Consider the following 115343-nt stretch of genomic DNA (forward strand, 5'->3'; position numbering starts at 1 on the left):
TGGTTTCAAACGGCAACCTACTTCACTTTTTCAATCCACAATATCCCAATATTACTTCATAAAAAAGTGCGCACCTTCTTTTCGTAGTTCTCACCATTTAAAACCGTTCCTGCCTGCCGGCAGGCAGGTTGACAAAGTGAGAATAGTCGAACTCAGGTTACTACCTTTCCCAAAAAGAAGGCGGCTCGATCCCCAAGGATCTCAAATACGCATAAGCTTGTCCCCGGTGGTGGATTTCATTGTCTATGAAGTACAAAAGAGTACAATAGCCCCTATTTTTGTAGAGTCCAAATGCAACAAGATCTTCCTGAAATCTCTCCATAGGTATCTGAGACCACCAGTAGTTTATATCTTCAGTAGCCTGATCCCAATGATACAATATTTCAGCTTTGCTGTTGCCCAAATCTACATTCTCGTCAAATTCTTCCCAAATGTCAGTCGCCAAGCCTTTGGCTCCGGGGACTGCAATAGCAATCAGTTCTTTAACCATTACTGCAAAAGGTCTCATCCCACCTATGCTATATGAAAACAACTTATCCTCCGGAAATGCCTCAATCACTCTCCTGGTAAGTGCGCGGTGTCCCTGCCAATGAGCCAAAAACTGTTCGGGGCTGACTGTCATGATTGAATTCTGTGTCATTGTTGATGAATTTTTACTTTCCATAATTTGATTGATTTTGAAGGTTTAAAACTTTATTAATATTAATTTGGCATTCATTTCAAAGCATCCTTGGACCTGAATCATTGAATCTTTTCTTAAATCCATCCTGCCGCTAAGCCTGTGAAGTAAGATTGATTGTTACAAATTAAAACCAGCCAAGTGACAGCCTTATGTCAGTAGGGTTTCAAAAAAAATATTTTGGTACATCTTTATTCATTGTTTTTTTTGACCCCATATAGCCAATGACCAAAACATGAACAGATTAGAAAGACTTACAGCTATTTTGACCCAATTACAGTCAAAGCGAACCATCAAAGCCCAGGAAATTGCAGATAGGTTTGAGATAAGCCTCAGGACTGTATACAGGGATATCAGGTCACTGGAAGAATCTGGTGTCCCTATTTCCTCGGAGGCGGGCGTAGGATACCAATTGGTAGAAGGCTATAGACTTCCTCCCTTGATGTTCTCCAAGGAAGAAGCATTTTCCTTTTTGGTAGCTGAAAAGATTTATAAGAAAATCACAGGCAAGGAGATGAACAAAGATTTCCAATCTGCCATGATCAAAATCAAAGCTGTCTTAAGGCATACTGACAAATCTACCTTGGAAGACCTCTCCGAACATATAGAGGTATTGGATGGACTGCATCCCAATCAAATTGCGTACAAAGACCAAGAGCTCCAGGTTATACTGAATAGCCTCTCCACCAAAAGCACCCTAATTATAACGTACATTTCATTCGAAAAGGAAGAAAAAAGCACAAGGGAAATCGAGCCAATCGGAATCTATTATGCTTTCGACAAATGGTACCTGATAGCCTGGTGCAGATTGAGAAAAGCATACAGGACATTTCGGGTTGACAGAATCCAAAACATCCAATCGAAAAACGAGACCTTTCCAGATAGACACCCCAGCTTACGGACCTATTTGGACAAACTCCAAAAACAAGAGTCCCTTAACAAAGTCGTCATCCTTGTCTCCAAGGATATCATAAAATACATCAATGGACAAAAGTACAACCATGGCTTCGTCATGCAAAAGGAAGTCGGTAAGCATACAGAAATGACCTTTATGATAAGTTCACTGGAAGGCATGCTCAGATGGATAATCATATTTGCCGACCACCTCACGGTAGTTGAACCAAAAGAACTCAAGTCCATGCTGCATGATCTTTTGAACCGAATGTTGGAAAGACACAATTGATATGAAAATGATATTTTGAAATGGCAATTGGAATTAAATTGGTAACTTGAAAAATGTTAACGAAGAGTTCTTATTTATCTCACTGGTTAACATCAAGGAGTTCCCCAATCCCTGTTTTAAGCCTCTTGCTTAAACCAATGGAAGAACTAACCTACTATCGGCTAAAGACCGATAGTCCTGGTTTTGTCTTAAGGAGACTAAAGTGCATCCGAGATTTAGTGTTCTTTGTGAAAAACTTGGTGATCTTTGTGGTTATAATTTTTACCACAAAGATCACCAAGTGAAAACACCAAAGTCTCCGCCTAAATGCGAGGGATTATCTCCAGAGTGAGACATTAAGACGTTGGCAAAGCAATACTGAATATTAAAAAAAAATAAGTAATATTACTTAAAAAATTTAAGTAATTACAGTATATTAGCAATTGGGATTTTGAGAATATATCCATAAGAATAGCTTCTTGCAAAACCAATAGCTTCAAAGTCGATTAAGGGCAAATATCACAATAGCACTACGATTCAAAACCAACACCATGCTGATAGACCAACACCAAAGGGTTCATACATATCTCAGGATATCACTTACAGACAGCTGCAATTTCCGTTGCAGTTATTGTATGCCTGATGAGGACACCCAATCGATGCCATCAGCGCATTTGATGCGTGTGGATGAAATAGAATCTATCGCCAAGAAATTCGTACAGTTGGGAGTAAATAAAATAAGGCTTACAGGAGGGGAACCTCTTGTAAGAAAAGACATTGGGATGATCATCGATCGCCTTTCCAAACTTCCTGTAGAATTAACCCTGACTACCAATGGTGTTTTGGTAGACAAATACATAGAATTGTTTAAAAAATGTGGAATCAAATCCCTGAATGTAAGCTTGGACACACTCCGGGAAGATGTGTTTTATAAATTGACCAAAAGGGATCAGTTTCTCAAAGTCCAGCAAAACATCATGTTGCTATTGAAAGAAGGCTTTAGGGTAAAAATAAATGTAGTCGCACTCAACGGCATCATTGAGAAGGAGTTGTTGGATTTCGTTCGCTTGACGAAAGATCTCCCCCTCCATGTCCGTTTTATCGAATTTATGCCATTTTCCGGAAACAACTGGAACAGCGACAAGGTGATGACTGCAAAAAAAATGGTACGCATGGTAGAAGAAGAGTTCGACATCGTCAAGCTTAAAGATCTTCCCCACGATACTGCCAAAAAATATAAAGCGATAGGCCATCAAGGCACATTTGCCTTTATCACTACCATGTCAGAGCATTTTTGCGGAGACTGTAACAGGATGCGTATCACTGCTGATGGTAAAATGAAAAACTGCCTCTTTGAAAAAGGAGAACTTGACTTACTCGGACAACTCCGACAAGGAAAAGACATTGAACCTCTGATCAAACTTTCCCTTTACAAAAAGAAAGCTTCATTGGGTGGGCAATTCAGTAAAAACTATGAGAAAGCAGATGCAAGTAAAATAGAAAATAGAAGTATGATCAAAATTGGAGGATAATCCAGAAAATGATTTCAGTAGGAGAAGCAAAAGCAATATTATCCAAAAGTTGCCCAATAGGACCGTCTACCTCGGTCTACTTATCGGATTCTGTAGATCTAATAACGGCATCTGACATCACAGCACCGATTCACGTACCTTCATTTGACAATTCTGCCATGGATGGCTATGCGGTGTCATGGCAAAAAGAGCCAATTCCATATAAAGTGGTTTTCACCATTGCCGCTGGTGACGTAGACAATGTCCGAATCAAATCAGGAACAGCTTGCAGAATCTTTACAGGGGCACCAATCCCAAAAGGAACAGACACAGTCATCCCCCAAGAGTTTGTGATAAAAAACGGCGACACGATAAGTTTTGATGCGGGGAAATTTGCCAAAGGGGCAAATGTCCGTACCAAAGGATCCCAATCAATTCCCGGAGACAAAGTCTTGGAAAAGGGTTCACGCATCACTCCAGGAACAGTGGGATTGTTGGCATCATTGGGAATAGCAAAGGTCGATGCCTTCTCCCCACCATCAGTGGGAGTCATCATAACAGGAAATGAAATCAAAGAAGTAGGTACTGCGCTCGAATCCGGGCAGATTTATAATACAAATGGTCCAATCATCTCCAGCTACCTAAAAAAAATGGGAATGCGGTCATTTGAAGTTTTTCATATTTCCGATGACCCGATCACCTTGCTCAAGTCCATCGAAAATATCACAAACAGGTATGACTTCACAATTATCTCAGGAGGTATCTCCGTTGGGGATTATGATTATGTAAAAAAGAGTCTGGCTGAAGTTGGTGTAGAAGAACTGTTCTACAAAGTCAAACACAAACCTGGAAAACCTTTGTTTGCAGGCATCAAGTCAGGTCATATGATATTTTCACTGCCGGGAAACCCCGCATCTGTGATCACCTGCTTCATCCAATATGTAAAACCTGCCATCTTACAATGGATGGGGTTCAAAGACGTCTGGCAACCCGCATCCTATCTCCAACTGGAAACACCTTTCTCCGGAAAAAGCCAACTTACCCATTTTCTGAAATCGAAACGAAATAAAGGAAAAGTAGCCATACTCCCAGGACAAGAATCCTTTAATTTGAATGCATTTGGACAGGCAGATTGCCTGGTGGAAATCCCTGAAGAAAGCCCACCCCTCAAAGAAGGGGATATAGTGGCAACCTACGAATGGTAGAACACCAAAGTCAAACTAAACCATTATCGGCTAAAGATCGATAGATTTGGTTCCACCTAAAGGCGACTAAAGTGCATCCGAGACCTAGTGATCTTTGTGGTAAAAATTATAACCACAAAGACCACAAAGTAAAAACACCAAGTTCACAAAGAAAAAACACACAATAAAGTATTCACCTAAAGACGAGGGACTTACCACCAGAGTGAGGCATGCAATTGGGATCCAAATGAACAACAACGAGGTAGAAGTTTTTATACTTGCTGGTGGGAAAAGCAGCAGGATGGGGCAAGACAAAGGACTGATCCCAATTCTGGGTAAACCTATGGTTCAGCACCTCATAGAAAAGGCTGATCAGCTTGGTCTCCACACAAGTATCATCAGCCCCAGCACCGAATACATGGTTTTCGGCAAACCACTTTATCAAGATATCATACCGGATCAAGGACCTATGGGCGGGCTTTATACTGCCCTGACCAAAGCCAAAACGAATAAAACCCTTCTTCTAAGTTGCGATATTCCTTTGATTCCGATTGAAGCTTTAAGAAAAATCACCGAATGTCACCAGATCCATGAAATCTGTGTTGCCACTATTGAAGGGCAAACCAACCCCTTGCTTGCACTATACGATATAGCCTTGCTGCCACAGGTCAAAGAGTCTATACTGGAAGGTAAGTTGAAGATGAGGCGTTTTATTGAATCAAACCTACATACCCCCGTTGATTTGGATCATTTAGCATTAAACAACCCTTTGGTTTTCACTAACTTCAACACCATGCAAGACATTGAAAACTTACAGAAAAGCTATGGAAATAAATAAAAAAACCAAACCAAAAGAGTTTGATTATCACACCCCAATACATTGCAACTGAAGATATGAAAAGGTGTTATATCATAGACAATTCGCATAGAATATGTCTTAATCATATACTGGTATCCATCTACGATAATCAACGAATTAGTGGCAAGATTTTGTAAATCCAAAATTGAAAATTAGAAGTCTAGACCTGTCATCTAAATAAAAATACCCCTATATTTCCGGTAATTCCAAAATTATTGAACCTCAAATCCCATTACAAATACATGGTCAATATCACAGCCAAATCATCAAGCCTCAGAATAGCTATAGCGCAAGCCATAGTAGAAGTCAGTACACAGGACACCATAAATGCAGTCTTGGAAAAAAAAGTCCCAAAGGGAGATGTTTTTGAAATGGCAAAAGTAGCTGGTCTTTTTGCTGCCAAAAGAACCGCTGACATGATTCCAGACTGCCACCCACTCCCAATTGAATACACCGGAATAACTTACAAAATAGTGGGGTTGGAAATCCATATCCGTGTGGAAATCCACACAATCTACAAAACAGGAGTAGAAGTGGAGGCAATGCATGCAGCATCAGTTGTGGCACTCACCATGTATGACATGCTCAAACCAATTGACAAGAACATATCCATCCTACAGATCAAACTGCTGGAAAAAAGTGGAGGCAAATCAAGCTTCAACAAAGTGGCCAACAATTCGCTCCAAGCAGCGGTGATCGTATGTTCGGACTCAATCGCTGCTGGAAAAAAAGAAGACCGGGCAGGCAAGGCCATCATCAATAAACTTGAACCACATCAAGTCAATGTGGTAGATTATGTGATTATCCCGGATGAAATCGAAGATATCCAACAAAAATTAACTGCCTATTCGGATCAAAAGCTGGATCTCATCATTTTCACTGGAGGCACTGGACTGTCACCTAGAGATGTGACTCCGGAAGCTATCAAACCACTTTTGGATAGGGAAATTCCAGGAATCGAAGAAGCCATACGAAGCTACGGACAGCAACGTACCCCTTTCTCAATGCTGTCCAGAAGTGTAGCCGGACTGATAGGTGAAAGCCTGATATTGGCATTGCCAGGGTCTACCAAAGGGGCCGAAGAATCGATGGATGCACTATTTCCCGCAATCCTCCACATCTTTCGTGTCATGGAAGGAGCCAAGCATGATTGAAGGCAAGTCTAATTAGGTTCTGTTGAAAAACTAAAATCATTGGTAATAATAACTAACGTATTTTGAAATCGTCAATAGTCAATGGTCAACAGAATGGATAGATGATCCTTTGTAGAGGATGGACTATAGGGCTACTGGCAAAGAAGCGTATATCCAAATTGAAATATTATAAAAGCTGTAAGCAAGGAAATTTTATGTATAACCTCAAAAACCTTGTATCTATTTTATACATTGATTTTATGAATCTATTTTCAGCTTTGAATTTATCGAAAAAACAGATCGCTCCTAAAGAGCTTCATTGATCCTTGAATTTTATTTTGCTACAAACATTGAGCTCCTACGGAGCTGTAGTTCCATCGGAACTAACTGTATCTGTAGGCATTGAATAGAATAACCTCTAATAACAGTAAGCTTCTACGGAGCTGTAGCCCAACCAGAACTAACTGTATATGTAGACATTAAATAGAACAGTCTCTAATAAACATTAAGCTCTTACAGAGCTATAGTCCCATCGGGACTACCTGTTTGTAGAAATTAAATAGAATAGTGTATAAAAGCTCCATAGGAGCAACCTGTAAAATTATCATTAGTCGATCTCTAAATTTTTAAGCACATGGAGAGCGAGGCAAAGCAAAAAGTGTATGTAACGAAAAACATTCTAGAAAGAAACCCTTCAAGGGTTTAGACCTCTTGAAGGGCTGGTATTTTGGTCAGTAAAAATTTAATGAAGATTATGATAAAGCCCCTATCTCATTTTTGAGTTCTGGTTCTTCATCTACTTTTCGGATCAATTCCACCACATTGTTGACCTTGATTTTTTTCATGATATTGAATCTATGGGATTCTATCGTACGGACACTTTTACCAAAGCTGGCAGCGATTTCTTTATTGCCAATCCCCTGATAAATAAGTTTTAATATTTCCTTTTCCCTTTGCGTAAGCTCATAATTGCTTTTCTTGCCTTTATCCAAAGAAGCTGTTTTGTCGTTTACCCTGTTCAAATATGAGTTTACCAAAACATTGCTGATATCTCCACTGAAATATTTCCCCCCATTGAATACAGTTCTTATTGCTTTTAGAAATTCATCCTTTGAAGTATCTTTCAAAAGGTAACCCGAAGCCCCCGATTCAACCGACTTGATGATATAATCCTCATCATTGTGCATGGACAGTACAAGCGCTTTGGTATGGGTAGAATAATTTTTAAGTTTTCCTGTTGCTTCCAGGCCATTCATATTGGGCATTCTGATGTCTATGATCAGGATATCTGGATTCAACTGCTGCACAACCTGCAACGCTTCCTCCCCGTCAGAGGCTTCTCCAACTACCTTGATCTCCGCTTCACTTTCGAGCAACATTTTGATGCCGTTCCTTACCACTACGTGATCATCTGCCAATACAACTCTTATATTTTCCATGTGGCTATATGTTAAATTTGGGCTACTAGTTTATTTTCCAATTCTATTTCTATCCTGATTACAGTCCCATTTCCCTTTGAAGTTTGCAACTCAAAATTACCATTGATCAGGTTTACCCTTTCTTTGATATTGAAAATCCCATGTCCTGAGGACTTGAAATGGCCTTCGTCTTTCAGCTTGGTATAGTCAAAACCAACACCATCATCCGAAATCTCCAGATGCAAATACCTGGAATTGTGCGATAGTTGGATCTTGATCTCAGAGGCTTCGGAATACTTGATGGAGTTGTTTACCGCTTCCTGAACCACCCTGTAGATGTTGTTCTCCACTTTGGACTCCAACCTTGAGATAAACCCAGTTTGGTTTTCGAAAGTAACGGGAATTCTCGAAATCTTACTCATTTCCTGGCTGAATTTATGCAAAACTGAAGCGATTCCATAATCAGACAAAGCTACGGGAGTAAGATGGAATGACACCCTTCTCACCTCTTTGATCACTTTCCCTATCAAGTCTTTGGACACATCCAAGCGAATCAATTCCTGCTTGCTCTTCACGTCATTGATTCCATCAAGGCTATACTTCAAAGCCGTGAGGTATTGCCCGATACCATCATGCAAATCCCTGGAAATCCTTCTTCTCTCCTCTTCCTGTCCCTCCAAGATCAATGAAGATCTGTATTGCTGTTCTTTCAATTTCTTCTCCAATTTCTCTCGGTGAATCTCTTGTGATTTCACCCTCGCCTCCTTCACATCTGTCATATCTGCCGCCACCAACAATATCTCCGAGACAGAACCATCCAAAGCCAACACCGGCGTCAGATGCATGTCCAACCACACAAAGTCCCCTTCACTATTGAAAAGTCGCAACTCGCCATCCCAGGACCTCCCTTCGAGTAGCAATTCCCTTATTTTACTTACGTACAACTCCTCAACACCCTGATCTTGTAGCCAAACGAAGAAATTCTCCGGCGGATTGATAAATTGCATGATTTCCGAAAACTGTTCGGAAACCATTGTAAAATCACCATCTGAACGGCACTTTCCAAACAGAACCAAATCTTCAATGGCAACATCCGTATCCACAATTTCCAAATAGGAATTCTCCAAAGTGTCATACAGGGACGCAAGCTCCAAAGCCATCGCTTTGGCATTGGTCTCACTTTCGGAAAGTTGGGCAAAATTACTCCTGATCAGCAGTGCTGATGGCCAAAAGATAAACCTCACTTCTATAAAAATCAACACCAAAGTTATCACCAACAGGATGATTTCTATTTTTCTGAGCTTGACCACCTTCTGATATGCCAACTGGTCGAATGTGTAAACAATCTCATCCATCCCAGCCAAAAAAACCGACTCATGCTCCAATATGTCACTTACCCATACCGAATCCAATTCAGCCTGTGCTGGCCTTTGGGAGACTACATCCAATATTTTCTGGGATCTATCCACCATAAGATCAAAACTTGGCTGGATTTCAGCAAACATCGATTTGATGACTTCATCCCCTACACCTTTGACTCCCAAAGAACTATTTCCATATTGAAGTGCCTGATGTGCATTTGTCCACTCTTGGAGGCTCTTGTTTAGCTCATTTGCATATTGCTTTGATCCCAAACTATCATTGGAAATTGACAACATCAATACTGCCTTGCTGATTCTTTGACTCAGCATTCTTTGCCTACCGGAAAGATTGATCTCGGCAGAATCTGTAATCTGTCGGGATATATGATGCTGGAGAAGCGTCTGGCTGATGATGATCGTCAAGGCTATCGCAGACAAGGCCATGAGATACCTCCAGCGCAGATTTTCAAATTTTAGTTTCCCTGAAGTTTCACTTTTCATGAACAAGTCGGTCAATTTAAGAATAAAGTTAAGTATTTTTACCTATAAAACCTTACAACCACTGTTATTACCAAGCTTATCGCTTTCATCAATCCCAAAAGGATAGACCTTCTTCGGGGCTGTACAATTTAGCTGGATTGATCTCTGGTGATTCAGGCCAAGGTATTAAGTCCAAACCCTCGAAAGAGCCTAAGCCTAAAAGTAATTATGTTATCAATAAGCTTCATCAAAGCCGATGAATACATAACCGTCCTCTACTTTGACTGGATAGGTAGTGATCTGATAATCTTCGTTGTTTAGGTTTTTCCCTGTCTTCAAGGAAAAATTTTTCTTGTGGAATGGACAGGCAACCTTGGGTTCTCCCTCACAAGAACCAGTTATACCCCTAGATATAGCCATCTCCATTTTATGGGGACAGAGATTCTGGCAGGCATACCACTCCCCCCTACTACTGAAATTGAACACCGCTACCTGTAGGTCTTTATACTTAACACAGGCTCCCCCATCTTCGGGAAAAGAATCAACTGAAGCTGCCTTGAACCAATACAGTGAGCCTTTCTGCTCAGCCTTCAAATACTTTTCGATTATTGCTGTCATGATTTTGAATGGTTTTGATTTGGTTTAAACCAGAAAGGACAAGCAATAGATTTAAATTGCCTCACTGCCCTTTCTGGTTTTGGATCAATGGTTATGGGTATTTATTGGTATTGACCAAAGCATATTTGTATTTAATTTCTTGATTGTGGCTATTTGACTCCCCATGCCTCCGGAACCTTCTGCCCCCTTGTCTCTTGAAATGAAATCGAAGGATCTGGCTCTTCTGCATTTACAAAATGCTTGAATTTAGCTCTCAATTCAGGATTTCTTACTACTTCTGCCCATTCGCAAGCATAAGTGTCAATGATAAACTGCATCTCTTTCTCCAAATCTTCACCGATCCCCAAAGAGTCATTGACAACCACTTCTTTGAGGTATTCTATCCCCCCATCCAACTTGTTGAGCCAAGTAGCAGTCCTGTTCAGTGGCTCTGCAGTTTTGATATAAAACATCAAGAATCTGTCGATATATTTGACACAGGTTTCTTTGTCAATGTCATTGGCAAGAAGAATGGCATGCTGAGGTTTGGTCCCTCCATTGCCACAGACATATAAGTTCCAGCCTTTTTCAGTTGCGATGATGCCAAAGTCCTTGCTCTGTGCCTCTGCACATTCCCGAGTACAACCAGAGACCGCACCTTTCAACTTATGTGGAGACCGCAACCCCCTGTACCTTTCCTCTACCTCTATCGCAAATGTAACCGAGTCTTGGACACCATATCTACACCAGGTCGATCCCACGCAACTTTTGACCGTCCTTAGGGATTTGCCATAGGCATGACCACTTTCAAAACCGGCATCAATCAATTTTTCCCAAATATCAGGCAATTGGTCTATCCTTGCCCCAAACATATCTATCCGTTGCCCTCCGGTGATCTTGGTATACAAGCCATATTCCTTGGCTATTTCTCCAATTACAATCAGTTTTTCGGGAGTAATCTCCCCTGCAGGAATCCTAGGAACTACGGAATACGAACCTCCTTTTTGAATATTGGCCAAATACCTGTCATTGGTATCCTGAATCGTATCTTGTTTTGTGACCAGCTCATTCCAAGTACTGGCAAGCAGTGATGCCACCAAGGGCTTACACACCTCACAGCCATCACCTTCACCTACTTCAGCAAGCAAAGCTTTGTAAGTCTTGATTTCCTTTACTTTGATAATATCCAAAAGCTCCTGTCTGGAATAATCAAAATGCTCACACACAACATTTTTTACGGTCTTACCCATCGCTTTGAGTTGGTGCTTCAGCAGGTCATTCATCAAAGGCACACAACCTCCACAGCCAGTACCAGCTTTTGATTGGGTCTTAAGCTCCCCAATATCCTCTATTCCAGAATTGATATAGTCACACAAGGAAGACTTGCAAATATTTTCGCAAGAACATATCTGCGCAGTATCCGGTAGGGAATCGATGCCTAAGCCTCCACCAGAACTTTCACCACGGGTACCCAAAATCAAGTCTTCGGGATTTGGGGGAAGTACCATTTGGTTTTGTACCATCTGTAGCAACATACCGTATGCAGAAGTATCCCCAACCAAAACCCCTCCTACCAATTTTTTTGTTTTACGGGAAATATTGATCCGTTTATATATGCCTTTCAGCTTGTCCTCAAAAACAATCGTCTCAACAGGCTCGGAATCTCCCATCGGATCCCCAAAACTTCCAACTTCCACACCGATCAACTTCAGCTTTGTTGACATATCATAGCCTTTAAATGGTGTCACTTCTTTACCCAAAAGCTGATTGACTACCTGTCTGGCCATTTCCACACCTGGTGCTATCAGACCATACACCAATCCATTACAGGAAGCAGCTTCCCCTATGGCAAAAATAGATTCATCACATGTCTGCAGTCTTTCATTGACTACAAAACCTCCCCGTGGATGGGCTTCCAAACCACAACCCTCCGCCAATTCATCCCGAGGCTTGATTCCAGCTGAGATGATCAACATATCAGTACGGAGCTCTGTGCCATCAGAAAACGACAAACCATCCATCGCCAACTCACCGGTGATCTCGGATGTACTTTTCCCCAAATGGATTCCGATCCCCAGATCCTCCAACTTTGATTTCAAAAGAGAAGCTCCACAGTCATCCAATTGCCTCGGCATCAATCTTGGGGCAAACTCTACAACATGGGCTTCCAGCCCCATATCCAACACCGCCTTGGCCGCCTCCAAACCCAACAATCCCCCACCGATCACAGCTGCAGAACCAACCTTACTTCCATAGGCCATGATTCTTTCCAAATCCTCCAATGTTCGGTAGACAAATACGCCTTTTTTCTCTACCCCATTGATCCGGGGTATAAAAGCCGATGAACCTGTTGCCAATATCAAATAATCGTAGCTAAACTCCAGCCCTTGATGCGTACGCACCAGTTTGGCCTCTCTATCTATTGAAGTGACCAACTCCTTTGTCCTGAGTTCAATTTCATTTTCCACATACCAGCTCCGTGGAGCCATATACAATTCCTCTGCACTAGTCCCTGAAAAATAAGAACTCAAATGAACACGATCATAAGCAGGCCAAGGCTCTTCACCAAACACAGTGACAGAAAAGTCTCCTCCTCTATCAGACTCTTTCAGTTTTTCACAAAATTTGAACCCGACCATTCCGTTTCCGACTACAATGACTTTTTTCATACGATTATGATTTTCTTAAAACAAATCCAGATAAGCCAAAAACCAACTCACCAACCATACACCCGTAGTGTTTAGCATGTTGTTTCAGTATTTATCCTTAAACTCTCCGCTAATTTAAAACAAATTTTCTAAAAAATTAAGTATTATTACGTAAATTTACTTAAATTTATTTTCTGAATTACTTAGACAAGAAATATATGAAACCAAATGCAAGACTTACATTGGTTGGAGCAGGGCCGGGAGACCCTGAATTGATCACTTTAAAAGGACTGAAAGCTTTACAGACTGCAGATGTAATATTATATGATGCACTTGCCAATGAAGAACTCCTAGCCTATGCACCAGAAGATTGCCTAAAAATATACGTAGGCAAGAGATCTGGCCTGCACCAAAAACAACAAATCGAAATCAATAAAATGATAGTCGGCTATGCAAACTCCATGGGACATGTAGTCAGGTTGAAGGGAGGAGATCCTTTTATCTTTGGTCGGGGACATGAAGAGATGGAGTATGCTTCAGCCTTTGGGATTCAATCCACTTACATCCCAGGGATTAGCAGCGCCTACTCGGTTCCCGGTTTGGCTGGCATCCCAATTACAAAAAGACTGGTCAACGAAAGCTTCATGGTAGTCACTGGCACGCTAAGGGACGGTACGGTATCGGAAGATATCTCGACTTCGGCGAAAAGCAAAGCAACGGTAGTCATCTTGATGGGTGTGGGCAAACTCAAGCATATTGTAGAGATCTTCAAGAAAGAAAGAGGTGAAGAAGAACCAATCGGTTTGATCCAAAACGGCTCATTGCCCAACCAAAGAACCCTGTACGGGAACTTGAAAAACATAGAAGAGCTGCAAGAAAAAGAACAAATTCAAACTCCTGCAATCATCATCATTGGCAAAGTGATCAATGAAAAACTGGAGACCAATGTAATATCCCACAGAGAACATGCTCTCATATAACCAATTGACCAAAATAGAAACGTTATACCAAAGCAAAGAATTTGGTATAACCAAAACCCCTCCCCATATCTAAGTGCAACAAAGAATGAATTGCACTTAGATTTGGCGAAATGCTGACTTGGGATTGTCACATACTGAGCATGTATAATCTTGTGGAAGCTTCAAAAAAGATGTCCCTTTGGCAATCCCGGAGGAAGGGTCACCCACCTCCTCGTCATAGACAGTCAGGCAGGATGAACATTGGTATTTTTTCATTTTGTTTTCCTTTGGCACTCCAAGCTCCTGCTTTTTCTCTGGAGCTGGTTTGGCTGCATCAAGCTGTTCATAGTACTTTTGGCTCAATTCAATCAATATAGCCGGAACAGCTGATAGCGGTACATTTTTCACAAAATAAAAATACTCGGACAAATTAGGGTTAAAATCTTTTGAGTACAGAATATTGAATGAATCTGGTTCTTTTTCTTTGATGGGTTTACATTTCTCTACAACGATGGATGTAAATAGCACCATGTGGTTGATTTTCACAGAAAAAGACAAACCGTAGGTACTGATATCCTGCTTGTCCAATGCCCTCACAAGAAAATTTTTGATCTCCAAGGCTTCTTGGTCCAACACTGGCAGATGCCAATTCAGCTCCAAGGCAGAGTGTCTGATATTGATACCGTATTTCCCCAAGAGCTTCTCCCAACTCAACCTATCCTTTTCCGCTATCCCCCTCACAATAAGAGATTTCCAAGGAGTCAAGCTTAATTTTCCGATATTCGTCTCCAAGCAAAGTTTGCACAAAGCCTTGAGGAAACTGATGCTGAATCGGTTGTTTCTCCAATATAGCCCAAGCCAATATTTCCCTCCTGCTATCCTGTTCATCCCTTCGTAATACGGTGTAGTTGTTTCTGTATATTGCAACTCCTGCTCCAAAGTATGGCAGTTGAGATTCAGCCCTTCCATGGCTTTATTGAAAATCTCCGAATACCCAAGCTTGGATTCCAATGGGTCTAGGCTTTCGATTTTTTTTGCAAGCAATGCCAGGTCATAACCGAAAAACAACATGGGGGCACACCAGGGCTTATGGTCTATTTCGGAAAACCTCAAAAACAGGTACCAGTAATTTTCCTGGTTGGAAGCGACAAAATTAATGTTTCCCGTAAACAAAGGGACAAGATTCTGAACAGGATCCGTGATATTGATTTTCAGCTTCGGCTGATAATCAAATGTATCCAGAATATAGTGGTAAATATGGGAAGCCAACCAATGGGTCGTCGGCATGACATCCAAGGAAGTATATGATGAAACAATGTTTTGGAATGCTTCACCATCTGTGTCATATACGGTATTGATAGACTGAAAAGTCATGTCCAAAGCCTCCACGTTCTTCTTGCTTACAGGAAAAAGTATATCCTGCCTTGACCCAAGATGGATATAGGAACTGCCTTGTTCATATGCTATTTGGACGATTTTATTAAAATCCCCAGGAGAAACAATCCCTCCTTTTACAAAAACACGAACCAAGTCAGATTTCTTTATTGGACTTTGTAAAACTAAATTTTCCGCCATTATATCTTTTTGAATGGTTAATTGGTTATTAGTAGATTAGGTTATTGGTTGATTAGTTATTGGGTTAATGGTTTTTCTCGTCATGATTTAACTTGACGCTTTTTCTTATTGTTTTTCTTTTGTTTTCAATCCTCTAAAATGCCTCATAGTCGAAGAAAAGAGACCTCAATCCCGAATGCTTTCTGGATCGAGGTGACTTGGTGGTCATTTCGAATTTAGAGAGAAATCTCGAACTGAAATTTATACTTACTTTTTATTTTTCACTTACTTGTCCATAGACGGGACGAGACCTCTCCTACCTCGAGGTGACCTAGTTGTTGAAAGCATACTTTTGTCTTGAATCTCACGTCTTGCATCTTGTGTCTTGACTCTAGTTTCTCGTTTCTTGTCTTCCCGATAGTCACCGGGACAAGCTTTGCTTCTTGACTCTTGTGCCGTCTCACATCTAAATATACAGAACCATCTTACCAAAGGCTATAAAACCAGTGCCTCCAAATCATTTATTTGTGAAAGTATGTTTTTGATCTCAGGTTTACAACTGCCACATCCCAGTCCAGCACCTGTTTTCTGACAGATACTCTGAAGACTTGAAGCTCCATTTTCAATTGCCTCTTCGATATTGCCCTGTCCCACATTACCACAGGTACATACTAATTTCCCAATAGGAGGAGTTTGGGAAGATTTTCCCCTCAGCAATTCCTTACGTTTATCCGACAGTTCTATCTGATCCTCAATCAAAGCCTTGAACTCCGCAAACTCGGATTTATCTCCCAGAAGTATTGCGCCAACCAGCTTATCTTGATATACGATACATTTTTTGTAATATCCCTGGGAAGTATCCATCAGCAAGACTTCTTCATACCCGTCCTTGTTGGCAGGAATCTCCGGAATCCCAATTGAACACAAATCCAAATCAGAAAACTTCAGAATATTCATCGGAACCGTTCCTTGATAGCTACTCAACTCATCTCCATTGATAAATCTCGCAGCGACATCAGCTTGCTGCTCTGCGGCAGCTGTGATGCCATTGAGTCGCTGATTGTATTCCGCTATCTCACCCATTGCGAATATTTCGGGATCAGATGTCTGCATGTACTGATTGACTTTCACACCCATCCCACAAGACAGCCCACCTTCTTTGGCCAATTCTATATTTGGACGGGTACCTATCGCATACACCACCGCCGAGCAGTCAATGATCGCCCCACTTTTGAGATATACCTTCATCTCATTTTTGCCTTCCATCTGCTCCAATTTATAGACTTGGTTGTTGAGATACAAACCTACGCCCATTTCTTCTATCTTCTCCCTCAGCAAAGAACTAGCCACCGGATCCAGTTGCCTTTCCATCAACCTCGAAGCAAGCTGGATCACGGTAACCTTAATATCAATTTCACGAAGCGAAGCAGCAAGTTCCAAGCCGAGCAAACCTCCACCCACTATGACCACATGTCCATCACCTCCCAGGTATTCTACCAGGTCATCGGCGTGATTTCTGTTTCTCATAGTAAATACTCCTGGGAAATGCACTGGAACATCAGCAGGAACAAATGCCCTACTACCTGTCGCCACCACCAAAATATCATAACAATGTTGCTCTCCCTTCTGGTCGATAACCATTTTTGCTGTTTTGTCAATGGAAACAATCCCATTTTTCACATAAAGCTCCACGCCCATCTTATCCAGCTCTCCTGATTTGAGCTTCTGGAGATCTGCCCAAGTTTTATGTTGCGCCACATAATCAGGAAGTAGCACCCTGTTGTAAAACGGGTATTCTTCTTGCGAAAACACATGGATTTCATCAAGCGAATTCATCTCCCTGTATGTCTGAATGAACCTATAAGCGGCTGCACCAGCACCTACGACGATGACTTTTTGCCTGACCTTCTTGAACTTATCAACCTGGACAGCTGAATACTTGAAATCCGGCTGTTTTGATATGGGATCAATGGTATTTCCGGTCAAATTATTCGTTCTGGAAAAATCACTCCCAAATGTCTTTCCCCAATGCATTGGCAAAAACACCACACCTTGACGAATATCGGTTGTGATTTTTGCAGGTACTTTTACTTTGCCCCTATGCCCCTGTACGATAACAGTGTCATTTTCCTTTACTCCTCTGGCCTCTGCGTCTATAGGGTGGATCTCTAGATAAGGCTTGGGTATATGTTGGTTGAGCTTGTTGACTTTTCCGGTCCTTGTCATGGTATGCCACTGATCCCTAATCCTACCTGTGGTAAGGATCAATGGAAAATCTGGACTGACAGGCTCATTTGAAGCCTTTGAAGCACAAACTTTTATTTGGGCTTTTTGATTTGGGGTATAAAATTTACCATCCTCAAAAAGCCTCTTGACAGGACTTTGCCCTTCCGATACATAAGGCCATTGTACAGTCCCTTTTGTTTTGAGAATATCATAGTCCAATCCTGATATATCTATATTGGTCCCTTTGGTCAATTGGCAATGTTCACGGAAAACATCGCCCATAGAATCATATTCGAACCCATTGTAGCCCATTTTCTTTGCAAACCGCAGAATAATCTCTGCGTCAGGCAAAGCCATTCCGGGAGCATCTGCTATTTTGTTGAGGTAAGAGATCCTCCTTTCAGAGTTGGTCATCGTCCCTTCTTTCTCAGACCAACCAGCAGCTGGCAGAACCAAATCTGCATAGGGGATCACGGATGCTTTGGAAGAAATATCCTGAACAATGACAAATTTTGCGTTTTTCAATGCATTTTCGACCCTATTCGAGTCTGGAAGACTTACCAACGGATTTGTGCAGATCACCCATACCGCTTTCATTTTGCCAGACTCCAAAGCTTCTATCATTTGAGTAGCTGTAAGCCCCGGCTCAGATGGAACATGATCTACCCCCCAATATGCAGCAACTTCCTGTCTATGTTTGGGGTCTGCAAGCTTTCGATGCGAAGACAGCATGGTAGCCATCCCACCTACTTCCCTACCCCCCATGGCATTAGGCTGGCCAGTAAGGGAAAATGGACCCGAACCCGGTTTGCCAATGTGCCCTGTGATCAGGTTAAGATCAATCAAAGCTAGGTTTTTGTCAACCCCATCCGCACTTTGGTTGAGCCCCATCGCCCACATGGTCAAAAACCCTTTGGCGTCTTCAATATAAGTAGCGGCAAGTTGTATATCTGTAATTTTCACCCCACACAATTCCGAAGCATCCTCAAGCGAAGTTTTCATCACTTCTTGCTTATAGGCTTCAAAACCATCTGTATGGCCATTTATAAAACCAATATCCACAGCGCCTCTCTCAATAAGGCAGCGGCCAATTGCGTGATACAAGATCACATCCGTACCGGGTATGATCTGCAAATGCAGGTCGGCAAGCTGGCAGGTCTGGGTCTTTCTTGGATCTACTACAATCACTTTTATGTCCGGATTGAGTTCCTTGTGTTTCTCTACCCTCCTCCAAATGATCGGATGACACCAAGCTGGATTTGCTCCAGTTACCAAAAAACAGTCCGCCAACTCAATATCTTCATAGCTGACTGGGACTACATCTTCACCCAAGGTCAGCTGATAGCCCATGACAGCAGAACTCATGCACAACCTTGAATTCGTGTCGATATTATTCGTCTTGATAAAACCTTTGGCAAGTTTGTTTATCAAATAATACTCTTCGGTGAGACATTGTCCTGAGACATAAAACCCAACGGAATTAGGCCCGTATTTTTCTATAAGTGACTTGAATACAGCAGCAGCCCTATCCAAAGCAGTATCCCAATCGGTATCTACCAGGTCATGACCCTTTCCCCATCTCATTTGCGGAGAGGTCAGACGGTCGGATTTATCCTCCACCACGTAGTGTAAGTTCATGCCTTTCGAACACAACATACCCTGGTTTACAGGATGTGTCGCATCCCCTTCGACCTTAATCTTTCCTTTGGAATCACGACTGACTACTACTCCACAGCCCACTCCACAATAGGAACAGGTACTCTTGAATCGATCTGGTTTCATGGTGTTTTTAGTAATTTCTTATTTCTCCATTTCAAAAGATGGCTCCAGCACAGCCTTGGACTCAGTGATAAAATCCAACTCAGTAGCTGCACTTTCTTCTTCTTTGACAGTAAATTTGATTGCAAGTGCGGTGAAAGAAATCACCGTAACGGCAATACCAAGAATCCAAAGAATATCAGGGTAGGACAAATTTTCGGATCGGAACAAGAAACCAGCCATGACCGCCCCTACATTGCCTCCTGCCCCTACTATTCCAGAAACTGTCCCAATGGCTTTTTTATTGATAAAAGGAACTACCGAATAGGTCGCGCCCTCTGCCATTTGTACCAACAAACTGAATACAATCATGGAGCCTATTGCCAAAGACAACACCGTCATCTGTGAAAAAACAAGCAAAGAAATCCCTTCGAGGAACAAAACTGCCCCCAATAGCCAAACCCTTCCTTTTAACCCCCACTTGATACCGGCCTTGTCACCAAAGTAACCACCGGTAGATCTGGCAAACAAATTCATAATCCCAAACAACCCAGCAATCAACCCAGCAGTTTTCAAATTTAGGCTGAAGTAATCATGGTAATAGATGGCCGCAATATTATTGATTGTCAACTCTATGCCAAAGCACGCTCCATAAATCAGAAACAATGCCCATACTCTTACATCTTTTAGGGCTTTTTTGAATGAACCTTTACTCCCTTCCTTTTCCTTTCTGAAAGCCGCATCGGACTTATACAGATCCTTCATGTTTCCGTCTGGGAAATCAGTGGTATGCTTGTAATACAAAATACCACATATTACCATCAAAACCCCTGGAATAACCATTGCAAACCTCCAAGCTTGAAAATCAAGAAATCCCAATGAAACGAACATTGCAAAAAACAGAGGCATTACAATCTGCGTAACTCCCCCACCTAAGTTTCCCCATCCCGCAGAAGTGGCATTGGCAGTCCCTACGATATTTGATGCAAACATGACCGAAGTATGATACTGGGTAACTACAAATGCCGCTCCGATCGCTCCAATAGCCAACCTAAACAACAGAAAACTTTCATAACTACTACTCAAACCAATCAGCATCACAGGAATGGCGCCCAAAATCAAGAGATAAGTATAGGTAATCCTTGGCCCAATCTTATCCAGCAACCAGCCAATAAACAGCCTAGCTACGATGGTTACTGCTACTGAGGATATTATGATATTACCAATCTGTGTTTTGGTCAAATCCAACTCCTCCCGCACTACAGCCATCAAGGGTGCGATGCCAAACCAGCCAAAAAAACAAAGAAAGAATGCAATCCATGATAGATGGAATGCCTTCATTTGAGGAGTCTTAAAACTCAACAAATCGATGCTAGTAGCCTTTTTTGAAAGATTTTTCATGTCTAATAGGTTTTGGTTGTAGGTCTTATTTTTATACAGTTTGAAATCCTGGGCTTGTCAACTGATTGGCAAGATAATAAAGTAAATCCAAAAATAAGTATTATTACTTATTTTATTTAAATTATTTACGTAGTATTTTAAGTAGTGATAAGTATTTAAACTTACAAAAATGAAAATGGAAGCCATGTTGACCCCAAGCGTTTATGTTCAGAGTTCAAAAATCAATTTGGAAAAGTTGGACACTTTAATTCTTCTGCCGCAAAGGGCGCTAGGTTACGCAAAGATTTTCTGTTGCGGTAGTGTTGCTTTATCCTTCAATAAAATGAAGATAAAAGGGATTCTAACCCACACAAATCCGGGAAAACAGGACATCCCAAAAACTCCTTTGCGAACCTTTGCGCCCTTTGCTGCCAATTTTTACCTACCGCAATGGACACGAGGGTACGAAAAGATTTTCTGTTGCGGTAGTGTTGCTTTATTCATCAATAGAATGAAGATAAAAGGTATTCTAACCAACTTCAATCCGGGAAAACAGGACCTCCCAAAAACTCCTTTGCGAACCTTTGCGCCCTTTGCTGCCAATTTTTACCTGCCGCAATGGACACGAGGGTACGCAAAGATTTTCTGTTCCGGTAGTGTTGCTTTATTCTTCAATAGAATGAAGATAAAAGGGATTCTAACCAACTTCAATCCGGGAAAACAGGATCTCCCAAAACCTCCTTTGCGAACCTCTGCGCCCTTTGCTGCTAATTTTTACCTGCTGCAATGGACACGAGGGTACGCAAAAGTTTTTTATTGTGGTAGAGACTCCCTATTTGTTATTAAAAAAATAGTACAATTACTTATTTGCAACCATCTCCCCAACTCTTCTACCAAGACCTTCTGCCTTTTTCAAAAAAATATCCTGCACTTCTTTTTCTTCATATTCTCCTTCACCAGTAATCGCCGAAGCCCCAAAAGCCGACTCTATCGAATCCCCTCCTACTATCACCATCCCATGGATCATCATGGAGCGGATCATACTAAACATGACTGCCTCTTCACCTATTGAGAAACCTCCTCCTGTGACAAATACAGCTCCGATTTTATCCTTCAAAGGTCTTCCTTCAAATGGCCATGAATTGATAAATCCCTGAACTTGAGGTGTCATATTGGCATTGTAAACGGGAGAACCCAGTATGATTGCGGAAGCATTTAAGATTTCTTCAGTCTTTACTTCTGAAATTGGTTTTAGAATGAAATCCACATTTCCAATTTCCTGAACTCCTTTAGCCACAGCTTCGGCCATGGTTTGGGTTTTGCCTGATTCTGTATGGTAAGTAATGAGGATAGAGGGCGAAGATTGTGCAAATGACAATTCTATAGAACTCAATAGAACTATAAAAAAAACATATACTTGGTTACTATATTTCATCATTACTTAAATTTTCTAAATCACCAGTTGTACAATGATAGCCATAAAGTATTACTGCCCCCCTATAAATCCTTTGAAGTCTTCATTGAATCCATTAATTTTTATTTTTGATAAGCGATCTCTCTTCAAAATGAGTTTTGCCCATTTTCATGGTTCGCCATTTCAATTCAAAGCAAGATAGCTATTATAAATATGTTAAACATATAAGTTCATATGCCTATTTGGAGAATATTGATTCAATGGTAAATATTCTAAAATGGGTTGAGTTGATCAAGTAAATACTTAATCAACTCAACCCAAGCAATCAGTGGCAATAGAACTTAGACTTTCTGATGCTTCTATATTCGCAGAGTAGATTACTATCTAATCTTTATTGTCCTTTTCTCAAAATCAATCCTTCTAACTCTATGCAAACATACTTTTCGAGCATAGCCAATTATCAGCAGATTTGGATCGAAAGGAGATATCACACAAGTGATTTTGTATATAGATCATACATTGTATTCATCAGCCCAGGGTTTGGTAGTGGCCCATTTACAAAGATCACCAATTCATAATCTTCTGGTAAAAAAGCTGCAACGCATTGTTCTGTACCTACAGTTGTATTTGTCCAGCGTCCATTTTTGGAGTACCATTTTCCAGCCGGGGTTTCAACATTCCAATCAAGTCCCAATTTTTGCTCCAGCAAATAATTCGCTCTTATTTTTGATAAAATAGTACCTTTTCTTCTCAAATGATTCATGACATCCAATACTTCATTGACAGAGAGCCTCCATGAAGCCCCTCCACTCATTGATTTCAAATTACCTGAATCCCAACCCTTTTTGTTGATCGGAGCCAAATTATAGGCTAAAGCACCAATAAATGGCATTGGTACAAATCCTGCTGGTTTCACTCCTGCTGGATTGAGAACTTTTGATTGCACATATTTTTGATAGGCAGAAATGGTGATGGAATCCCAAATGGAATCCTCCATGGCTGCCCCAAGAGGTGGGAGATTGAATCGTGTATTCTTGTTGATATCTGAATTGATAATGGGAATTAGGATTCTGCATAATCCAAAATTCATGTTTGCGTATTTCCCTTTGCCCAAAGCAACAGTTCCGGTAAGTGATACCCCCGCACTGACCCTTGATTTCATTGTGCTGAAATCCGATTTGGAATCACCTGTATCAAATCCTGAGGTATGATTAAGTAGATTTCTGAATGTGATTTTGCTCACATTATTCCCTTTTTTCCAATAAGTGGGTAGGTAATTGACAATGGTTGCATCAAGAGAGATTTTCTTTTCAGACAGCAACTTATACATAGCGATAGCTGTGATCATTTTACTCACACTTGCTATATGCATTCTAGTATCCAATGACCATCCTGTTCCCGCATCGACAGGTCTCCTAGCCCAATCCCAGATTAGCGTTTGATGAGGTACCCCTCCTTTTCTCAACTGAAAAGCATATCCTGGCACTTTTCCTTTGAAATAATTGTGAATACTATTTACAAACTTATTTGAATCCAGTTTTGGTTTACTTCTCACCCGAGCTAAAGTTATCTTTCGAGGGACTTTTGCTTCTTCATATCCAGTATCTGCTAGAATATTTCTAACATTCTCTGGATTGATTTGGTGGTTTTTGATCTCACTATCCGAAACCTTAAGGCTCGTCATGATGTCTGTCAGATTTGTTAATTTCCTTGCCATGATTTTTTGTGGTTAGATTTTTTATCCCGATAATTAAAAGATTCGGTTTAATGACATTACAATTTTTCCCAACACTAAAAACCGTGTCAGCCCTAAAACTTTCTAAAGATCAAAACTTGATAAAAATGTATTTTTTGATCTCACCAAAGATACAACACATTGAAATACAGAAAAATACCACAATCATGTGATACAAAAAACGGGTTTAAAAAATTGACAAAAAGAAGAGCATCATACATTCCATTACTATAGATGGTGGTTGAAAGTTAAAAGTGGAAGGATATCTTATTTGGAAGATTCCATCTAGAAGCTGTAACTGACAAAGCACCTATATTTAAATTTTAATGCATTTTTAACTTTGGGTTTAATCTAATCATGGGAGATTTCTGGGTATATTTCACGTAAACCTACTACCCTACCTCCTTAATTTTTTTCTGTTGCAATCAAGACCCAAGCCCTGTTGCATTTGACCTCGTGGCATCGACAGGTTTGAAAATCCTAACTGTCCCTACAGGCGCCGACAATCCATCACTTGGAGCGTCATTCCTTGTCACAATCAATGACATTTGACAACCCTTGATATTATTGTCAGAGAAAGTCCCAGAAATCATGAATTTGACCTCAGCCACATTGCCACTTAAATTGGCGACCCTTCTCAATGTAGTAAAGACCGTAAACTGGTTCCCCATACCCCTGATAAAACTGTTTTCACCTTGGATTACAGTATTATTTCCCCAGACATTTCTTGAGGATACTTTGATGGATGTACCATCTATTTCAGAGAAATGCCAGAATGTTGCTGACAGGACTGTCCCTTCCTCATGCCCTCCCTGACTATCAAAGTGAACGATGGGCTGGATTCTGAAAACCCCTGAAATATCCGGCGGGGAACCATCCAAATAAAGAGCTGAGGCATTTTGTTTTATGATTTCATTTTCATCAGGTGTCAGAAAATCCAGGATATCATACAAATCAACATTTGGTTGAGGTTCTTCGTCATTCCCTTTATCGCAGGAAGTAAACAAATACAATAGCAAAACAAGACTCAAGATTCTTTTTAGGGTATGCTTCATGATTTCCAAAAATTGATTTGGATCAAATTTACCTTTAAATCGAACGCTTGTCCATACCCTAATCATGTGATGGAAAAATGGGAATTGTTAAATTCCCAACCTTAAATTGATTCCTTAAAATGCTGAAGAAATCAACCTGGAAAAAACTTGGGAATTTAAACCAGCCCTTCATTGATCGCCTTCGAAACGGCTTCTGTCTGACAATGAACTTGAAGTTTTTCGTAGATTTTTTTGATATGGGTTCTGACAGTATCAATGCTGATTTTGCAGTCCGCTGCTATCAGCTTGAAGCTGTTCCCCCTACTGAGTGAAAGCAATACATCTTTTTCCCTATCTGTCAATCCATAACTATGGGAACTGGTAGCTTTTTGCATGGACTGGACCACAAGTTTCGCTACTGCAGGTGACATGGGGGCACCTCCCTCTAGGATTTCCTCCACAGCAAAAAACAATCTGGATGCTATATGTTTTTTTAACAAATAACCGGAAGCGCCTGCCTTGATGGCATTCAGTACATTTTCAGAATCATCAAAAACTGTCAGAATCAGAATCAAAGTGGCCGGAAAAAGTTGCTTGACAATCTTGGTCGCTTCAATCCCTGTCTTACCTGGCATCTCAATATCCATCAAGATCAAATCTGGTCTCAGCGTTTTTACTTCCTGTTCCACTTCATTCGCATGCCCAAAAGCCCCAAGCAATACCATACTTCCATTGAGCTTCACCATACTGCTGATACTTTCCCTTAGGAGGTCATTGTCTTCGTATATTAAAGTCTTGATGGTCATCATTGCCAATTTTGATCCGAAATGCTATAGAAATATACCCATGGTAAAACTATTATTGAAATATATCCAGTAAGACAACCCTTTGGTCTTTCTGTTTCAATTTCATTTCAACTACATTTCTACTTTATATCGAAAAGCATATTTCATTACATGGTTATACGCTTCTTTGCCAGTAGTCTTATTAAATCTTTCCTGCAAAGGATTTATTCAGCCTTTTGACTGTCGTCTGTTGACGATTATCCGCAACAGTATGCCCTGTTTATTCCCTTACTCGCAAAGTAGCGGATAATCACATTTCATTATATAAATCTCCCAAATACCAGTCAATTTAAAAATCCCCCAATCATGTGATAGGCATCCTCAACTGAATTAATGTTCCTGATTGGGGAAAGCTTTGAATCACCATGTTTCCACCTATCATCTCTGCTCTTTGGTACATATTGAATAGACCGTTACCTTTCTTGATAGTATCCATATCAAACCCTTTCCCATCATCCCTGATCAACAATGACAATGCACCGTTTTCCACTTCAAGCCTGATTTGAAGATGCTTGCTTTCTGCATATTTGGCGGCATTGTTGACTGCTTCTTTAAAAATCAAAAAGACGTTTCTCTTCTTTTCCAAATCCAACTTGATATCTGAGGCGCCTTCAGCTACTTCAAATGAATAAGTAATATCTTTAGACTCCAAAATCTCCCCTGCAAACTCCTGCATTTTGCTCAACAATTGCTCGAAACTGTCGTTGTTTGGATGGATGGACCACACGATATCGCTGAGTTTGTCCATCATAGATGCTGTTTGGATATTGATTTTGGAGTATAATTTACCACTTGCTGAATCTTCTTTTTTCAGAGCCATTTGAGAAAGGATATGAATACTGGATAAGGTGCTACCCAGGTCATCATGTAAATCTCTGGCCAAGGAGTTTCGGAGTTTTTCTACTTCCAAAAGTCTCTTGGTTCGCCCTACAATTCTGTATTTATTAACCAAAACCACTGCCAGCAAAATCAGAAATATAAAAATCGCAAGGATCAGCTGCTGATTGATTTTTCTCCTTTCCAAGTCTACTCTACTCAGTTCTTTTTCTGCTTTGAGCAATGTGATTTCGTTTTCTTTGATATCCAAGGAATACCTGGCTTCCAACTCTTTTAGCTGAGCCTGCAAACCTTGAATCCCAACTGAATCCCTGTGGGCATACTCTTTTGACTGAGCCTCTAATGCCTCTTGGAATTTGCCCTGATCCTGATAGTACTCCTTGAGGTTTTTGTAGGCTGCTATCGAACTGCTATGATTTTTTTGATCTGTAGCGGATTGGGCTGCAGCCATAAGGCTTTGGTAAGCTTCTTTTTCCTGAGCCAAAAGCAGCTGAACCTTTCCCATATCTGCCAATATAATGGCATCATGGTTTTTGATTCCTGCTTCGCCCAATATCTTTTGGGCTTTTTGAAAGTGTTGCAAAGCTGAGGTGTATTCTCCCATTTTCTCATAATTCTTACCCAAATTGATCAGCTGAATCCCTACCATTTCTTTTAGGCCAAGACTTTCTTGGATTTCCATAGCAAGGGTAAAGTATTCCTTTGCCAATTGATGCTTTCCTCTATCCATGTAAATATTGGCGAGATTGCCCATGACTAAAGACTCTCCCCTTTTATCACCTAAAGACTTTCTGTACCCCATGGATTTTATTAGATTAATCTCCGATTCATCATATTGTTTCAAGTCATAATATACAGTACCCAAAGCATTGTACACAAAAGCCAAACCCGTCTTATTCTGGGTCTTTTCAAAGATTTCCAAGGCTTTATAAATGGCGTCAACTTTAGATTTCCGATCATCCAATTGCCCATAAACTTTAGCCAGATTCAAAAAAAGCCCTGCGACATTATCCTGCCCAATAACTTGATGATCAAGATCTACAGCCTTTTTATAGTTGTCCAATGCTTCTGGATATTCACCTATTCTCCCATAATGAATCCCCAAACCATTAAAATAGCTATAAGCTGTATTTTGATCATCAGGATGTGTATCTAGAAAATTTTTTGCCAATCCAAAATAAAAATCAACGCTATCCAATTCTCCTGTAGCTGAATAATTCCCTCCCAATCTTACTGCTGCCAAAGCTTTATATTTTTCTATCGTGGGATTATTTCCCAGTTCAAAAACTGCCTGATAGGTAGCTATGGAACGCTTGATATCAGATCTCTCTAGAGTCACCCCCATATTGAATAGGGCTTTTGCATGAAGTGTGTCTCTTTTGTTTTGGGAAATGACATGCTGCAAACTGTCTATTAGAGGGCTTTGGGCAATAGCAATAGCAGAGGTAGAAACCAGCGTAAGTATCAAAATAGAAATTTCAACCAATAGCTTTACAAAGCACCTCATAATAAACGTCTTAACAACGATTTAAATTAATAGTATTTTTGCTATTCAGAAAATATTACTTTAATTATTTATAATGACAACTGGCAATTGTCAACAGATAGGATAAATCCATTACTGGAAATTTTTAATACGGCTTGTGGCAAGAAAGCGGATACTCACATATTATTTTTATTATCTTCTTACTGTCAATCCATTTTATAAACCTTCCCCTCTTTCATCACAAAAACCACATCCTTCATGGCATTGATATCCTTCTCCGGATCACCATCCACAGCTACAATATCAGCGAATTTGCCCTTTTCAATCGTACCGATCTTATCTTCCATACCAAGCAGCTCAGCCGCTCTCAATGTTGCTGTCTGGATTGCTTCCAAGTTGGACATACCCATCTCTGTCATGTAGATAAATTCCCTGTAATTTTCCCCGTGGGGGAATACCCCTGCATCTGTCCCAAAGGCTATTTTAACTCCCTTTTTATACGCCCTGCCAAATGTCTCCTGAATCAGTGGCCCAATTGTTTCCGCTTTTGCTTTGACGGGTGCGGGGTAGTAGCCCGGGATTTTGGCATATTCTGCCACAGACAATCCTGCTGTGATCGTTGGCACATACCATGTCCCGGATCGGATCATCATTTCCATTGTCTCCTCGGACATATAGGTACCATGTTCTATAGAATGAATCCCTCCGGTGATGGCTCTTTTCATTCCCTCATCACCGTGCGCATGAGCTGCAACATGAATCCCAAAATCAGTCGCAGTCTCAATCACTGCATTGATCTCATCCTGCTGGAATTGAGGTGCATTCCCATCCCTTGCTACACTCAGAACCCCACCTGTTGCGGTGATTTTGATGACGTCTGAACCATTTTTGACCTGCTGACGAACAGCCTTCCTCGCATCTGCTACCCCATTGATCACACCCACTTCTGGTCCCGGATCTCCCATCAAGTCGCGCTTCATTCCATTGGTAGGATCTGCATGGCCACCAGTAGGGGCTATTGATTTTCCCGATGTGATGACTCTAGGTCCATCCACCTTTCCGGCATTGATCGCATTTCTCAATGATATATTTACCCCCGAGCCACCCAAATCCCTGACTGTGGTAAATCCAGCCATCAAGGTAGTTTTGGCAAAAATGCTTGAATTGAAAGCAATATCAGCTTCATTTTCCACGAACCTATCCAAATATCTACGGGGACCTGTTTCATTTTCGAGATGAACGTGCATGTCCATCAACCCTGGCATGACTGTTCTACCCCGGAGATCTATCAAAACATCTTCAGCACCCCCAGTAACAAAACCATCTTTTATATCCACTATCAAATTGTCCTCCACAATAATAGTTTTCTCCAATAGCATCTTATTAGTATTGACATCCACCAAGCGACCTGCCTGTATGTACGACTTCTGAGCAAAAGCACCTTGTGTAACAAAGGCTAACACCATTGTAAAATATAAGTATCTCTTCATATTGAATTGGTATAATTTGGTTGCAACTGGAATCTAACAAAAAAATATCAACATTATCGTGTATAAACGTTTAGGATCAAAAATAAAATCAATAACCAAGTATATTGGACTGGAAATACCATGAATTAATCAAATGGGCAATTTTCATTTTTATTTTCTAACCAAATTTTAAAAGATATGAGTGGAATCAAAAATCGGGTCCAACTGATCGGGAGATTGGGGGCCAAAGCAGAGATCAATCAATTTGACAGCGGGAAGGTAAAAGCCAATATCAGACTGGCAACCAACGAAAAATACCGCAATGCCAAAGGGGAAAAAGTGGAAGAAACTATCTGGCACAACGTCGTTGCATGGGATAAAGTAGCCTCAACCCTGGAAAAATACACTGACAAGGGCTCAGAAATTGGAATTGTAGGCAAGCTCAGTAGCAGAAGCTATGAAGACAAAGAAGGAAATAAAAAGTACATCACTGAAGTAATCGCAGATGAAGTCCTGCTACTTGGAGATAAGCCAAATTCATGAAACAGATTTTATATAGGGACTGCTCTCATCAAATATAAGGCAGTCCCTATTTTTTTTATTATGACAAAACTTTTGCGCCAATCATAACAAAGACATGCAATAATGAGTATTTTTGGAACTCGAAAAACCTATTAACAGATATGAAAAAAATTGCGGTTTTTACTTCGGGGGGTGATGCACCCGGAATGAACGCGTGTATAAGAGCTGTAGTCCGTACGGCTATTTTTCGCGGAATCGAAGTATATGGAATCACCTATGGATATGATGGCATGATCAATGGCAACATCAAGCGCATGCAGTCCCATTCGGTGAGCAACATCATCCAAAGAGGTGGGACTATTCTGAAATCAGCCAGAAGCGAGAGCTTCAGAACGAAAGAAGGCCGACAAAAAGCATATGACCAATTGAAATCCTTTGGGATAGAAGGGATTGTAGCTATCGGTGGAGATGGTACTTTCACTGGAGCAAAGATCTTCTTCGAAGAATTTGGCATCCCTACGATTGGATGTCCCGGAACAATCGACAATGACATCTATGGGACAGACTATACGATTGGGTTTGACACGGCGGTGAATACTGCCTTGGAGGCCATAGACAAGATCAGAGACACGGCGGCAGCCCATGACAGGATCTTTTTTGTAGAAGTGATGGGAAGAGATAGTGGGTACATTGCAGTGGAGTGCGGCATTGGTGGAGGGGCAGAATTCGTCATGGTACCAGAGACCGAAACCGACCTCAAAAAAGTAGTCAAGTCCCTAAAAAACCTCAGAAAATCAAAATCCTCCAGCATCATCGTAGTCGCCGAAGGTGATGAAGAAGGGAATGCCGAGTTGATTATGGACAAAGTAAAGGACAAGGTCAATGACGAAGATAAGGAATTCAAAGTCACCACACTGGGACATATCCAAAGGGGTGGAAACCCAACTGCCCGTGATCGCGTATTGGCTTCCAGATGCGGCATGGCTGCGGTCGAGGGATTGATCAATGGGGAATCCAATTGCATGGCAGGTGTGGTCAATGGGGATGTTACCTACACTTCATTTGAAGATTGTATCGGAAAAACCAAGCCACTCAAAGGTGACCACCTGAAATTAATCGAAATACTAAGTATCTAACCAACATGGGGTTTATTCCAATCATCCTTACACTCAGTGGAGCCATTATGCTATTCTTAATGGTTGTCTATCAATCTCTACAATCAAAAAAGAAGCAGTTTGAAATTCGCTGCAAGGAGACTTGGAGTGGTATGGCAAAAATAAATCCTGAGATACTGGAAGCAACCCCAAATTTCGAAAAGATCCAATCTACTTACAAAACAATAAAGTCCGAGCTAAGAGATGACCAGCTCGGACTTTATAACACAGAGATCAAAAGACCTCTTCAGGAGGCTAAGCTGATCCGAATACATTTCAACAACCTTATCAGCAAAAAACCTTACAGCTTCGTGGTAAGAATCTTCAACATTCAACCTATTTGATTTTTTATAAATTGGTAAATATCCTCTTGCTGTTTGGGATCAAACCATTCGATTTCCGTATCCCTCCTAAACCATGTCAATTGTCTTTTTGCATACCTTCTTGAATTTCTTTTCAGAAGCCTGACAGCTTCATCTCTATCATAGTCTCCATCCAAATACCCAAATATCTCTGTATACCCTACCGTCTGTAGCGCGTTCAATTTTCTATACGGATACAGTGTCTCGGCTTCCTCAAAAAGCCCTGCATCTATCATCATATCCATTCTTAAGTCGATCCTCCCATACAGTTCCTCCCGATCCAATTCCAATCCTATCTTGATGATTTCGAAAGGTCTTTTTGTTTTTTTCTTATTCCTAAAGCTACTATAAGCCCTTCCGGTTCCACGGATCACTTCCAAGGCACGCATCAACCGCTGTGGGTTTTGACGATCCACCACTCCATAATAAACCGGATCATGTTCTTCTACTTCCGTTTGCAAAAAAACAATTCCTTCTTTTTCATACTGCTCAATGATCAGCTTCCTTACAGATGGGTCTATCTCTGGTATATCATCGAAGCCATTGCAAATGGCATCCACATACAAGCCCGAACCTCCCGTCATGATGATTTTGTCATGGTTTTTGAACAACTGTGCCAATAGAACCATCGCATCTCTCTCAAAAGCTTTGACATCATATCCATCATGGATAGACAAATTATTGATAAAGTGATGCTTTACTTGTGCTAGCTCTGAGGGGCTTGGTTTTGCTGTCCCAAGATTTGTTTCCCTAAAAAATTGGCGACTATCACATGAAATTATTTCCGTATCAAATATTTTGGCTAAATTGAGGCATAATTCTGTCTTTCCTACTCCCGTTGGCCCAACTACAAGTATTAAATATTTCTTTAATTCCACAAAACCTAGCGTTTATTTATTCCAATTTGAGATCAAAATTACCAATATTTGAAGATGAAAAGCAAAAAGGTTCTAATAGTTGACGATAATGCTCTCAACAGAAGGGTCTTTGAGAATATCATCGGCCAATTGTACGAGTATGATACTGCGGAAAACGGAAAAATCGCAATTGACAAATTAGCAAAAGAACATTTTGACTTGATCCTTATGGATATACAAATGCATGTGATGGATGGTATCTCTGCTTTGAAAAAAATAAAGAACGAACAGCTCACAGACTCACCCATCATTGCGATTTCTGCCTATGCAGACCAAAGCGACCGGGATTTTTTCCTTTCCACAGGTTTTATTGACTTTATTTCCAAACCCATCAAGCCAAAATTGTTTTTGGAAACAATATCCTATCATATAGGAAAGCAATCCAATGATTATCCCAAAGAGAAAAACCGGGATTTTGAAAACCTCGACCTGGATCTAAAATCATTGAACCAGCTCCTAAAATACAATTCCATAGAAAACATCAGGATTGTTTATGATGAATTTATTGAAGAGTCGGAAGTTTTGATTTCGGAAATAAAAGAGCTCATTGAACGTGATGAATTACATAAAATAGGAGACAAATTACATATTATAAAGGGTAATTCTGGAACTTTAGGCGCATTAAAAATTTTTAATTCGTCAAAAGAGTTTGAAAAAGACATAAAAAATGAGATTTTTGAGAATACTTTAAAAGATTATCTAATTTTAAAAGAAAATTTAGTCTCATTTAAAAGACATATACAAACCATTCAAACTTTGAATCCATGATGGAAAATAAAAAAGTACTGGTAGCGGAAGATAGTTCCGTAATCATCAATCTAACCAAAAACGTATTGATGTTTGAGAATTACCATATTACAGCAGTGAAGAATGGCAAACAACTATTGGACAAATTGGCCAGTGAAGATTTCGATCTGATCTTGATGGATATCAACATGCCGATTATGGATGGCATAGAATGTACCAAAGCTGTCAGGGCCTTGGCAGACCCGAAGAAAGCAAACATCCCCATCATTGCCATTACGGGAAATTACAAAAACTACACCCTCGATGATTTCAAAAAAGCAGGAATGAACGATTATATCCTAAAACCATTGGATTATGACCATCTTCTTGCCACAGTCAAAAAGCATTTGGCATAGTCAGATAGAAGATGATCAAGTACACCAAAAATTTCCTTGACAAGCTCGAAAACCTTTTCGCTTCTTCCGAATTCATATTAAGGTATGAAAAAGGGAGCTTCAAGTCGGGTTATTGTATCCTCAAGGAAAACAAAGTCGTTATCATCAATAAATACTATACCATCGAAGGCAAAATCAATACTTTGATAGATATCATTAAAGAACTTAATTTTAATCCCAAAGACTTCGCAGATAAGAAAAACCAAGAATTCTTGGGTGAATTACAACAAACCCAACTAAAACTTTGATAGTTACATTTTTAGGAACAGGAACATCACAGGGAGTACCGGTAATTGGTTGTAATTGTACAGTATGTACTTCATTGGATTTCCGTGACAAAAGGCTTCGAAGTGCGATCCATCTCGAAGTACAGGGCAAAAGCATAGTAATCGATACTGGTCCGGATTTTAGGGCACAAATGCTCAGGGAAAAAATCAGTTCCCTTGATGCAGTGGTCTATACCCATGAGCACAAGGACCATACTGCCGGACTGGATGATATCCGCCCGTTCAATTTCATGCACCAAAAGGACATGCCTATCTTCGGGACGGAAAAAGTATTGAACCAAATAAAAAGGGAGTTTTCCTACATTTTTGAAAAAGTGAAGTACCCTGGAGTGCCTCAGGTGGTCATGCACAAGATCAGCAAAGAACATGATTTCGAAGTCGAAGGAGTACTGTTTTCCCCAATCGAAGTGATGCACTATCGCCTTCCTGTATTGGGATTTAGGATCGGAGACTTTACTTATATTACAGATGCCAAGACCATTTCGGATGAAGAATTGGAAAAAATCAAAGGCACAAAGATACTCGTGCTGAACGCCCTTCAACTCAACCACCACATCTCCCACTTCACCCTGGATGAAGCAATACAAATGGTCGAAAAGATCCAACCAGAAAAGGCGTATTTCACACACATCAGCCACAAACTTGGCACACATGCAGAAGTAGAGGCAAAATTACCTGAACACATCAAATTAGCTTTTGATGGATTGAAAATAGATATTGCATCATGCACCTCAATTACCACTTCCTAAAATACCTTTGTCCAGCACTTGAAAACAACTTTTCCGGAGCAGAGATAGTCGAGATTTTTTCCCAAAACAAAGATGAACTGATCATCGGCTGTACAAAAAACTCCAAAGACCTCTATATCAGGGCTAATTTATTGCCTACGGTTTCATGCCTCGCATTTCCCGAAGATTTCAAAAGGGGTAAAAAAAATACCGTCAGTCTTTTCCCTGAATTGATTGGCCTGCAAATCACAAAAATTGAGGTTGTCCAATTCGAAAGGGCTTTTGTCCTAACGCTCAATAACGGGGACAAAATACTCTTCAAACTTCACGGTACAAGGAGCAATTTGTTGTTTTACAAGGCTGATGGGGTTTTGCCATACAAACTTTTCAGAAATGAACTGAAGGATGATTGGCAAATACAGATTGGGGATCTTGCAAAAGAACTGGATTTGGACAAAGAACATTTCCTAAGCTTGGAAGGAAACGCCTCTAAGTTCTTGCCTACCCTGGGGAAGATCCCAAGGGAATGGCTGAAGAAAAACGGTTATATCGAAACCAATCTGGAGGAAAAATGGCAGTTGATGACGACCCTTTTGGATATGCTGGACACACCATTGTTTTCGATCATCCAACATGGGAAAGAACACTTTCTGAGCCTTCTCCCAGAAGAAAATGCAAAGTATGTATCCAGTGAGCCCATTGAGGCTACCAATGAGCTTTTTAGGTACTTGGTAGTAGTCCAAGCTTTTGAAAAAGAAAAACAGCATTGGATAAAGATATTCGAAGACCAGAAGAAAAAATCAAATTCCTATATTCTAAAGTCGAAAGAAAAGTTAAGCCTACTGGAGGATGAGGTCTCTCCCGCCCAGCTTGCCGATATCATTATGGCCAATCTCCACCAGATTGACAAAAATGCCGAGGAAGTCAATCTTTTCAACTTCTACACCCAACAAGACCAAACAATCAAGCTTAAAAGAGGCCTAAGCCCACAGATGGTTGCCGAAAACCTCTATAGAAAATCCAAAAACAGGAAGATTGAAATCGACCAGATCTACCAAAACATCGCAGACAAGGAAGAATTGTTGGAGAAGGCAGAAAATCTACTGGTTGAAATCAGGGAAATCACGCATTTTCGGAATTTGAAAACATTCGTAAAAACCAACAACCTGATATCCAAGGAAAAAGAAAAGCAGGATCAAGTTCCTTATAAAAGATTTGAAGTGGGTGGATTCGAAGTATTGGTTGGGAAATCAGCCAAATCAAATGATGAAATGTTGCGTCATTTTGCATGGAAAGAAGACCTTTGGCTCCATGCCAAGGATGTATCGGGATCCCACGTGATCATCAAATTCAAATCCGGAATGAAGTTTCCAAAAACCGTGGTCGAAAGGGCGGCCGAGCTGGCGGCATATTATTCCAAAAACAAAAACGAAACATTGGCTCCAGTCATCTACACTCCGGTGAAATATGTGAGAAAGGTTAAAGGAGCAGCAGCTGGTGCTGTGATGGTGGACAAAGAGAGTGTTCTGATGGTTTCCCCAATTGGTCCCCAAGAAAACTGACAACAAAAAAGCTACCCGAAAATTCAGGTAGCTTTCTTTATTTTCTACTGCTCGGTGCATTATCTACTTGAAGTAAAGAAAGAGGCAATCCGAACAATTATACATCTATAGACTAACAGGGGGATTGATTTTGATATTTCATCAATCATCCCCTACCAGCAACATTATTCAACAACATGGATTTTCAACATGTTTGTTTTTCCTTTTGCCTTTAGAGGCATGCTGGCAGTATTGATGATCACATCCCCCTCTTTCACATGTCCATCAGATTTTAGCTGATTTTCTATATCTGTAAAAGTCGCATCCGTAGATACATTGCTTTCATAGTGGTAAGCCCTCACTCCCCAGACCAAGCTTAGCTGTGTCAGCAAAGGGATATTCCTGGTAAAGACAAAGATGTTGGCAGAAGGCCTGTGGGAAGCGATCCTGAATCCTGTGAAACCCGAGGATGTAATCCCAACGATGGCTTTGGCACTGACATTTCTGGACAGTCTTGCTGCCATCAGAATGAGGTTGTTGGAATAGAAGGTCTTGTCATCTTCCGGGATTTTGTAAAGGTTATGGTAGACGTCTGCATTTTCCTCAATGTAGGTAATAATGGATGTCATGGCTTTCACTGCAAACACAGGGAAATTACCAGAAGCCGTCTCAGCAGAAAGCATCACTGCATCAGCACCATCCAATACGGCTGTAGCCACATCATTGGTCTCTGCCCTGGTAGGGCGTGGATTGACGATCATGCTCTCCAGCATTTGTGTGGCAATGATGACAGGCTTACAAGCCAACTTACATTTTTCCACCATTCTTTTTTGCCAAAGAGGTACCATTTGCATAGGGACTTCTACACCGAGATCCCCTCTAGCTACCATAATAGCATCTGTCGCTTCGATGATTTCATCAATATTGTCAAGCGCTTCCGGCTTTTCTATTTTGGCTACTATTTTACAAACCTTACCGGCTTTTTCGATTCTTCTTCTAAGATCATAGATATCTTCGGCAGATCTCACAAAAGACAAGGCTATCCAATCCACTTCATTGGCAAGGCCAAACTCCAGATCTTCCAGATCTTTTTCGGTAAGGGAAGGTGCCGACACTTTTGTATTGGGAAGGTTGATTCCTTTTCTTGACTTGAGGATACCACCATGTATGACGGTACAGTTCACGTTTTTCCCATCTGAACTATTGACCACCAACTCCAAGTTGCCATCATCAATCAATATCCTGTCACCAGGTACCACATCATTGGGAAGGTTTTGGTACACGGTACTAACCAAAGCAGCAGTCCCTATTACCGGGTCATTTGTAATTGTAATCGGATTTCCGGGGATGATCTCTACCCCATTGTTTTCCACTTCACCAACCCTGATTTTGGGACCTTGCAGATCTTGCAGTATCCCGATAGAAAGGTTGTTGTCCTTGTTGATTTTACGGATCATACCAACGACTTTGGCATGCCCTTCATGGTTTCCGTGTGAAAAATTCAAACGAAAGACATTCGCTCCAGCTTTTGATAGGTTAAGCAAAGTCTCTTCGTTGTTAGAGGCAGGACCTACTGTAGCCAATATCTTTGTTTTATTAAAGAAAGGTACACTCATGGGTAATTTTTGTTTTAATAGGTTAACAGGTTTTCTTTTGATTTAATTTTAGACACGTCCAATTTCACTACGTTTTGGATGAAACTACTCTTGGAAAGTCGCTCAATATAAGCATTAATATTCAAATCGAAGGTAAGGTCTTGCACGAGCATAAAGTAATCCATGATTTTCAGTTCAGGGATTAGATGAAGTGCATTGCCATTGGCGCTAAACGATCGGTTTTTCAAAAGCTGAATATATCCATGATCTTTTTCAAGAATATATTGAGAAATTTTCAACTCGGAATCATCGAGGAATTGGAGCTCAAAATCCTTCGTCTTGACCAAATTAATATTCAGACAATTGTTTACCACCCAAGCCATTTTATAGTCTTTAATTGGGGCAACAAAGCCTAAAAGTTCGAATTCATACTGGTGCTCTACGAGTAATTTTGTTTTCTTCATTGAGGAAGAATTTTGAAGAACAAAGTTAAAAATAATCCTTCAACTTCAATGTAGTTAGAGAATATCTTGAATTTAGTTGCCCGTTTTTTTTGGCATTAAGGTTTTAAATATATTTCTTTGCGAAGTGTTTTAATATAAACTGATCACAAAATGTCTGAAATTGCACAAAAAGTAAAAGCCATTATCGTTGATAAGTTAGGCGTGGAAGAATCTGAAGTTACTCCTGAGGCTAGCTTCACCAATGATCTAGGTGCTGACTCTCTGGATACAGTAGAGCTCATCATGGAATTCGAAAAGGAATTCAATATTTCTATTCCAGATGACCAAGCCGAACAAATCGGTACAGTAGGTCAAGCTATCAGCTATCTGGAAGCAAACGTTAAATAAGATAATCACTTAAAATTCATTTATGAATTTAAGAAGAGTTGTAGTAACAGGTCTAGGTGCCCTTACACCAATAGGTAATACCGTCCCAGAATTTTGGGAGGGTCTTGGTAATGGTGTGAGCGGTGCTGCGCCTATTACTAGGTTCGATGCTTCCCTTTTCAAGACACAGTTCGCCTGTGAGGTCAAAAACCTCAACGTGGAGGATTTTATCGACAGAAAAGAAGCTAGAAAAATGGATCCATTTACACAGTATGCAATGATTGCTGTGGATGAGGCCATGAAAGATTCCGGATTAGATCTTGAAAAAATCAATTTACTCAGGGCTGGTGTTATTTGGGGTTCAGGTATTGGTGGTCTCAAAACATTTCAAGATGAAGTAGTTGATTTCGCCAATGGTGATGGCACACCGAGATTCAACCCCTTTTTCATTCCTAAAATGATCGCCGACATCAGTGCGGGATTCCTTTCCATCAAGTATGGTTTCAAGGGACCCAACTTTGTCACGGTCTCAGCTTGCGCTTCAGGCACCAATGCCTTGATCGATGCATTCAATTACATCAGATTGGGCAAAGCGGATATATTCATATCCGGTGGTTCGGAAGCGGCAGTAACGGAAGCTGGAATAGGTGGTTTTAATGCCATGAAGGCACTTTCCCAAAGAAACGATGATCCTAAAACAGCATCCAGGCCATTTGACAAAGACAGAGATGGTTTTGTCTTGGGCGAAGGAGCAGGAGCAATCATCCTTGAGGAATACGAACACGCCAAAGCGCGTGGTGCCAAAATTTATGCTGAATTGGTAGGTGGCGGAATGACTGCAGACGCCCATCACATAACAGCACCACATCCTGATGGAGAAGGTGCCGCAAATGTTATGCGATTTGCGCTGGAAGATGCCGGGCTATCCCCTGAAGATATCGACTATGTCAATGTACATGGTACTTCTACTCCTCTTGGAGACGTGAGCGAAGTGAAAGCCATCCAAAAAGTTTTTGGTGAGCATGCATACAAACTCAACATTAGCAGTACAAAGTCTATGACCGGTCACCTTCTAGGTGCAGCAGGAGCAATTGAGGCAATTGCATCCATCCTATCTGTCAAAAATGGTCTTGTACCTCCAACAATCAATCACTTCACTGATGATGAAAACTTGGACAGCAAGCTTAACCTGACATTCAATAAGGCTCAAAAAAGAGAAGTTCGAGCTGCTTTAAGTAATACTTTTGGATTTGGTGGACACAACTGTTCTATCATTTTCAAAAAAATCGATGAGTAACCTTGAGACTATCACGCTTACTCAGATTACAAGCACTTCTTTATAACAAAAATGAAAAAAGGCTTGCTGCTGCCATAAAACACATGGTGGGCAGCAAGCCTTTTAATTTATCCCTATACAAGCTTGCCATCAAGCATGCTTCGACTGCCGAAGAAAGCATCAACGGGCTGAAAATCTCAAACGAAAGATTGGAATTCCTTGGTGATGCGGTCTTGGGGACAATCGTGGCCGAATTTTTATTCATCAAATTCCCCTACAGGGATGAAGGATTCCTTACCGAAACAAGATCCCGGATTGTCAACAGGGAGGCTTTGAACCAAATAGCGATCAAAATAGGCCTTTCCAAATTGATCAATGAGGAAATGAAAGGCAAGAATGTCAATGCCCATAAATCCATATATGGAGACACATTGGAAGCATTGGTCGGAGCTATATATCTGGATCGGGGATATGCTTTTACCAAAAAATTCATTCTCAAGAGGATCATCATCCATTTTGATGTAGATGACATCATCAATACGACTACCAATTTCAAAAGCAAACTGATTGAATGGTCCCAAAAAGAAGCCAGAGATATTGACTTCAGATTGGTTTCTGTATCAGGAAACCAAAGATTCAAGGAATTTTTGGTGGAAATCCTGATCTGCAACGAAAGCATTGCCGAAGGAAAAGGACCAACGAAGAAAAAAGCCGAACAAGAAGCATCAAAAAATGCTTGCGAAAAACTTAACATCCCAATTTAGAACACTATCTTTTGATTTGGTGTTCTAAAAACTGATCCACGCTTATGTCACTATTAAAAATCGCCTGCGCATCTGTCAACCAAACACCACTGGATTGGGAAGGAAACTTCAAAAATATCAGCGATGCCATCCAAGTGGCCCAACAAGGAAAAGTAGATTTACTTTGTTTTCCTGAATTGGCCATCACCGGGTATGGAAGCGAGGATCTTTTTTTGAGCTATTGGTATCCACAAAAAGCCCTCTCCCAATTGGGAAAGCTAATCCCCCTATGTAAAGATATCACCGTAGCCGTAGGGCTACCGATAAGGATTCAGGAAAAAGTCTATAATTGCGTAGCCATCATTGAAAATGAGCATCTTAAAGGTTTTGTCGCGAAACAATATATGGCTATCGACGGAGTTCATTACGAATTTCGATGGTTTACACCTTGGGAAGCTGGAGAAGTAATATCTTTTGATTTTTCCGGTCAAGAAATCCCCCTTGGAGATCTTGTTTTTGGGAAAAATGGGGTGTGTTATGGATTTGAAATCTGTGAAGATGCGTGGCGGGGTGATTTGCGCCCAGGATACAGACTTAAGGACAGGGAAGTTGACATTATCTTCAACCCAAGTGCAAGCCACTTTGCCATGGGAAAAAGTTTCCTCCGAGAAGAATTGGTCAAAGAATCTTCTACCCTATTGGGGGTGACATATTTCTATGTCAATCTTTTGGGAAATGAAGCTGGCAGAATGATATTTGACGGAGAGACACTTGTGGCCAAGGATGGGAATCTGTTATTCAAGAACAAATTACTTTCCTTTTCCGACTTTCAGGTTTCCACTTTTGAATACGACAAAAACAATGGAGATTACCCTGAAGTATCAAGTATACACGATAAAAACGAGGAGTTTACACAGGCAGCGGCACTGGGCCTGTTTGACTACATGCGAAAGAGCCGCAGCAAAGGTTTTGTGCTTTCGCTAAGTGGGGGTGCTGATTCTTCAAGTATTGCCGTGTTGGTCGCCGAGATGGTCAAAAGAGGCGTATCTGAATTGGGACTTCCTGCTTTTATGAAGAAGTTGGGGATCATGCTGATACCCCAAACAGACAATCCTGTCAAAGAAATTGTCCATGAGATTTTCACTACTGCCTACCAAGCTTCCGACAATTCCTCCTATGCCACTTTCAATAGTGCAAAAGCATTGGCAGAAAGTATTGGTGCGAAGTTTTACAATTGGGAAATCTCAGAAGAAGTAAAATCCTACACCCAGAAAATCGAAAAAGCAATCGGCAGGAAGCTGACTTGGGAAAAAGACGACATAGCACTCCAAAACATCCAAGCTAGGACACGATCTCCAATCATCTGGATGCTTGCCAACATTGAGAATGCATTGCTCCTAACCACCTCCAATCGAAGCGAGGGGGATGTTGGGTACACCACAATGGATGGAGATACCAGCGGGAGTATTTCTCCAATAGCCTCTGTCGATAAATTTTTCATACTCGAATGGCTCAAATGGGCTGAAGTGGAATTGAAATATGCAAGCCTCCACAAAGTCAATGCATTGCAGCCTACTGCAGAGCTTAGGCCAAACGAAAACCACCAGACTGATGAGCAGGATTTGATGCCATACCCGGTGATTGTAGAAATAGAAAGGTTGGCTATTCGGGACAAAAGGTCACCACTGGACGTCTTTTATATATTGAATGAAGAACTGGAATTGGATGTTGATCTGTTGAAATCATATATCAAAAAGTTTTTCAGACTGTGGTCTAGAAACCAGTGGAAAAGAGAGCGGTTGGCTCCTGCATTCCATTTGGATGAGTTCAGTGTGGATCCTAAGTCCTGGTATAGGTTTCCGATTTTATCAGGAGGATACGAGGAGGAACTCAAATCACTTGACAATGCTGAAATTTAAGATGTTTCTTCAACTCTCTAGCAAGAATCAATTTAGACCGACATTGTAAAACAGAAAATAAATTTTGGGAATTTTTGTCGTGAAATCACTGATAATCGACATATTTGACAAAAAATTAAAATGATAGAAAGTATTTTAAATTACGTTGTTTGGAGTCCAGACCCGGCTGTTTTTTCAGGTTTTGAAAGGTTAAGGTGGTACAGCTTGCTGTTTGCCCTAGGCTTTATCATTTCCCAACAAGTAATGGTTTATATATTCAGGAAAGAAGGTCAAAACGAACAGTTGGTGGACAAGCTGACCATCTACATGGTATTGTCCACTATCATCGGAGCGAGACTGGGGCATGTACTTTTCTACGAGCCGGAGAAATATCTCAGCAATCCCATTGACATCCTCAAAGTTTGGGAAGGTGGACTTGCAAGCCATGGGGCTGCTATAGCTATACTGATTGCATTGTACATGTATTCCAAAAAGACACCCGGTCAATCATATCTTTGGGTTGTGGATAGAATTGTTATCGTAGTGGCAATGACTGGGGCTTTGATCAGGATGGGAAATTTGATGAATTCGGAAATTGGTGGGAAAGATACGGGCACAGACAGTGGATTTGTGTTTGCCAGGGATACTGAAGAAGCGCTCGAAACCCTGAGGATTCCGATCATGGAAGTGAAGGCCTACAAACCTGATGATAGAGATGGTGAGCTGGTAGGAAATGGGATTGTACCCGTCAACTTTGACATAACAATAGAAAAAGGGGGATATGAGGAAACCCAATTAAGGAATACTTTGGAAACTGATGTAAAATACATATTCAACAATTTCAGAAGCTCCCAAAAGTATTTGGCAGAAGATCCGAATACTGACTTGAACTTCGAATTGGTGGATCAAGGCAGTTATTATTTGGCTACGATCAAAACATTTGGAAAATCAAAGCATCCTACACAAATCTATGAATCTTTGAGCTACCTCCTTATCTTCATCATTTTATTCGTATTGTGGAACAAATACAAGTCCAGGTTACCAGATGGCTTACTTCTTGGATTATTTCTGATTTCAGTATTTGGAGCTAGGTTTATATGGGAATATTTCAAAGAAAACCAAGTGGAGTTTGAAGAGGGATTAGCCTTGAATATGGGGCAAACCTTGAGTATACCCTTAGTGATAGGGGGAATCGTCCTGATTTATTTGGCGGCAAAAAGGGGATTGAAACCTACAGATGAGTAATCTTAAGGAACAGGGTCATGTCCGTGTCCGCCCCAAGGATGGCAGCTGGCAATCCGCTTGATCCCAAGCCATCCCCCTCTGAAAACCCCATGTTTGAGAATGGCTTCTTTCGTGTAGGTACTGCAAGTAGGGGTATACCTACAGGTGGCTGGGAAAAGCGGTGAGATCAGGTATTGGTAGATCAATACGGGAAAAATAGCGATTTTTCTTATGAAAGTTTTCAAGTCTCTTATAATCATATTTAATACTAAACAATAGACGTGCTTCAAATAATTCCTTCATCCAAAAATTAGAACAGAGAAATTGAGACAGCAATATCAAACCTTCAGCATCTTTGTATTGATAATGATGATTTTGGTACTGCCAAAAATCAGCTTGTCCCAGACTACCGACTCTCTGGGGGTACAGCATTTGGGCTTGGACATCCCAGATAAAGCAGTAATCAACAATATTTTTATAGTCGGAAATCAAAAAACAAGAAAAAACATCATCCTTCGGGAATTGAATTTCAGTACAGGAGTCACTTATGACTGGGATGAGCTGATTTCCATCATATCTGCCGATCAAAAAAAGATTTTCAACCTGCAGCTTTTCAACAGCGTGGAGATCACCCCGCTGATCACAGGCGAAGACCAAATCGAGATATTGATCAGCGTAGATGAAAGGAGGTATTTTATACCTTCTGTGATTTTTGAATTGGCTGACAGGAATTTCTCCGAATGGTGGACTAATCAAAACCGTAGTTTCAAAAGGGTGAATTACGGTGCCAGATTCTACCATAACAATGTGGGTGGGAGAAATGAAAAAATGAGGGTCAGTGCACAATTTGGATTTACACAGGCATTTGATCTGTTGTATAGTTTTCCATACATTGATAAAAACCAAAAGCATGGATTGACTACACAGTTTTCATACGTGACGAATAAAACCATTGCAGTCAGGTCTGCAGAAAACAGACAGGTCTTCTATACCAACGAAGAGGAAGACGTCATGAGAAGACTCTTCAACTCAAGCCTAAGATATAGTTATAGAGGGAGTTTCTATAATTTCCATTATGTCACTTTAGGCTATACAAATGTTCGGATCCATGAAGATGTGCTGATCGAAAACCCCAATTACTTCCTGCACGACGACACCCATCTGAGCTATTTTTCAGCTGGATATATCTACAGGCATGATAGAAGAAACTACAACTCCTACCCTACCAATGGGGCTTTGTTGAATTTCGGGATTACAAAATACGGTCTTTTCAATTCCGACGACTTCAAAGATTGGGAGTTCACAGCCACTGCAAACAGGTATATCAAGTTCAATGACAATTTACACTTTGCAACCGGACTTACCTTAAATGCATTTATGGGTAAAAGACAGCCTTTCACCTCGGTTCGGGGGGTTGGATATTCGCCCAACTTTATCAGAGGATACGAACTCAACGTCATTGATGGCCAGCATCTGGCCGTCCATAAAAACAGTTTCAGGTTCAAATTCCTGGACCTGGAATATGACATCTCAAACCTTAGTCCTTTGGAAGGTTTCTCGACTTTCCCCATCAAACTTTATCTGGGTGCCAACTTTGACCATGGCTTTGTCAATGACAGAAATCAAATCCCCGAAAACAAACGGTTGACAAACACGCATCTTTTTGGCTACGGCCCCGGGCTTGATTTGGTGATTTTTTATGACATAGTATTTAGGTTTGAATATTCCATGAACAACCACAATGAAGGTAACTTTTTCTTCAACTTCAAAGCACCTTTTTAATCCAGATCATGTGTATTGGAATGAACTTGGAGTCTCTCTTCTTCACTTCATCATTCGATGTTCGACATTTAGAACTCGACATTTTTTTCAATCTAGAATTTCGAACTCCGAATCAAGAAAAAAGCATCAAGCCAAAAGATGGGACATCCTCCAAGTTTGATATATTAAACGTTTAAGTTCGGTTAGGCTCTTTACTTTTTACTTGATAAAAATTAAATTGTAAAAACTGTTTTCAGCTTTAATTTTTTGTCACATGGTTAGAATCTGGTTTTTGATATTCTTAATCAGTTTGCCAAGCCTGAGCCTGAAGGCCCAAAATGGCATCGAAACACTTCCTCGTGGAGCCAGAAGCATGGGTATGGGAAATGTCAACCTCACCATTTCAGATTCTTGGGCAATATTCAATAATATCGGAGCATTGGGAAGACTTACAGAATCCGGTGTTATGGTTGGTTACGACCATAGGTTCAACCTCAACGAACTGACTACCCTTGCTGCCGGAGTAGCTATCAACACCGAAAAGCTCCGATATGGGATCTGTGCTTCCAGTTATGGTGGAGAGCATTTCAACCAACAAAATCTTGGGATAGGCATATCAAACCAACTTGGGATAGCCAGCCTTGGCGTCAAGGTCAATTATTTCCAAACCAACATCGAGGGATTTGGCAGATCAGGAAGGCCTGTTGTGGAATTTGGTGGAATGGCAGAATTAGGACCAAACCTATTTTTTGGAGCACACATCTTCAACCTGACCAATTCCAAACTGGGTGGACAAGCCATTGATCGGCTGCCCACAGTAGTCCGATCAGGGATTTCCTATAGGCCTTCGGAAAAATTGATGGTAAACATTGAAGCAGAAAAAGATATCCTATTGGACCCCTTGATCAAACTAGGGATTGAATACAGTTTGTTGGATAAACTGTGGATGAGGAGTGGCTTCAATACCAATCCCAGCAATCTGTTCTTTGGAATAGGATTCCGTCCAAGAAATTTCACCATCGATTATGCAATGACCCAAAATCAATATTTGGGAAATACACACCACTTTTCATTTGGATATTTATTTCTCAAAAAGTGAAAAAATGGTGGTTTACATATCTAATCCTTTTTCATTTTACATTGGTAAATGCCCAAACATACAGGAAAAATGAAATCAATATAGAGAAGTTGATCGAAGAGCTTTTTGCAATGCAACAAGATGAGGACGACTACGAAAACATGTACGAAGGTTTGCTACAGCTCTTTCTCAACCCCATCCACCTCAACAAAACCAATCCCGAAGAATTAAAGTCTATCTACATCCTGAACCCCTACCAAATCAATTCTTTCTTTGAATACAAAAAAGCTTTCGGTGACTTGATATCAATCTATGAACTGCAAGCTATTCCGGGATTTGACTTGGAGACTATCTACAAGATCATTCCTTTTGTCACATTGGATGATAGATCGGAATCAAGCAATCGCCCACTTTGGGAGAGAATCACGAAGGAAAGGGATGCCTATTTTATATTTCGACAAAACAGGGTTTTGGAAACACGTAGGGGATTTACCCCTCCAGACACATTAAGCAATGGGCGGTTGACAAGCCGCTATATGGGAGATCCGAACAACCTGTATGCCCGATTCAGGATTCAGCACAGCAAGGATTTCAGCTTGGGTTTTACCATAGACAAAGACCCTGGAGAACAATTCATCTGGGATCCAAATACCAAAAGGTATGGCTTCAACTTTTTGTCCTATCATTTTACCCTGTATAACCAAAACAGATGGAAAACAATCACGGTAGGTGATTTTCAAGCTCAATTTGGGCAAGGTTTGGTATATGGAGCGGGCTTTTCGGTTGGCAAAGGAGCAGAAACCATCACAACAGTACGGAGAAGCAGCATTGGACTGAGACCATATACTGGAGCTATGGAATTTGGATTCTTCCGAGGAGTAGGTGCAACGTACAAGCATGGGGGGTTGGAGGCAAGCTTACTACTTTCCCATGCCCCAAGGGATGGGAACGTCCAAGCCATCCTTGACACTTTAGACCAAGAAGAATTGATCATATCATCCCTTCAACTTTCAGGCTTACACAGGACACCCACCGAAATTGCCTACAAAGACCAGGTAAGAGAGCGCAACTTGGGAGGGAATATACAATACACACACCGAAACAAACAGCTACAACTTGGAACCAATACATTGTTTACATCCTACAGCCAAACTTTCCAAAGAAATCCCCAGGTCTACAATCAATTTGAATTTTCTGGTCAGCAGAATTATATCCAAAGTCTATATTTTTCCTACAACTTGCAAAACTACTATCTGTTTGGGGAAACTGCCCGTTCCAAAAGTGGCGGATATGGATCGGTTTTGGGTATGATGAGTAGTCTGGGAAGATATATTGATTTCTCTTTGCTTTGGAGGAAATTCGACAGGAACTTCCACACATTCTACGGCAATGCATTTTCTGAAAATACCCGACCAATCAATGAAAGAGGGATCTATATGGGCTTAAATTTCCGTCCTAACACCCGGTACAATTGGTCCATCTACTACGATCAATTCAAGTTCCCTTGGATAAAATTCAGAACATACGCTCCTTCCCAAGGTCATGAATGGCTAACAAGATTCTCCTACAGACCATCAAAAACGACCTTGCTCTTTATCCAATTCAGGGAAGAATCCAAAGCAAGAAATGTCAGTGAAACCCGACCTTTCCAGTCAACTTATCAACTAAGCCAAGGAAAAAAATGGAACTATGTGATCAATTTGGATTATAAAATCAATGAAAACTGGAGTCTCAAATCAAGGGTGATGGGAAGCAGGTTTGATTTTGACAGTCAAATCACAAAAGGTTTTGCCATCAGTCAAGACTTGAATGCAGACTACCAAAAATGGAGAATCTCGACCCGATTCGTACTCTTTGAAACCGACGATTACGACAACCGTCAATACATCTATGAAAGGAATGTCTTGTGGGCATTCTCCATCCCTGCACTTCAAGGCCAGGGAATGCGCTACTACACACTTGCCCAATACAGACTGAACCCAAAATTAACCATTTGGGCAAGATTTTCCAGAACAATCTATACAGATAGGGAAAGCATAGGCTCTGGACTTCAGACAATCGAAGGAAATCGGCAAACAGAGGCTATTTTTCAACTCAGGTATCAATTTAACAGATAATTTCCATAATCGGTAAATGAAGCACTTCTTCATTTTGTATCTTAATGGTTGAAAAATTGAAGTTTATGAAAAAAATCTATTTACTGATTCCCGCATTGTTTTTCCTCCTGATCAGCAGTTATGCACAGCAACTGGACCTTTCGAAATTGAACAAAAAAGAAGGTTTCTTTAATTTCTATTTGGATGATGACAAAGGGAAAATCTACTTGGAAATAGAAAAACTGAACCAAGAGTTTCTTTATGTCAATTCCCTTCCTGCCGGAGTTGGCTCCAATGACATAGGGCTAGACCGGGGACAATTGGGTCGGACGAGAGTTGTAGAATTTAGAAAAGCTGGCAACAAGCTTCTACTAGTACATGTAAATTATGACTTCAGGGCATTCAGTGACAATCCAGATGAAGTAAAATCTGTCATAGATGCTTTTGCAGAGTCTGTACTTTGGGGTTTTGAAATCAACAAAAAAGATGGTGATAAATACATTGTAGATGCTACTAATTTCTATTTGCAGGATGCACATCAAGTTGCGGAAAAACTTGGCTCTGCTAGGCAAGGAAGCTATAAATTAGACAATTCCCGAAGTGCCATTCATGAACCTATGATTAAGAATTTCCCGCAAAATACAGAAGTGGAAGCCATCATTACAGTCACCGGAACGCCCGCTGGAGGATATATTAGATCGGTAACACCGTCTCCAGAAGCAGTCACCGTGAGACAAAGACATTCATTTATCGAGCTTCCCGACGACCAATACAAGCCAAGGGAATTTGATACCAGAGCGGGATATTTCCATATCAACTATTTGGATTTCACATCAGCCATCGGAGAGCCGATGGAGAAGAAGTTTATTTCCCGTCACAGATTGGAGAAGAAAGATCCTACTGCAACACTTTCTGAGGCTGTGGAACCGATAGTCTATTATTTGGATAGGGGTACACCAGAACCTGTGAGAAGTGCTTTGATAGAAGGCGGGAATTGGTGGAATGAAGCCTTTGAGGCTGCTGGCTTCAAAGATGCCTTCAGGGTGGAATTGATGCCGGAAGGTGCCGACCCAATGGATATCCGCTACAATGTCATCCAGTGGGTTCATCGATCTACGAGAGGCTGGTCTTATGGCGCATCCGTAAGAGATCCTCGAACAGGGGAAATCCTCAAAGGACATGTGAGTTTGGGATCTTTGAGGGTTAGACAGGATTATTTGATTGCCCAAGGGCTTTTGCAGCCATTTGAAGATGGAAAACCAAAAGATCCAAAAATGCTGGAAATGGCCTTGGCTAGATTGAGGCAGCTCTCTGCCCATGAGATCGGCCACACCATCGGACTGGCGCACAGCTATGCATCCTCTCCTACCGAAAGGGCTTCTGTGATGGATTACCCATACCCATACATCACCATGGACGATGATGGAAATCTGGACTTTTCCAAAGCTTATGATGACAAGATCGGGGATTGGGACAAATGGGCAATCAGATACGGATATGATGTAATTCCATCAGGTCAAGATGAAAAAGCCTATTTGAACAAATTGCTGGAAGATACTTATGCCGCAGGACATACTTTTATTTCCGATTCAGATTCGAGAAATTCAAGTGGTAGCCATCCACAAGCACATCTTTGGGACAATGGCACTTCTGCCACCAAAGAGCTTGAAAGAATGATGAAGATCAGGAAAGCAAAGCTCAGCACATTTGGGCTGAATACCATCGAAGAAAATACACCTGAAGCATTGGCGGAGGAAGTCTTGGCACCATTGTACTTGATGCACCGCTACCAAGTAGAAGCAACTTCAAAGCTCATAGGAGGAGTTGATTACACCTATAAAGTCAAAGGAGATAATCAGAGAAAACAAAGCAGGCTAGATGCCAAATCCCAAACAGAGGCTCTTGAGGCACTTATCCATGTAATCAGTCCAGAAAATCTGGCATTACCAGATCACGTTATCGATTTGATCCCGCCAAGACCAATGGGATATGGAAGAAATCGGGAAACTTTCCCATCCAGAACAGGCCCCAACTTTGACCCTATAGCTCCTGCGGAAAATATGGTTGACATGACATTTGGTTTTCTTTTTGATGCAGCTCGGGCAAATAGAATCATACAACAAAGTGCCTTTGATAGTACATTGCCATCACTTGGAAGGATATTTGAAAAAATCAGATCTGCTGCCTTCCATATTGTTTCAAACAATGAATATGAAAACCAGATCAGTTTGATGATTCAAAACAAATTGATAGATCAATTGATCAATTTGGCAAAAGATTCAAGAGCTAGTTCTTTGGTCAAATCAGAAGCTAGAGCTTTGTTAAGTGACATTAGAATCAACGAATTGAATCCAAATAAATATAACCACAAAGAAAGAAACATAGGAAACAATCACAAAAATTTCTTGCAATTAAAAATAACCGCATACTTTAATTTAACAGAGGAAATAAGTGCTCCACAGACTATCAGCGTCCCAGATGGAGCTCCGATTGGATCTGATGATATGAGTTGCGATTTTGATTATTGATCGGCAGTTTCTTGTGATTTCACTAAGATGTTTTGGCTAAATACCGATAGGTTTGGCTTCGCCGAAAAGTGACTAAAGTGCATCCGAGACTTAGTGTTCTTTGTGAAAAACTTTGTGGTCTTAGTGGTTTTAATTTTTACCACAATGATCACAAAGTAAAAACACTAAGTTCACAAAGAAAAAAAACACTAAAGTCTTAGCCTAAAAGCGAGGGATTCCCCCCCCGGAGTGAGGCATTAAAGATTTAAACCTGCCAGGTCTCGTTTCTTATTTAACGGTATTAAGTTCACATTCTATATTTCTTCAAAATCATAACTTAATTTTACATAAATTAAGTACGGGATTTACCGAGTAGGTTGCCTTTTACTTTTTTTGAAGAAATAAATATGACCTGTAAATAAGAATTGAATGATATCAAATTACTGGAAATTCCTAACCGTTTTTACTGTTATTTTTGCCCTTACGATCACGCAAAACTTTGCACAAAACGTCATAGTCTCTGGAATGATAAAGGATGAAAAGGACAAATCACCTTTGGCTTATGTCAATATCTTTGTGTTATCTTCTTCCGATAGCAGCTTTGTGTCGGGAACTGTTTCCAATGATGAGGGTAGATTTACGCTTCCCGCAATCAAATCCGGTAAGTACATCATCAATTATTCTTATGTTGGTTACAACTTAAAATCCAACAGCCTTGAAGTAGGTCGCCTTAGTGATTACCTTGATTTGGGAACTATACTGCTTTCAGAAAACTCGGAGGAATTGCAAGAAGTAATCGTATCTGGTCAGAGGGAGGAAGTAGCTTCAGCTTTAGACAAAAAAACCTTTACACTGGAAGATAACATCAGTCAATTGGGCGGATCTGTATTGCAATCGCTTCAAAACCTTCCCGGAATCACGATAGATCAGAATGGGACGGTTTTTCTCCGTGGCAGTGATAAAGTCGCCATACTTTTGGATGGAAAACAAACGGCAATCACAGGTATTGGTGCACAATCAGGTTTGGAAAATTTCCCTGCTTCATCTATTGAAAAAATAGAAATCATCAACAATCCATCATCCAAATTCGATGCTACAGGAAATGCAGGTGTGATCAATATTATTTTCAAAAAAGAAAAAGAAGAAGGTTGGAATGGTAAAGTAGGAATGATCGGTGGACTTGGAAATTTGATAGAGAAAAGGGAAAGCTTAGCTGGCCTAAGAGACCAGTATCGATTTACGCCGAAACTCAATCCATCCGCATCTCTCAATTATAGAAAAGGAAGCATCAATGTGTTTTTTCAAGGGGATGTACTTTGGCACAAACAAATGATGAAAAGCGAATTTACAGACCGAGTGTTTGATGATGGCACACAAATCCGCCAACAGTATATCGAGAACAGAACCCAACCGATCTATAATCTAAAAACCGGTTTTGACTGGAATCCAAACGAAAGGCATTCGATCACATTTTCCGGATTATTCAACTACAGGGAATATACCGACCTGGGTGATATTCTCTATGAAAATGCCGTGACAGATCAAAGACAACGCTTGTGGGAATATTTTGAAAATGAAGTCAATCAAACTTTATTTGCTTCAATTACCCACCGGTATAATTTCAAGCAGCCAGGTCATCACCTTACTTCCGCTTTCAATTACTCTTTCCGAAGAAAAGATGAGGTATTTTTCTTCACCAATGAAGAATTGGACTTTGTAGGAACTGACACAACTGCCCTGATTGCAGATGAGAATATCTACGACCTTACTTTAGATTACCAAAAACCACTTCGTGCTGGTAGAATGGAATTAGGCACAAAGCAAAGGGCGAGAGTTTTCCCAAACCTAATCACCTTCAGTCCAGGGAACAACTCAATATTAGACCCGGGACTTGCTGGGAGTGCTGAGTATCAAGAATGGCTTTCGGCTGTCTATGGAAATTACATCTACGAAAAAAACAATTGGGAATTGGAAGCTGGACTAAGGGTGGAATATGTGAAAGTTGACTATTTGGTAGATCCAAACCATGCTGTATTTGAAAGTTCAGGTTTTGATTATTTTGAACCTTTCCCTAGCTTGAGAGCTACTTACAATATCAATCCACAAAGCAATTTTAGCGTTTTCTACAACCGAAGAGTGGATAGACCCGAAGAAAAAAACCTGAGGGCTTTCCCAACTTACGCAGATCCAGAAATCCTCAGCATTGGTAACCCTACACTGGTACCTCAATTTACCCAATCTGTAGAAGTAGGCTACAAGCAATCTTATGACCTTGGATATTTCTATGGTGCTATTTACCACAGGGCATCCACCAATATCCTGACGAGGATCACAACTGAAATTCCCGGATCAAATAGATTGGTTACGATAGATCAAAATGCTGACCGAGGCTGGAACTCGGGTGTGGAGCTGGTACTTTCCCAAAAAATCGGAGAAAAACTCACCTTGAATGCAAATACAAATGTGTATCAAAATAGAATCGGTGCATTTTCGCTTGAGAATGCCTACCCTACCGATATCACATTCAGCAGAAATGAAGAAAGTGCAATTACAGGAAATGTAAAAATCAATGGCCTTTTCAAGCTTGCAAATAGCCTAAACATCCAATTGAGTGCGATCTATCTCGCTCCCGATATCGTACCCCAAGGCAAAATCCTTGCACGCTATCATATCGATGGTGGCATCAACAAGAAAATCCAAGATGGAAATGGAGAACTATTCTTCAATGCAAGCGACATTTTCAACACCCTGATCATCAGGTACCGATTAGAGGGAAATAATTTCACCCTAAGGTCAAATGATTATTTTGAAACGCAGGTTTTTAGATTGGGGTATAGTTATAGGTTTTAGATGGGAGGATATTTATTCCCTTTAATCGATATCACCAAGTCTTTACAGGACAAATCTGCCTTACTGGAGAAAGGAGAGTGATTATCATAATTTCTCTTTTTGAAAAACAAATAGTAATATTTACCCTATATCCATTTTAATTTCAAAATTGTTTTCTGTAAAAAACAATTTTAATTTTTGTTTTATCTATAAAACATTTTGTATTTTTGTTTTATTGAGAAAACAAAATGGAAAGGTTAATTGAAATGTCTAGGAGGAAGCTGATAGCCACGCCTCCAAAATTCAAAAGATATTTAAGTGGCAAAATTGATTGGACACAAAGACTCATTGTGATATTAGGTCATAGAGGGACTGGGAAAACTACGCTTATGCTCCAGCATATGCATGAAAGCAATGTCAAATCAATTTACCTAAGTTTGGATGATTACTGGTTTGAAGAAAATAGATTAGTAGAACTTATAGAGCAATTATATCTGGATGGCTATCGTAATTTCTACTTGGACGAAGTTCATAGATATGCACATTGGTCGTCTGATCTGAAGACTATCTATGACAATTATCCCGATTCCAAGTTTATCGTTTCTGGTTCTTCCATTTTGGAATTGAGCAAAGGAAAAGCCGATCTATCCAGAAGATCTGCTGTCTATCACCTTGCAGGACTTTCCTTTAGGGAATTTATTAATTTAGAAAAAGACTTCAATTTTCCCGAATTGGGTTTGAAAGACCTACTTGATGATCATCAGAAAATCGCTGAAAAGCTTTCTGATCAGGTGGACATCCTGTCACTTTTCCAAGAGTATCTAGAGTTTGGCTATTATCCATTTTATCAAGAAGGAAAAGACTTGTACAAGGCAAGACTTTTGGAGATTACAAATTTGGTCTTGGAGATGGATATAGCGCCTTTTGAGGAACTAACACACAAGACGATCAAAAATATGAAGAAACTGATTTTCATCATCAGTGAATCGGTTCCATTTATACCAAACATCAGCAAAATAGCAGAAAAACTGGAGGTCTCTAGAAATACGATTTTGAAAACATTAGACTTACTGGAACAAGCTCAAATCCTAAACCTGCTACGATCATCTACTCAGGGTGTTTCTTATTTACAAAAACCTGAAAAAATTTACCTTCAAAACACGAACCTCGCCTACGCAATTTCCTCCAACCATACCAATTCGGGAAATATAAGGGAGACATTTTTTTTGAATCAAGTTCAGGTGAATCATCATATCACTTCACCAAAATTTGGAGATTTTATGGTAGATAGCAAGTACGTTTTCGAAGTAGGTGGTCCTACAAAAACCAAACACCAAATCGAAGGAGTTCCAAACGCTTTTATTGCTGCAGATGGCATTAAAAGTGGCGCAGGAAGTAAAATTCCATTATGGCTGTTTGGCATGTTGTATTAGATATTGGCTGTTTGATTTTCAATTAACCTAATCAACCAATAACCAATCACTGATACCCACAACCTATTTCTTCTGGTGCCTATCAATCAACACATCCATGACTTCATCCAGCTCGTACCCTTTTGCTTCCAATAGCACTAAGTAGTGATAGAGTAAATCTGCTGCTTCACCCATGAAAAGCTCTTTGTTGTCATCTTTGGCTTCGATCACGATCTCCACGGCTTCCTCCCCTACTTTTTGGGCTACTTTATTGATGCCCTTGGCAAAAAGGGAAGTGGTGTAGGATTTATCGGTAGGATTGTTTTTGCGGTCTTTGATGATGGCCCTAAGTTCATCGATGAAGAAGGTCTTGCTTCTATTTTCTTCGGAAAAACAGGTATCGTCACCTGTATGGCAAACAGGGCCAACTGGTCTGGCTTTGACCAAGACGGTATCATTGTCACAATCCACAGTCAAGGAAACGACATTGAGGAAATTACCAGAAGTTTCCCCCTTCGTCCAAAGCCTGTTTTTGGTCCTAGAGAAAAATGTTACTTTTTTGGTATCCAATGTGATGTCCAGAGCTTCTTGATTCATGTAGCCTAACATCAAAACTACGTTAGAGTCTGCATCTTGAATTACCGCAGGCACAAGGCCATCTACTTTTTCGAAATCTATTTTCAGTTTGTTCATTTTTATCTAGAATTCGACCCCTTTAGGGTCGTGGGTTTAATGGGATTTGAATTTATTTACCACCGTGTTTCACACGGGGCTACTCATGGTTAAACCCCATTCGGGGTTGACTGCATCTTCGTTATCTCATTTCTAGCTTCTCGCCTCTCTCTGCCTCTGTCTTGCATCTTGATTCTTGTCTCTTGATTCTTCTTTGACCTTGCCCTTTGACTCGTTTTCTCGCTTCTCGTCTCTAGTTTCTAGTTTCTCATGTCTCAAATCTCAAATCTCATTTTCTAACCGCAATATCTTCCCCGCTAAGATAGGTCTTCAATTCTGGAATTGGAATTTCTTTGAAATGGAAAATGCTTGCAGCCAAAGCGGCATCTGCTTTTCCAAAGGTAAACACATCTTTGAAATGTTCCATATTTCCGGCTCCTCCTGATGCGATTACCGGGATGGAAAGCATGCTGGATATTTCAGCGGTGATTTCGTTGGCAAAACCTGCTTTTGTACCATCGTGATCCATGGAGGTCAGGAGGATCTCCCCAGCGCCTCGTTCGCAGACTTCCTGTGCCCAGGCTTGGGTTTTTAGGATCGTTGGTTTTCTGCCACCATGGGTATGTACAAAATCAATTCCATCAACACTTCTTGTATCAATGGCTACCACAATGCATTGGCTCCCAAACTCAAGTGCCATTTCATTGATAATATTCGGATTTTTTACTGCGGCGGAGTTGATAGAGATTTTATCTGCCCCTGCATTCAGCAAAATTTTCACATCCTCCACAGTAGAGATTCCTCCTCCCACTGTGAATGGGATATTGATGGCTTTTGCTACTTTGGTCACGAGTTCTGCCAATGTCTTTCGCTTGTCCACAGTCGCTGTGATATCCAAAAACACCAATTCGTCTGCCCCTTCATCGGAGTATATTTTAGCAAGTTCCACAGGGTCTCCTGCATCTCTTAATTCCACAAAATTGACTCCTTTGACCGTGCGGCCATCTTTGATATCTAAGCAGGGGATGATTCTTTTTGTTAGCATTTTGGATTGGGGAATTGAAAGATTAGAAGATTGTTGGAAAGTTTGAAAGTTGTAAGGTTGTAAAGTTGTAAAGTTAGCTTACGCGAGATTAGGAGATTGGAAGATTGTTGGAAAGTTGACATTCTTTTTTAAAATCTTACATGTCATATCTAACGTCTCATGTCTCTTCTCTCAAAAAGCCGCTAGCTCTTCAAGACTGATTCTTCCTTCGTAGTAGGCTTTTCCTACTATGGCTCCGTAAACACCTGTCTTCTGGAGTTCTTCGAGGTCTTTGACATTGGAGACACCACCGCTGGCGATCAGTTTGATGTTTGGGATTTCTTGGAGGATCTCTTTGTACAAGTCCACTGATGGTCCCTGAAGCAAACCGTCTTTGGCTACATCTGTACAGATCACATAGCTGATCCCTTTGGCATGGTAGTTTTTGATAAAATCAATCAAATCCATGGACGTAGTTTCCTCCCAACCTGAAATTGCAATTTTCCTATCCTTTGCATCTGCTCCCAAAATAATCTTCTCACCTCCATATTTTGCTATCCATGATTCAAACATCTCTGGGTTTTTCACAGCTATACTTCCACCTGTCAACTGATGCGCTCCCAACTCGAATGCCAAGGCTATATCTTCATCAGACTGTACTCCTCCTCCAAAATCCACTTGAAGTGAAGTCCCAGAAGTGACAGATTTTAAAACTTCCCTATTGACAATTTTCTTGGCTTTGGCACCATCCAAATCCACCAAGTGCAATCTCTTGATTCCTGCATCCTCGAACCTTTTGGCCATTTCCAATGGGCTGTCGTGGTATTCTTTCTTCTGATTATAATCGCCTTGGGTAAGTCTGACACACTTGCCTCCTATGATGTCTATTGCGGGTATGATGTACATTTTGAGGGTAGATTTATGATTTTAGATTGGTGGATTTGAAAATTGGAAGAACTTGTCCGCCGTGGCGGATTTTAAAATTACAAGATTGTTGGAAGGTTAGAAAGTTTTAAGATTGGGAGACCTCTCTCCCGATGCTTTCGGGATCGAGGTGACTTGGTGGTCATTTCGTCATTTCGAATTTACCTCACATTTGGGAGGCAGTAGAGAGAAATCTCGAACTGAAATTTATACATATACTTCATTTTTCCACTTCATTGACCATAATCGGGACGAGACCTCTCCTATCGTCGAGGTGACGTAGTCGTAGACACACTTATGTCTCTTGCCTACCTGTCTTGAATCTCAAGTCTTGTATTCTTATATCTTGTCACATCCTGATTTTACTTGACACTTTTTCTTATTGTTTTACTTTTGTTTCAATCCTCTTAAATGCTTCTTAGTCCAAGTAAAGAGACCTCTCCTGCCGTCGAGGTGACGTAGTCGTAGACACACTTATGTCTCTTGCCTACCTGTCTTGTTTCTCGCTTCTCGTTTCTTGACATTTCGTCTCGCATCTCGTTTCTAGTCTCTCGTTTCTTTGTACATCGTACTTTGTACTGCTACAAACTCAGGAAATTCTTCAAAATCCTCTCTCCTACCAACCCACTCTTTTCTGGATGGGCTTGCATGGCGTAGAAGTTGTCTTTGTGCATCAATCCTGCGAAGTCATGCACATAGTTGGTTGTGGCGATGGTAAATTCGCTGAGTTCACAATAATAGCTGTGAACATAATATACGAATGACTCATCGTTGAGCCCTTTCAGAAGTGGGGTTTTGAGTTCGGTCAGATTGTTCCAACCAACATGGGGGACTTTGAAATCTGCTATATTTTCAGGGATGAACTTTTTTACTTTGACAGGAAACACTCCCAAACAAGGAGTATCATTCTCTTCGGAATGGTCGCAGAGCAATTGCTGTCCAAGACAAACCCCAAAGAAAGGTTGCTTGAGGTTGGGGATCAATTGGTCTAGTTGCTTTTCTTTCAGGTATCTCATCGCAGTACTTGCCTCTCCCTGTCCTGGGAATATCACCTTATCGGCTTTTGAGATTTGCGCTAGGTCATCTGTCAAGATAGCCTCCGCTCCCAGTCTCTCTAGTGCATAGAGAACCGACTGAACATTCCCCGCATTGTATTTAATGACTGCTACTTGCATTTTGGATTTTAGATTGAAGATTGCAGAATTCAGATTGAAATATAGATATCGGTCGTACCGAACGAAAAACCTGAATTTTAAATCTTAAATTATAAGATTGCAAATTTAAAAATTATTCTTCCTGATCTACGATTATTTTGAAGTTCTTGATGGTTTGTCTTGATTATTAATCCAATTGGCTTAACCTTTCTACCGCTAATTTGCGGATCTCCGGATCTTTATCGCTTTTTGCTATCTCTGCCAAAGTTGGTTCAAATGTTATTTTACTTACTGCAAGTTTTCTAACCTCAGGATCTTTTTCAGTCTTGGCTACTTCTGCCAAACTTGGTTCAAACGTCATCTTCCCTACTGCCAATTTCCGGATCTCCGGATCTTTATCACTTTTTGCTATCTCCGCTAAAATTGGTTCAAATGTTATTTTACTTATTGCAAGTTTTCTAACCTCAGGATCCTTTTCAATCTTGACTACTTCTGCCAAACTTGGTTCAAACGTCATTTTTCCCACTGCCAATTTACGGATCTCAGGATCTTTATCGGTTTTTGCTATCTCTGCCAAAGTTGGTTCAAATGTTATTTTACTTACTGCAAGTTTTCTAACCTCAGGGTCTTTTTCAGTCTTGGCTATTTCGGCCAGATTTGGATCAAATCCCATTTTCTTTACAGTTTCTTTCTTTAACTTCGGATCATCAACTACAGTTTTATTTACATATAGCACTGTATCCACACCGTCCCAAGTAATCACAACTTCCTCTGATGTTCTACTTGATTTATGGGAATAATTGCAACTAACTAATACAAAAAGTAAAACTTGGATAGTCAAGAATCTTAAAACATTCATATTTTGCTGTTTAACGCTGGTTTCGTGTAGCATAATCTGGGCAGAGTGGAAATATCAGGTTCTTTTCGATAACAATCCCACAATATTGTGGAAAAACAGTGCGAAAAAGTCACTTTAACAGACACAACCCTACTGACTAAGAAGGCTTTTCAAGCAGTCCGGTCATAATATACCAAAGGTTAAAACATTTTGCAATCTTTGGTTAAAGATAGTTTTTAAAAATAGAAGCCACACAATCCATTGCTGGAAAAACAGCAACATCCACCAAATAATATTCTTCGAAATCATTTACAAAATCGGAAATGCAGGATTATTTAGCCCTTCCAACCCCACTTTGGCAGAAAGGATTTCCACTCCTACCACAAAATCCATCCGTCTTATTAATTGACAAACTTCCCATCATGTTAACCCAAGGTAGACTCAGTTCCATGGTCAACTTTAAATCATTCAATACCAACTCTATAAACTCCTATGTATGGTTTAAAACAATTTGGTTCAGCATTGCTTTTATCATTCCTCATATCCACTTTTGATGACCGTAGTGATCATCTTGAATTGTACATTGGCAGTAAAGCTATGTTTGGCATGTGCCGGGATGACGATTCCCTCTCCCAGGTTCAGATAGATTGTTTTTCCTTCTATATCCACTTCGGCTGCTCCATCGATGATCTGAACATAGGTATCAAAGGGAGTGGTTTTCTCACCCAACTCTTCCCCCAATGCCATTGAAGTTGCTGTAATGTTCCCCGTGGTTTTTTTTATAATTGTCTTACTAACCACTGCATTTGGGATATATTCAATGATTTCGATGATGATGTGTACTTTGCCTTTTTCCAGCACTTCATTGTTTTTCATGTCTATGTTTTTAGAAGTTGATATAGGTATTTTTAGAATGACCAAACTTGCATAAATCCTCCTTACCTATGTTTTCAAAAGATCCAGAATCAAAGGAAGCATTCTTTAGCGGGAATTTTTCGGCGGTTAAAATCCCTATTGAACACAGCAACCTTTATTTCTTGATATATATGCTTCAGGAAAATAACCTTTGATATAAAATAAAGGTGGGATTAAATGCGCTCAAAAGCATTATATAATTAAAAATGATTCTTGTATAATTTGTTGGAAAAATTGCATTGAACACTAAAGATCTTCCAAATTGAAGCGCTGTCTTTTGGTAAGGGACTTAAAAAAAGTTGGAGTCAAACCCGTCACTTGTTTGAATTGCTTTGACAAATGTGATATACTGTTGTAATGCATCAAGTAAGAAATCTCGGTTAGATTCAGCTCATCATAGATTATCAGTTCCTTGATCCGCTCTACTTTGTGTATAATTATAAAATGCTCTATTGTAATGCCTTTTGTTTTGGAAAAAGTCTCGGCAAGCTTATGGTACTCAATCCCCAATTTCTCACTTAAAAAAACGGAAAAATTCACTTTGGGCAATTCATCAGAATAATGCACCATCTCAACAATTACATTGGTGATCTTTTCGATCAGCATAGCCTTTTTGTCATCCATCAACTCCAAGCCAGATTTATGCAATTCCTTTTTCAGTTTTTCCCTTTTGGCAACTGTAATGTTTTTGTAAAGGAGCACTTCCCCAAGTTCAACAGATTTATATTTTATTTTTAATTTCTCCAGCTCTGATTTTACCAGCAACTTGCATCGAAGACTTACCATATATTGAATGAATATTTTCATGTTTCATTATTTTGATTCGGAATGTTTTCATCAATATCCAAGGTAAAATTCAAGCTTGATTGAACTTAAGGCAAAACATCTTTCAATTTAGATAAATTTAAGCGATACGTTTATTGAAAAGCTTATTTTTCTTGGGGTTATATGTGTTTTGTCCCAAATTTTACTTCCCATTTCAATTTGCCTGCTCTTTCCCAGCATAACCCTATGATCCACTAATCGTCCCAGTCACTCATCATTCGATGTTTGACATTCGGAGTTCGACATTTTTTAATTTCGATCTCTGAACGATGAAACAAGAATTTGTCATGTCATGAAAACAGTTGACACTTTTCTAATAAATTGAAAGATTCAACCCTGTCTGATGCCAAGCAGGCACATCGGGGTTGAATCTTGCTTCTCGTTTCTTACCTTTTGATTCTCTGTTTTTGTCTCTCGCTTCCCTCCCGCTCACTTCACTTCGCTTCTTCTGCCACCATTTCTTCCAATACAGCTTCAATCTCCGGTAAGGATTGGTAAAGCTGTTCGTAGCTTTCGATGATGAAGTATTTGTCCTGGAATTTATCTTTCCAATATGGGGTGTTCATGATCTTCCTAACATCATATTCCAGATGTGCCGGTTCATCGGAAAGGCTGTATTTGGTCTCACCTGCCGAACTTAAGATTCCTGCTCCATAAATCTTAACTTCCCCATTTTCACGAATCAAACCAAATTCTATCGTAAACCAATAGATCCTGGACAAGATTTCAATGGCCCATTTGTTTTCAATATGCTTCAATGCCAAACCACTTAAATTTTCCAAGAAATCCACATAAGGTTGGTTGGTCAACATAGGCATATGGGCAAAGGCGTCATGGAACATATCCGGCTCTTCGAGGTAATCCAGCTGCTCCATCTTGCGGAGCCAGGTGGATGAACAGAATCTCTTGTTGTTCATCAAGCCAAAGAAGAGATCATCATCGATCAATCCCGGGACTACCTGAATCGCCCAACCTGTACTATCCGCCAATCTTCTGTTTACATCTTCGAAATCAGCAATTCGATCTGCTGTAAAGTTCACCTCTTTGATACCTTCGAGGTAGGCAATAGAAGCGGCTTTTGGAAGGTTGACAATCTGTCTTTCAAACAAGATTTTCCAGACTTTGAAGTCTTCGGCAGTGTATGCTGCATAATCTTGCTTCATCTGTTTGAGTCTAGGGTCGGTAAAGACCCAATCTTTTGGTTTGCTATTCATTATATTTGGGTTATATTTTTCTGTTCTTATAAGCTCACTGCAAGTTGCTTTCATTCCTCCTACCAATATCCAAATTTAAGCATTTCATGAATTCCTTCAATCTGATTTAATTGAATGTGAAGAATAATCAACTTCCTATCATTATAACTTTTTCTACAAAAAGCCATGCAATTTCAATCAATTGAGCTATACTGATAACTGATAACCTAATAACTATTATCAAAATAGTACTTTATCCAATCTTTAAATCAGATAGATAAAGCATTCAATTCATTCTTCTAAAGAAGTGCAAACGTCTTTCTTAAGGCGAAGGTCTTTCTGATCTGTTCAGCCAAAAGGGAGCTTTGGGCAAAATCCAGGGTTTGCTGCCCATCAGAGTATGCTTTCTCCGGGATCTCATGTGTTTCGTAGATGATCCCATCTGCTCCTGACATCACACCGGAAAGCGCCATCTGTGGCACATAAGCCCTGATCCCAATCCCATGTGATGGATCTACTATCACAGGCAAATGGGATTTTGCTTTCAAAATAGGAACGGCATTCAAGTCCAAAGTGTTTCTGCTAGCCCTTTCATAGGTTCTGATTCCCCTCTCACAAAGGATCAATTTTTCATTCCCCCCCGAAAAAACATACTCAGCAGATTGCAGCAACTCTTCAATGGTTCCGGATATCCCCCTTTTGATCATCACTGCTTTATCAACTTTTCCAAGTTCATCAAGCAAGTTGAAGTTTTGGGTATTTCTCGCCCCTACCTGATAAATGTCCACATAAGGATACATTTCTTCTATCTGGGAAACCTGCATCACTTCAGTCACGATTTTGATCCCGGCTTCCTGGGCAAGATCATACCATAACTTCAATCCATCGATCCCCAAACCTCTAAATGCATAGGGGCTAGAACGTGGCTTAAATACCCCTCCACGCATCATTTTGATGTTATTCTCTTTCAAATGGGCAATCACTTTTCTGATCTGCTCCTCTGATTCAATGGAACAAGGTCCCGCAATGACAGCCATATCACCATCTTTGATATAAATGCCATCTCCCAAATCAATGGATGTAGGTTTGACCTTCCATTTTTTGGAAACCAATTTATACTCGTCAGATACGATATGGATATCTTCAATCCCCTCTTTTTTCCCAATTCTTCTGATATCAAAATCCTTCTTGCCTATCCCTACCAAGTAATCTCCCAATTGGGTTTTCACCTCAGTGATTTTGTATCCTATCTGGTTTACTTCCGCTATAAGGGAATCCTTTTGCGCATCGCTAATGTCTTGTTTTAATTGTATGATCATGATTTTTGGGTTACAGACTGAATGTATGATTTGATATCAGCAGAAAGATTTTTGCTGTCTTTGACTACTTTGATAAAAGCACTGCCAATAATGGCTCCGTTGCCATATTGAGAAGCTTTGGAAAATGTCTCCGCATCAGAAATCCCGAAACCAATCAATCGAGGGTTCTTGAGCCCCATATCTTGGACACGTTTGAAATAAGCAACCTGCTCTTCGGAAATCCCGGTTTTGGCACCAGTAATGCTATGTGAAGAAACCATATAGATAAACCCATTTGAATTTTCATCTATTTCACGGATTCTTGCCTCGCTGGTTTGTGGGGAAATCAGGAAGGTATTGCTCAAGCCATATTGATCAAACAAACCCTTGAATTCATCCAAATATTGCTGCATCGGAAGATCCGGTAAGATCAATCCATCGACACCAACTTCCTTACATTTCTGCAGGAAACTTTCCATTCCATATTGAATAATGGGATTCAAATACCCCATCAATACAACAGGAATACTTACGGATTGCCGCATGTCTTTGATTTGTTCGAACAGCTTTTTCAAGCTCATCCCGTTCTCCAAAGCAATCATATTGCTATCCTGGATAGTAGGGCCATCCGCAATCGGATCTGAATAGGGAACACCAATCTCGATGATATCAGCCCCTGCTTCCTCGATGGCTTGCATAGTCGGCAAAGTATCCTCCAAAGCCGGGAATCCAGCCGTGAAATAGATAGACAATACCCGCTCTTTTTTATTTTGAAATAATGTATGTATTCGGTTCATTGGAATTCTAAGATTTTAAAATTAGAAAATTGTAAGATTAGTTCTAAAGTTGGAAGGTTTTAAGGTTGGTTTGATAGTTATAAAGATTAGAAGATTAGCTTACGTGTGAAGATATCCCAATAGTAGACATTAATTAACTTGGGTTAAATCCAAGCTACTTCTACAATAGAGAAAATATTGAGAGTATCTTATATCGACCGTGAGGAGTCTGTCCCACAGAATTGCGGGAAGATATTTCACTTCGTTCGATATGACATGTGACTTACGACAGCATCTCGAATAATCTCGCTTCTCGCCTCTTGGTTCTCGTGTCTCAAATCTCCTGTCTTGTATCTTGTGTCTTATTTCTCAATACCCTCCCCACTTAATATAAGTATCCAAATCCTTGTCTCCTCTTCCGGAAAGGTTGATGACGATGACGTCGTCTTTTTTGTACTCGATCATGTTAAGGGCATGGATGGCATGGGCGGTTTCGATTGCTGGAATGATCCCTTCCATTCTACTCAACTCAATTCCTGCTTTCATGGCATCTTCGTCTTCTACTGCTACAAACTCCCCCCTTCCAATGTCAAACAAATGCGCATGCACAGGTCCGATTCCCGGATAATCCAATCCTGCCGAAATGGAATGTGGTTCGATAACCTGCCCATCTTCTGTCTGCATCAACAATGTTTTGCTTCCATGCAAAATACCAGATGATCCCAAGACTGTGGTTGCGGCTGATTTACCGGAGTTTATACCCAAACCTGCTGCTTCCGCTGCTACCAACCTTACTTCAGGTACATTGTAGTAGTGATAAAACGCCCCGGCGGCATTGCTTCCTCCACCAACACAAGCGATGACAATATCGGGATTTTCTGTCCCTTCTTTTTCCAACAATTGCTTTTTGATCTCTTCTGATATCACAGATTGAAACCTCGCCACCATCTCCGGATAAGGGTGTGGACCAACCACAGAACCAATGATATAATGTGTATCAACGGGATTGTTGATCCATTGACGCATGGCTTCGTTGGTAGCATCTTTGAGTGTTTGGCTACCGGAAGTTGCAGGAACTACTTCTGCGCCAAGGATCTTCATCCGCTCTACATTTGGGCGCTGTCTCTGGATATCCAAAGCCCCCATGTAGATTGTACATTCCATTCCCATCAAGGCACAAACTGTGGCTGTCGCTACTCCATGCTGCCCTGCCCCAGTTTCAGCAATGATCCTTTTTTTGCCGAGTTTCTTTGCCAAGATAATTTGACCTACAGTATTATTGACTTTGTGGGCTCCAGTGTGGCATAGGTCTTCTCTTTTGAAGTAGATTTTTGCTCCGTACTTTTCGGACATCCGCTTCGCAAAATACAATGGTGTAGGACGCCCAACATAATCTCTCAGCAGGGATTGAAACTCCTCCTGAAACTCCTCCGAAGCTACTATTTGCTCATAGTTGTTTTTCAACTCCTCAATATTTGGATGCAACATCTCAGGGATGTATGCCCCTCCAAACTTTCCGTAAAATCCTTTTTCGTCAACTTTAATCATTTTTTTATAATTTATGATCGGTGTTATATTTTTCTACGATTAAATCTACTTGGCTAATCTTTTATCCCTGCAATGAATTACCGGAATAATATACCTGTCATGCCTACGGCATTTTACTCTTTATCTATTTTATTCAAAGTACTTAACGGTTCAGGTTTTTCAAGATACTTGTGTCTCATATCTTTGTCACATTCTGAAATCACTTGACACTTTTTTCATTATTTTTACATCCTTCATAACCATTCAATTGCCCCTTCAGGGCAAAATTGATCTCCTTTTCATCTTAACATAGGGTTAAAAACCCTATGTTTATATCAGATGCCCTTTCAGGGCATGTGTCTTATGTAGTGTCTTTGCTTCTTGAAGAGTCACCCTGTCACGTCCTGATTTTACTTGACACTTTTTATTTATAAATTGAAGAAGCTCAACCTCCCGATTCTCGGGACAAGCACTTCGGGGTTGTCTATATTGAACCTCTTGACACTTGCGTCCCCGATATTCACCGGGGCAGGCTTTACGTCTTGTGTCTCACGTCTTGTGTCTTGCATCTTGTTTCTTGCTTCTCGCCTCTAGTCTCTCGCTTCTTATATCACACTTGAAACTCTTTCCTTAAACTCCCTGATCTTCCCAATATCTTTCAAGGCTGGTTCGATTTCGAATTTTGAATTGATATCCAATCCTGCAAGTTGGGGAATTTCAGCTTTAAGCAATTGTATATCCCCGATGTTTTCGATACTCAGTCCCCCGCTCAACAGAAATGGTTTATCAAATGGGTAATTCCTAAGAATTTTCCAGTCAAATGTTTTTCCACTTCCTCCATACCCCTTTGTAAATGTATCAAACAGGAAGTAATCAACATAAGGAACAAAATCTTCCAAAGTCTTCCAATCAATATCTTCCTTGATGGAAAACACCTTGAAAACTTCCAATCCTGTTTTCTCTTTCACAAGCTTGGTGAATTCACTTGTCTCCTCGCCATGCAGTTGGATAGTTTGAAGACCAAACCTATTGCTGGTATTTTTGATTTCCTGCAAACTCGCATTCACAAAAACACCAACTTTTCGGATTGGAAAATTGACGATAGACTCGGCGAAATCTTCAGGAACAAATCTTGGGGATTTGCCATAAAAGATCAAACCCATCCAATCAGGATTGACTTGGGCAATCAAGCTATCGATATTCTCCCCAGACCGCATTCCACAAACTTTCAATTTCATTTTTCTACTGTTAATCCATTTGCTGCCGCCAACAAATCCCTGTATTCGTTCATAAAGTTGTACGCAGCTTGATAAGGTCGGCTAGATTTCATAAAATTTTCCCCGATCAAGAACCCTTCGAAACCAGCTTGTTTCAAACTCACCAATGTGTCTGGTCTGGAGATCCCACTCTCGGAAATTTTCACAAACTGATTGGGGATTTTGTCCACCAAATCATAGGAAGTCTGCAATGACACATCAAAGGTCTTGAGACTGCGGTTGTTCACACCTACCAAATCGAGGTATTCGTTGACCGAAGATTCCAACTCTTCTCCATCATGTACTTCCATCAAGACTTCCATCCCCAAGGATTTGGCGAATTTTGCCAAATCTTTCAACCTAGCCGGTTCCAAAGCTGCAGCGATCAACAAGATACAATCTGCCCCAATCGATTTTGCCTCAAGGATTTGGTATTCATCGACAATAAAGTCTTTTCTAAGAATTGGGCAGAAATTGAATTTTCTTGCTATAGCCAAGTCTTCATTATTACCTCCAAAAAACTCCTGATCTGTCAAAACCGACAAGGCTGAAGCTCCTGCCTGCATGTAGCCAATACTGGTGGCTTCTACCGATGCACTGGGATTGATTTCCCCTTTGGAAGGCGATTTTCTTTTGAACTCTGCAATAATTCCCGTTTTCTCTGGATCAGAAATATAGTCCTTCATCGACACTATTTCAGAATCAAAGTAGATGCTTTTCTCCAGCAGCTTTACCGGGACCAGGCTGCTTTTTTCGGCTACTTCTGTCTTTTTGAACGCTATAATTTTATCTAGAATATTCATATTTATCTGTTTACGCAAGTGAAATGGATTTTTTGGGATTGACTAAGGCATTGAACCTTTCCAGTGCTTTTCCTGACAACAAGGATTCTTTTGCTTTTTCTACTGCCTCGGTAAAATCCAAAGATGTATCAGCCGTATGGAGCGCAGCCGCTGCATTGGCAATGACAACAGAATTTTGGGAGCTAGTTCCCTTCCCCTTGAGGATATTGTCAAATATTTCCGCTGACTCTATGATACTCTCCCCTCCTTTGATGCTAGCTGCTTGGAGGGTAGGTAAATTGATATCTGAGGGGCCATATAGTTTCTCTCCATCTTGGGAAATTATCTTAAAATCACCTGTGAGGGAAATCTCATCATAGCCATCCAAAGCATGAAGAATACTAAATCTGCCCTCTTGATTTTGAAAAAGATAAGCATAAAGTCTGGCCAATTCTAAGCTAAAAACCCCCACCAATTGCTTTTTCGGGAAACTTGGATTTACCATTGGTCCGAGCATATTGAAGAATGTTTTGACACCTAGTTCTTTTCTGATGGGACCAACATGTTTCATCGCCGGGTGAAAAAGAGGTGCATGGAGAAAGCAGATACCTGCCTCGTCCAAGCTTTTCTTGATCTTATCAATGTCATTGGTGAATTCATAGCCAAAACTCTGGAGCAAATTGGAAGAACCACATATGGATGACACACCGGTATTCCCATGCTTTGCAACATTTTGTCCAGCTCCAGCCACAATGAAGGAGGCTAAAGTAGAGATGTTGAAAGTGTCCTTGCCATCTCCACCAGTCCCACACAAATCCATCGCATCATACTCGGAAATATCTACAGGTACACATTGGTCCAGCATTGCTTCCCTAAAACCTCCAAGTTCATCCACGGTAACAGACCGCATCATATAAACAGTCAAAAATGCAGCAATCTGGCTCTGATTGTATTCACCGGAAGTGATTTTCAACAGCACCTCTTTTGCCTGCTCTTTACTCAATGTCCGATGTTCTATAAGGTGGTTTAGTATTTCTTTCATTTTTTTAGTGTTGGAAGGTTTTAAAGTTGTAAGGTTTAAAGGTTATTTGGAATTGGAAGAACTTGTCTCTATTTATCAGGATTGTAAAATTCGAAGATTTAAAGATTGGTGGTGATTATTTGTAATTACTTGAATGATATTTTAGTGGTTAGAGATTGAGAATTACGAGTTATGATGCTTTTCAATCCTCTTAAATACTTCTTAGTCAAAGTAAAGAGACCTCTCCTGCCTTCGAGGTGACTTAGCGGTCATTTCGATTTTACCTCACATTTGGGAGGCAGTAGAGAGAAATCTCGAACTGAAATTTATACTTACTTTTTATTTACAAATTAAGGAAGTTCAACCCTGTCTGACGCCAGGCAGGCACTTCGTTTTTATCTTCTCGCTTCTAGTCTCTCGCCTCTATCTCTCTTCTCCTTTTTACCCCAGCCAATTCTTCATCATCGCCACGCCATGTTCTGTCAAGACTGATTCTGGATGAAACTGGAGCCCTCTCACGTTGTATTTTTTATGCCTTACACCCATGATTTGGTTGTCAGGAGTTCTGGCGATTACTTCAAGTTCTGGGCTGAGGGTCTGTTCGTTGATTACCCATGAATGGTATCTGCCAATATTAAACCGCTTTGGAAGACCATTGAACAAGCTATCTTCTTCTACGGAAACTTCTGATGCCAAGCCATGGACCACTTCAGACAGATTGATCAGTCCGCCACCAAAAGCCTCGCCGATTGCCTGATGTCCCAAGCATACCCCAAGGATATCTTTATAACTCCCATATCGCTTAATTAATTCAGGCATGATCCCAGCTTCAGATGGAATACCAGGGCCAGGGGAAAGGAGGATTTTGTCATATTGTTCAATTTCCTCCAAAGTGATTTTATCATTTCGGAATATATCGAGTTGATCTCCATAACCCAGTTCACGGATGATATACACCAAATTGTAGGTAAATGAATCGTAATTATCTAGGACGAGTATTTTCATTTTTCGAATTGAAAGATTGTAAAATTAGAAGATTAAGGTTGGAAAGTTGGAAGGTTGGAAGGTTGGAAGGTTAGGCTCTAAGGTTGATTATTTGGATTACAAATCTTTATGATATTAACTCCAATTAATTAAGGTGTTTTTCTGTTATTTGTTATTCTTTTGATTGTATGCTTTGAGGTATTTTTTGAAGATTGGAAGGTTAGGGTTGGAAGGTTTTAAGGTTAGGCTCTATGGTTGATTATTTGGATTACAAGTCTTTATGATATTAACTCCAATTAATTAAGGTGTTTTTCTGTTATTTGTTATTCTTTTGATTGTATGCTTTGAGGTAATTGATGAATGCTTTTATTTTACTAGAAAGGGTAAATAGATCCATTTTAAGTTTTTCATAATCTTCATTGTTCACTCTACCTGCTGCTACCAGTATTGCAAGTTGGCTTCTAACTTCACCAGCTGAACCTTTGGCGTAGTGTAGGTATTTGACAAACACTTTATTGTTGTTGTATTCAAATCCTTCAGCAATATTGTTTGAAATCGAAATCGCTGCTCCTATAATTTGATCTCTTGACTTATAATCATTTTTCAAAGGACTTAAATCAGCCAATCTATAAATCTCAACAGCGATCCTTACAGCTTCCTTCCAAATTTCTAAATCTTCAAATGCCGAAATCTTTGCCATATCAATTCATTTTTAATTCTTATAAACAACTAATTATTAAATTATTAAGCAATATTTTCAATTTTATAACTTTTCTTTTTTTTACAAAATCAACATCATTAGATCTCTATTACTCAAAATTCAATGATTCCCAACAACCTTACAACTTTCAAACATTTCAACCTTTCAACCACCTTCAATCTTTAATCCCTAGATCGCCTCTGCGGCTTTGAGGGCTACTCTTAGGGCTTCTAGTTTGTTGGTGACTTCTTGGAGTTCGGATGCGATGGATGACTTGGCGACTACGCCTGCACCTGCCTGGAAGCGGAGCTGGTTGTTTTCCGACACGAATGACCTGATCAATATCGCATGGTTGAAATCTCCATTGAATCCCAAGAATCCAATAGCTCCTCCGTAGAATTTCCTGGATGTATTTTCCAGTTCATCGATCAATTCCATGGCTCTGTATTTCGGGGCACCAGACAGCGTTCCTGCCGGGAAGGTGTCGGCTACTAGCTGAAGTGGGTTAGCTTCTTTGGGTAATTGACCTGTCACTTTGGAAACTAAGTGAATCACATGTGAGTAATATTGAATTTCTTTGAACACTTCAACTTTTACTTTTACCGAAGATCTGCTCAAATCATTTCTTGCCAAATCGACCAGCATCACATGCTCTGAATTTTCTTTTGGATCATCATATAGTTTGAGTGCCAGTTCTGCATCTGCCTGGTCATTTCCCGTTCTTTTGAAGGTACCAGCAATGGGGAAGATTGTCGCCACATTGTTTTTGACAACTATCTGGGCTTCCGGCGATGAACCGAAAACTTTGTAGGATCCATAATCAAAATAGAACAAATATGGAGAAGGATTGACTGAACGCAATGCACGATACACATTGAATTCGTCACCTTTGAACTTCGTGGTATAGTTTCTGGAAATTACAATCTGGAAGACATCTCCCCTGAAACAGTGTTCTTGACCTTTTTTCAAAATATCCAAAAATTCTGCATCTGAGTAATTGGACACCTCTTCTCCTTCCAATTTGAAAGAGTATGAAGGAATGTTTTTATTGTTCAAGATCGTCTCCAATTGGGAGATATTTTCAGGTTTCTCTGCCCCTTCTATCTGATGTTCCAAAATGTGCATTTCATTTTTGAAATGATCCACAACAATGACATTTTGATAAACAGCATAATGCATCATTGGGATACTCGATTTCTGAGTGTTTTTCAGATTGATATCTTCAAACCTGGAAACCGTATCATATTGCATATAGCCAAACAGACCATTGGTGATAAATTTCAGGTTGAGGGATTTCCCATCAAAACGGGAAGAAAATGACCTCAATGCATCAATCAATTTATCCCCTTCCTCCAAAGGATAGTTTTTCCCATTGCCCAAAGGGAGATCTTCCTTGACCATCTCTCCATCAAAGGAAAAAGAAGCTAAGGGATTGAAACAGATGTATGAATAGCTATTTTCCTGCCCATGGTAATCCGAACTTTCCAACAAAATGGGATTGGCAAACCTGTCCCTGATTTGCAAGTAGATACTCACAGGGGTAATGGTATCAGCCAAAAGCTTTTTGTATTGGGTATTCAGTTTGATTTTAGTCATTAGCTGTAATGTTTTCGGTGATTTTTTTGCATAAAAAAAGGCTTACTGGGGAAACCCAGCAAGCCTAAATATCTTTTAACAAGCATTACATTTTAGACAATAGCGTTAGGTTCTTCCCCTTGAAAAGAAGTCATTTGCCACCACCAATATTTTGCTTGTATTGCTTTCATGTTTTTAACTTGCGACAAATATAGAAATGCATTTTATTTAACAAAAGTTAAATCGAAAAAAATAAAGTGAATTTTACGATATTCATTAATTTCGACAACATACTTGGCAAAACCACAGAATAAATCTCTGGAAACTAGGCTAAGGGATATCTCCCCGTAATTCTACGGGGCAGGCTCCTTTGGTCTTTTTTATTTTATAATCCAGTAAAACCAACCAATTTCCACACATCTACAATTGACTTTTCATTACGTGTAGCTTTGCCTGATAGTCATATTAGTAACCAGGGTTTTGGTCAGTGGTTGGATCAAGCGCTTTATTTAGGTTTAGTTCTTCAAAGGGAATTGGGAATAAATAATGCTTCTCGGCAATTGTTTTCCCTTTGCCTTGTTGGATCACTTCAGCTGCTTTACCTGTCCTTTTTAGATCCAACCATCTTTTTCCTTCAAACTGAAATTCATAAGCCCTTTCCTGCAAAACCAAATCCACGAAGGTGTCTTCATCATAATCTTGAATCTGATAATCTTCATCAGAAGGCAAATCTGGATCAAGCCCAAAAGCCCTTCTATGTACTTGGTTCAAGGCTTCAAGCCCCTCTTCAGTTGGTTCATTGGTAGCCCGTGCGGATGCCTCTGCAAACATCAACAACACATCAGCATACCGGTAAATCGGGAGGTCATTTCCTGCCCCTCTGTTGGAAATTGCCTGCCGGTCAATATATTTCCCTGAAACCAGTGTATTGGATCCCATTCCAAAATCTATGGGAATCCATAATGACTTTCTCAGATCGGCATCATCCCAATTGGTATAAAACGGATCTGTCGAGACGGCATAATGTGCATAAGCTCCCCCAAGGTTGTACAAGCCCGTATTCGGATGGTTGATTATCCACAAAAGCCAATTGCCTTGCGCCACTTCTCTGGCATATTTTAAATGAAAAACCTCTTCTGAAGTAGTCGTCAAATCAGGACCAAAAAGATTGACCTGAAAATCTTCAACAGAATTGACTCTCACAAGAGCATATCTACCACTATTGATGACTTCTTCTGTTTTGGACAGGGATTCATCATATCTTCCCAATGTAAGATACACATGTGCCAAAAGTGTTTTTGCTGCATACCGAGTAGGTCTTCCTATCTGTTCCTGAACTTCGGGAAGTGTCTCTTCTGCTTCAGCCAAATCACTTAAAATCAAACTATAGATATCTTCCACAGAACTTTTGGCTAAATCAAGCTGCTCAAGATTGGTATCCAACCTCAAGGGTACAGACCCCCAATTCCTCACCAAGTCAAAATATGCAAAAGCCCTAAGAAATTTTGCCTCCCCAAGATTTCTCGCCAGTGCTTCTTCTGAAATAGAGGTCCCTTCCGGAGCATTTTTGATGACAAGATTTGAATTTCTGATACTCAGGTAATACGCATTCCACCTGACTGATGTAGCATTGATGTTTGCTGTGTTGAAGCCTTCAAAATCGTTGTATTGGGCTCTGCTACCACGTCCATAACCCCAATCTGTATGGGTATCAAGTATGGCAATCTGCTCAGCCATTTCCATTCTTAAAGGTGAGTAGATGGCATTTACTGCACTTCGGACTTCCTCTTCTGTATTGTAAAAGTTTTCGGCAGCTATGGTTTGGGGATTTTCTTCCAGCAAATCACCACAAGACCAAGTAAGCATTAACAATGGGAAGACACACAACCAAAATCTGTTATGCAAATTCCCGGCAGTTGATTTTTGGTAAAGTATAGATAGAGTTTTCATGTTTTCGGATTTAAAGAGGATGATTGGTTGACATTAGTTTCAGAAGCCAAGCTTGACACCTACAGTCAATACTTTTGGGATTGGATAGCTATAATGATCAATCCCTGCCTGTGTATCGGCACCTCTGGAATTGACTTCCGGATCCCACCATGAATACTTTGTGAAAGTCAGCAGGTTTTGTCCACTTACATAGAGCTGGGCCTGACGGATAAATTCCCAACCCCAGTTTTGGACTGGAAAATTGTAACCAAGCTGAATATTTCTCAATCTTAAGTAGGAACCATCTTCCACAAAACGATCTGAAATCCTTACCGTATTACTTCTACTGATCACAGGATATTTTGCATTTGGATTTTGTGGTGTCCAATTATCATATAAAACTTCCCTCGGCATGTTGAGTCCCTGACCATAATCCATGGTACTTGGGATGGCACTAATGTTGAAAATGTCATTCCCATATGCACCTTGGAAAAAGATATTCAAGTCAAAATTCCTGAAAGACATATTCGAATTCAAACCATAAAAGAAATCTGGGTTTGGGTCACCGATAAAGGTTTTGTCATTTTCGGTGATCTCTCCATCCCCATCCAAATCCATGAACCGAATCTGTCCCTGCTCATTGTATCCATCTTCTACAAAACCCCAAAATTGCCCTATCGGTCTTCCTTCCTGAAGGATGTTGACATTGTCTGACACTATCAAGACATTGATATTGGAGCCCAAGATCGATTCCCCATTATTCAGGGCAATCACTTCATTTCGGTTGAAAGTAATGTTTCCATTCACGTTCCACTTGAAGGCGCCATTCAATACTGCAGCGTCAACCCCCAATTCCAAACCTTTATTCTGAACCTCTCCTACATTCTGGATTGTAGTGGTGAAACCTGATGAACTAGGCAATGTGACGGTATTCAATAAATCTGTCGTATTTTTGATATAATAATCAGCCGTCAAAAACAACCTGTTATTGAAAAGTCCCAAATCGACACCAAAGTTGATTTGCTCTGTGGTTTCCCATTTTAGATTCCCAGGAAAAACAGTGCTCGGAGAAAGCGTGGTATATAGCTCATTCCCGAAAATTGTATTCCCCGGAAAAAGTCGGTTGAGTGTGGCATAAGGAGAGATGGCTTGATTACCCGTCTTCCCCCAACTAGCCCTAAGTTTCAGATCCGAAAGATTTTCATTGTCCTGAAGAAAACCTTCTTCAGAAACCCTCCATGCAATCGCGCCGGATGGGAAGAAGCCCCATTTATCCCCCTCGCTATATCTGGATGAACCATCAGCACGAAAACTTGCTGTGAGCAATAGCTTATTGTCAAAACTATAATTCAAACGCCCCAAATAAGAGAGCAATACAGATTTGGCATATCCCGAAGAAGGGATCCCCGGAGTCTCTGCTGCCCCCAAATTACCAGTTCCGAAACTATCACTCAGGAATCCGACTCCATTTGCGGCAAGAAAAGTAGTAGTAAAATCCTGGTAGGTAAACCCAATCAAGGCATCTAGTTGATGCCGTTCTGCAAAAGTCTTATTGTAGTTGATTGTATTTTCACTTAATAAACTGGTGAATTGGCTAGTACTAACAGAGGCTATTCCAGGAGAGTTAAAAAAGTTTCTGGTCTGATAATTATCTGTCCGATCATCCCTATTCTCTATTCCTCCTGAAATTCTGATTGTCAATTCAGGTATTGGATTATAAACAAATGCGGCATTTGAAAGGATCACATTTGCTTTGATTGTATTTGTCTGCTCATTGATGAAATTCAGTGGATTGATGATATCAGGAGCTATGAAGGGATATTCATTCGGCAATACCGTGTAAGAGCCATCTTCATTGTATGGTCTGGAAATAGGGGCAGCAGAAATGGCAGCTCCAATCATAGAACTCCCACGTGTCCCTCCACCACTATCCCTCCTATCGGTTTTGAGTCGGGTCAAAATATTTGACATTTCAAGCCTCATCTTGCTGTTCACAGTATGGTTGAGATTGAACTTGAGCGAATACCTATTGTAATCACTCCCTTGGACAATCCCTTCTTGCCCAAGATGACTCCCACCGATAGCATAAGTAGTTTTGTCATTTCCTCCGGTGAAATTAAGTGAGGTCGTCCTGATCGGTGCGCTTTGGAATATCAAGTCTTGCCAATCAAAGCCTGTCCCAAAACCCTGAACTTGACCAGGTGTAAAATAAGGATTTTGTCCATCGTTTTCGGCTTGTAGATTTTGTAGCTGGGCATATTCAGAACCATTCATCAAGTCAAGCTTTTTCCTCAATGACTGCACCCCATAATTCGATTCGAATTCCACTCTTGATTGTCCTGGACTTCCCCTTTTGGTTGTGATCAGCACAACTCCATTGGCACCCCTCGAACCATAGATTGCAGTGGCGGAGGCATCTTTTAGGACTTCAATACTGGCTATATCTGCGTTATTGAGATTGGAGGGATTTCCCGAAAATGGAAAACCATCTATCACATACAAGGGATTGTTTCCTCCTTGGATTGAGTTCGTACCTCTAACCCGTACATTGATGGTGCCTCCAGGAGCTCCGTTGTTTTGGATGATCTGTACACCTGCAGATCTTCCAGATAAGGCTTGCAAAACATTTGAAGTTGGGAAGGCGTTGACTTCTTCCTGGTTAACCCGTGAAACGGAACCGGTCAAATCGCTCCTTTTGGTCGTCCCATACCCTGTTACAAGCACTTCTTCCAAACCAATCAAATCTTCCTCCATTATCACATTGATGATAGTTTGGCTGCCTACCACAATTTCCTTCGTTTTATAACCAACAGAAGAGAATCTCAATACGCTGTTTTCCCCGGGAACATCAATGGTATATTCCCCATCAATATCTGTTACCGTTCCTATATTCGTATTCTTTACGACTACAGTGATACCTGGGGCGCTTTGCTCATTTGCTGTTGTTACTTTTCCAGTTATTTCTGTCTGAAAAGCAGAAACCCCGCTGGAGAACAAAGGATTGAGCATTAGTAGCAAAAACCACATTGACACTAGTAAATTAATCCTCATATTTTTACTTTATTTTATTAAACATATTTGTAACATTAAGGACATTAATCCCAATTCTGGCAATTCCCAAAGTGGGGTTGTTACGCTACAATGTGGGGGATTTTTCTACATTGTGCACCTCAAACCTTTATTCACCAAAAGACAAATAGGGAAATACGTACCCAAAAGACCTTTTTTTTCCCAGACTAAATTTATGGTCAATTATCATGCACCAATTAAATACATTTATATGACCCTGAAATTGTAAAGATTACTGTACTTCGGACTGAACTCATGAAAAATAAGAAAGCGATTGTCGACCAAACTTGAAAATATAGTGCAATCTAATGCTTCTGATACCGTATATGGTTTGGAAGGCTTTGAGTGATAGCGTATATTTGCAGCTCGAATTCCAGAATATGCCCATAAAAACAAAAATTTCTTTGGAAAACTTAGAAGTTGCTTTTGCTTCTAAATCCGATACTGAATTGCGGAAAATGTATCTCATTTTCGCAACTATGAACAACAATACCGCCGTGAAGTTAGGCATAAAGATGGCTAACTTGGCTTTTGCCATTAATTTCCCAATCAAAGGTTTGATGAAAAAAACCATGTTTGGGCATTTTTGCGGAGGTGAAAGTATAGAAGATTCGCAAAAAACCGTAGATGAATTGGCTGCATTTCATATCCGGACCATCTTGGATTACTCTGTGGAAGGAAAGGGAAGTGAGGAGAGCTACGAAGCTACAAAAAATGAAATCTTGAGAACGATAGAACGTTCGGCTGGTGATGAAAACATCCCGTTTGCAGTTTTCAAGGTAACAGGGCTTGGAAGCTATGAAATCATGACAAAAGTCCAGGAGGGTAAAAAACTGGACAGCAAAGAGCAAGCAGCGTTTGAAAAACTCAAGTCAAGAGTTGATGAACTTTGCAATGCAGCTTATGAAGCCAAGACAAAGATCCTTATTGACGCTGAGGAATCCTGGTTTCAGGATGTCATTGACCAGTTGGCCTACGAGGCAATGGAGAAATACAACTTGGAAGACTGTATCGTGTACAACACCTATCAGATGTACCGTCATGACATGCTCTCTAGGTTGAAAGAAGCACATCATACGGCAGTGCAGAAAGGATATAAACTTGGCGCCAAACTGGTACGCGGAGCTTACATGGAAAAAGAAAGGGATAGGGCAAAAGAAAAGGGTTACAAAAGCCCAATCCAACCGGATAAGGCTTCTTCCGACAGGGATTTTGATGCTGCGTTGAGGTTTTGTATTGAAAATCTAGGACAAATAAACCTGGTAGCAGGATCACATAATGAAAGAAGCAATATTTTGCTCACAAGTCTGATAGAAGAGTTCAATATCAATCCAAGTGATGAAAATGTATATTTTTCCCAACTATATGGAATGAGTGACAATATCTCTTTCAACTTGGCAAATGCTGGATTCAACGTAGTCAAATATGTACCTTACGGTCCCGTAGAAAAAGTCATGCCCTACTTAGGGAGAAGAGCAGAAGAAAACACATCCGTGTCTGGACAAAGTTCCAGGGAGTTTGATCTGATCAAAAAAGAAATCGCAAGAAGAAGAAGTCTCAAAAATTAAAAATATAACGGAGTCAACATCGATAAACCACTCCAAATCCCAAATCAATACAAAATGCAATTGTTAAGCGAACAGGAAATAGAAAGAAGAAAAGACCGTGAAGAATTGATGAAATTGGGTATAAATCCATATCCGGCAGAATCATACCAAATCAATGTAACGGCAGCAGATATCCATAAAAATTACGAAAACAACAAAACCGACTACAAAGACATCAGCATAGCTGGTCGTCTGATGAGCCGTAGAATCATGGGTTCTGCTTCTTTTGCAGAAATCCAAGATGCTACGGGGAGGCTTCAGGTTTACGTAAGAAGAGATGACATCTGCCCTGATGAAGACAAAACTTTCTACAATACCGTTTTCAAGAAGCTTTTGGGAATTGGTGATTTCATTGGAGTCAAAGGTTACATTTTCACAACACAGACAGGAGAAATCTCCCTTCATGTGACCGAACTTAAAGTACTTTCAAAGGCAGTGAAACCATTGCCTGTGGTAAAGAGGGATGAAGATGGGAATGTGTTTGATGGATTTACTGATCCAGAATTGAGATATAGACAGCGATACGTTGACTTGACTGTCAACCCGGATGTCAAAGAGGTATTTGTCACCAGAACAAAAATCATCTCAAATATGAGAAGGTATTTTGATGACCACGGATGGCTTGAGGTGGAAACACCTATTCTGCAAGCTGTACACGGTGGTGCTGCCGCCAGACCTTTCAATACCCACCACAACACCTTGGACATGCCTCTTTATCTGAGGATAGCCAACGAACTTTATCTAAAAAGATTGATTGTCGGCGGATTTGATGGTGTGTATGAATTCGGAAAAATGTTCAGAAATGAAGGCATGGACCGTACCCACAATCCAGAATTCACTTCCATGGAAATCTATGTAGCCTATAAGGACTATATCTGGATGATGGAAATGGTTGAAGAGCTTTTGGAAAAAATCACCCAATCAATCCACGGAACTACTATAGTAACAGTCGGAGATAAGGAAATCAACTTTGCAGGACCATATAGAAGAATCAGCATGTATGATTCCATATTGGAATACACAGGTATTGATGTCAGTGCTATGGATGAGAATGGTCTGCGTGAAGTCTGCAAAAACTTGGGTATCGACACTGACCCAAGCATGGGCAAAGGAAAGCTGGTTGATGAAATCTTCGGTGCAAAAGTTGAGGACAACCTGATCCAGCCAACCTACATCACGGACTACCCGATAGAAATGACACCTTTGGCGAAAAAACATAGGTCCAAAGAAGGTTTGGTAGAGCGTTTTGAGCTGTTTGTCAATGGAAAAGAAATCGCAAATGCCTATTCTGAATTGAATGATCCTATTGATCAAAGAGAGCGATTTGAGGAGCAGTTAAAACTGGCAGCTAGAGGTGATGACGAAGCCATGGCAATGGATGACGACTTCTTGAGGGCCTTGGAATACGGCATGCCTCCTACTTCGGGACTTGGTATTGGCATCGACAGATTGACCATGATGCTGACCAACAAGACGACGATCCAAGAGGTCCTATTCTTCCCTCAAATGCGTCCAGAGAAAAAAGTCAAGATCGCTACAGATGAGGACTTTATGGCATTGGGCATTGCCCCGGGATTGATTCCTGCATTGAGAGATCTAAATATCCATACCATAGAGCAACTGAAAGAGCAAGATGCCAACAAGCTATTCAATGATGTCTGTGGCAGAAGAAAAAAACTAAAACTTGATGCTTCCAATCCTACCAAGGAGGAAGTAGAAGGCTGGTTGGAGTAGGTTAATTTTAGATTGTAGATTGTAGAATTAAGATTGTAGAGTGATGTGAGATGAAAAGCCTGCCCCGGTGAATATAGGGGAGATAATGAGGCTAGAAGCGAGAGACTAGAAGTGAGATTTGAGAAGAACATGAATATGCCCTGAAATGCCTGTCCCGTACCGAAAGATTTCGGTACGGGAGGCAATTGAATTTTTTCGGTGATACAGAAAAGAAATTAAAAAGTGTCATGGAATTTCATGACGTAACTGGGAATTTGTGGAGAGAATGCGTTTTACTTTTTGCTTCCGATTGGGTCGGAACAGGCTTTGTTCCAAAAAGTAACAAAAAAAAGAAACCCCGAATTACCGAAGTAAAACGGGGTTGTTATATTTCATACTTTTTTGAAGGCTTCAGGCAGAGAAGTTAAGGGAGACAATCTTTGCGCCTTTTGCTCCTGTGCGAACTATTTGAGAGTTCCAACCGCTAGGCTCCACTTCTTACTACCTCATCTACAATCTTGCATCCACTTTTTCTTTGGGCAGGAAACTTTTCACATCAAAAACAACCCTTTCATCTGACTTTGTTATTTCAAGGTTTTTGAATTGATCATGGGACACAGCCAAGACAATGGCTGCATACTTATCTATCTCCAAAGTTGTTCCTTTACCAAGCAATTCTACTTTGTATTCCTTCCTTACTTCAACAATGTCCACCCAAGGATCATAAATATCAACGTCCATGTCAAAAGATTTCAGTTCTGTATAAATATCAATAACCCTGGTATTTCTAAAATCTGGACAGTTCTCCTTGAATGTAAAACCTAAAATCAACACCTTGGCATCAAGGACTTTAAGGTCTTTCCGCATCATCATCTTGATCAGTTCGGTGGCCACATGCTTTCCCATGCTGTCATTCACTCTCCTACCTGCCAATATGATCTCGGGATGGTATCCCACTTCCTGCGCTTTTTGGGCTAGGTAATACGGATCCACCCCTATGCAGTGTCCTCCAACCAAACCCGGGCTAAATTTTAAAAAGTTCCACTTTGTACCTGCCGCCTCCAACACTTCCTGGGTATCAATATCCAGTAAGTTGAAGATTTTCGAAAGTTCATTCACAAAGGCAATATTGATATCCCGCTGGGAGTTTTCAATGACTTTGGCAGCCTCCGCCACTTTTATGGAGGATGCTTGAAAAGTCCCTGCACTGATGATGCTCCTGTAGAGCTGATTCACAAATCCAGCCGCCATGGGATTGCTTCCTGAAGTCACTTTCAAAATCTGAGTAACAGTGTGCAACTTGTCACCCGGATTGATCCTCTCAGGCGAATAGCCCACAGAAAAATCCCTATTATACTTTAGTCCTGATTTGGACTCCAATACGGGTACGCACTCTTCCTCTGTACATCCTGGATAAACTGTGGATTCGTAGATCACCAAATCACCTTTTTTAAGGACAACGCCAACAGTCTCAGATGCGGAAAGCAATGCCCCAAGATCCGGCTTGTTGTATTTGTCTATGGGGGTAGGGACAGTTATGATGTAAATATTACAGTCAGACAATGCTTTAGTATCAGCCACAAATTGGATGTTGCCCTTTCTGATAACGGCATTTAAGGTCTCCTTTTGTATTTCCAAGGTATCATCTATTCCAGCATTGAGTTTGCCGATTCTTTCTTCACTGATGTCAAACCCAAGAACTTCATATTTTTTTGCAAATTCCACTGCCAATGGGAGACCTACATAGCCAAGCCCAATGATTGCAATTTTTGATTCTGACAATGGTTTCAACATTGTTATTTCCATACTAATGATAATTGAGTGCTAAAGATAAATAAAAGTATATGAGTATCCGCAATGTTGCACGTTGAGTAAGAAGTAACCTTATAAGTTGCGGATACTCGTCAACAGACAACAGTTCACAGTCAACAGAACAACAAATCGTTCATCCAACAATCTATTGGCTACAAGCAAGAAAGCGGATAGTCATAAAAGTTACAAAGTATCCTTCCAGAGGGTTAAAAAGAAACCCCGAATTACCGAAGTAAAACGGGGTGTGTGGAAAAAATTATCTTTGAATTCTTACTTGGGATATTTGCCATTTTTTTTTGCCAAAGGATTCTCGCAGAGACGCAAAGAAATATCTCTTCGTTTCCTTTTTTTAATCTTTGACCTCTAGATAAGGCTTTCTCAAGCCACAAAAGTCAAATGCAACAATGATTCAAAAAAAAAAACCTGCTTTGCTATCTTTGCGCCTCTGCAGTCTTTGCGAGATCCCAAAAGATTACTTCCTCGCATAATCATCCTGCAACCTGACGATATCGTCTTCATCGGAAGGATTGCCGGCATCCGTATGTACCCATATCTCAGCTACCACCCCCCATCCATCAGAACCTATCAAGCGGTGTCTCTCTCCTTGTGCAAGTTTGACTACCTGGTCTTTGATCATGGCAGTTGCCGGGGTCTCTTCATCCGTCTCCGATCTGGCAATGGCTGCTTCACCGGCTACAAGTTTCCACAATTCCGACCTCCTGAAGTGATACTGCCAAGAGAGTTTTTGGTTTGGGGCTACCAACAAGATTTTGGGGCTATAGGAAAGGTTGTTTTCCAGATCAATATCCACTTCCTTGAAAAACATTTCCTTGAAGGTCTTGATTTGCTTTGGTTCGATGACAAAGAACCCTCCCCATGGCCGCTCCTGATCCTGAGCGACAATGTCAAACTGAAAGTTCTTTAACTGTGCTTCGATCTGTGCGAAGACTTCAGCTTTTTCGAGGTTTTGAGTAAGGGGTTTGAGCATGGTTTTATTCTATTAAAGGGTTGGGGATTATAAATGAAACGTTAATTGTTTAACGATACCCCAAGTTGCCTTATGGCATACGCATCAGAATAGTGTCTAAATGAAGGGGCAAAAGAGCTGTTTTATACGGTAAAGACCTGCTTAGTTAGAAATTTGTTGATCTACATTTTAAATAACATCCATTTTACAAAATAATTTCATTATTATTTGAAATACGTTTTAACTAACCCTTTAATTGTGTAATATGTGAAATAATAGATTGAAGATATTATGTTTAAATTTTCTATATCTCTATAAACTTTCCATTGGTATCTAGAAGCCTTAAACTTATTACTAGATACAGAATTGGACATTAAGCGATACTTTGCAAGAGGCTTATTTAAACCATAAGCTTTGGGAATGATTTTTAAAATTTTCAACCATAAGGCAAAATCTTGTCTTCTCTTTATAATTGGCATATATACCTTACCAAGTTTTTCAGTATCATATACGACAGTAAGACATCCAATTGAGCAGGTTTTTAATAAATCATTATAGGTTACTTCATGGGGAGCATCTATATGTCCAGCAATTTCACCATTCTCATTTATTTTATCATAAGCAGTAAAGGTAAAAGCATAGTCGTTTTGACGCATAAAGTCTAATTGCTCTTCAAGTTTAGTAGAACACCACATATCATCACTATCTAAAAAGGCTATATACTTTCCGTTCGCTGCTTCTATTGCTTTATTTCTAGAGACTGCTGGTCCACTATTTGTCTCATTTATTAATAACTTAATCCTTGAATCCCTTTCCTGATACTTTTTAACAATTTCAATACCTCCATCAGTAGAACAATCATCAACTATAATCATTTCCCAATGAGGATAAGTTTGCGAAATAACAGATTCTATACAGTTAGAAATGAACCCTTCTGCATTATGTAAAGGAGTTATGATAGTTACTATTTTTGTCATTTAAATTAAAATAAATCAGAGTTTAAATTAGTTCAATAAAGAATTCCATCTTTGCTTATATTTTAAGACATTTTTCTTAACATCAAACTCCGAAACTATTTTATTTATAGCCAACTTTGACATTTCCTCATAAATTTCAGGTGAATTCATCAACTTTACAATCAACTCAACAACTTCCTCAGCACTATTGACGATCCAACCATTCGCTTTATCATTGACCAATTCATCAATCCCTTGTGTTGGAGTCGTAAAAGGAATTACTCCCTTTAGCATAGCTTCCTTAACAACATTAGGGAGACGTTCTCCTTTATGACTTGACATTAATATAAAAAAATTACAAGTATCAAGATATTTAAAAAGTTCATCTTGTGAAACATGACCAATAAAATTAACGCAATCTTTTACTTTTAACTTTTCAGATTGTTGGATTAAAAAATTTCTTTCAATACCATCACCTGCAACTATCAAATTTACATTAAACCCTTTATTTTTTAATAATTTCAGTATAGTTATAACTTTATCAACACCTTTCTCAGGTATGAGTCTGGATGCTGTCACTAAATTTATTTCATTTAAGTTTATGAGCTTCTTTGGATAAAGTTTCGAATCGTCAACAATTGTACCATGATAAATCACATTAATTTTATTTTGCTCACCTCCTAATTCAAGTATTTGATTAATATTTGTTTTCGAAATAGTAAAGATATATTTACTAATCTTAAGGGAGTAATTTGAAAATGCATATTTCATTTCTAAATCATTTGCACCAAGAAATGTTGTTATCGCAATATCCTTTCTATACTTATAAAGTAAAACAGAACAGAGTGACGGATAATGCCCCCAGTATAAATGAACCACTTTAACATTTGAATCCTTGATTCTTTGAAAAACATAAAAAGTAGAGGGTAGAAGAATAACACTTTTAACTAGATGTACTGGATTTCTCCATAAACATTTAAGTATTTTGCTAAAAATCAAAATAAAACCGAGAGGATGCAAAATCATTGATTTGATTCCTAAAAAAATATTTTTTAGAGATAAGTGCTGAATTTTATTTTCTTTATGACGTCTTTCTTTTATCAAACTTGTAAAATCTCTATGTTTAAACCTCATTGCATAAACATCCGTTTCTACACCTAATTCATTTAATGCATTGATTTCCAATGAAGCAAAAGTCTCGCTAGGCACAGGAAATTGCATAGTTATAACTGCAATCCTCATATTAAATTTATTATTTTTCTTTTACGCAAAACAACTGATCCTTTTATCAAAATAGCTAAAATACTATAGTACAAAAAAGAAACACGAACTTGCTCAGTAATATTATTACCAATTGAACATAGTGGTAAACAAATTAACCAAACTAAGATAGCAGCAAAAAAAGGAAATAATGCATCTTTCGTTGTTAACAACTTTAGGCAAATTATAGTATACTTAATTCCTAATAGAAGAGGGATTAAAAAATAAACTACCAAACCTATTAAGCCATATCTAAAAAGAAAGTATGTGTACATACTTTCAACAAATTCCATCTTTTCTTTAGCAGCACCATTACCAAATAAAAGTATAAATGGATTACTAACCGCTAAATCCAATGTGAACATTAATTGATCTTTCCTTATTGAAGTTGCGTTATCCATAGATTCCAAACTGCCACTTTCAATTATTCTGACAAATGATTTTGTTAAATAACTGAAATTTGTCAAAATGTAACTTAACAATATGGAAAATCCAATAATTCCGGCTATGCTTAAAATACCATATTTCATCATCCCAAAACTCAATCTCCCTTTAAACAGGGGCATCCTTTGATTATAAATCATAAAAATTGGTACAACAATAATAAGCCCGAAAAGTAATCCAACTGCCATAGATCTGGATTGTGTAAGCATAAAAAGTACTAACGCTATAATGAAAAAAAACAAGTATGCCCAATGGTTATAAACAAATCTAAATAAATAATAAAATATGAATAATATCATAACAAAAGCATAATCATATGGATTTACGAATGGAATGGAAAGTCTCCGGGTCCTAGCATTATGAAATTTCGTATACAAAACAGTTAAATCATCAGAAAATCGAATATTCTGATTTATTCCAAAAATAATAAAGCAAACAAATATAAAAATCATTATTTTATTCAGCTTTTCTAAATCTTCATAAGAAGTGATCGAAAAATAAGCTAAACAAAAAATCAATAAATATAAGATAGGCCTATGTAATTCATAAAAGTCTCTTGTTACTATAGTAAAATCACTAAACAATGAACCTAACGACATTGAAATAGGAATATGAATTAGTAAAACAATAAAAATACCAGATATTAACTTAAAAGATTTTGTTTCTAATACTTTTAATTGATTTTTTACGTTTTTTCGATAATTTAAAGCAATTGCTATAAAGCTAAATACAATAACCAAACCATTTATCAAAATAGCTCCAGCAGATTCAAGATATACATGAAAACTAGGAAAAAACATTGCAAAACACCCTATAATTATGAAAAAATCATAAAGTCTAAAATACCTCTTAAATCCAAATCCCATTTCTAAAAAGTATAATTAATCTTTTTTAATGAACTTAACTATACCAGAGTACGTCGCAGGTATTTTTAATTTTACTATATCTCCATCTTGCTTCATTCGTATCTCACCTTGAATAAAATCATCAACCATATATTGACTTGGAACTTCTATAGTTATATTTCTCTCATCATAAAATGGATTTGATATGACCAAATAAATATTTTCATTATAAAATATTGTTAAATCCTTGACATCTTGACTTTCTCTAATTTTTATGAAATCCTTTCTAATCTCGCCCACTAATACTAAATCAACTAAACTTTTTATATCACTAACAGCCAGTTTAATGTCATCCAACCTCTTATTAAAATGTTCCTGATCATTGATTTTCCCTTTTTTGTTCTTCTCCCTAAATAAATCATGATAAGAATAGAAAATTATCCCCCTTGCTCCTTCAATAATTGCCTGATAAGTTTGAGTCTTTATCTCGTCTCTGGTTGGTATTCTTGATTCCCTATCAGCATGATAAACCGATTTGTCATAAATTTGTGGAACTTGCCAAACTCCTTTTTTTATGTTTTCATTGTTCTCTCCTCTCATGGCATCCATAGATAGTCTAGCTCTCCTAGAAGATTGTGTTAAATCCTCAGCACCAATATTATATGAATCCATGGCTAAAATATCAGTTATATCTCTATATTGAGCCAATATATCTTCTTGGTATAACACCTGAAGAGTGGGATGGTTTTGATCATGCTCTTTTACTTTGTTATAAAGTTGTGAAATCAATGGAATCCAAGATGTTCCCATTTCATCATTTATATACCAAGCTAACAATGCATCATGATTTCTTAATCTTTTTACTTGTGTTTCAGTAGCTCTGAGGAAGTAATCCATGTTTCCATTCCGATTTTTAGGATATTTATCTTTTAAAGAATATACAACGTGAAGACCATTATCAGCTGCTCTATTTAAAAACCTTTCTTGATGTGGTCCAGTGCCATAGCCATAACACAAAATAGTGTTAAAACCTGCTTCAGAAATCCTAGAAAGATTTTCATTATCAGTAGAACCACTTGAGCCCATAAAAACGCCTAAAGGAAATATTCTATCTCCGTTTTTAACAGTAAATCCTTCACTATCTATATAAACAGTTCTTTTATTTTCCTTAACTACTAGAGTATCCGTCTCAACATTAGGGGAATTCAAACTATCGTTTATCTTTTCTTGATCTCGAAAATTGATTTGAATTGAATTATCTTCTATACTCAAATCAGAATTAGGTATTCTTTCGAGTATTTGTAAACTAAAAAAGTCTATTTCTGAGGAATAGTAAATAAAACTTGAATTACTAACTAATGTAAGTAGAGCAAATTTAAATACAGTAAATAAGATTTTAGAATTGATCAAAGGCATAACAAATTAATTTAATTTCTTTTCATTACTCAAAAGTTTCAAATATTTATTTGAAATATTTATTGGGTCAAATTTTTCAATTGCAATCTTTCTGTTCTCACCCCCAATACTCTTCAATTCTTGCTTACCCATATTGACAATTCGACTTAAGACATTTGCGATGGATTGATGATCTGTAGGATCAAATAACAAATAAGGGTTCTCAATGATCAAAGGAATATCTGAAACAGTTGATGCAATAATTGGCTTACCACAAGCCATACCTTCACAAACTATATTTGGAAATCCTTCATGAATACTAAATAATCCAACTACATCTGAATTTTGGATTTTTTCCTTAATTTTTAAAGTAGCTGGATAAAATTTAATAATATTATTTAAATCATATTTGTTTATCAAATCAAGGGATTCTACATATGTTGAATCATAATATGGTGGAGTTATTTTATCTCCATACCACTTAATTCTGATTTTATCTCTTTCTTTTCTTGGTAAAAGATTCAGTGCTTCAATTAGTCCTAACAAATTTTTTTGAGGGACATGACGTCCTGCAACTAATATTTCCAAAAATAAACTATCAACATTACGAGTGGGCTCTTTGATTGGTTTCCATTCATTGGAATCAATCATATTATATATCACATGAAATTTATTTTTCGGTAAAATAGGCATTACTTTTTTTACCATTTCAATATTTACTAATGAATTGGCCACTACTTCATCAGCAAAAAAGTGAAAAAATCTAAATATTTTCATTTTTTTTGCTTTTAACATTTTAGGGTTTGCATTCCTTTCCCCAACTATTAACTTCCACTTCCTAAATGGTAATCCAGCAATCTCACAAATAAAGCTTGGTGTCTCTAAAAAAGCTAATACAGAATCATAACCTCCTTTTCTAATAAAGCTTCTGATTTTCACAACTCTTCCAAGGTATGTTCTTGATTCAATTAAATTAACTTCAATCCCTTGACTTTCAAGAATGCTAGTATAAAATGGGTTGTCATAATATGTCAAAAAATTCACTTCATGACCAAGTGATTTAAATTGAGATGCCAATCCTACCAATTGCCTCTGTGCTCCACCAGCTTCAAGACTTTCTATCACGCACAAAATTTTCATTCTATCTTAATTAGTTGTTGTAAAGATAAGAAAGCTCCTCAAAATAAACATTTTCTGAGTAATCACTATGGAATTTATTATATGAATTTACACAAAAATTATAAATTTTATCCGGAGAACTTAATAAATTTTCCATATCCGATCTAAAATCATCACTTAAAATACCATTTTGCTTATCAACTAATCTATAGGAGTTCCCAGAATTTGAAACTACTATACAGTTCCCTGTAGCCATTGCTTCAAACAAAGATTGAGATGGATAATTATCTGGCTTGATCAACGATACTACAATCTTACTTTTGGAAAATTCCTCTATAATACTATTTGTGTAACCAACATAAGCTCTAGAGTTTTCAATATATTCATGAAGAATCTTCTTCAATTCAATCTCTAATGGACCTTTACCTAGTATCTTAATTTTCCAGTCAGTGTAATTCGATAAAATATCCTTCATTACAGAGGCAAATTTCAGAACATTTTTTCGTTCAATAAATCTACACGCACATATAATAACATTCTCTTTATTTTTAAACCTCGTTTTATCATCTAAAGAATTTATTTCTAAAGCTCGAACAGAAACAAAAGGATAATTCATGTATATCAATGCCTTGCTTAATACACTAAAAATATATTGGGTTTTAGTAAACCTATTATAAACCGAATCAGATACGCAGTTTATTTTAAATAATCTCGTCTGTAAATAACTTTCTATCCTGGTATTCTTGTGAGCACTGATAAAAGTATCTGCAACATCTGGACTTGTTACTTCAAATACAACTTTTGAACCTAATCCAGCTAAAATCAATGAATAATGATATGCCGCTAAGTACGAATGTAAAATATTGATTTTATAAACTATCTTAAAATATGTCAAAAAAAACATATTCCAAAAATGAATAAATACCCTTTGATTGATTATAGGTTTCGGTATTATCTTAATGATTGAACTGTTATTTTTTAAAAGTATAGAAAGCTCTGTATTCATTTGTGCCAAGTTAAAAAGTTCGAGATTCACAAATAAAAATGGGGAAAGTTCTTTTTGGCTTGAAAACCACGAGGATAATGCTAGCTTAAATACACGTTTCTCAGCACCATGGAGCTTATTACTTAACAAGCAATAAGCAATTCGCTTAGTCTTATTCATTTCAAATTATTCTTTGTTCAACCTCTAAATCAACACCGAATCGATCATAAACAAGCTTTTTTACTTCATTTATTATTTCAATAATATCTTGTCCTGTTGCATTATCATAATTAACAATGAAACCACCATGCTTTTCAGAAATCTTTGCTCCACCTATGGTAAACCCTTTAAGATTTAATTCATCAATCATTGCACCAACAAAAAAACCTTTTGGTCGTTTAAACACACTACCTGCATTTGGAAACTCTTTAGGCTGTTTTGCCCAACGCTGATTTCTAATTAGTTCCATTTTATTTTTTATTGCTTCTTTCTCTTTAGGTACTAATTTTATCCAAGCTTTTAAAACCACTTTATCTGTATTGCGTTGAAAAAAACTATTTCGATATTCAAACTCCATATCTTCTTTAAAAATCTCTTTTACTTGCATATCAGCTAAGTCCAAGTACCTTACTTTAAATAAAACATCTTTTATTTCTTCTCCACTAGCTCCTGCATTCATTACAACTGCTCCACCAAGAGAACTTGGAATATCATAGAAAATTTCCAGACCACTTAATCCATGACTCAAAGCCAATTCACTTAACTGAAGCATCGAACAGCCTGCTTGTGCAATAATTAAATTATTCTCACACTTAGCCTCATTGAAATTCCCGTTAAAAATTAGAAATCGCTTATCATAAAAATTTTTAGATAATATCACATTATGACCACTACCTAACATAATAAAATCGTCAAATTTTGAATAAAATTCGACTACATCGTCTTCAGATTCAGGGAAATAAGCTACACTACAATACACGTCTAACCTATACGAATTATAAAGTTTCAAATTAAATTTATCGATAGCTTTCATATTACTTTTTAACTTTACTTATCAGGTTCTCCACAAATTGATAATCTTGCTTTTTAAAATTAAATATTTCCTTAACTGTTATACTTGTCTCCTTACTATAAAAATGCAAAAACAGTATAGCTGCTAAACTATAACTAATTGTGGATCCAATCGCTGCTCCATCAGCTCCAAATTCTGGAATCAAGAATAAATTAAGAGCTATATTTACTATGAGTGCTGGTACCATTGCTTTCATTGAAATCCATGGCTTACCTTTTCCAGCCAAATCGACATTCATTACTTTAAAAATTGTAAGTAAGAGAACACCAGGTAACAACCATTGTAAAACAGATATACTGCCAACAAAATCATCGCCATACATAGTAATTATAATCCAACGCGAAAAAGTAACTAAAATAACTGACCCAAGACCAATAAAAAAGATCGATATCCTTAACAATTGTGCGACTTTATATGAGTATGCTTTATCATCTTTAGAAGTTGCACTTCTCGCAAAAACTATAGTACTTAATAACATAGGAATTTGCCATAAATATTGTATAATTCCAGAACCTTTTGAGTAAATCCCTATTTCATAGTCCACACTCAAATTATCAAGTAAGATAACATCTATGCGATAATTCAAATTTATCACTAGTAAAGCAGTCGCATATACCATCCCTAACCCCAGCATTTTTTTTATAACTTCAAAGTCAAACTGAATTGAAAATGCCTGGATGAAATTATTCTTAAACAACAATATTAGAAAAATAAAAATTGGCCCAGCAACCATAGCTATCAAATAGCCAGCGACTCCCATTGCTAATAAATAAACTAAAACTACTGTAAGTACAAAGATAATCAATGTAGGTATCCAATTAATTTTATTAAATACTCCAATTTGATTTTTACCTAAAAAAATTCCGGAATTATAAGTATTAAACAAACTAAAAGGTATTGGGATCAATGCCAAAATTACCCAGAGTATATTTCCTCCTGATTTACTAAAATAGGTCATCAAGTAGTAACTTACTACAATACTTAAGATTGAACTAATTGCCCAGATTTGAGTTATGGCTGTTTTAATCCTATCTTCTGAAAAAATCCCCTTTCCCAAAAAATACGTAGTGGATTGCCTGACCCCTAATGAACCAATTGACATAAAGAGGGAAGGGTAAACTAATAAAGCAGCAATAACTCCATTCTTTTCTGGTCCAAGTGTCCTAGCAACTACAATAGAAGTTCCTAGACCAAAAATAATCATAAGGATTTTAGAAACCCCTACACTAGATAAATCTCTTAAAAAATTAGCCATGCCTTATTTTAAAAACTCTATTCTAACTCCCAGTTTTGATAACTTTTGCTCTAGCTTATTATATCCTCGCAATGCCATCTCAACATTTGATATTTCTGTTTCTCCTGGAGAAAGTAATGCACCAATGACTAATGCCATACTTCCTCTTAAATCTGTAGATTCAACCTTACTTGCATTTGGAGATATATTATGTTTACCAAAAGTTGTTATTGCACCCTTTTCCCACTTAAGCATGTTAGGGTATAATTTTGCCAATTCTTCACAATATTTAATTCTCTCTGGATATCTATAATCGAAAATTCTACTAATACCATCAGCATGTAAGCCTAGAAGTACATAAAATGGTTGCATATCTGAAATAATCCCAGGATGCGTTCCCGTAGCTAACTCAAATGGTTGAATTACACCATTAATTAAGCAATCCGGATTTATATGTACATTTTTTTTGTTCCTATAAAAATCAATCCCAGCTTCTTCAAGATGTTTTAAAGGTATTTCCATTGTCTCAAACGGAACATCCTCAATTATTAAATTCCCACCTGATAAAATCCCGTAAACAATCCACGTAAGTGCCTCAATTCTATCTGATATTACCTCATAAATAGTACCTTTCAAGTTCTTTTTTCCGAAAATTTCAATGAAACTATTTCCAACTACATTTATTTTCACTCCCATTGTTCTCAAGAACATAATAAGATCTTGTACCTCAGGTGAAATGTATGCATTCTTAACAGTTGTCCTCCCTTCAATTGTTGAAGCACATATTAATGCATTTTCTGTTCCACCTATTGTTGAAATTGGAAAATCTATATGACCTTCTTTAAATCCATCAGTAGCTTTAACTTCAATATAATCAGGTTTCTCCTCAACAGTTGCTCCTAAATTTTCCCACACCATTATATGAAGGTCATACCCTCTTGTCCCAATTTTACAACCACCAGGATATGGGATTCTAGCAATACCATTACGTTTTATGAGACCCGCAACTAATAAATATGTAGTACGAATAGGATAATCATAACTTGAAAGAGTAAGATCTTTTAAGTTCTCAGGTTTTATTTCTACGGTTTCGGAATCTGAATCAACGGTTACTTCTCCACCACATGCCCTTATGAACTCCATTTTATAATTAGCATCAACTAACTCTGTTGGGAAATTCTCAAGTAAAACAGTTCCATCTGAAATTAATGATGCAGCAAGTAATCGAGTAGCAGAGTTTTTGGCTCCACTAACTTTAACTTTCCCTTGCGGAATTTGTCCACCTTGTATTTTCGCTGTAATATTTTTCATATTGTTTATATAAATATTCAAATTAGATACCTTCAATAATAACCTGTAACCAACTAGACTTAAAGTACTCTTGGTTACATAAATTAATTTCTTATTTCCTGGACTAGAGCATTTTTAACTTTTTTAAAATCAATATTGAACTAAGGTCATTGTTTATAAACATCTTTTAAACTAGATCAAGTTTTTATAATATAAACTTTAATTAAAATTTATTGAAGCTGAATTTAAATTAGGATACTTAATTGGTTATTTGATTTATTTAAATCTTCTGAAACTCCAAATTTGTAAAACAAGTTCTATTAGGCTTGAAAACTATTAAATATAACCATAGTATTGTTTTTAACTGATTGACTCTCAAAATTTTTAACAATTAAATACTTATAGAAAACTAATTATAATTTAATTCAAGTTCTTAACCCAATACCCATATTATCACACCCCTATCCCATAATGCACAAAGCCTAGTTCTGCAAGGTATTTTTTATCATAAATATTTCTACCATCAAAGACCACTTTACCATTCAACAGCTTGCCTAAGGCATCCCATGAAGGTATTCTAAATTCTGACCACTCAGTCACCAATAACAATGCATCTGCATCCACACAGGCATCATAGGCATCTTTGGAATAGGTGATTTTACCACCAACATAAATATGTTGAGCTTCTTCCATTGCAATAGGGTCATAACCTTTTACTTTAGCTCCAGCTTCTATCAGTTCATCGATAATTACGATCGCAGGTGATTCACGCATATCATCTGTATTTGGCTTAAAGCTCAATCCCCACATCGCAAAAGTCAAGCCTGACAGGTCCTCCCCGAAGTGTTTTTTGATTTTCTTGACCAATACATGTTTTTGGGCGTCATTGACATCTTCTACAGCTTGCAGCACTTTTAGGTCATAGCCATATTGCTTACCCGTCTTGATGATCGCTTTGACATCCTTCGGGAAACAAGATCCTCCATAACCAACCCCTGGGTAGATAAACTTGGTCCCAATCCTAGGATCTGAACCAATTCCCTTTCTTACCATATTCGCATTGGCACCTACCAATTCACAAAGATTGGCAATGTCGTTCATAAAGGAAATTTTAGTGGCCAACATGGCATTGGCAGTGTATTTGGTCATCTCAGCAGATGGAATATCCATAAAAATGATCCTGTCTCCATTTAATTGAAAAGGCTTGTAAAGTCGCTTCATGATTTCTTCTGCCCTCTCATCATCCACACCTATGACAATCCTATCCGGCTTCATAAAATCTTCCACTGCTGCCCCTTCTTTCAAAAACTCAGGGTTGGAAGCCACTGCGAAAGTCAAATCCGAATTCCTTTTCTCCAAGGCTGCTTTGATAGCAGCCCTTACTTTTTCGCCTGTAGTCACAGGAACAGTACTTTTGGTAGCTACAACGATATAGTCAGACATTTTTGCCCCAATCTCATCGGCCACCGCCAACACATATTTCAGATCTGCAGAACCATCTTCACCAGGAGGTGTTCCCACTGCGATAAAAGCCACTTCAGATCCTTGGATGGCTTCGCCCAAATCAGTCGAGAATTGCAACCTTCCGGAAGCATAGTTCCTTTTGACAATCTCTTCCAATCCAGGCTCATAAATAGGCATGATGCCATTCTTCAATCCTTCAATTTTCTTTTTGTCCACATCTACACAGACTACATTGATGCCTACCTCGGCAAAACAAGCACCTGATACGAGACCTACGTACCCTGTTCCTACTACAGTGATTTTCATTTTCTATGGAAATTTTTATGATTAATGATTAAGGTTGTTTTTGGTTAAGAGGGTTAAATAAGTTTAAAAGATGCTCAATGCTATAGTCGTTAAGCGTTAAAGACGTTAAATGTTAAAATTGTTAAGCGTTAATGTTTGCCTGCGGCTGCACGTTGAACGATTAACGTTTAACCTTAATATTTAACGATTAACACAGAACGCTTAACATTCCCTTACTTATATCCCTTTCCTCCACTATTTTTTAGTTTTATGATCAAAGATTAAGGTTATTAATTGGTTAAGAGGGTTAATAAGTTTAAAGGATTAAATGGTTAAATGGATTGTGGCATTTAATTTCAATCATTTAAAAGCAATCTTCTATTCTATTTATTTTGATTTCTTTTTAAGGTATTTTCTTTATTTCCCAATTGAAATTTATATAGAGAATTTAGCATGTGCGCTATTTTGTCTAATTCGACTCTTAATTCCACGTATTTCTCTTGACTTATATAATTCATATCAAGGGATGTATTCAAATGATCTATTACTTCCATTGCACTTGAAAAAGCTACATTTGTAAAGTGTGCTTGATCAAAATTAGAAGATCTTCCTGATCCTTCAGCTATATTAGTACCTATACTATCAGCTGCCCTTTTAAGTTGACTAACCAAATCATACTTTTCTTCTACTGGAAAATTTTTTAAGAGTTTTCTTATGTTGACTCGAAATATCCTGCTTGATTTATATACTTCAAGTTTCTCAAAAGAATAGGTGTGAAAAGCCATAAAAAATTATTATACAAATTTAAACTATCCATCTATAAACCTTTTAAACTATTAAACTTTTAACCCAAACTCAATGACGTTAAATCCTCCACGGCGGACAAGCTTTTGAACGATTAACATTTAACGCTGAACGTGTTTAACACCTATTCCTCCTCTTCCCCCCATTGCTCCTTTACTCCCTTTAAAAACGCAGATCCGAACACATATCCCAAAGCTACAACAACGCCAAGGATGGTGAATATGGCTAATATCAAGGGCTTCTTTGGAGCAGACTTTTCTACTGGTATGGTTACAGGTTCAATCACTGAAAATACAGGGGTATCTTTGGATACTTGGAGTTTTGCCAGCTCCAACTGCTTGGCTATATCAGTATAGATATTAAAGGCAAAATTATACTCTGCCTCCAACCTATGCAATTGGTTCATGGCTGTGGCCGAGGATATATTCTGGTTTCTATCCCTAAAATTTGCCAAGCGTGCTTGGATTTGGTTGAACTCAGCTTTTTTCTCTTCATAACGCTCCTCCGTAAACTTCAACTGTTCTTTGGCCTTGGATATTTTGTAGGCAATCACTTCTTTCTGCAGAAGGTCTTGTGCATGCTTTGCCAACTGTGCGGCCATGACAGGTTCAGGCATTACAAATTCTAAGGATACAAACCCTTCTTTATCGTTTGGCGTGACCAACAATTGTCTATCTAATCTTTTAAAGTGGGTAAATTCATCTTGAGAAACCCGAATCAATCCATTTTCCAACTTCAAAACAGCTTCTTCTTTTTGTCCGCCTTTAAGTGCTTTAATAATTACTCCAGGTAAGCCAAATGTATATTTCTTTACATTTGCTAATATGCCTGGACTAAATATTTCGCTATAATATTGTTGATAAGTAACAGGTTCAACGATTCCATCCACATTGATCTTTGCTTCCAAAAGTGCTTTTCTAAATGAAACCGAAGAGGTGATCTTGGGATACAAAAGAGGAGGTATTTCTGTTCCTGAGGCTCCCCCGCCAAGATTGATACCTGCCAAGGAAGCAAGCCCGCCTAATGAACCTCCCCCTCTATTTGGTTCTGATACCTGTGGTACAAAAGTAGAAGAGGCTGTAAATTCCTTGGGTGAAAACATGGCAACAAAAAATCCAAGAATCATAAAAATGATGACAACAGTTATTATCTGTTTACGACTTTTCCAGATTATTTTTCCAAGTGCAAGAAGGTCTATTTCGTCCTCATTTGGATTTTGCTTATTTTGTGGATGGGTTGAAGACATATTTCTTAGGAAGATAAATTAAGGAATATAATTTGAGGGTTAAAAGATCAAGGATTAAGAGATTTAATCAGTAAATCCTGTAATAATTACTTATTGAACTGTTTAGTTATTTCCGCTTTGGTTGATCAAGTTATTGATAATTAAAGCCAAAGTAGCAACTCCTGTTCCCATACCTATCCATGCTTGGGCAGGAAGAGGTTGCTTTTCTTCTTTACGTGGAATAATGATCTCTGCACCTGGTTCGATATGGGGATAAAACTTGATAAAAATAAATTTCTTGGTTCTGGAAACATCCCCATTGGCATAGACCACATAAGAACGGCCCCTTCTGGATCTTTCTGTAAAACCTCCTGCCCTAGATATATAATTCTTGAATCCTGCAAACTCCCTATACCTGGTCGTCGTAGGAAACAATACCTCTCCTCGCATCCTTACAGTCTGCAATTCCTTGGGGATGGATAAGACATCGCCTTCTTGTAAAATCAAGTCATTGTGTCCTCCTGGATTTTTCAAAATCTCTCCCAAATCAATCCCTACCATTTCCCTAGTCTTCACCTTGATTCTCTCAAGATTTTCATCCATTTGGTTGAGGTTTTCCAGTGTTTCCTGTCTAAAATCATCTGCCAATAACCCCTCTTTCTTATTTGCCAGATCACCGCCCTTCTCAGCTATCTTTCTATCTATTCTACCCAGCATCAACTTTTCAGCCTCCGTATTATCTTTCCCATCTTTGACGGCATTGGACTTTACATTGGAAAGGTTATTTGACTTAATCTGATTTTCACTTGGTCCTTCATAGAATTCATTTCTCCTGATCAAAGTAGCCCCTTTCGCATAGGCAAATTGGTTGAGCCCTCCTGTTCTTTGGATGAGATCCGAAATCCTTTCGTCAGCACTTGAAATCGCATATTCACCAGGGTAATGAACTTCCCCCTCTACCCTTACCAGCTTTTCCCTTTGGAATCCAGGTGATTTCCTGACGATCACATGGTCAAATGGCTGCAAGACCAAGTCTGAATTTTTATCGGCTATTTTTAAGTCTTTATCAATGTCTATCCTGATTATTTCCGCCAATTTACCACTTACATCATCCTTTACCCGTCTTGCAATTTCTATTTGGGAGGAAGTCGCTGACTCCTTGAAGCCACCAGCTTTTAGGATTATATCTTCCACACGCATGTTTTCACCAAAAGCAAAGGAACCTGGCCTGTTGACTTCCCCAGTGATTCTCACATAATATTCTTCTCTAATATCATAGATACTGGGGATATTCAAGACATCTTCCCGCTGCAACTGTATATCTGCTTCTTCTCCCCTGACAATCGCTCCGATATTGACTGCCAATATTTCCAAAGAGAAATCTGGCCTGGTTCTATACAGTGTCGCCCTATTTAGAAATGCATCTTCCCTTAGTCCTTCTGCTCTTTGGATGAGGTCTTTGATTCCCAATCCCTGGCTGATGGCATAGACTCCCGGTCTCATCAAAGCCCCTGTGGCCTGTACCCTGTTTTCAAATCTCGTAAGAATCTCCCCAAAGATATAATTGTCCCCTTCCTTGGGAACAAAGGTCTCGAATTGGGCTTGTTCTACGTTTTCCACTTTCAATTCTGTGGCTGTAGTCCTATAGACGGTAACCCTACTCGGGTATGCCGTACTGGTAAAACCACCAGCAAACTGAATCAGATTAGCCAAAGTTTCATCATTCTGGACTTCGAACAGGCCTGGTCTTCTGACCGGTCCCTGCACTTCCACCCTTTTCTGTACCGGTGGCACCATGATGACATCATTGTCTTTTAGGCTTACATTGGATGCCTGGTTTCCATTGATCAAAAAATCATATACATCGACTTCTGCCAGTAGCTTGCTGTTTCTATAAACCTTGATTGCCCTGAATGATCCCGATTCGGTAATCCCCCCGGCAGCGTAGAGCGCATTGAAAACAGTAGAAAAAGAAGAAAGGGTATAGTTGCCCGGTGCATACAGCTCACCAACCATCGATACTTGAATAGATCTGATATTGCCCAACCTGATTTGCATAAAGGTGTTTGGGTTACCACCAGCCAAACCTGAATAGATATTGGTCAGGGAGCTCTTCAACCTCGAAGTGGCTGCTTCTACAGTCAAACCACCCACGTTGACTGGCCCTATATTGGGGATGAATATATTCCCTTCGTTGTTGATCCTCAGATTATATTGCTGCTGGGAAGCGCCATATATGTCTATCAAAAGCTGATCTCCCGTGCCCAAAGTATAGTTCATGGGGGTCGGGAGATTGAGGTTAGGGGTGAATGTCAGTTTGTTGTTTTTAAACAAGGAGTAACCAAAAATCTTTTTTTGTTCGGTATTCAAGCGTCTTCCCTCTTCCTGAACCACCACGTCTTCGGTGATCCCTTCCCTTCCTGCATCTTCACCTCCATACACATCATCATTATTGCCCCCATTTCTGATTTTTGATATTCTGCTTTGCAGTTTGGATACCTCACTTGAAGGCATTCCCCTTTCTCTGGCCATGGCGATCAGCTGCTGCTCATTCATACCTGTGGCTTCAGCCCTGCTTACCAGTTGCTCCACCTGTGCATCCGAAAGGTTGTCCACCTTGATGGACTGGATATCAGAAAGGGATTGGGCAATGATCAATCCACTAATAAGGATAAAGTTCAAGAGTAGGATTATTTTTTTCATAAATTTTTAGGGAAAAGGTTAAAGCGGAATGGAGTGGTTTGAGGTGCTTTTTTGACTTTGGCCTTTTGAATGTTTGCTATATTTTTTAGATAAGATAATTGAGGAAATAAGGTTAAAGAGGCATAAAAAATGCTTTTTTTAATTTTAACCTTTATCCTCGTTCCCTCATCCTTTATTTTTTTTGAATAGAATTGTTTTTTACTACCAATACTTTTAAATCTGTTTGACGGGAAAGGAAAGTCAGTTTTTTAAAATGTAATTATTTCCACAAACATTTCTTTCCTTTTTTATCATCTCTTTTCACCTTGTTCCTTTGACCTAAATTTACAGCTTCGCCCTCTCAGTCACATCTTTGTGCCTAGCGGGTATGAATTGTAAATAAAAAAAATTGAAAACCTTATAAAGGTCTCAATTTTGGCTTTGGTAAAGCAATAAAGCTTCGGGATCTGAAATTTCACTTTCTATGTGAAAAACCACATGCTTATGAATCAGTGTTTCCAGCTTGCTGGTCAATGATTCCAGATACTCTTCATTGAGTTCCTTACCTGTGATCTGTACTTCAATTTTACCTGAATCCAGTCCCCTAGCATAGTCTCCAATGAGGGCGACTTGATCAACATTTCCCATCCTCTCCAAAACTGTTGCCAAAAGCTTATCGAGGCCAAGATATTTTCGGATTATTTCTTGAAGGTTGGAAAAAAGGGGGTGATCAATATTCGCTTGATAGTCTATTTTATTCTTGTCTGCCACCTTTTTGAGAAGTCCTGCATCTGTTAAATTGTTGAGTTCTTTTCTGATGGCATTGGTAGAGTCTCCAAACTCGTCGGCAAGCCCACGCAAATGTCCCTGGTTTTTGGGATTGCTAAAAAACTTTATCAAAAGTTTTAACCTTGTCTTGGATGTAATTAAAGAATCTAACATAAAAAGCATTCACAAGCGAGCAACAAAAGTACTCGGTTGTTTATTGATTACAAAATGTTTTTTTGATTTTTTTAAGCAATGTGAATTTGAGCCAGTCTGGTGGATGTAGGCTTGTCTTTGGAAGGTTGAGGGAATAAGGATGTTGGAAGGTTTTAAAGTTGGAAGGTTGGGGGAATTGGGGGAATTGGGGATTGGTTGATTGGAAAATTGTAAAATTGGAAGATTGGAAGATTGGAAGATTGAGAGACGTTGTGGTCATTTCGAATTTACCTTACTTTAGGGAGGCGTGGAGCCTGTCCCGTAGGATTGCGGGAAAAAATCTCGAACTGGATTTCAGACCCCTAGTTCGGTTTTTACTTTTTTGTGAATTGACTGGGCGAGACCTCTCCTATCGTCGAGGTGACGTAGTAGTAAAAAGCACACTCGCCTCTTGAGTCTTTGTCACGTCCTGAAATTAATTGACACTTTTTTTCATTGCCTTCTTCTTGAATGCCGAATTGTTTTCATTTGCCCTTTCAGGGCAAATATTCAATCGAATCATTTTTTGACATCGGGTCATGACCCGATGCTTAGATCAAATGCCCTTTCAGGGCAATCTAGAATGTTAATTCGCATCTTAGCTCTTGTGTCTTATGTCTTGAATCTAAAATCTTCTTATTTCTTACCTCTTGCTTCTAGTCTCTAGCATCTCGTTTCTAGTCTCTCGTTTCTAGCTTCTCGCTTCTCATTTCTAGCTCCTCCATCAATACCTATACAACCCTTGATCTCTTTTCTTCTTTAGAATATTCCTAAGCAGGGATCCAGTCAATCCACTGAATGCTCCCAACACAAATCCGACCACTCCTGTTGCCACAAACAATAGGTTGCTATTGTCGCCAATCCCCATCAATTGGGCCATCTTTTCGGGCAGTGATGAGTTGGAGGCTAAGCTGATGTATGTGGCTTGGAAAAACCAAACCAAACCAAATGAAATGCCGCCAGCTAAAAATGACATCAGGCCATTTCCTCCAACCAAATATGACAGGACAAAAACACCCAACATCATGATTGGATAAGGGAAAAATGGTCCTAGGATCAATAGAAATAAGGATGAAAGTACAAGTAATGCGATAAAACGGATCATGATTTTGGTTTTAGGGTTGTGGAAAACATTAGGTTTTGGCTATCCCCTTCTTTTCTCAGATTGAAATTGATGTATTCTCCATTAGCCCACTTCTTGAGAAAATTGTCATAAAACCTGCTGCCAGGATTTCCTGATTGCCCCCCCGGATAAATCCCGAAAGCCCTTGGCAGTTCCCCAAGTTCCACTACCATCCTCCAGCTTGCCCCATGCCGCTCTGATGTAGCATTGATAATGCCGGCACCTCCACCTGTGTAAACCCCTTCGTGGGAAAATGATTTGAAATTTGGGACTAAATGTTGGATGCTTGTATTTTTGAAAGATGCCCAATTGTATTCCCCTTTTTCTTCTTTGAACTTCTCTAGCTGAACTATCATCGAGTCAAAACTTGCCAAGACATGAAACCTGGCTGTTTCCACATGCTCGGTTGCATTGATGTCAAACAAATTGGACTCAGGCTCATTTTGCAAAAGTTTTACTGTTTGATATTTATTCGGCAATACGATGGGTTGATCCAAACTGATCAAATCCCGCCAAATGCTTCTGTTCAAGTACTTCCACCAAAGCTCAAATAACGTGGGCGCTGTTTGTTCCGGGTTGGTATAAAAATCCCATTCCATCAGCTCCTTGATGGTTGCTTTTTGACCGGCCTCTCGGAACTGAAGGCTATCTTCCTGCACCATTTCCAACATGGTTGGTAGTGCTTCGGAAGCATGCAGGTTGTAGTTGTCAAACTGTAAGACCATCATATCCTCTATTCGAATATTCCCAAGGGATCCCAATCTTTCGTTGATTCTTCTATTTCTGTAATGTTCGAAACTATTGTCAAATACATAATAAGGATATGATGGATCTACTGAATGCTGGTTGGCAGAGGACACAAATCCACGAACAGGATTCAAGGTGGCTGGATTATGTTCATTCGGGACAAACTCCTTCCATTCCATTTTGGGATCGTTTCCGTCCATTAGAAATTTGCCTTGGTTTTTCCATTTCAGGGGAAATTTGCCTTGGACTTTCAAAGCAATGTCCCCAGATGCCGAAGCAAAGACGAAGTTCTGGGCTGGAGAAGTATAATAGTTGAGTGCTTCTATGTAGTCAGTGTGATTTTGCCCCTTGTTCAAGAGCAGGAACGTTTTCTGTTCATTGGAAGGTAAATGGGCTGTCCACTTCAATGCGAAGTTTACATCTTTGCGTTTTGACCTGAAATTCTTATCATAAACGATAGGACCATGATGGGTATAGACAATGGTATCAAAATAGCTGGTCTGGTTTTTTACTTTGATTTCTTCAATTCTGAAAGTACTTTGGATCCACTGGTCATTGTAAAGATACTCTGTCCTATCTTCCTTCCTAAATTGGATGGCATACCAGTCCCGAGTATCTCTAGTTGCATTGGTCACACCCCAAGCGATGTTTTCATTGAATCCGGAAATTATCCCCAGAGCACCTGGTAAGGTCGCCCCTTTTACACTATGGTTGGGAGTGCTCAGCTGCATGGCATACCAAAGTGACGGGAGATTCAAGCCCAAATGCGGATCATTTGCCAAAATAGGTTTTCCACTCTGTGTTTTCGTACCTGAAACGGCCCAGTTGTTGGATCCTATCCCCTCTTCCGGTTGGATCATGGTCTTTACAAATATGTTCCCATCGGGGTAATTGATGCTATCTGGGACATTTACTTGAAGCGGTTCGAAATGCCAGGCTTTGTCAGCTTCGATTACAGGATCATTTTCTTCGGGAAAAAGTGGAAAAAGCTTATCCAACAATTCCTCTCCCAGCACATTTCTCAGATTGGTATATTCCAGATCCCTATCCCCGACCAACATATCGGCCATGTACTTCAACAACAATATTGACTTGTAGGCAGACCATTTTTCAGGTCTGTAATTGAGTATTTTGTATTCTATGGGTAGTCTTGCATCGGACAAGCCATGGATATACTGGTTGACTCCATCTGCGTATGCAGTTAGCAGTTTCAGTGTTTCCGGGTCATTGGTTTCCAAATACTGAAGCCCTTGTTCAGCGGCGAAGGGAAGTCCTTTTCTCCGCGTCATCCTATCTAAGTCCAAAGCAATGTCTCCCACAATCTCTGATATCCTACCTGCCGCCGCCATGGTCTGAAACTCCATTTGCCAAAGTCTGTGCTTGGCGGTCACATATCCTTGGCTTCGATAAAGGTCTTCTTCATTTTGGGCATAAATGTGAGGAATCAATTCCTCATCATAATCAACCGTCACAGGTGCAGAAAGTCCGTGAATGATGATTTCTTCTTCGATAAGTTGGTCCTCAGCGTACGCATTTTGCCAAAAGCCATGGTATGGATCCAGTAATTTTCCCAACGGAGGGACTGAGCCAAACTGGAGGGAAAGTGCAACACCAAGTGAAATAGTGATTATCAATGAAAGGGCAAAGCCTATGTATTTCATATAGATTTCAAATTGTCAGGTAATTTAAAAAAAATATTAGATTAGTTTATAGTAAATCGAGTGAAAGGTTGATTGGGGAATGGGAATTGAAAGATTGGAAGATTGGGGTTATGTTGGAAAGTTTTCAAGGTTGGAAGGTTGGAAGGTTGGGGAATAGTTGATTGAGGATTGGGGATTGGGGGAATGGGGATTGTAAAATTGGGAGATTGGAAGATTGGGGGACTTGGAGGTCATTTCGAACATGTCTCTATTAGGGTGGAGTGAGGCCTGTCACGCAGGATTGCGGGAAGAAATCTCCCCGCAATTCTGAAATACGACAGGGTCATATCGAATTCACCTCTCCATAGGGAGGCGAAGTGAGATATCTCCCTTGCGGTCGATATGACTTGCCTCTAAAACGAGGGCGCAAGTATAAAAAAAGTGTCAACTAATTTCAGGATGGGACACTGCGGGACAGACTCCTACTTCAGTTTTTCCATTGGATAGATCCTTTGTTGAGGATGGTCTATAGGGCTACCGGCAAAAATGTGTATAACCACATAAAAAATCCTCTACGCTGCTCTTTCTTAATCTATCCTGCTTCACGCAGGCAAAACCCCTATCAAAAAAATCAAAAATAAATTTGCGTAGCTATATAGCTACACGTATATTTGTAGCCAAGTGACTTCGCAACTGGTTCTGGTTGCTGTCACTTGGCTTAGACCGAAACAAAAACAGATGAATTTAAGAAGAGATGTATTCCAAGCTATTGCAGATCCTACGAGAAGGGCGATACTATTTTTGCTGACAACACAATCATTGACAGCGGGGATTATTGCCTCCAACTTTGACACTGCAAGACCAACTGTATCGAAGCACCTGCAAATCCTCACCGAGTGTGAATTGGTGAAGCAAGAGCAACAGGGCCGTGAAATCTACTACCATCTGAATCTCGATAAGATGAAAGAAATCGCAGATTTCATTGAACCTTTCAGAAAGCTGTGGGATGATAGATTTAACAAATTGGAACAGGTAATGAAAAACTACAAACCAAACTAAGCTCCAATATGGAAAAAAAGACAAAAATCACAGCCGAAAACAACAGGCAGGAAATCTTGATAACCAGAACTTTTGATTTGCCAGTAAACCTGCTTTTCAAGGCTTACACGATTCCCGAACTTGTGGAGCAATGGATGGGAAACAGCGTTTTGAAACTGGAAAACAAAGAACATGGGAGCTATCAATTTGAAACCAAAGACCAACAGGGCAATACCCTATTCCGCGCCAACGGCACCATCCATAAGGTAATAGAAAACCAAAACATCACCAGGACTTTTGAAATGGAAAACACACCATTTCCTGTCCAACTTGAATTTTTGGATTTTGAGGCAATTGATGAGGAGAGCAGTAAGCTGACGATGAAAATCATTTTCAAATCAGTAGAAGACAGAGACAATATGCTCAAATTGCCTTTTGCACAGGGGATCAATATGGCCCACAACAAACTTCAAAAAGTAATCAGCCAACTAAAATAAAATGAAAAAGAGAGATAAGATAATATATTGGATAGCTACTATTTGGCTAAGTTTGGGGATGGTTTCGACGGGTATCGTCCAAATAATCGGAATGGAAGAAGAAGTCCAAAAAATGAATGAACTGGGCTATCCTGCCTATTTTCTCACCATAATTGGTGTGTGGAAACTGCTTGGGGTCATAGCGGTACTTGTACCTAGATCTCCTTTAGCCAAAGAATGGGCCTATGCGGGTTTTTTCTTTTTGATGACAGGTGCAATTTTCACACATCTTGCAGTTGGTGATGCGGCAGTAGAATATATTGGTCCTTCCCTACTGCTCGTTTTGACTGTTGTTTCCTGGTATTTCAGACCAGCAGATCGTAAAACCCCAAAGAATTGACCATGAAAATAGAATTGAATCCACAGGTAGATAAATATTTGGTAGATGGCTGCATGCGTTGCAAGTATGGAGGCACTCCCCAATGTAAAGTGCTGAATTGGACAGAAGAATTGGAAAGGCTCCGACAGATCGTCCTAGAAACAGGCTTGAAAGAAGAGGTAAAATGGGGAGTACCGGTATACACACACAAGGGAAAAAACATAGTGACCGTAAATGCCCTGAAAGAATCCGCCAACATAGGTTTTTACAAAGGAGCCATCCTGACTGACAATCATAATATCCTTTCACAGCAAGGGAATATCCAGTCAGCCCGAATTATCAGGTTTACCGATGCCAAGGAAATCAACGATTTAAAAGACATTTTAAGATCCTATATAAAAGAAGCCATAGCCATCGAGGAAAGCGGAAAGAAGGTCGAAACTGTAAAGAATCCCGAGCCTATACCTGAAGAATTATTACAGGTCTTTGAAGATGATCCTGCATTCCAAAAAGCCTTTTATGATTTGACTCCCGGGAGGCAAAGGGGTTACATCATCCATTTTTCACAACCCAAACAAAGCCAAACAAGACTGGGAAGAATTGAAAAGCTTAAACAGCAGATCCTGGATGGAGTGGGCCTACATGATAATTACAAAAGAAATGTATAAACGGATAAAACCCAATCCCTAAATTGATCTGGAATATACGGATCTAATTTGACTATGGCATATTGTTATACTTTAACCATACAGGATTTTTGGGTAAATATAATTTCCCGTCTGAACCGTGGATTAAGCCATCAAGTGACTAAACGACTATCGGCTAAAGACTGATAACCTGAGTTCGACTATTCTCACTTTGTCAACCTGCCTGCCGGCAGGCAGGAACGGTTTTAAATGGTGAGAACTACGAAAAGAAGGTGCGAACTTTTTTATGAAGTAATATTGGGATATTGCGGATTGAAAAAGTGAAGTAGGTTGCCGTGTAAAACCGAATAGTCGGCTCAGTCAATAAAAACGCCGAGTTTACAAAGAAAAAAATCCCGGAAACTATTGCGCAATCAAATAATTGCATTTAAATTAGCAACCATATAGTAGCAAATAAAAAAAGATGAAAACTAGAAGAGATGTATTTCAAGCGATTGCTGACCCGACAAGGCGAGCGATTATCATGTTGCTGACAGTTGGCGCATTGACACCCAATGCCATTGCCGAGCATTTTAATTCCAGCAGACAGGCAGTTTCAAAGCATCTACAAATACTCACAGAGTGTGAAATAGTACAGCAAGAGCAACTCGGAAGGGAAATTCATTATCACTTAAATGCTGATAAAATGAAAGATATTGAAAAATGGTTGCAGCAGTTCAAACAACTGCTTTCCAAGAGATTCAACCAACTCGACGATGTATTGGAACAACTTAAAATAAACAGAAAATGAAAAAAGCAATCTTATTCAACTTCGATGTTGACAAAGCAAACAACCAAATCAAAGTAGAACGGTCTTTCAACGCACCCATCGACTTGGTTTGGGCAGCTTGGACAGAATCCGATATCCTTGACCAATGGTGGGCACCCAAGCCTTGGGTTGCCAAGACAAAATCCATGGATTTTAGGGAAGGCGGGCATTGGCACTATGCAATGGTAGGCCCTGAAAACGAAGAACACTGGGCAAGGGTGGACTACCTTACCATCAATCCTGAAAAACACTTTTCAGCCTATGACGGCTTTGCTGATGCAGACGGAAACCCAAATACAGCTTTGCCAAGAAACAAATGGGAAAACAATTTTACAGAACAAGACCAAGGAACAATGGTCGACATTTTATTATCCTTTCAAACCTTAGATGATCTTGAAAAGGTAATCGAAATGGGCTTCAAAGAAGGGTTTACTGCGGGACTTGAGAACCTGGACCAATACATTGCTTCCCAGTTTTATCTCAGAAAACAAAACAAACCCAACAACAAGCCAAGGGTGTCATCCTATTTAAATTTCCCCGGCAATACGGAAGCAGCATTCAATTTTTACAAAACGGTATTCAAAAGTGATTTCATCAACGGTATACAGCGTTTTGAAGATATTCCTGCAGATCCAAACCAGCCACCTGTTGCAGAGGAAGTCAAAAAAATGGTCTTGCATATAGAACTTCCGATTCTAGGTGGCCATATACTGATGGGAACAGATGCACCAAAGGAATTTGGAATGAGCGTCAATAATGGAAACAACATGCACATCAACCTTGAACCTGAAACAAGAGAAGAAGCAAAACGCCTATTTGATGAATTGTCGGTTGACGGCAACATTGAAATGCCAATCCAAGACATGTTTTGGGGTGCTTATTTTGGAAGCTTTGCTGACAAATATGGCATAAATTGGATGATCCACTTCCAAAACCAATAAGCACATATAAAGAAGAAAAAATCATAAATTGAACAACAATAAATACTAACTACGATGTCATTTCAAGCATATATCGACAACATTCAAAAGAAGACAGGGAAATCACCTGAAGACTTCAAAAAACTGGCAGAGGAAAAAGGGTTTATCCAAAATGGAGAGCTTTCGGTAAAAGCTACCCAAATCACCAATTGGCTGAAAGAAGAATTTGAATTGGGCCATGGGCATGCCATGGCTATCTATGCATCCCTAAAAGGGAAAACAGCATAATAGGATTGACCCCTCATCCATTTAAGCAAACTGGCTATGTGTTGTAATTTATTGATCTTGTTGTTAGGGTAAAACCAATGGTATTTTGAAATTTGTACAGTGTTTTGGATATTCAAGATATGATTATCCGAAATAACACCAGAAGCTAAACTAAACTACTACCGGCTAAAGACCGAAAGGCTTGGTTTCGTCTAAAGGCGACTAAAGTGCATCCGAGACTTAGTGTTCTTTGTGAAAAACTTTGTGATCTTAGTGGTTATAATTTTTACCACTAGGATCACAATGTAAAAACACCAAGTTCACAAAGAAAAAACACTAAAGTCTTCACTTAAAGGCAATGGATTTCCCCCTGGTGTGAGGCATTAAAGGTCTGGTTCTCGCGGATAATCGTTATTTTACGCCTCGGCACACAAGGGTTATTGGCCGATAAGTTATCAATGCTTCTATTGATTTAAAACATATCATTTTGTTTCGTCACTCATTAAAAAAGCGGATAATCATCAATTATTACAAAACCACCATCTGTTGCTGAAAACAACAAAAAGTAGCGGACATACAACTGCAAGTGTTTGGATTTATTTTCTACTTAGCGATGCCCCAAATTACCTTTGGGGTATCGAATTTTAAGAAAAAACCATATGTTAAGTACAAAAATGATTGGCAACAAAATTGCCGAAGCCCGAAAAAAGGAAGGTTTGTCTCAAGCCCAATTTGCAGAACAATTGTTCATTAGTCCCCAAGCAGTCGGAAAGTGGGAACGTGGTGAGTCAATGCCCGACATCACTACTTTTAATCGAATCGCTGATATTCTTGGTGTTGACTTAAATTATTTTTCAGAACGCATTGCTACTGGAAACAAAGGAAATGAGCCCAACAAGCCATCAGCAGAACAAACTACAACCCCCTTATCTGAAAAGGGAAATCTGTCTAGCAACAAGGAAGAAAAAAAGCCCCTTTGGGATATGTCAAGGGGGAATTGGGTAGATGCTGATTTTTCGGGATTGAAAAACCTTCAAGATAAGTTCAGCGCTTCCAATATGCAACGTTGTAAATTCATAGGTTCTGAATTGTCCGGGATTCAACTTAAAGCCAACAATATCGAGGGATGTGACTTCTCAAATTCTGAGATACAAGAAAGTCACATTCAAAACTCCCATTTGATGAACAACGAATTCAATCGCTGCTCGCTACAAAAATCGGAATTCTCAGGGAACTACATCAAAGGCTGTGATTTCTCGGAAGCCAATCTAGCTGACGTAAAGCTAAAGTCATGTTCCCTAATAAGGAATCACGTTGAAGGCGCAGTCTGGCTCCGTACTTCATTTGTAGAAATGCAGATTGAAGACATTATCTTTGATGGAACGATAGACAACTGCTACTTCGACAACTGCAGCTTCAAAAAAGTAACTTTCCAAAATGCTAAGCTTATCAATACCTTCTTTAAAGGCAGGAAATTAAAAGGAATTCAATTTATCGACTGTCAAGCGGATAAGATGACATATGAATTCCTTAAAAATGGAAAGGCAAGTTTAGATGGACTCACCATATTAAATCCATGAAAATGATTTATGTTTTTAAAACTTCAGTAAAATACCAAAAGGATATCATTCGACTGAAGCCCTACCTCTCAGAGCTGATTGGTGAAGTGGGTTGGAACTTTGATCTTGAAGACTGCGACAATATCCTAAGGGTAGAAAGTCCAAAAGAAATCAAATCCAAGATCATCAACTTACTGGCAGTCCTTGGTTTTGATTGCGAAGAATTGCCGGATTGATTCTAAACAGAAAAGAAAATGAATATCATAACACACCAGATAAACGACACAAAAATTGCAGAAGTACTTTCGGAAGAAGTCATCATAAACAATACCGAGGATGGATTAGACTTATTGGGAAATCTCTATTACCAAGGTTTTGACAGGATTATTGTCCACCAAAAAGACATCAATGCCAATTTCTTCGACCTAAAGACAGGGATTGCCGGAGAGATCCTCCAGAAGTTTTCGACTTACCGCGTCCGTCTGACAATAGTTGGGGACTTCTCCCCATACACCAGCAAAAGCTTGAAAGACTTTATCTTTGAAAGCAACAAAGGCAATCATGTCAACTTTGCAAGTTCCTTGGAAAATGCCATCAAAAACACTTCCAGATAACCAAATGAATGACAACGACACAAAACGTATCCCTAGGCTGATTGCAATACTTACACAGTTGCAAACAAAAAGACTTTTGACTGCCAAATCACTTGCTGACAAGTTCAAGGTAAGTGCCCGTACCATCTATCGGGACATCAAAGCTTTGGAGCAGGCGGGTGTCCCTATTTTTACGGAAGAAGGCAAAGGTTATTCATTGATGGAAGATTACCGACTCCCTCCTGTCATGCTTACAGAGGGTGAGGCGAGTGCATTGATTACAGCAGAACAATTGGTCCTGAAAAACAAAGACACCTCTTTCATCAAAGAATATACAGAAGCCATCACAAAAATCAAATCCGTATTAAGACACCATACAAATGACAAAGTAAACCTGCTTGCCGAGAGGATACATTTTAGACAAAACAACAATGATGAAAAAACAAGCAACTATCTATCTGACTTGCAATATGCGTTGACAAATTTCTACCTGATAGAAATAATCTATACAGATGAGGCCAAGACAAAAACGCAGAGGAAGATTGAACCATTTGCGTTATATAGCACACAGGACAATTGGCTACTCATTGCTTATTGTAAATTGCGGAAAGATTTCAGGGTATTTCGGTTGGACAGAATACAAAGCCTGACAATACTCTCTGATAAGTTTGAACCACACAAGATGACCTTGAAGGAATATTTTGAGATTTGTACGGAAAAATATTCTCCAACACCCTTGCCATAGGGCTGTCACAGGGGTATCATAATTTTGTAGTTCATCTATAAAAAAACAAAAAATGAGCAAAGTGAAAATTGAGGCCTTCAAGGTCATTGGCATTTCGGTAAGGACGACCAATGAGAATAACCAATCAGCTGTGGATATTCCTAATCTATGGAAGAAGTTTATGGAAGAAGGCTTTTTGGAAAAAATCCTCAACAAAATAGACAATGCGATTTATTGTCTATATACAGAATATGAAAAAGACCATACCCTACCCTACACGACCATATTAGGCTGCAAGGTAACTTCAACCGAAAATGTACCAGAAGGAATGGTAAGTAAAAATATCGAAGGAACTACCTATGAAAAATTCACTGTAACGGGAAGCCTTCAGGACAACATTGTCTATAATGAATGGCTGAAAATCTGGAATTCAGAGTTGTCTCGCCAATTCTCGACTGATTTCGAAGTATATGGCCCCAAAGCCCAAAATCCTGCAAATGCAGAAGTTGATATCTTGATAGCCGTAAAATAAAAACCATAGTTCAAGAACTTCATAAATACTACCTGGCAAAAGAAGAGCCCAACAAAAGCTGTATGCTTGCCCTCCGAAGTATTATTCTGGACCAAGACAAAGACATCTCAGAAACACAGAAGTGGGGAATGCCCTGCTTCTGTTACAAAAAGAAGATGTTTTGTTACCTCTGGACTGATAAAAAGACTGACGAACCTTACATCCTTATGGTAGAAGGAAAACATCTTGACCACCCTCAATTGGAGGAAGGAGACCGCAAAAGGATGAAGATTTTTAGAGTAAACCCTAACATAGATTTACCGATCGTTGAGATAAAATGTATATTGCAACAAGCATTGGATTTGTACAAAGAAGGTGTGGTTAAAGTCTAGCAACAGTCCTATAAAAAGACATTGTAACAGCCATGACTTTCCCCAAACCCAGTTTTACAATTGGTAAAGACATTATAGATAAGCTGTTTGTAAGCATCAGGTCAGAATCAACAAATATGAAAAAAAACTCAAAAATCACCCTCTGTTTGGCATGTTTATGCCTGCAGCTCACAAATGTGCTCGCCCAAGAAATCCAAAGGGTTGAAATTGCGCACGACAAGTTAAATGAGTTTGTGAATCTAAGGGATTTTTGTATTTCATCTGCCAACGACGAGATCTATTTTACCATACAAAGCCCTTTCCAAGAAATCTCTCAAATTGCTTATATGAAGAAAACCAATGGAGAATGGACTTCTCCTGAGCTGATGGCTTTCTCAAATAAATTTTCTGATTTGGAGCCTTTTCTTTCACCCGATCAGACAAAGTTATACTTTGCCTCCAACAGGCCACTAAATGACACCTCAAATACAGAAAAAGATTATGACATTTGGTATATCGAAAGGGCTGATAAACAATCACCTTGGTCTATCCCCATCAATCTGGGAGAACCTATCAATACTGGACAAGACGAATTTTATCCTTCGGTATCAAAAAATGGCAATCTCTACTTTACATTGGATTCCCCATCCGGAATGGGAAAAGATGACATCTATTTTAGCGAGTTCAAAGATGGGATTTACCTTCAACCGCACTTGTTAGACTCGGCAATCAATAGTCCCGGGTACGAATTCAATGCTTTTGTCTCCAAAAACGAAGACTTTTTGATCTTTACAAAATACAACAGTGAAGATGGGTTTGGCAGTGGGGATCTATATATTTCGACGAAGGATATAAACAACAACTGGACGCAAGCCGAAAATTTGGGTAGTGGGATCAATACGAAATTTATGGAATACTGCCCTTTTTATGATGAGGAAAATGAAATATTGTACTTCACAAGCCGTCGAAACAACATAGAAAAAAGAACTTTTGAAAACTTCGAATCACTAAAAAGCTATCTCACAGAAAGCGAAAATGGCCTTAGCAAAATATATAAGGTGAAGTATAAAGTGAATAAGCCCGAAAGATGAAAGAGAATTCGCTTTTAACAAAAAACCTCAATAATCAGGTATCAGCATTGTAATCTACTTTTTTTCCGCTTGAATTATTGGAATATTATTTCTTCATGGACTGTAACATTTTGCCTATTCAGGCATTATCTACACATGAATGAATTCAAATCCAGATTTTGGCCACAATTGGTTGTGGTCTATACCCGGTTTCTATTG

The 115343-nt window shown here is 39.3% G+C and carries 98 protein-coding genes (1 of these 98 cut by a window edge); 42 read left to right on the forward strand and 56 right to left on the reverse strand.

Translation table 11 applies throughout. The features are described 5' to 3' along the window. Window positions 1-160: 160 nt before the first annotated feature. Complete coding sequence (locus ACFSKL_RS18135; RefSeq protein ID WP_376888044.1) at window positions 161-640, reverse strand: DinB family protein; 480 nt, start codon at window positions 638-640, stop codon at window positions 161-163. A gap of 274 nt (window positions 641-914) precedes the next feature. On the opposite strand from ACFSKL_RS18135, the gene ACFSKL_RS18140 reads away from it, so the two are divergent. From ACFSKL_RS18140 to moaCB, 5 genes are all read left to right on the forward strand, one after another. Continuing rightward, entirely contained in the window at window positions 915-1862 is a 948-nt protein-coding gene (locus tag ACFSKL_RS18140; RefSeq protein WP_376888046.1) for a helix-turn-helix transcriptional regulator, read from the forward strand. A 530-nt stretch (window positions 1863-2392) separates the two neighbouring features. Next, complete coding sequence (gene moaA / locus ACFSKL_RS18145; RefSeq protein ID WP_376888047.1) at window positions 2393-3373, forward strand: GTP 3',8-cyclase MoaA; 981 nt, start codon at window positions 2393-2395, stop codon at window positions 3371-3373. An 8-nt stretch (window positions 3374-3381) separates the two neighbouring features. After that, window positions 3382-4557, forward strand: a complete 1176-nt coding sequence (locus ACFSKL_RS18150) for a molybdopterin molybdotransferase MoeA (protein ID WP_376888049.1) — start codon at window positions 3382-3384, stop codon at window positions 4555-4557. A 226-nt stretch (window positions 4558-4783) separates the two neighbouring features. Further along, on the forward strand, window positions 4784-5374 hold the full coding sequence (gene mobA / locus ACFSKL_RS18155; protein ID WP_376888051.1) for a molybdenum cofactor guanylyltransferase: 591 nt from the start codon (window positions 4784-4786) through the stop codon (window positions 5372-5374). Between the two features lie 263 nt (window positions 5375-5637). After that, window positions 5638-6549 carry a bifunctional molybdenum cofactor biosynthesis protein MoaC/MoaB gene (gene moaCB, locus ACFSKL_RS18160; protein WP_376888053.1) on the forward strand — a complete coding sequence of 304 codons (912 nt, stop codon included), beginning with the start codon at window positions 5638-5640 and terminating at the stop codon, window positions 6547-6549. Window positions 6550-7280: 731 nt separating this feature from the next. Here the strand turns inward: moaCB and ACFSKL_RS18165 are convergent. From ACFSKL_RS18165 to nirB, 4 genes are all read right to left on the reverse strand, one after another. Next, window positions 7281-7967 (reverse strand): response regulator transcription factor, encoded by a 687-nt coding sequence (locus ACFSKL_RS18165; RefSeq protein WP_376888056.1) that lies wholly within the window; start codon window positions 7965-7967, stop codon window positions 7281-7283. A gap of 11 nt (window positions 7968-7978) precedes the next feature. Next, on the reverse strand, window positions 7979-9808 hold the full coding sequence (locus ACFSKL_RS18170) for a sensor histidine kinase (RefSeq protein ID WP_376888058.1): 1830 nt from the start codon (window positions 9806-9808) through the stop codon (window positions 7979-7981). A 213-nt stretch (window positions 9809-10021) separates the two neighbouring features. Then, complete coding sequence (gene nirD / locus ACFSKL_RS18175; RefSeq protein ID WP_376888059.1) at window positions 10022-10405, reverse strand: nitrite reductase small subunit NirD; 384 nt, start codon at window positions 10403-10405, stop codon at window positions 10022-10024. Between the two features lie 149 nt (window positions 10406-10554). After that, window positions 10555-13053: a nitrite reductase large subunit NirB gene (gene nirB / locus ACFSKL_RS18180; RefSeq protein ID WP_376888061.1), complete on the reverse strand. Its 2499-nt coding sequence runs from the start codon at window positions 13051-13053 to the stop codon at window positions 10555-10557. 197 nt (window positions 13054-13250) lie between these two features. On the opposite strand from nirB, the gene cobA reads away from it, so the two are divergent. Further along, entirely contained in the window at window positions 13251-14012 is a 762-nt protein-coding gene (gene cobA, locus ACFSKL_RS18185; protein ID WP_376888063.1) for a uroporphyrinogen-III C-methyltransferase, read from the forward strand. Between the two features lie 96 nt (window positions 14013-14108). Here the strand turns inward: cobA and ACFSKL_RS18190 are convergent, their stop codons facing one another. The 9 genes from ACFSKL_RS18190 to ACFSKL_RS18230 form a co-directional block, all read right to left on the reverse strand. Beyond that, window positions 14109-15566, reverse strand: a complete 1458-nt coding sequence (locus ACFSKL_RS18190; RefSeq protein WP_376888064.1) for a rubredoxin — start codon at window positions 15564-15566, stop codon at window positions 14109-14111. Between the two features lie 474 nt (window positions 15567-16040). Then, the gene (locus ACFSKL_RS18195) at window positions 16041-19553 is read right to left on the reverse strand and encodes a molybdopterin-dependent oxidoreductase (protein ID WP_376888067.1); all 3513 of its coding nucleotides are present in this window, start codon (window positions 19551-19553) and stop codon (window positions 16041-16043) included. Between the two features lie 18 nt (window positions 19554-19571). Then, window positions 19572-20930: an MFS transporter gene (locus ACFSKL_RS18200; protein WP_376888069.1), complete on the reverse strand. Its 1359-nt coding sequence runs from the start codon at window positions 20928-20930 to the stop codon at window positions 19572-19574. A gap of 838 nt (window positions 20931-21768) precedes the next feature. After that, entirely contained in the window at window positions 21769-22347 is a 579-nt protein-coding gene (locus ACFSKL_RS18205) for a flavodoxin family protein (protein WP_376888071.1), read from the reverse strand. Window positions 22348-22810: 463 nt separating this feature from the next. After that, window positions 22811-24040, reverse strand: a complete 1230-nt coding sequence (locus tag ACFSKL_RS18210) for a serine hydrolase domain-containing protein (protein ID WP_376888073.1) — start codon at window positions 24038-24040, stop codon at window positions 22811-22813. Window positions 24041-24483: 443 nt separating this feature from the next. Continuing rightward, entirely contained in the window at window positions 24484-25113 is a 630-nt protein-coding gene (locus ACFSKL_RS18215) for a hypothetical protein (RefSeq protein ID WP_376888076.1), read from the reverse strand. Between the two features lie 155 nt (window positions 25114-25268). After that, window positions 25269-25901 carry a response regulator gene (locus ACFSKL_RS18220; protein WP_376888078.1) on the reverse strand — a complete coding sequence of 211 codons (633 nt, stop codon included), beginning with the start codon at window positions 25899-25901 and terminating at the stop codon, window positions 25269-25271. A 340-nt stretch (window positions 25902-26241) separates the two neighbouring features. Next, the gene (locus tag ACFSKL_RS18225) at window positions 26242-28242 is read right to left on the reverse strand and encodes an ATP-binding protein (protein ID WP_376888080.1); all 2001 of its coding nucleotides are present in this window, start codon (window positions 28240-28242) and stop codon (window positions 26242-26244) included. A 224-nt stretch (window positions 28243-28466) separates the two neighbouring features. Continuing rightward, a complete protein-coding gene (locus ACFSKL_RS18230) occupies window positions 28467-29750 on the reverse strand; it encodes a metal-dependent hydrolase family protein (protein ID WP_376888082.1) in 1284 nt (427 codons plus the stop codon). Window positions 29751-29927: 177 nt separating this feature from the next. Here ACFSKL_RS18230 and ACFSKL_RS18235 point away from each other — a divergent pair, with 177 nt between their 5' ends. The 3 genes from ACFSKL_RS18235 (at window position 29928) to ACFSKL_RS18245 (ending at window position 31749) form a co-directional block, all read left to right on the forward strand. Further along, window positions 29928-30272: a single-stranded DNA-binding protein gene (locus ACFSKL_RS18235; protein ID WP_376888085.1), complete on the forward strand. Its 345-nt coding sequence runs from the start codon at window positions 29928-29930 to the stop codon at window positions 30270-30272. Between the two features lie 140 nt (window positions 30273-30412). Beyond that, complete coding sequence (pfkA, locus tag ACFSKL_RS18240) at window positions 30413-31387, forward strand: 6-phosphofructokinase (protein WP_376888087.1); 975 nt, start codon at window positions 30413-30415, stop codon at window positions 31385-31387. Window positions 31388-31392: 5 nt separating this feature from the next. Further along, window positions 31393-31749, forward strand: coding sequence for a hypothetical protein (locus ACFSKL_RS18245; protein ID WP_376888088.1), 357 nt, complete (start codon window positions 31393-31395; stop codon window positions 31747-31749). Here ACFSKL_RS18245 and miaA read toward each other — a convergent pair. Then, the gene (gene miaA / locus ACFSKL_RS18250) at window positions 31737-32645 is read right to left on the reverse strand and encodes a tRNA (adenosine(37)-N6)-dimethylallyltransferase MiaA (protein ID WP_376888091.1); all 909 of its coding nucleotides are present in this window, start codon (window positions 32643-32645) and stop codon (window positions 31737-31739) included. The two genes, ACFSKL_RS18245 and miaA, sit on opposite strands and share 13 nt — an antisense overlap. 54 nt (window positions 32646-32699) lie before the next feature. Here miaA and ACFSKL_RS18255 point away from each other — a divergent pair, with 54 nt between their 5' ends. From ACFSKL_RS18255 to ACFSKL_RS18275, 5 genes are read left to right on the forward strand one after another with little or no spacing between them, the layout of a single operon-like run. Next, window positions 32700-33452 (forward strand): response regulator, encoded by a 753-nt coding sequence (locus ACFSKL_RS18255; RefSeq protein WP_376888092.1) that lies wholly within the window; start codon window positions 32700-32702, stop codon window positions 33450-33452. After that, complete coding sequence (locus ACFSKL_RS18260) at window positions 33449-33826, forward strand: response regulator (RefSeq protein WP_376888094.1); 378 nt, start codon at window positions 33449-33451, stop codon at window positions 33824-33826. The genes ACFSKL_RS18255 and ACFSKL_RS18260 overlap by 4 nt, the downstream gene beginning before the upstream one ends. 11 nt (window positions 33827-33837) lie before the next feature. After that, entirely contained in the window at window positions 33838-34113 is a 276-nt protein-coding gene (locus ACFSKL_RS18265; protein ID WP_376888096.1) for a hypothetical protein, read from the forward strand. After that, window positions 34110-34901 carry an MBL fold metallo-hydrolase gene (locus tag ACFSKL_RS18270; RefSeq protein WP_376888098.1) on the forward strand — a complete coding sequence of 264 codons (792 nt, stop codon included), beginning with the start codon at window positions 34110-34112 and terminating at the stop codon, window positions 34899-34901. The genes ACFSKL_RS18265 and ACFSKL_RS18270 overlap by 4 nt, the downstream gene beginning before the upstream one ends. After that, window positions 34877-36442 carry an NFACT RNA binding domain-containing protein gene (locus tag ACFSKL_RS18275; protein ID WP_376888100.1) on the forward strand — a complete coding sequence of 522 codons (1566 nt, stop codon included), beginning with the start codon at window positions 34877-34879 and terminating at the stop codon, window positions 36440-36442. The genes ACFSKL_RS18270 and ACFSKL_RS18275 overlap by 25 nt, the downstream gene beginning before the upstream one ends. Before the next feature lie 164 nt (window positions 36443-36606). Here the strand turns inward: ACFSKL_RS18275 and pyk are convergent, their stop codons facing one another. Together pyk and ACFSKL_RS18285 are read right to left on the reverse strand one after the other, a co-directional pair. After that, window positions 36607-38037: a pyruvate kinase gene (gene pyk, locus ACFSKL_RS18280; RefSeq protein WP_376888103.1), complete on the reverse strand. Its 1431-nt coding sequence runs from the start codon at window positions 38035-38037 to the stop codon at window positions 36607-36609. 14 nt (window positions 38038-38051) lie between these two features. Continuing rightward, window positions 38052-38480: an IPExxxVDY family protein gene (locus ACFSKL_RS18285; protein ID WP_376888106.1), complete on the reverse strand. Its 429-nt coding sequence runs from the start codon at window positions 38478-38480 to the stop codon at window positions 38052-38054. A gap of 150 nt (window positions 38481-38630) precedes the next feature. Here ACFSKL_RS18285 and ACFSKL_RS18290 point away from each other — a divergent pair, with 150 nt between their 5' ends. The 5 genes from ACFSKL_RS18290 (at window position 38631) to ACFSKL_RS18310 (ending at window position 44008) form a co-directional block, all read left to right on the forward strand. After that, window positions 38631-38867: an acyl carrier protein gene (locus ACFSKL_RS18290; RefSeq protein WP_008629501.1), complete on the forward strand. Its 237-nt coding sequence runs from the start codon at window positions 38631-38633 to the stop codon at window positions 38865-38867. Between the two features lie 22 nt (window positions 38868-38889). Next, a complete protein-coding gene (gene fabF / locus ACFSKL_RS18295) occupies window positions 38890-40143 on the forward strand; it encodes a beta-ketoacyl-ACP synthase II (RefSeq protein ID WP_376888109.1) in 1254 nt (417 codons plus the stop codon). A 2-nt stretch (window positions 40144-40145) separates the two neighbouring features. Beyond that, window positions 40146-40886, forward strand: a complete 741-nt coding sequence (rnc, locus tag ACFSKL_RS18300; RefSeq protein WP_376888110.1) for a ribonuclease III — start codon at window positions 40146-40148, stop codon at window positions 40884-40886. Between the two features lie 44 nt (window positions 40887-40930). Continuing rightward, window positions 40931-42784, forward strand: a complete 1854-nt coding sequence (gene nadE / locus ACFSKL_RS18305) for an NAD(+) synthase (protein WP_376888113.1) — start codon at window positions 40931-40933, stop codon at window positions 42782-42784. A 120-nt stretch (window positions 42785-42904) separates the two neighbouring features. Then, window positions 42905-44008 carry a prolipoprotein diacylglyceryl transferase gene (locus ACFSKL_RS18310; protein WP_376888115.1) on the forward strand — a complete coding sequence of 368 codons (1104 nt, stop codon included), beginning with the start codon at window positions 42905-42907 and terminating at the stop codon, window positions 44006-44008. Window positions 44009-44010: 2 nt separating this feature from the next. On the opposite strand, the gene yidD is transcribed toward ACFSKL_RS18310, so the two are convergent. Further along, window positions 44011-44247: a membrane protein insertion efficiency factor YidD gene (yidD, locus tag ACFSKL_RS18315; RefSeq protein ID WP_376888117.1), complete on the reverse strand. Its 237-nt coding sequence runs from the start codon at window positions 44245-44247 to the stop codon at window positions 44011-44013. Window positions 44248-44311: 64 nt separating this feature from the next. On the opposite strand from yidD, the gene ACFSKL_RS18320 reads away from it, so the two are divergent. The 6 genes from ACFSKL_RS18320 (at window position 44312) to ACFSKL_RS18345 (ending at window position 55691) form a co-directional block, all read left to right on the forward strand. Continuing rightward, the gene (locus ACFSKL_RS18320; protein ID WP_376888119.1) at window positions 44312-45769 is read left to right on the forward strand and encodes a BamA/TamA family outer membrane protein; all 1458 of its coding nucleotides are present in this window, start codon (window positions 44312-44314) and stop codon (window positions 45767-45769) included. A 253-nt stretch (window positions 45770-46022) separates the two neighbouring features. After that, window positions 46023-46847: a PorV/PorQ family protein gene (locus ACFSKL_RS18325; protein WP_376888121.1), complete on the forward strand. Its 825-nt coding sequence runs from the start codon at window positions 46023-46025 to the stop codon at window positions 46845-46847. After that, complete coding sequence (locus tag ACFSKL_RS18330; protein ID WP_376888124.1) at window positions 46844-48943, forward strand: helix-hairpin-helix domain-containing protein; 2100 nt, start codon at window positions 46844-46846, stop codon at window positions 48941-48943. Before ACFSKL_RS18325 ends, ACFSKL_RS18330 begins: the two co-directional genes overlap by 4 nt. Before the next feature lie 65 nt (window positions 48944-49008). Beyond that, window positions 49009-51450, forward strand: coding sequence for a zinc-dependent metalloprotease (locus tag ACFSKL_RS18335; RefSeq protein ID WP_376888126.1), 2442 nt, complete (start codon window positions 49009-49011; stop codon window positions 51448-51450). Between the two features lie 408 nt (window positions 51451-51858). After that, window positions 51859-54279 (forward strand): TonB-dependent receptor, encoded by a 2421-nt coding sequence (locus tag ACFSKL_RS18340; protein ID WP_376888128.1) that lies wholly within the window; start codon window positions 51859-51861, stop codon window positions 54277-54279. Window positions 54280-54506: 227 nt separating this feature from the next. Then, window positions 54507-55691, forward strand: coding sequence for an ATP-binding protein (locus ACFSKL_RS18345; RefSeq protein ID WP_376888130.1), 1185 nt, complete (start codon window positions 54507-54509; stop codon window positions 55689-55691). A 63-nt stretch (window positions 55692-55754) separates the two neighbouring features. Here ACFSKL_RS18345 and hisIE read toward each other — a convergent pair whose 3' ends face one another. The 20 genes from hisIE to ACFSKL_RS18445 form a co-directional block, all read right to left on the reverse strand. After that, entirely contained in the window at window positions 55755-56363 is a 609-nt protein-coding gene (hisIE, locus tag ACFSKL_RS18350) for a bifunctional phosphoribosyl-AMP cyclohydrolase/phosphoribosyl-ATP diphosphatase HisIE (RefSeq protein ID WP_376888133.1), read from the reverse strand. Window positions 56364-56631: 268 nt separating this feature from the next. After that, a complete protein-coding gene (gene hisF, locus ACFSKL_RS18355) occupies window positions 56632-57387 on the reverse strand; it encodes an imidazole glycerol phosphate synthase subunit HisF (protein WP_376888135.1) in 756 nt (251 codons plus the stop codon). Window positions 57388-57558: 171 nt separating this feature from the next. Next, window positions 57559-58272, reverse strand: a complete 714-nt coding sequence (gene hisA, locus ACFSKL_RS18360; RefSeq protein WP_376888136.1) for a 1-(5-phosphoribosyl)-5-[(5-phosphoribosylamino)methylideneamino]imidazole-4-carboxamide isomerase — start codon at window positions 58270-58272, stop codon at window positions 57559-57561. Window positions 58273-58871: 599 nt separating this feature from the next. Beyond that, entirely contained in the window at window positions 58872-59465 is a 594-nt protein-coding gene (hisH, locus tag ACFSKL_RS18365) for an imidazole glycerol phosphate synthase subunit HisH (RefSeq protein WP_376888138.1), read from the reverse strand. Window positions 59466-59631: 166 nt separating this feature from the next. Next, a complete protein-coding gene (locus ACFSKL_RS18370) occupies window positions 59632-60303 on the reverse strand; it encodes a HEAT repeat domain-containing protein (RefSeq protein ID WP_376888140.1) in 672 nt (223 codons plus the stop codon). 510 nt (window positions 60304-60813) lie between these two features. Next, window positions 60814-61158, reverse strand: coding sequence for a cupin domain-containing protein (locus ACFSKL_RS18375; RefSeq protein WP_376888143.1), 345 nt, complete (start codon window positions 61156-61158; stop codon window positions 60814-60816). A 285-nt stretch (window positions 61159-61443) separates the two neighbouring features. Further along, window positions 61444-62004 carry a helix-turn-helix domain-containing protein gene (locus ACFSKL_RS18380; RefSeq protein ID WP_376888144.1) on the reverse strand — a complete coding sequence of 187 codons (561 nt, stop codon included), beginning with the start codon at window positions 62002-62004 and terminating at the stop codon, window positions 61444-61446. Window positions 62005-62456: 452 nt separating this feature from the next. Beyond that, a complete protein-coding gene (locus tag ACFSKL_RS18385) occupies window positions 62457-63236 on the reverse strand; it encodes a phenylalanine 4-monooxygenase (protein WP_376888147.1) in 780 nt (259 codons plus the stop codon). 278 nt (window positions 63237-63514) lie between these two features. Continuing rightward, on the reverse strand, window positions 63515-64534 hold the full coding sequence (gene aroF / locus ACFSKL_RS18390; protein WP_376888148.1) for a 3-deoxy-7-phosphoheptulonate synthase: 1020 nt from the start codon (window positions 64532-64534) through the stop codon (window positions 63515-63517). Continuing rightward, complete coding sequence (gene trpA, locus ACFSKL_RS18395; protein WP_376888150.1) at window positions 64531-65310, reverse strand: tryptophan synthase subunit alpha; 780 nt, start codon at window positions 65308-65310, stop codon at window positions 64531-64533. The genes aroF and trpA overlap by 4 nt, the downstream gene beginning before the upstream one ends. A gap of 348 nt (window positions 65311-65658) precedes the next feature. Further along, window positions 65659-66837: a tryptophan synthase subunit beta gene (gene trpB / locus ACFSKL_RS18400; RefSeq protein WP_376888152.1), complete on the reverse strand. Its 1179-nt coding sequence runs from the start codon at window positions 66835-66837 to the stop codon at window positions 65659-65661. 407 nt (window positions 66838-67244) lie between these two features. Further along, the gene (locus ACFSKL_RS18405; protein ID WP_376888153.1) at window positions 67245-67385 is read right to left on the reverse strand and encodes a hypothetical protein; all 141 of its coding nucleotides are present in this window, start codon (window positions 67383-67385) and stop codon (window positions 67245-67247) included. Between the two features lie 36 nt (window positions 67386-67421). Then, on the reverse strand, window positions 67422-68054 hold the full coding sequence (locus tag ACFSKL_RS18410; protein ID WP_376888155.1) for a phosphoribosylanthranilate isomerase: 633 nt from the start codon (window positions 68052-68054) through the stop codon (window positions 67422-67424). Further along, window positions 68051-68875 carry an indole-3-glycerol phosphate synthase TrpC gene (trpC, locus tag ACFSKL_RS18415; RefSeq protein WP_376888157.1) on the reverse strand — a complete coding sequence of 275 codons (825 nt, stop codon included), beginning with the start codon at window positions 68873-68875 and terminating at the stop codon, window positions 68051-68053. The genes ACFSKL_RS18410 and trpC overlap by 4 nt, the downstream gene beginning before the upstream one ends. A 10-nt stretch (window positions 68876-68885) precedes the next feature. Continuing rightward, on the reverse strand, window positions 68886-69896 hold the full coding sequence (gene trpD / locus ACFSKL_RS18420) for an anthranilate phosphoribosyltransferase (protein WP_376888160.1): 1011 nt from the start codon (window positions 69894-69896) through the stop codon (window positions 68886-68888). Window positions 69897-70316: 420 nt separating this feature from the next. Continuing rightward, a complete protein-coding gene (locus ACFSKL_RS18425; protein WP_376888163.1) occupies window positions 70317-70880 on the reverse strand; it encodes an anthranilate synthase component II in 564 nt (187 codons plus the stop codon). 295 nt (window positions 70881-71175) lie between these two features. Further along, window positions 71176-71559: a four helix bundle protein gene (locus ACFSKL_RS18430; RefSeq protein ID WP_376888165.1), complete on the reverse strand. Its 384-nt coding sequence runs from the start codon at window positions 71557-71559 to the stop codon at window positions 71176-71178. Between the two features lie 189 nt (window positions 71560-71748). Then, window positions 71749-73155 (reverse strand): anthranilate synthase component I family protein, encoded by a 1407-nt coding sequence (locus ACFSKL_RS18435; RefSeq protein ID WP_376888167.1) that lies wholly within the window; start codon window positions 73153-73155, stop codon window positions 71749-71751. A 444-nt stretch (window positions 73156-73599) separates the two neighbouring features. Next, window positions 73600-75084: a RagB/SusD family nutrient uptake outer membrane protein gene (locus tag ACFSKL_RS18440; protein WP_376888170.1), complete on the reverse strand. Its 1485-nt coding sequence runs from the start codon at window positions 75082-75084 to the stop codon at window positions 73600-73602. 39 nt (window positions 75085-75123) lie between these two features. Beyond that, the gene (locus tag ACFSKL_RS18445) at window positions 75124-78114 is read right to left on the reverse strand and encodes a SusC/RagA family TonB-linked outer membrane protein (RefSeq protein WP_376888172.1); all 2991 of its coding nucleotides are present in this window, start codon (window positions 78112-78114) and stop codon (window positions 75124-75126) included. A gap of 398 nt (window positions 78115-78512) precedes the next feature. Between ACFSKL_RS18445 and ACFSKL_RS18450 the strand changes: the two genes are divergently transcribed. Continuing rightward, window positions 78513-79700 (forward strand): proline dehydrogenase family protein, encoded by a 1188-nt coding sequence (locus ACFSKL_RS18450; protein WP_376888174.1) that lies wholly within the window; start codon window positions 78513-78515, stop codon window positions 79698-79700. A gap of 54 nt (window positions 79701-79754) precedes the next feature. After that, complete coding sequence (gene lysS / locus ACFSKL_RS18455) at window positions 79755-81473, forward strand: lysine--tRNA ligase (protein WP_376888176.1); 1719 nt, start codon at window positions 79755-79757, stop codon at window positions 81471-81473. A gap of 489 nt (window positions 81474-81962) precedes the next feature. Here the strand turns inward: lysS and ACFSKL_RS18460 are convergent, their stop codons facing one another. From ACFSKL_RS18460 to ACFSKL_RS18545, 18 genes are all read right to left on the reverse strand, one after another. Beyond that, a complete protein-coding gene (locus tag ACFSKL_RS18460; protein ID WP_376888439.1) occupies window positions 81963-83246 on the reverse strand; it encodes a nucleotide sugar dehydrogenase in 1284 nt (427 codons plus the stop codon). Between the two features lie 490 nt (window positions 83247-83736). Beyond that, on the reverse strand, window positions 83737-84252 hold the full coding sequence (locus ACFSKL_RS18465; protein WP_376888179.1) for a cupin domain-containing protein: 516 nt from the start codon (window positions 84250-84252) through the stop codon (window positions 83737-83739). A gap of 203 nt (window positions 84253-84455) precedes the next feature. Continuing rightward, complete coding sequence (locus ACFSKL_RS18470) at window positions 84456-85208, reverse strand: glycosyltransferase family 2 protein (protein WP_376888181.1); 753 nt, start codon at window positions 85206-85208, stop codon at window positions 84456-84458. A 27-nt stretch (window positions 85209-85235) separates the two neighbouring features. Next, the gene (locus tag ACFSKL_RS18475) at window positions 85236-86429 is read right to left on the reverse strand and encodes a glycosyltransferase (protein ID WP_376888184.1); all 1194 of its coding nucleotides are present in this window, start codon (window positions 86427-86429) and stop codon (window positions 85236-85238) included. Beyond that, complete coding sequence (locus tag ACFSKL_RS18480) at window positions 86426-87757, reverse strand: hypothetical protein (RefSeq protein WP_376888187.1); 1332 nt, start codon at window positions 87755-87757, stop codon at window positions 86426-86428. The genes ACFSKL_RS18475 and ACFSKL_RS18480 overlap by 4 nt, the downstream gene beginning before the upstream one ends. Before the next feature lie 15 nt (window positions 87758-87772). Next, window positions 87773-89152, reverse strand: coding sequence for a glycoside hydrolase family 2 protein (locus ACFSKL_RS18485; protein ID WP_376888190.1), 1380 nt, complete (start codon window positions 89150-89152; stop codon window positions 87773-87775). Between the two features lie 6 nt (window positions 89153-89158). Continuing rightward, window positions 89159-90271, reverse strand: a complete 1113-nt coding sequence (locus ACFSKL_RS18490; protein ID WP_376888193.1) for a glycosyltransferase family 4 protein — start codon at window positions 90269-90271, stop codon at window positions 89159-89161. A 10-nt stretch (window positions 90272-90281) separates the two neighbouring features. Then, window positions 90282-91415, reverse strand: a complete 1134-nt coding sequence (locus ACFSKL_RS18495) for a glycosyltransferase (RefSeq protein WP_376888196.1) — start codon at window positions 91413-91415, stop codon at window positions 90282-90284. A 1-nt stretch (window position 91416) separates the two neighbouring features. Further along, the gene (gene murB, locus ACFSKL_RS18500) at window positions 91417-92268 is read right to left on the reverse strand and encodes a UDP-N-acetylmuramate dehydrogenase (RefSeq protein ID WP_376888198.1); all 852 of its coding nucleotides are present in this window, start codon (window positions 92266-92268) and stop codon (window positions 91417-91419) included. A 1-nt stretch (window position 92269) separates the two neighbouring features. Then, on the reverse strand, window positions 92270-93562 hold the full coding sequence (locus ACFSKL_RS18505; RefSeq protein WP_376888201.1) for a flippase: 1293 nt from the start codon (window positions 93560-93562) through the stop codon (window positions 92270-92272). A gap of 3 nt (window positions 93563-93565) precedes the next feature. Then, window positions 93566-94852: a UDP-N-acetylglucosamine 1-carboxyvinyltransferase gene (locus ACFSKL_RS18510; protein WP_376888203.1), complete on the reverse strand. Its 1287-nt coding sequence runs from the start codon at window positions 94850-94852 to the stop codon at window positions 93566-93568. Between the two features lie 432 nt (window positions 94853-95284). Beyond that, window positions 95285-96601, reverse strand: a complete 1317-nt coding sequence (locus tag ACFSKL_RS18515; protein WP_376888206.1) for a UDP-glucose dehydrogenase family protein — start codon at window positions 96599-96601, stop codon at window positions 95285-95287. 362 nt (window positions 96602-96963) lie between these two features. Continuing rightward, on the reverse strand, window positions 96964-97365 hold the full coding sequence (locus ACFSKL_RS18520) for a four helix bundle protein (RefSeq protein WP_376888209.1): 402 nt from the start codon (window positions 97363-97365) through the stop codon (window positions 96964-96966). Between the two features lie 143 nt (window positions 97366-97508). Next, a complete protein-coding gene (locus tag ACFSKL_RS18525; protein ID WP_376888212.1) occupies window positions 97509-98630 on the reverse strand; it encodes a Wzz/FepE/Etk N-terminal domain-containing protein in 1122 nt (373 codons plus the stop codon). Window positions 98631-98732: 102 nt separating this feature from the next. After that, window positions 98733-101312: an SLBB domain-containing protein gene (locus tag ACFSKL_RS18530; protein ID WP_376888214.1), complete on the reverse strand. Its 2580-nt coding sequence runs from the start codon at window positions 101310-101312 to the stop codon at window positions 98733-98735. Between the two features lie 408 nt (window positions 101313-101720). Next, window positions 101721-102191: an ArsR family transcriptional regulator gene (locus ACFSKL_RS18535; RefSeq protein ID WP_376888216.1), complete on the reverse strand. Its 471-nt coding sequence runs from the start codon at window positions 102189-102191 to the stop codon at window positions 101721-101723. A gap of 784 nt (window positions 102192-102975) precedes the next feature. Further along, the gene (locus tag ACFSKL_RS18540; protein ID WP_376888218.1) at window positions 102976-103356 is read right to left on the reverse strand and encodes a hypothetical protein; all 381 of its coding nucleotides are present in this window, start codon (window positions 103354-103356) and stop codon (window positions 102976-102978) included. Beyond that, complete coding sequence (locus ACFSKL_RS18545) at window positions 103353-105782, reverse strand: penicillin acylase family protein (RefSeq protein WP_376888219.1); 2430 nt, start codon at window positions 105780-105782, stop codon at window positions 103353-103355. The genes ACFSKL_RS18540 and ACFSKL_RS18545 overlap by 4 nt, the downstream gene beginning before the upstream one ends. A gap of 717 nt (window positions 105783-106499) precedes the next feature. Here ACFSKL_RS18545 and ACFSKL_RS18550 point away from each other — a divergent pair. The 15 genes from ACFSKL_RS18550 to ACFSKL_RS18620 all read left to right on the forward strand — a co-directional run. Continuing rightward, on the forward strand, window positions 106500-106820 hold the full coding sequence (locus ACFSKL_RS18550; protein WP_376888221.1) for an ArsR/SmtB family transcription factor: 321 nt from the start codon (window positions 106500-106502) through the stop codon (window positions 106818-106820). Window positions 106821-106828: 8 nt separating this feature from the next. Continuing rightward, the gene (locus ACFSKL_RS18555; RefSeq protein ID WP_376888223.1) at window positions 106829-107296 is read left to right on the forward strand and encodes an SRPBCC family protein; all 468 of its coding nucleotides are present in this window, start codon (window positions 106829-106831) and stop codon (window positions 107294-107296) included. Between the two features lies 1 nt (window position 107297). After that, window positions 107298-107675, forward strand: coding sequence for a DoxX family protein (locus ACFSKL_RS18560; RefSeq protein ID WP_376888225.1), 378 nt, complete (start codon window positions 107298-107300; stop codon window positions 107673-107675). Window positions 107676-107677: 2 nt separating this feature from the next. After that, the gene (locus ACFSKL_RS18565) at window positions 107678-108322 is read left to right on the forward strand and encodes a YdeI/OmpD-associated family protein (protein ID WP_376888226.1); all 645 of its coding nucleotides are present in this window, start codon (window positions 107678-107680) and stop codon (window positions 108320-108322) included. A gap of 442 nt (window positions 108323-108764) precedes the next feature. After that, window positions 108765-109091 carry an ArsR/SmtB family transcription factor gene (locus ACFSKL_RS18570; RefSeq protein WP_376888228.1) on the forward strand — a complete coding sequence of 109 codons (327 nt, stop codon included), beginning with the start codon at window positions 108765-108767 and terminating at the stop codon, window positions 109089-109091. After that, on the forward strand, window positions 109088-110050 hold the full coding sequence (locus tag ACFSKL_RS18575; RefSeq protein WP_376888229.1) for an SRPBCC domain-containing protein: 963 nt from the start codon (window positions 109088-109090) through the stop codon (window positions 110048-110050). Before ACFSKL_RS18570 ends, ACFSKL_RS18575 begins: the two co-directional genes overlap by 4 nt. Window positions 110051-110104: 54 nt before the next feature. Continuing rightward, window positions 110105-110317 carry a DUF4287 domain-containing protein gene (locus ACFSKL_RS18580; protein WP_376888230.1) on the forward strand — a complete coding sequence of 71 codons (213 nt, stop codon included), beginning with the start codon at window positions 110105-110107 and terminating at the stop codon, window positions 110315-110317. Window positions 110318-110955: 638 nt separating this feature from the next. Next, window positions 110956-111876: a helix-turn-helix domain-containing protein gene (locus tag ACFSKL_RS18585; protein WP_376888231.1), complete on the forward strand. Its 921-nt coding sequence runs from the start codon at window positions 110956-110958 to the stop codon at window positions 111874-111876. Then, window positions 111873-112091, forward strand: a complete 219-nt coding sequence (locus ACFSKL_RS18590; protein WP_376888232.1) for a hypothetical protein — start codon at window positions 111873-111875, stop codon at window positions 112089-112091. The genes ACFSKL_RS18585 and ACFSKL_RS18590 overlap by 4 nt, the downstream gene beginning before the upstream one ends. 18 nt (window positions 112092-112109) lie before the next feature. Continuing rightward, on the forward strand, window positions 112110-112469 hold the full coding sequence (locus tag ACFSKL_RS18595) for a DUF4180 domain-containing protein (protein ID WP_376888233.1): 360 nt from the start codon (window positions 112110-112112) through the stop codon (window positions 112467-112469). Window positions 112470-112473: 4 nt separating this feature from the next. Continuing rightward, window positions 112474-113193 carry a helix-turn-helix transcriptional regulator gene (locus tag ACFSKL_RS18600; protein WP_376888441.1) on the forward strand — a complete coding sequence of 240 codons (720 nt, stop codon included), beginning with the start codon at window positions 112474-112476 and terminating at the stop codon, window positions 113191-113193. 52 nt (window positions 113194-113245) lie between these two features. Beyond that, window positions 113246-113704 (forward strand): GyrI-like domain-containing protein, encoded by a 459-nt coding sequence (locus ACFSKL_RS18605; protein ID WP_376888235.1) that lies wholly within the window; start codon window positions 113246-113248, stop codon window positions 113702-113704. A gap of 62 nt (window positions 113705-113766) precedes the next feature. Then, window positions 113767-114075, forward strand: a complete 309-nt coding sequence (locus ACFSKL_RS18610; RefSeq protein ID WP_376888237.1) for a DUF1801 domain-containing protein — start codon at window positions 113767-113769, stop codon at window positions 114073-114075. Between the two features lie 116 nt (window positions 114076-114191). Continuing rightward, a complete protein-coding gene (locus tag ACFSKL_RS18615) occupies window positions 114192-115145 on the forward strand; it encodes a TolB-like translocation protein (protein WP_376888239.1) in 954 nt (317 codons plus the stop codon). A 135-nt stretch (window positions 115146-115280) separates the two neighbouring features. Next, a protein-coding gene (locus ACFSKL_RS18620) for a hypothetical protein (RefSeq protein ID WP_376888241.1) crosses the window boundary here: on the forward strand, window positions 115281-115343 show its 5' end (the start). The gene runs 561 nt beyond the window's last position; the window shows 63 of its 624 coding nt (coding positions 1-63); its start codon is at window positions 115281-115283; its stop codon lies off the right edge, out of view.

Source organism: Belliella marina (assembly GCF_042682445.1).
GTDB lineage: Bacteria > Bacteroidota > Bacteroidia > Cytophagales > Cyclobacteriaceae > Belliella > Belliella marina.

Excerpts from the sequence above, each read along its gene's own strand:
- ACFSKL_RS18340 (WP_376888128.1), top strand. The coding sequence starts at position 51,859 with ATGATATCAAATTACTGGAAATTCCTAACCGTTTTTACTGTTATTTTT.
- ACFSKL_RS18610 (WP_376888237.1), top strand. The coding sequence starts at position 113,767 with ATGCTTGCCCTCCGAAGTATTATTCTGGACCAAGACAAAGACATCTCA.
- ACFSKL_RS18290 (WP_008629501.1), top strand. The coding sequence starts at position 38,631 with ATGTCTGAAATTGCACAAAAAGTAAAAGCCATTATCGTTGATAAGTTA.
- ACFSKL_RS18135 (WP_376888044.1), bottom strand. The coding sequence starts at position 640 with ATGACACAGAATTCAATCATGACAGTCAGCCCCGAACAGTTTTTGGCT.
- hisH (WP_376888138.1), bottom strand. The coding sequence starts at position 59,465 with ATGCAAGTAGCAGTCATTAAATACAATGCGGGGAATGTTCAGTCGGTT.
- ACFSKL_RS18530 (WP_376888214.1), bottom strand. The coding sequence starts at position 101,312 with ATGAAAAAAATAATCCTACTCTTGAACTTTATCCTTATTAGTGGATTG.
- ACFSKL_RS18570 (WP_376888228.1), top strand. The coding sequence starts at position 108,765 with ATGAAAACTAGAAGAGATGTATTTCAAGCGATTGCTGACCCGACAAGG.
- ACFSKL_RS18335 (WP_376888126.1), top strand. The coding sequence starts at position 49,009 with ATGAAAAAAATCTATTTACTGATTCCCGCATTGTTTTTCCTCCTGATC.
- ACFSKL_RS18190 (WP_376888064.1), bottom strand. The coding sequence starts at position 15,566 with ATGGCGGAAAATTTAGTTTTACAAAGTCCAATAAAGAAATCTGACTTG.
- ACFSKL_RS18490 (WP_376888193.1), bottom strand. The coding sequence starts at position 90,271 with ATGAAAATTTTGTGCGTGATAGAAAGTCTTGAAGCTGGTGGAGCACAG.
- ACFSKL_RS18440 (WP_376888170.1), bottom strand. The coding sequence starts at position 75,084 with ATGAAAACTCTATCTATACTTTACCAAAAATCAACTGCCGGGAATTTG.
- ACFSKL_RS18475 (WP_376888184.1), bottom strand. The coding sequence starts at position 86,429 with ATGAGGATTGCAGTTATAACTATGCAATTTCCTGTGCCTAGCGAGACT.
- ACFSKL_RS18595 (WP_376888233.1), top strand. The coding sequence starts at position 112,110 with ATGAATATCATAACACACCAGATAAACGACACAAAAATTGCAGAAGTA.
- ACFSKL_RS18435 (WP_376888167.1), bottom strand. The coding sequence starts at position 73,155 with ATGACTAAAATCAAACTGAATACCCAATACAAAAAGCTTTTGGCTGAT.
- fabF (WP_376888109.1), top strand. The coding sequence starts at position 38,890 with ATGAATTTAAGAAGAGTTGTAGTAACAGGTCTAGGTGCCCTTACACCA.
- hisIE (WP_376888133.1), bottom strand. The coding sequence starts at position 56,363 with ATGAACAAACTGAAAATAGATTTCGAAAAAGTAGATGGCCTTGTGCCT.
- ACFSKL_RS18460 (WP_376888439.1), bottom strand. The coding sequence starts at position 83,246 with ATGTTGAAACCATTGTCAGAATCAAAAATTGCAATCATTGGGCTTGGC.
- ACFSKL_RS18380 (WP_376888144.1), bottom strand. The coding sequence starts at position 62,004 with ATGAAAATATTCATTCAATATATGGTAAGTCTTCGATGCAAGTTGCTG.
- ACFSKL_RS18150 (WP_376888049.1), top strand. The coding sequence starts at position 3,382 with ATGATTTCAGTAGGAGAAGCAAAAGCAATATTATCCAAAAGTTGCCCA.
- ACFSKL_RS18550 (WP_376888221.1), top strand. The coding sequence starts at position 106,500 with ATGAATTTAAGAAGAGATGTATTCCAAGCTATTGCAGATCCTACGAGA.
- ACFSKL_RS18495 (WP_376888196.1), bottom strand. The coding sequence starts at position 91,415 with ATGAATAAGACTAAGCGAATTGCTTATTGCTTGTTAAGTAATAAGCTC.
- ACFSKL_RS18485 (WP_376888190.1), bottom strand. The coding sequence starts at position 89,152 with ATGCCTTTGATCAATTCTAAAATCTTATTTACTGTATTTAAATTTGCT.
- ACFSKL_RS18265 (WP_376888096.1), top strand. The coding sequence starts at position 33,838 with ATGATCAAGTACACCAAAAATTTCCTTGACAAGCTCGAAAACCTTTTC.
- aroF (WP_376888148.1), bottom strand. The coding sequence starts at position 64,534 with ATGATCATACAATTAAAACAAGACATTAGCGATGCGCAAAAGGATTCC.
- ACFSKL_RS18555 (WP_376888223.1), top strand. The coding sequence starts at position 106,829 with ATGGAAAAAAAGACAAAAATCACAGCCGAAAACAACAGGCAGGAAATC.
- trpD (WP_376888160.1), bottom strand. The coding sequence starts at position 69,896 with ATGAAAGAAATACTAAACCACCTTATAGAACATCGGACATTGAGTAAA.
- ACFSKL_RS18425 (WP_376888163.1), bottom strand. The coding sequence starts at position 70,880 with ATGAAAATACTCGTCCTAGATAATTACGATTCATTTACCTACAATTTG.
- ACFSKL_RS18430 (WP_376888165.1), bottom strand. The coding sequence starts at position 71,559 with ATGGCAAAGATTTCGGCATTTGAAGATTTAGAAATTTGGAAGGAAGCT.
- ACFSKL_RS18140 (WP_376888046.1), top strand. The coding sequence starts at position 915 with ATGAACAGATTAGAAAGACTTACAGCTATTTTGACCCAATTACAGTCA.
- ACFSKL_RS18375 (WP_376888143.1), bottom strand. The coding sequence starts at position 61,158 with ATGAAAAACAATGAAGTGCTGGAAAAAGGCAAAGTACACATCATCATC.
- ACFSKL_RS18515 (WP_376888206.1), bottom strand. The coding sequence starts at position 96,601 with ATGAAAATCACTGTAGTAGGAACAGGGTACGTAGGTCTCGTATCAGGT.
- ACFSKL_RS18470 (WP_376888181.1), bottom strand. The coding sequence starts at position 85,208 with ATGACAAAAATAGTAACTATCATAACTCCTTTACATAATGCAGAAGGG.
- ACFSKL_RS18510 (WP_376888203.1), bottom strand. The coding sequence starts at position 94,852 with ATGAAAAATATTACAGCGAAAATACAAGGTGGACAAATTCCGCAAGGG.
- ACFSKL_RS18450 (WP_376888174.1), top strand. The coding sequence starts at position 78,513 with ATGCCCATAAAAACAAAAATTTCTTTGGAAAACTTAGAAGTTGCTTTT.
- moaA (WP_376888047.1), top strand. The coding sequence starts at position 2,393 with ATGCTGATAGACCAACACCAAAGGGTTCATACATATCTCAGGATATCA.
- trpA (WP_376888150.1), bottom strand. The coding sequence starts at position 65,310 with ATGAACCGAATACATACATTATTTCAAAATAAAAAAGAGCGGGTATTG.
- ACFSKL_RS18170 (WP_376888058.1), bottom strand. The coding sequence starts at position 9,808 with ATGAAAAGTGAAACTTCAGGGAAACTAAAATTTGAAAATCTGCGCTGG.
- ACFSKL_RS18505 (WP_376888201.1), bottom strand. The coding sequence starts at position 93,562 with ATGGCTAATTTTTTAAGAGATTTATCTAGTGTAGGGGTTTCTAAAATC.
- ACFSKL_RS18445 (WP_376888172.1), bottom strand. The coding sequence starts at position 78,114 with ATGAGGATTAATTTACTAGTGTCAATGTGGTTTTTGCTACTAATGCTC.
- ACFSKL_RS18285 (WP_376888106.1), bottom strand. The coding sequence starts at position 38,480 with ATGAAGAAAACAAAATTACTCGTAGAGCACCAGTATGAATTCGAACTT.
- hisF (WP_376888135.1), bottom strand. The coding sequence starts at position 57,387 with ATGCTAACAAAAAGAATCATCCCCTGCTTAGATATCAAAGATGGCCGC.
- pyk (WP_376888103.1), bottom strand. The coding sequence starts at position 38,037 with ATGAGTGTACCTTTCTTTAATAAAACAAAGATATTGGCTACAGTAGGT.
- ACFSKL_RS18590 (WP_376888232.1), top strand. The coding sequence starts at position 111,873 with ATGAAAATGATTTATGTTTTTAAAACTTCAGTAAAATACCAAAAGGAT.
- ACFSKL_RS18560 (WP_376888225.1), top strand. The coding sequence starts at position 107,298 with ATGAAAAAGAGAGATAAGATAATATATTGGATAGCTACTATTTGGCTA.
- cobA (WP_376888063.1), top strand. The coding sequence starts at position 13,251 with ATGAAACCAAATGCAAGACTTACATTGGTTGGAGCAGGGCCGGGAGAC.
- ACFSKL_RS18405 (WP_376888153.1), bottom strand. The coding sequence starts at position 67,385 with ATGCAAGACACAAGACGTGAGACACAAGACGTAAAGCCTGCCCCGGTG.
- ACFSKL_RS18205 (WP_376888071.1), bottom strand. The coding sequence starts at position 22,347 with ATGATGAAATATAGTAACCAAGTATATGTTTTTTTTATAGTTCTATTG.
- ACFSKL_RS18465 (WP_376888179.1), bottom strand. The coding sequence starts at position 84,252 with ATGCTCAAACCCCTTACTCAAAACCTCGAAAAAGCTGAAGTCTTCGCA.
- ACFSKL_RS18215 (WP_376888076.1), bottom strand. The coding sequence starts at position 25,113 with ATGAAGCATACCCTAAAAAGAATCTTGAGTCTTGTTTTGCTATTGTAT.
- yidD (WP_376888117.1), bottom strand. The coding sequence starts at position 44,247 with ATGATTATAAGAGACTTGAAAACTTTCATAAGAAAAATCGCTATTTTT.
- ACFSKL_RS18565 (WP_376888226.1), top strand. The coding sequence starts at position 107,678 with ATGAAAATAGAATTGAATCCACAGGTAGATAAATATTTGGTAGATGGC.
- ACFSKL_RS18235 (WP_376888085.1), top strand. The coding sequence starts at position 29,928 with ATGAGTGGAATCAAAAATCGGGTCCAACTGATCGGGAGATTGGGGGCC.
- ACFSKL_RS18600 (WP_376888441.1), top strand. The coding sequence starts at position 112,474 with ATGAATGACAACGACACAAAACGTATCCCTAGGCTGATTGCAATACTT.
- nirD (WP_376888059.1), bottom strand. The coding sequence starts at position 10,405 with ATGACAGCAATAATCGAAAAGTATTTGAAGGCTGAGCAGAAAGGCTCA.
- ACFSKL_RS18310 (WP_376888115.1), top strand. The coding sequence starts at position 42,905 with ATGATAGAAAGTATTTTAAATTACGTTGTTTGGAGTCCAGACCCGGCT.
- ACFSKL_RS18165 (WP_376888056.1), bottom strand. The coding sequence starts at position 7,967 with ATGGAAAATATAAGAGTTGTATTGGCAGATGATCACGTAGTGGTAAGG.
- murB (WP_376888198.1), bottom strand. The coding sequence starts at position 92,268 with ATGAAAGCTATCGATAAATTTAATTTGAAACTTTATAATTCGTATAGG.
- trpC (WP_376888157.1), bottom strand. The coding sequence starts at position 68,875 with ATGAATATTCTAGATAAAATTATAGCGTTCAAAAAGACAGAAGTAGCC.
- mobA (WP_376888051.1), top strand. The coding sequence starts at position 4,784 with ATGAACAACAACGAGGTAGAAGTTTTTATACTTGCTGGTGGGAAAAGC.
- ACFSKL_RS18220 (WP_376888078.1), bottom strand. The coding sequence starts at position 25,901 with ATGATGACCATCAAGACTTTAATATACGAAGACAATGACCTCCTAAGG.
- ACFSKL_RS18480 (WP_376888187.1), bottom strand. The coding sequence starts at position 87,757 with ATGGGATTTGGATTTAAGAGGTATTTTAGACTTTATGATTTTTTCATA.
- trpB (WP_376888152.1), bottom strand. The coding sequence starts at position 66,837 with ATGATTAAAGTTGACGAAAAAGGATTTTACGGAAAGTTTGGAGGGGCA.
- nirB (WP_376888061.1), bottom strand. The coding sequence starts at position 13,053 with ATGAAAAAAGTCATTGTAGTCGGAAACGGAATGGTCGGGTTCAAATTT.
- ACFSKL_RS18520 (WP_376888209.1), bottom strand. The coding sequence starts at position 97,365 with ATGGCTTTTCACACCTATTCTTTTGAGAAACTTGAAGTATATAAATCA.
- ACFSKL_RS18525 (WP_376888212.1), bottom strand. The coding sequence starts at position 98,630 with ATGTCTTCAACCCATCCACAAAATAAGCAAAATCCAAATGAGGACGAA.
- lysS (WP_376888176.1), top strand. The coding sequence starts at position 79,755 with ATGCAATTGTTAAGCGAACAGGAAATAGAAAGAAGAAAAGACCGTGAA.
- pfkA (WP_376888087.1), top strand. The coding sequence starts at position 30,413 with ATGAAAAAAATTGCGGTTTTTACTTCGGGGGGTGATGCACCCGGAATG.
- ACFSKL_RS18255 (WP_376888092.1), top strand. The coding sequence starts at position 32,700 with ATGAAAAGCAAAAAGGTTCTAATAGTTGACGATAATGCTCTCAACAGA.
- ACFSKL_RS18325 (WP_376888121.1), top strand. The coding sequence starts at position 46,023 with ATGGTTAGAATCTGGTTTTTGATATTCTTAATCAGTTTGCCAAGCCTG.
- ACFSKL_RS18245 (WP_376888088.1), top strand. The coding sequence starts at position 31,393 with ATGGGGTTTATTCCAATCATCCTTACACTCAGTGGAGCCATTATGCTA.
- nadE (WP_376888113.1), top strand. The coding sequence starts at position 40,931 with ATGTCACTATTAAAAATCGCCTGCGCATCTGTCAACCAAACACCACTG.
- ACFSKL_RS18230 (WP_376888082.1), bottom strand. The coding sequence starts at position 29,750 with ATGAAGAGATACTTATATTTTACAATGGTGTTAGCCTTTGTTACACAA.
- ACFSKL_RS18615 (WP_376888239.1), top strand. The coding sequence starts at position 114,192 with ATGAAAAAAAACTCAAAAATCACCCTCTGTTTGGCATGTTTATGCCTG.
- ACFSKL_RS18200 (WP_376888069.1), bottom strand. The coding sequence starts at position 20,930 with ATGAAAAATCTTTCAAAAAAGGCTACTAGCATCGATTTGTTGAGTTTT.
- moaCB (WP_376888053.1), top strand. The coding sequence starts at position 5,638 with ATGGTCAATATCACAGCCAAATCATCAAGCCTCAGAATAGCTATAGCG.
- ACFSKL_RS18540 (WP_376888218.1), bottom strand. The coding sequence starts at position 103,356 with ATGATCCGTTTTATCGCATTACTTGTACTTTCATCCTTATTTCTATTG.
- ACFSKL_RS18580 (WP_376888230.1), top strand. The coding sequence starts at position 110,105 with ATGTCATTTCAAGCATATATCGACAACATTCAAAAGAAGACAGGGAAA.
- ACFSKL_RS18410 (WP_376888155.1), bottom strand. The coding sequence starts at position 68,054 with ATGAAATTGAAAGTTTGTGGAATGCGGTCTGGGGAGAATATCGATAGC.
- ACFSKL_RS18195 (WP_376888067.1), bottom strand. The coding sequence starts at position 19,553 with ATGAAACCAGATCGATTCAAGAGTACCTGTTCCTATTGTGGAGTGGGC.
- ACFSKL_RS18585 (WP_376888231.1), top strand. The coding sequence starts at position 110,956 with ATGTTAAGTACAAAAATGATTGGCAACAAAATTGCCGAAGCCCGAAAA.
- ACFSKL_RS18605 (WP_376888235.1), top strand. The coding sequence starts at position 113,246 with ATGAGCAAAGTGAAAATTGAGGCCTTCAAGGTCATTGGCATTTCGGTA.
- ACFSKL_RS18210 (WP_376888073.1), bottom strand. The coding sequence starts at position 24,040 with ATGGCAAGGAAATTAACAAATCTGACAGACATCATGACGAGCCTTAAG.
- ACFSKL_RS18370 (WP_376888140.1), bottom strand. The coding sequence starts at position 60,303 with ATGAATGTTTTAAGATTCTTGACTATCCAAGTTTTACTTTTTGTATTA.
- hisA (WP_376888136.1), bottom strand. The coding sequence starts at position 58,272 with ATGTACATCATACCCGCAATAGACATCATAGGAGGCAAGTGTGTCAGA.
- ACFSKL_RS18545 (WP_376888219.1), bottom strand. The coding sequence starts at position 105,782 with ATGAAATACATAGGCTTTGCCCTTTCATTGATAATCACTATTTCACTT.
- ACFSKL_RS18575 (WP_376888229.1), top strand. The coding sequence starts at position 109,088 with ATGAAAAAAGCAATCTTATTCAACTTCGATGTTGACAAAGCAAACAAC.
- ACFSKL_RS18260 (WP_376888094.1), top strand. The coding sequence starts at position 33,449 with ATGATGGAAAATAAAAAAGTACTGGTAGCGGAAGATAGTTCCGTAATC.
- ACFSKL_RS18385 (WP_376888147.1), bottom strand. The coding sequence starts at position 63,236 with ATGAATAGCAAACCAAAAGATTGGGTCTTTACCGACCCTAGACTCAAA.
- ACFSKL_RS18275 (WP_376888100.1), top strand. The coding sequence starts at position 34,877 with ATGCACCTCAATTACCACTTCCTAAAATACCTTTGTCCAGCACTTGAA.
- ACFSKL_RS18345 (WP_376888130.1), top strand. The coding sequence starts at position 54,507 with ATGGAAAGGTTAATTGAAATGTCTAGGAGGAAGCTGATAGCCACGCCT.